The sequence below is a fragment of the Candidatus Pantoea rara genome (assembly GCF_051136265.1).
In the GTDB taxonomy this organism is placed as follows: Bacteria; Pseudomonadota; Gammaproteobacteria; order Enterobacterales; family Enterobacteriaceae; genus Pantoea; species Pantoea rara.
Genome location: NZ_CP194942.1, coordinates 3490436 through 3605778 on the forward strand (window position 1 = coordinate 3490436; position 115343 = coordinate 3605778).

General features: G+C 54.9%; 108 protein-coding genes and 3 tRNA genes (2 of these 111 running past the window's edge). 48 read left to right on the forward strand and 63 right to left on the reverse strand.

All coding sequences use genetic code 11. From position 1 onward, the window contains the following. On the reverse strand, window positions 1-95 hold the start of the coding sequence (locus tag ACR8BF_RS16520; protein ID WP_135910279.1) for a GMC family oxidoreductase. 1675 nt of this gene lie to the left of the window's left edge; only the first 95 of its 1770 coding nucleotides appear in the window; it begins with the start codon at window positions 93-95; its stop codon lies off the left edge, out of view. Between the two features lie 36 nt (window positions 96-131). After that, complete coding sequence (locus ACR8BF_RS16525) at window positions 132-860, reverse strand: gluconate 2-dehydrogenase subunit 3 family protein (RefSeq protein WP_179897451.1); 729 nt, start codon at window positions 858-860, stop codon at window positions 132-134. A 689-nt stretch (window positions 861-1549) separates the two neighbouring features. On the opposite strand from ACR8BF_RS16525, the gene ACR8BF_RS16530 reads away from it, so the two are divergent. From ACR8BF_RS16530 to ACR8BF_RS16540, 3 genes are all read left to right on the forward strand, one after another. Continuing rightward, the gene (locus ACR8BF_RS16530; protein WP_434745300.1) at window positions 1550-3127 is read left to right on the forward strand and encodes an ABC transporter substrate-binding protein; all 1578 of its coding nucleotides are present in this window, start codon (window positions 1550-1552) and stop codon (window positions 3125-3127) included. 118 nt (window positions 3128-3245) lie between these two features. Beyond that, window positions 3246-4748 carry a DUF853 domain-containing protein gene (locus ACR8BF_RS16535; RefSeq protein WP_314984811.1) on the forward strand — a complete coding sequence of 501 codons (1503 nt, stop codon included), beginning with the start codon at window positions 3246-3248 and terminating at the stop codon, window positions 4746-4748. A gap of 26 nt (window positions 4749-4774) precedes the next feature. Continuing rightward, a complete protein-coding gene (locus ACR8BF_RS16540; RefSeq protein WP_179897446.1) occupies window positions 4775-6073 on the forward strand; it encodes a DUF445 domain-containing protein in 1299 nt (432 codons plus the stop codon). A gap of 140 nt (window positions 6074-6213) precedes the next feature. Here ACR8BF_RS16540 and lptG read toward each other — a convergent pair whose 3' ends face one another. Both lptG and lptF read right to left on the reverse strand, forming a co-directional pair. Then, entirely contained in the window at window positions 6214-7290 is a 1077-nt protein-coding gene (lptG, locus tag ACR8BF_RS16545) for an LPS export ABC transporter permease LptG (RefSeq protein ID WP_179897444.1), read from the reverse strand. Beyond that, window positions 7290-8390 carry an LPS export ABC transporter permease LptF gene (gene lptF, locus ACR8BF_RS16550; RefSeq protein WP_179897442.1) on the reverse strand — a complete coding sequence of 367 codons (1101 nt, stop codon included), beginning with the start codon at window positions 8388-8390 and terminating at the stop codon, window positions 7290-7292. The genes lptG and lptF overlap by 1 nt, the downstream gene beginning before the upstream one ends. 268 nt (window positions 8391-8658) lie before the next feature. Between lptF and pepA the strand changes: the two genes are divergently transcribed. From pepA to ACR8BF_RS16570, 4 genes are all read left to right on the forward strand, one after another. After that, the gene (pepA, locus tag ACR8BF_RS16555; RefSeq protein WP_434745301.1) at window positions 8659-10170 is read left to right on the forward strand and encodes a leucyl aminopeptidase; all 1512 of its coding nucleotides are present in this window, start codon (window positions 8659-8661) and stop codon (window positions 10168-10170) included. Window positions 10171-10235: 65 nt separating this feature from the next. Beyond that, window positions 10236-10694 (forward strand): DNA polymerase III subunit chi, encoded by a 459-nt coding sequence (locus tag ACR8BF_RS16560; protein WP_090963995.1) that lies wholly within the window; start codon window positions 10236-10238, stop codon window positions 10692-10694. A gap of 5 nt (window positions 10695-10699) precedes the next feature. After that, window positions 10700-13555: a valine--tRNA ligase gene (locus ACR8BF_RS16565; RefSeq protein WP_292986341.1), complete on the forward strand. Its 2856-nt coding sequence runs from the start codon at window positions 10700-10702 to the stop codon at window positions 13553-13555. 79 nt (window positions 13556-13634) lie between these two features. Next, window positions 13635-14144, forward strand: a complete 510-nt coding sequence (locus ACR8BF_RS16570; protein WP_292986748.1) for a GNAT family N-acetyltransferase — start codon at window positions 13635-13637, stop codon at window positions 14142-14144. A gap of 35 nt (window positions 14145-14179) precedes the next feature. On the opposite strand, the gene miaE is transcribed toward ACR8BF_RS16570, so the two are convergent. Both miaE and rraB read right to left on the reverse strand, forming a co-directional pair. After that, entirely contained in the window at window positions 14180-14941 is a 762-nt protein-coding gene (miaE, locus tag ACR8BF_RS16575) for a tRNA isopentenyl-2-thiomethyl-A-37 hydroxylase MiaE (RefSeq protein ID WP_179897428.1), read from the reverse strand. Window positions 14942-14998: 57 nt separating this feature from the next. Beyond that, window positions 14999-15424, reverse strand: a complete 426-nt coding sequence (gene rraB / locus ACR8BF_RS16580; protein ID WP_136199001.1) for a ribonuclease E inhibitor RraB — start codon at window positions 15422-15424, stop codon at window positions 14999-15001. 160 nt (window positions 15425-15584) lie between these two features. Between rraB and argF the strand changes: the two genes are divergently transcribed. Continuing rightward, on the forward strand, window positions 15585-16592 hold the full coding sequence (gene argF, locus ACR8BF_RS16585) for an ornithine carbamoyltransferase (RefSeq protein WP_179897424.1): 1008 nt from the start codon (window positions 15585-15587) through the stop codon (window positions 16590-16592). Between the two features lie 189 nt (window positions 16593-16781). Here argF and ACR8BF_RS16590 read toward each other — a convergent pair whose 3' ends face one another. Then, entirely contained in the window at window positions 16782-17132 is a 351-nt protein-coding gene (locus ACR8BF_RS16590; protein ID WP_314984819.1) for a DUF4087 domain-containing protein, read from the reverse strand. Beyond that, window positions 17129-19315: a hypothetical protein gene (locus ACR8BF_RS16595; RefSeq protein WP_434745302.1), complete on the reverse strand. Its 2187-nt coding sequence runs from the start codon at window positions 19313-19315 to the stop codon at window positions 17129-17131. Before ACR8BF_RS16595 ends, ACR8BF_RS16590 begins: the two co-directional genes overlap by 4 nt. A 464-nt stretch (window positions 19316-19779) precedes the next feature. Between ACR8BF_RS16595 and pyrB the strand changes: the two genes are divergently transcribed. The 3 genes from pyrB (at window position 19780) to ridA (ending at window position 21650) form a co-directional block, all read left to right on the forward strand. Then, on the forward strand, window positions 19780-20715 hold the full coding sequence (gene pyrB, locus ACR8BF_RS16600) for an aspartate carbamoyltransferase (protein WP_179897422.1): 936 nt from the start codon (window positions 19780-19782) through the stop codon (window positions 20713-20715). A gap of 11 nt (window positions 20716-20726) precedes the next feature. After that, window positions 20727-21191, forward strand: a complete 465-nt coding sequence (gene pyrI, locus ACR8BF_RS16605; protein WP_010251684.1) for an aspartate carbamoyltransferase regulatory subunit — start codon at window positions 20727-20729, stop codon at window positions 21189-21191. Between the two features lie 72 nt (window positions 21192-21263). Further along, window positions 21264-21650, forward strand: coding sequence for a 2-iminobutanoate/2-iminopropanoate deaminase (gene ridA, locus ACR8BF_RS16610; protein WP_179897838.1), 387 nt, complete (start codon window positions 21264-21266; stop codon window positions 21648-21650). Between the two features lie 50 nt (window positions 21651-21700). Here ridA and lplT read toward each other — a convergent pair whose 3' ends face one another. The 4 genes from lplT to ACR8BF_RS16630 all read right to left on the reverse strand — a co-directional run bounded on the left by lplT (window position 21701) and on the right by ACR8BF_RS16630 (window position 29660). Next, complete coding sequence (gene lplT, locus ACR8BF_RS16615; protein WP_434745303.1) at window positions 21701-22891, reverse strand: lysophospholipid transporter LplT; 1191 nt, start codon at window positions 22889-22891, stop codon at window positions 21701-21703. Then, a complete protein-coding gene (gene aas / locus ACR8BF_RS16620; protein ID WP_179897417.1) occupies window positions 22888-25038 on the reverse strand; it encodes a bifunctional acyl-ACP--phospholipid O-acyltransferase/long-chain-fatty-acid--ACP ligase in 2151 nt (716 codons plus the stop codon). Before aas ends, lplT begins: the two co-directional genes overlap by 4 nt. Before the next feature lie 331 nt (window positions 25039-25369). Beyond that, window positions 25370-27109: a penicillin-binding transpeptidase domain-containing protein gene (locus tag ACR8BF_RS16625; RefSeq protein ID WP_292986372.1), complete on the reverse strand. Its 1740-nt coding sequence runs from the start codon at window positions 27107-27109 to the stop codon at window positions 25370-25372. A 277-nt stretch (window positions 27110-27386) separates the two neighbouring features. Continuing rightward, the gene (locus ACR8BF_RS16630) at window positions 27387-29660 is read right to left on the reverse strand and encodes a molybdopterin guanine dinucleotide-containing S/N-oxide reductase (protein WP_434745304.1); all 2274 of its coding nucleotides are present in this window, start codon (window positions 29658-29660) and stop codon (window positions 27387-27389) included. 190 nt (window positions 29661-29850) lie between these two features. Here ACR8BF_RS16630 and galR point away from each other — a divergent pair, with 190 nt between their 5' ends. Next, window positions 29851-30852, forward strand: coding sequence for an HTH-type transcriptional regulator GalR (gene galR / locus ACR8BF_RS16635; RefSeq protein WP_179897412.1), 1002 nt, complete (start codon window positions 29851-29853; stop codon window positions 30850-30852). 33 nt (window positions 30853-30885) lie between these two features. Here galR and ACR8BF_RS16640 read toward each other — a convergent pair whose 3' ends face one another. Then, on the reverse strand, window positions 30886-33258 hold the full coding sequence (locus ACR8BF_RS16640; RefSeq protein WP_434745305.1) for a beta-N-acetylhexosaminidase: 2373 nt from the start codon (window positions 33256-33258) through the stop codon (window positions 30886-30888). A 249-nt stretch (window positions 33259-33507) separates the two neighbouring features. On the opposite strand from ACR8BF_RS16640, the gene nrdD reads away from it, so the two are divergent. Then, window positions 33508-35646, forward strand: a complete 2139-nt coding sequence (gene nrdD, locus ACR8BF_RS16645) for an anaerobic ribonucleoside-triphosphate reductase (protein ID WP_434745306.1) — start codon at window positions 33508-33510, stop codon at window positions 35644-35646. After that, window positions 35643-36110: an anaerobic ribonucleoside-triphosphate reductase-activating protein gene (nrdG, locus tag ACR8BF_RS16650; protein ID WP_179897405.1), complete on the forward strand. Its 468-nt coding sequence runs from the start codon at window positions 35643-35645 to the stop codon at window positions 36108-36110. Before nrdD ends, nrdG begins: the two co-directional genes overlap by 4 nt. Here the strand turns inward: nrdG and ACR8BF_RS16655 are convergent. Further along, window positions 36102-36737 carry an NAD-dependent epimerase/dehydratase family protein gene (locus tag ACR8BF_RS16655; RefSeq protein WP_292986382.1) on the reverse strand — a complete coding sequence of 212 codons (636 nt, stop codon included), beginning with the start codon at window positions 36735-36737 and terminating at the stop codon, window positions 36102-36104. The genes nrdG and ACR8BF_RS16655 overlap by 9 nt on opposite strands. A gap of 146 nt (window positions 36738-36883) precedes the next feature. Between ACR8BF_RS16655 and ACR8BF_RS16660 the strand changes: the two genes are divergently transcribed. Next, a complete protein-coding gene (locus ACR8BF_RS16660; protein WP_179897402.1) occupies window positions 36884-37405 on the forward strand; it encodes a type 1 glutamine amidotransferase domain-containing protein in 522 nt (173 codons plus the stop codon). A gap of 35 nt (window positions 37406-37440) precedes the next feature. Here ACR8BF_RS16660 and ACR8BF_RS16665 read toward each other — a convergent pair whose 3' ends face one another. Then, window positions 37441-37869 (reverse strand): YhbP family protein, encoded by a 429-nt coding sequence (locus tag ACR8BF_RS16665; RefSeq protein WP_292986385.1) that lies wholly within the window; start codon window positions 37867-37869, stop codon window positions 37441-37443. A gap of 75 nt (window positions 37870-37944) precedes the next feature. On the opposite strand from ACR8BF_RS16665, the gene ACR8BF_RS16670 reads away from it, so the two are divergent. After that, window positions 37945-38238, forward strand: coding sequence for a GIY-YIG nuclease family protein (locus tag ACR8BF_RS16670; protein ID WP_179897398.1), 294 nt, complete (start codon window positions 37945-37947; stop codon window positions 38236-38238). Here ACR8BF_RS16670 and ACR8BF_RS16675 read toward each other — a convergent pair. Continuing rightward, window positions 38222-38728, reverse strand: a complete 507-nt coding sequence (locus ACR8BF_RS16675) for a GNAT family N-acetyltransferase (RefSeq protein ID WP_434745307.1) — start codon at window positions 38726-38728, stop codon at window positions 38222-38224. The genes ACR8BF_RS16670 and ACR8BF_RS16675 overlap by 17 nt on opposite strands. Further along, entirely contained in the window at window positions 38722-39246 is a 525-nt protein-coding gene (gene ubiT, locus ACR8BF_RS16680; protein ID WP_434745952.1) for a ubiquinone anaerobic biosynthesis accessory factor UbiT, read from the reverse strand. The genes ACR8BF_RS16675 and ubiT overlap by 7 nt, the downstream gene beginning before the upstream one ends. Window positions 39247-39450: 204 nt before the next feature. On the opposite strand from ubiT, the gene ubiU reads away from it, so the two are divergent. The 3 genes from ubiU (at window position 39451) to ACR8BF_RS16695 (ending at window position 42465) form a co-directional block, all read left to right on the forward strand. Then, window positions 39451-40446, forward strand: a complete 996-nt coding sequence (ubiU, locus tag ACR8BF_RS16685) for a ubiquinone anaerobic biosynthesis protein UbiU (protein WP_434745308.1) — start codon at window positions 39451-39453, stop codon at window positions 40444-40446. A 9-nt stretch (window positions 40447-40455) separates the two neighbouring features. Next, window positions 40456-41334 carry a U32 family peptidase gene (locus ACR8BF_RS16690; protein ID WP_434745309.1) on the forward strand — a complete coding sequence of 293 codons (879 nt, stop codon included), beginning with the start codon at window positions 40456-40458 and terminating at the stop codon, window positions 41332-41334. Between the two features lie 120 nt (window positions 41335-41454). Further along, window positions 41455-42465: a luciferase-like monooxygenase gene (locus ACR8BF_RS16695; protein WP_179897392.1), complete on the forward strand. Its 1011-nt coding sequence runs from the start codon at window positions 41455-41457 to the stop codon at window positions 42463-42465. On the opposite strand, the gene ACR8BF_RS16700 is transcribed toward ACR8BF_RS16695, so the two are convergent. Next, window positions 42466-43386, reverse strand: a complete 921-nt coding sequence (locus tag ACR8BF_RS16700) for an AraC family transcriptional regulator (RefSeq protein ID WP_314984840.1) — start codon at window positions 43384-43386, stop codon at window positions 42466-42468. Window positions 43387-43561: 175 nt separating this feature from the next. On the opposite strand from ACR8BF_RS16700, the gene ACR8BF_RS16705 reads away from it, so the two are divergent. Then, on the forward strand, window positions 43562-44308 hold the full coding sequence (locus tag ACR8BF_RS16705; RefSeq protein ID WP_179897388.1) for an SDR family NAD(P)-dependent oxidoreductase: 747 nt from the start codon (window positions 43562-43564) through the stop codon (window positions 44306-44308). 56 nt (window positions 44309-44364) lie between these two features. Here ACR8BF_RS16705 and ACR8BF_RS16710 read toward each other — a convergent pair whose 3' ends face one another. From ACR8BF_RS16710 to rlmE, 17 genes are all read right to left on the reverse strand, one after another. Next, the gene (locus ACR8BF_RS16710) at window positions 44365-46305 is read right to left on the reverse strand and encodes a DEAD/DEAH family ATP-dependent RNA helicase (protein WP_179897386.1); all 1941 of its coding nucleotides are present in this window, start codon (window positions 46303-46305) and stop codon (window positions 44365-44367) included. Between the two features lie 16 nt (window positions 46306-46321). Then, window positions 46322-46378, reverse strand: a complete 57-nt coding sequence (yrbN, locus tag ACR8BF_RS16715; RefSeq protein ID WP_098053093.1) for a protein YrbN — start codon at window positions 46376-46378, stop codon at window positions 46322-46324. Window positions 46379-46483: 105 nt separating this feature from the next. Then, window positions 46484-47368 (reverse strand): lipoprotein NlpI, encoded by an 885-nt coding sequence (gene nlpI, locus ACR8BF_RS16720; RefSeq protein ID WP_179897384.1) that lies wholly within the window; start codon window positions 47366-47368, stop codon window positions 46484-46486. 129 nt (window positions 47369-47497) lie between these two features. Beyond that, window positions 47498-49633 carry a polyribonucleotide nucleotidyltransferase gene (gene pnp, locus ACR8BF_RS16725; protein WP_179897382.1) on the reverse strand — a complete coding sequence of 712 codons (2136 nt, stop codon included), beginning with the start codon at window positions 49631-49633 and terminating at the stop codon, window positions 47498-47500. Window positions 49634-49943: 310 nt separating this feature from the next. After that, window positions 49944-50213, reverse strand: a complete 270-nt coding sequence (rpsO, locus tag ACR8BF_RS16730; protein ID WP_003851063.1) for a 30S ribosomal protein S15 — start codon at window positions 50211-50213, stop codon at window positions 49944-49946. 131 nt (window positions 50214-50344) lie between these two features. Beyond that, entirely contained in the window at window positions 50345-51289 is a 945-nt protein-coding gene (gene truB, locus ACR8BF_RS16735) for a tRNA pseudouridine(55) synthase TruB (RefSeq protein WP_434745310.1), read from the reverse strand. Further along, window positions 51289-51696: a 30S ribosome-binding factor RbfA gene (gene rbfA, locus ACR8BF_RS16740; RefSeq protein WP_090963920.1), complete on the reverse strand. Its 408-nt coding sequence runs from the start codon at window positions 51694-51696 to the stop codon at window positions 51289-51291. The genes truB and rbfA overlap by 1 nt, the downstream gene beginning before the upstream one ends. A 65-nt stretch (window positions 51697-51761) precedes the next feature. Beyond that, the gene (gene infB, locus ACR8BF_RS16745; protein WP_179897378.1) at window positions 51762-54455 is read right to left on the reverse strand and encodes a translation initiation factor IF-2; all 2694 of its coding nucleotides are present in this window, start codon (window positions 54453-54455) and stop codon (window positions 51762-51764) included. A gap of 17 nt (window positions 54456-54472) precedes the next feature. Beyond that, window positions 54473-55960 (reverse strand): transcription termination factor NusA, encoded by a 1488-nt coding sequence (gene nusA, locus ACR8BF_RS16750; RefSeq protein WP_090963915.1) that lies wholly within the window; start codon window positions 55958-55960, stop codon window positions 54473-54475. Window positions 55961-55984: 24 nt separating this feature from the next. After that, the gene (gene rimP / locus ACR8BF_RS16755) at window positions 55985-56437 is read right to left on the reverse strand and encodes a ribosome maturation factor RimP (RefSeq protein WP_010251795.1); all 453 of its coding nucleotides are present in this window, start codon (window positions 56435-56437) and stop codon (window positions 55985-55987) included. Window positions 56438-56649: 212 nt separating this feature from the next. Beyond that, window positions 56650-56726 (reverse strand) — tRNA-Met (locus ACR8BF_RS16760). A 59-nt stretch (window positions 56727-56785) separates the two neighbouring features. Next, window positions 56786-56872, reverse strand: a tRNA-Leu gene (locus ACR8BF_RS16765). Between the two features lie 37 nt (window positions 56873-56909). After that, window positions 56910-57248: a preprotein translocase subunit SecG gene (secG, locus tag ACR8BF_RS16770; RefSeq protein WP_009092412.1), complete on the reverse strand. Its 339-nt coding sequence runs from the start codon at window positions 57246-57248 to the stop codon at window positions 56910-56912. Between the two features lie 217 nt (window positions 57249-57465). Beyond that, window positions 57466-58800 carry a phosphoglucosamine mutase gene (glmM, locus tag ACR8BF_RS16775; RefSeq protein ID WP_434745311.1) on the reverse strand — a complete coding sequence of 445 codons (1335 nt, stop codon included), beginning with the start codon at window positions 58798-58800 and terminating at the stop codon, window positions 57466-57468. After that, window positions 58797-59636: a dihydropteroate synthase gene (gene folP / locus ACR8BF_RS16780; protein ID WP_434745312.1), complete on the reverse strand. Its 840-nt coding sequence runs from the start codon at window positions 59634-59636 to the stop codon at window positions 58797-58799. The genes glmM and folP overlap by 4 nt, the downstream gene beginning before the upstream one ends. A 79-nt stretch (window positions 59637-59715) precedes the next feature. Then, window positions 59716-61641 (reverse strand): ATP-dependent zinc metalloprotease FtsH, encoded by a 1926-nt coding sequence (gene ftsH / locus ACR8BF_RS16785; RefSeq protein WP_179897374.1) that lies wholly within the window; start codon window positions 61639-61641, stop codon window positions 59716-59718. Between the two features lie 113 nt (window positions 61642-61754). Next, on the reverse strand, window positions 61755-62384 hold the full coding sequence (gene rlmE, locus ACR8BF_RS16790) for a 23S rRNA (uridine(2552)-2'-O)-methyltransferase RlmE (protein WP_086905091.1): 630 nt from the start codon (window positions 62382-62384) through the stop codon (window positions 61755-61757). 127 nt (window positions 62385-62511) lie between these two features. On the opposite strand from rlmE, the gene yhbY reads away from it, so the two are divergent. Further along, window positions 62512-62805 (forward strand): ribosome assembly RNA-binding protein YhbY, encoded by a 294-nt coding sequence (gene yhbY, locus ACR8BF_RS16795; RefSeq protein WP_008925418.1) that lies wholly within the window; start codon window positions 62512-62514, stop codon window positions 62803-62805. Between the two features lie 106 nt (window positions 62806-62911). On the opposite strand, the gene greA is transcribed toward yhbY, so the two are convergent. Then, window positions 62912-63388: a transcription elongation factor GreA gene (greA, locus tag ACR8BF_RS16800; protein WP_003851087.1), complete on the reverse strand. Its 477-nt coding sequence runs from the start codon at window positions 63386-63388 to the stop codon at window positions 62912-62914. A 248-nt stretch (window positions 63389-63636) separates the two neighbouring features. Between greA and dacB the strand changes: the two genes are divergently transcribed. After that, window positions 63637-65070, forward strand: a complete 1434-nt coding sequence (gene dacB, locus ACR8BF_RS16805) for a serine-type D-Ala-D-Ala carboxypeptidase (RefSeq protein ID WP_010251813.1) — start codon at window positions 63637-63639, stop codon at window positions 65068-65070. Between the two features lie 167 nt (window positions 65071-65237). Here the strand turns inward: dacB and cgtA are convergent, their stop codons facing one another. The 3 genes from cgtA to rplU form a co-directional block, all read right to left on the reverse strand. Then, window positions 65238-66410: an Obg family GTPase CgtA gene (gene cgtA / locus ACR8BF_RS16810; RefSeq protein ID WP_003851092.1), complete on the reverse strand. Its 1173-nt coding sequence runs from the start codon at window positions 66408-66410 to the stop codon at window positions 65238-65240. 242 nt (window positions 66411-66652) lie between these two features. After that, window positions 66653-66910 carry a 50S ribosomal protein L27 gene (gene rpmA, locus ACR8BF_RS16815; RefSeq protein WP_003851093.1) on the reverse strand — a complete coding sequence of 86 codons (258 nt, stop codon included), beginning with the start codon at window positions 66908-66910 and terminating at the stop codon, window positions 66653-66655. A gap of 15 nt (window positions 66911-66925) precedes the next feature. After that, on the reverse strand, window positions 66926-67237 hold the full coding sequence (gene rplU / locus ACR8BF_RS16820) for a 50S ribosomal protein L21 (RefSeq protein ID WP_008925416.1): 312 nt from the start codon (window positions 67235-67237) through the stop codon (window positions 66926-66928). Window positions 67238-67493: 256 nt separating this feature from the next. On the opposite strand from rplU, the gene ispB reads away from it, so the two are divergent. Further along, window positions 67494-68465, forward strand: a complete 972-nt coding sequence (ispB, locus tag ACR8BF_RS16825) for an octaprenyl diphosphate synthase (RefSeq protein ID WP_179897372.1) — start codon at window positions 67494-67496, stop codon at window positions 68463-68465. 238 nt (window positions 68466-68703) lie between these two features. Then, on the forward strand, window positions 68704-68988 hold the full coding sequence (locus ACR8BF_RS16830) for a helix-turn-helix domain-containing protein (RefSeq protein ID WP_179897370.1): 285 nt from the start codon (window positions 68704-68706) through the stop codon (window positions 68986-68988). 71 nt (window positions 68989-69059) lie between these two features. Here ACR8BF_RS16830 and murA read toward each other — a convergent pair whose 3' ends face one another. From murA to ACR8BF_RS16870, 8 genes are all read right to left on the reverse strand, one after another. Further along, window positions 69060-70319 carry a UDP-N-acetylglucosamine 1-carboxyvinyltransferase gene (gene murA / locus ACR8BF_RS16835; protein WP_179897368.1) on the reverse strand — a complete coding sequence of 420 codons (1260 nt, stop codon included), beginning with the start codon at window positions 70317-70319 and terminating at the stop codon, window positions 69060-69062. Window positions 70320-70385: 66 nt separating this feature from the next. Beyond that, the gene (ibaG, locus tag ACR8BF_RS16840) at window positions 70386-70643 is read right to left on the reverse strand and encodes a BolA family iron metabolism protein IbaG (RefSeq protein ID WP_179897366.1); all 258 of its coding nucleotides are present in this window, start codon (window positions 70641-70643) and stop codon (window positions 70386-70388) included. Window positions 70644-70756: 113 nt separating this feature from the next. Further along, the gene (mlaB, locus tag ACR8BF_RS16845; RefSeq protein WP_179897364.1) at window positions 70757-71062 is read right to left on the reverse strand and encodes a lipid asymmetry maintenance protein MlaB; all 306 of its coding nucleotides are present in this window, start codon (window positions 71060-71062) and stop codon (window positions 70757-70759) included. After that, window positions 71062-71697 (reverse strand): phospholipid-binding protein MlaC, encoded by a 636-nt coding sequence (gene mlaC, locus ACR8BF_RS16850; RefSeq protein ID WP_179897363.1) that lies wholly within the window; start codon window positions 71695-71697, stop codon window positions 71062-71064. Before mlaC ends, mlaB begins: the two co-directional genes overlap by 1 nt. A 15-nt stretch (window positions 71698-71712) precedes the next feature. Continuing rightward, window positions 71713-72258: an outer membrane lipid asymmetry maintenance protein MlaD gene (gene mlaD, locus ACR8BF_RS16855; protein ID WP_434745313.1), complete on the reverse strand. Its 546-nt coding sequence runs from the start codon at window positions 72256-72258 to the stop codon at window positions 71713-71715. Between the two features lie 4 nt (window positions 72259-72262). Further along, on the reverse strand, window positions 72263-73045 hold the full coding sequence (gene mlaE, locus ACR8BF_RS16860; RefSeq protein ID WP_090963895.1) for a lipid asymmetry maintenance ABC transporter permease subunit MlaE: 783 nt from the start codon (window positions 73043-73045) through the stop codon (window positions 72263-72265). A gap of 4 nt (window positions 73046-73049) precedes the next feature. After that, window positions 73050-73865, reverse strand: a complete 816-nt coding sequence (mlaF, locus tag ACR8BF_RS16865; RefSeq protein ID WP_179897359.1) for a phospholipid ABC transporter ATP-binding protein MlaF — start codon at window positions 73863-73865, stop codon at window positions 73050-73052. Further along, a complete protein-coding gene (locus tag ACR8BF_RS16870; protein WP_292986463.1) occupies window positions 73837-74094 on the reverse strand; it encodes a hypothetical protein in 258 nt (85 codons plus the stop codon). Before ACR8BF_RS16870 ends, mlaF begins: the two co-directional genes overlap by 29 nt. Between ACR8BF_RS16870 and ACR8BF_RS16875 the strand changes: the two genes are divergently transcribed. The 11 genes from ACR8BF_RS16875 (at window position 74093) to npr (ending at window position 82073) form a co-directional block, all read left to right on the forward strand. Beyond that, window positions 74093-75073, forward strand: a complete 981-nt coding sequence (locus ACR8BF_RS16875; RefSeq protein WP_090963890.1) for a calcium/sodium antiporter — start codon at window positions 74093-74095, stop codon at window positions 75071-75073. The two genes, ACR8BF_RS16870 and ACR8BF_RS16875, sit on opposite strands and share 2 nt — an antisense overlap. Window positions 75074-75089: 16 nt before the next feature. Beyond that, complete coding sequence (gene kdsD, locus ACR8BF_RS16880) at window positions 75090-76073, forward strand: arabinose-5-phosphate isomerase KdsD (protein WP_179897355.1); 984 nt, start codon at window positions 75090-75092, stop codon at window positions 76071-76073. 13 nt (window positions 76074-76086) lie between these two features. Next, a complete protein-coding gene (gene kdsC / locus ACR8BF_RS16885) occupies window positions 76087-76653 on the forward strand; it encodes a 3-deoxy-manno-octulosonate-8-phosphatase KdsC (RefSeq protein WP_179897353.1) in 567 nt (188 codons plus the stop codon). Further along, on the forward strand, window positions 76650-77222 hold the full coding sequence (lptC, locus tag ACR8BF_RS16890; protein WP_090963885.1) for an LPS export ABC transporter periplasmic protein LptC: 573 nt from the start codon (window positions 76650-76652) through the stop codon (window positions 77220-77222). Before kdsC ends, lptC begins: the two co-directional genes overlap by 4 nt. Further along, window positions 77197-77748, forward strand: a complete 552-nt coding sequence (gene lptA / locus ACR8BF_RS16895; RefSeq protein WP_179897350.1) for a lipopolysaccharide ABC transporter substrate-binding protein LptA — start codon at window positions 77197-77199, stop codon at window positions 77746-77748. The genes lptC and lptA overlap by 26 nt, the downstream gene beginning before the upstream one ends. Before the next feature lie 5 nt (window positions 77749-77753). Further along, window positions 77754-78479: an LPS export ABC transporter ATP-binding protein gene (lptB, locus tag ACR8BF_RS16900; RefSeq protein WP_090963883.1), complete on the forward strand. Its 726-nt coding sequence runs from the start codon at window positions 77754-77756 to the stop codon at window positions 78477-78479. A 48-nt stretch (window positions 78480-78527) separates the two neighbouring features. Next, a complete protein-coding gene (gene rpoN / locus ACR8BF_RS16905; RefSeq protein WP_179897349.1) occupies window positions 78528-79961 on the forward strand; it encodes an RNA polymerase factor sigma-54 in 1434 nt (477 codons plus the stop codon). 21 nt (window positions 79962-79982) lie between these two features. Then, the gene (gene hpf / locus ACR8BF_RS16910; protein WP_090963879.1) at window positions 79983-80270 is read left to right on the forward strand and encodes a ribosome hibernation promoting factor; all 288 of its coding nucleotides are present in this window, start codon (window positions 79983-79985) and stop codon (window positions 80268-80270) included. Window positions 80271-80422: 152 nt separating this feature from the next. Beyond that, window positions 80423-80902, forward strand: a complete 480-nt coding sequence (ptsN, locus tag ACR8BF_RS16915) for a PTS IIA-like nitrogen regulatory protein PtsN (protein WP_013359876.1) — start codon at window positions 80423-80425, stop codon at window positions 80900-80902. Between the two features lie 47 nt (window positions 80903-80949). Further along, on the forward strand, window positions 80950-81804 hold the full coding sequence (gene rapZ, locus ACR8BF_RS16920) for an RNase adapter RapZ (protein WP_010251920.1): 855 nt from the start codon (window positions 80950-80952) through the stop codon (window positions 81802-81804). Beyond that, complete coding sequence (gene npr / locus ACR8BF_RS16925) at window positions 81801-82073, forward strand: PTS phosphocarrier protein NPr (RefSeq protein ID WP_179897347.1); 273 nt, start codon at window positions 81801-81803, stop codon at window positions 82071-82073. Before rapZ ends, npr begins: the two co-directional genes overlap by 4 nt. Before the next feature lie 3 nt (window positions 82074-82076). On the opposite strand, the gene mtgA is transcribed toward npr, so the two are convergent. Beyond that, a complete protein-coding gene (mtgA, locus tag ACR8BF_RS16930; protein WP_179897345.1) occupies window positions 82077-82796 on the reverse strand; it encodes a monofunctional biosynthetic peptidoglycan transglycosylase in 720 nt (239 codons plus the stop codon). 887 nt (window positions 82797-83683) lie between these two features. Next, a complete protein-coding gene (gene arcB, locus ACR8BF_RS16935; RefSeq protein WP_292986482.1) occupies window positions 83684-86017 on the reverse strand; it encodes an aerobic respiration two-component sensor histidine kinase ArcB in 2334 nt (777 codons plus the stop codon). A gap of 888 nt (window positions 86018-86905) precedes the next feature. Here arcB and ACR8BF_RS16940 point away from each other — a divergent pair. Beyond that, entirely contained in the window at window positions 86906-92437 is a 5532-nt protein-coding gene (locus ACR8BF_RS16940) for a glutamate synthase-related protein (protein ID WP_434745314.1), read from the forward strand. Between the two features lie 185 nt (window positions 92438-92622). Continuing rightward, window positions 92623-94380 (forward strand): sulfite reductase subunit alpha, encoded by a 1758-nt coding sequence (locus tag ACR8BF_RS16945; protein WP_090963866.1) that lies wholly within the window; start codon window positions 92623-92625, stop codon window positions 94378-94380. 111 nt (window positions 94381-94491) lie between these two features. Here ACR8BF_RS16945 and sspB read toward each other — a convergent pair whose 3' ends face one another. From sspB to zapE, 5 genes are all read right to left on the reverse strand, one after another. Then, a complete protein-coding gene (gene sspB, locus ACR8BF_RS16950; RefSeq protein ID WP_136197752.1) occupies window positions 94492-94977 on the reverse strand; it encodes a ClpXP protease specificity-enhancing factor in 486 nt (161 codons plus the stop codon). A gap of 3 nt (window positions 94978-94980) precedes the next feature. After that, a complete protein-coding gene (gene sspA, locus ACR8BF_RS16955) occupies window positions 94981-95622 on the reverse strand; it encodes a stringent starvation protein SspA (protein WP_003851135.1) in 642 nt (213 codons plus the stop codon). Between the two features lie 330 nt (window positions 95623-95952). Further along, complete coding sequence (rpsI, locus tag ACR8BF_RS16960) at window positions 95953-96345, reverse strand: 30S ribosomal protein S9 (RefSeq protein WP_090963862.1); 393 nt, start codon at window positions 96343-96345, stop codon at window positions 95953-95955. A gap of 15 nt (window positions 96346-96360) precedes the next feature. Next, entirely contained in the window at window positions 96361-96789 is a 429-nt protein-coding gene (gene rplM, locus ACR8BF_RS16965; RefSeq protein ID WP_008925400.1) for a 50S ribosomal protein L13, read from the reverse strand. A 227-nt stretch (window positions 96790-97016) separates the two neighbouring features. After that, window positions 97017-98144, reverse strand: a complete 1128-nt coding sequence (gene zapE / locus ACR8BF_RS16970; RefSeq protein WP_292986492.1) for a cell division protein ZapE — start codon at window positions 98142-98144, stop codon at window positions 97017-97019. Between the two features lie 178 nt (window positions 98145-98322). Between zapE and zapG the strand changes: the two genes are divergently transcribed. The 3 genes from zapG (at window position 98323) to degS (ending at window position 101359) form a co-directional block, all read left to right on the forward strand. Next, window positions 98323-98724, forward strand: coding sequence for a Z-ring associated protein ZapG (gene zapG, locus ACR8BF_RS16975; RefSeq protein WP_003848291.1), 402 nt, complete (start codon window positions 98323-98325; stop codon window positions 98722-98724). Window positions 98725-98834: 110 nt separating this feature from the next. Further along, entirely contained in the window at window positions 98835-100208 is a 1374-nt protein-coding gene (gene degQ, locus ACR8BF_RS16980; protein WP_179897336.1) for a serine endoprotease DegQ, read from the forward strand. An 89-nt stretch (window positions 100209-100297) separates the two neighbouring features. Continuing rightward, window positions 100298-101359, forward strand: a complete 1062-nt coding sequence (gene degS / locus ACR8BF_RS16985; protein WP_179897334.1) for an outer membrane-stress sensor serine endopeptidase DegS — start codon at window positions 100298-100300, stop codon at window positions 101357-101359. A gap of 150 nt (window positions 101360-101509) precedes the next feature. Here degS and epmA read toward each other — a convergent pair whose 3' ends face one another. Further along, a complete protein-coding gene (gene epmA, locus ACR8BF_RS16990; RefSeq protein WP_179897332.1) occupies window positions 101510-102487 on the reverse strand; it encodes an elongation factor P--(R)-beta-lysine ligase in 978 nt (325 codons plus the stop codon). A gap of 135 nt (window positions 102488-102622) precedes the next feature. Here epmA and ACR8BF_RS16995 point away from each other — a divergent pair, with 135 nt between their 5' ends. Next, a complete protein-coding gene (locus ACR8BF_RS16995) occupies window positions 102623-103147 on the forward strand; it encodes a lipocalin family protein (protein ID WP_292986500.1) in 525 nt (174 codons plus the stop codon). Window positions 103148-103202: 55 nt separating this feature from the next. Here the strand turns inward: ACR8BF_RS16995 and ACR8BF_RS17000 are convergent, their stop codons facing one another. The 3 genes from ACR8BF_RS17000 to efp form a co-directional block, all read right to left on the reverse strand. Then, a complete protein-coding gene (locus tag ACR8BF_RS17000) occupies window positions 103203-103337 on the reverse strand; it encodes an entericidin A/B family lipoprotein (protein WP_003848302.1) in 135 nt (44 codons plus the stop codon). A gap of 102 nt (window positions 103338-103439) precedes the next feature. Continuing rightward, window positions 103440-103571, reverse strand: a complete 132-nt coding sequence (locus ACR8BF_RS17005; RefSeq protein ID WP_003848306.1) for an entericidin A/B family lipoprotein — start codon at window positions 103569-103571, stop codon at window positions 103440-103442. A gap of 50 nt (window positions 103572-103621) precedes the next feature. After that, window positions 103622-104188, reverse strand: a complete 567-nt coding sequence (gene efp, locus ACR8BF_RS17010) for an elongation factor P (RefSeq protein WP_008925396.1) — start codon at window positions 104186-104188, stop codon at window positions 103622-103624. Window positions 104189-104231: 43 nt separating this feature from the next. On the opposite strand from efp, the gene epmB reads away from it, so the two are divergent. Next, a complete protein-coding gene (epmB, locus tag ACR8BF_RS17015; protein ID WP_313697758.1) occupies window positions 104232-105260 on the forward strand; it encodes an EF-P beta-lysylation protein EpmB in 1029 nt (342 codons plus the stop codon). A 53-nt stretch (window positions 105261-105313) separates the two neighbouring features. On the opposite strand, the gene ACR8BF_RS17020 is transcribed toward epmB, so the two are convergent. The 4 genes from ACR8BF_RS17020 to ACR8BF_RS17035 all read right to left on the reverse strand — a co-directional run bounded on the left by ACR8BF_RS17020 (window position 105314) and on the right by ACR8BF_RS17035 (window position 108669). Further along, window positions 105314-105661: a DUF4156 domain-containing protein gene (locus ACR8BF_RS17020; protein WP_008925394.1), complete on the reverse strand. Its 348-nt coding sequence runs from the start codon at window positions 105659-105661 to the stop codon at window positions 105314-105316. Window positions 105662-105985: 324 nt separating this feature from the next. Beyond that, on the reverse strand, window positions 105986-107635 hold the full coding sequence (groL, locus tag ACR8BF_RS17025; protein ID WP_090963845.1) for a chaperonin GroEL: 1650 nt from the start codon (window positions 107633-107635) through the stop codon (window positions 105986-105988). A 49-nt stretch (window positions 107636-107684) separates the two neighbouring features. Further along, complete coding sequence (locus tag ACR8BF_RS17030) at window positions 107685-107978, reverse strand: co-chaperone GroES (RefSeq protein ID WP_179897327.1); 294 nt, start codon at window positions 107976-107978, stop codon at window positions 107685-107687. Between the two features lie 229 nt (window positions 107979-108207). Then, window positions 108208-108669, reverse strand: a complete 462-nt coding sequence (locus tag ACR8BF_RS17035) for an FxsA family protein (protein ID WP_313697885.1) — start codon at window positions 108667-108669, stop codon at window positions 108208-108210. Window positions 108670-108997: 328 nt separating this feature from the next. Between ACR8BF_RS17035 and aspA the strand changes: the two genes are divergently transcribed. From aspA to ACR8BF_RS17065, 6 genes are all read left to right on the forward strand, one after another. Further along, window positions 108998-110434 carry an aspartate ammonia-lyase gene (gene aspA / locus ACR8BF_RS17040; protein ID WP_033731988.1) on the forward strand — a complete coding sequence of 479 codons (1437 nt, stop codon included), beginning with the start codon at window positions 108998-109000 and terminating at the stop codon, window positions 110432-110434. 118 nt (window positions 110435-110552) lie between these two features. Further along, window positions 110553-111854, forward strand: a complete 1302-nt coding sequence (locus ACR8BF_RS17045) for an anaerobic C4-dicarboxylate transporter (RefSeq protein ID WP_179897325.1) — start codon at window positions 110553-110555, stop codon at window positions 111852-111854. Window positions 111855-111918: 64 nt separating this feature from the next. Further along, complete coding sequence (cutA, locus tag ACR8BF_RS17050; protein ID WP_179897323.1) at window positions 111919-112233, forward strand: divalent cation tolerance protein CutA; 315 nt, start codon at window positions 111919-111921, stop codon at window positions 112231-112233. Continuing rightward, the gene (locus tag ACR8BF_RS17055; RefSeq protein WP_434745315.1) at window positions 112209-113909 is read left to right on the forward strand and encodes a protein-disulfide reductase DsbD; all 1701 of its coding nucleotides are present in this window, start codon (window positions 112209-112211) and stop codon (window positions 113907-113909) included. Before cutA ends, ACR8BF_RS17055 begins: the two co-directional genes overlap by 25 nt. Before the next feature lie 62 nt (window positions 113910-113971). After that, window positions 113972-114547 (forward strand): division control transcriptional repressor DicD, encoded by a 576-nt coding sequence (gene dicD, locus ACR8BF_RS17060; protein WP_434745316.1) that lies wholly within the window; start codon window positions 113972-113974, stop codon window positions 114545-114547. Between the two features lie 106 nt (window positions 114548-114653). Beyond that, window positions 114654-114729 (forward strand) — tRNA-Phe (locus ACR8BF_RS17065). An 83-nt stretch (window positions 114730-114812) separates the two neighbouring features. Here ACR8BF_RS17065 and ACR8BF_RS17070 read toward each other — a convergent pair. Next, window positions 114813-115343, reverse strand: partial view of a Gfo/Idh/MocA family protein gene (locus ACR8BF_RS17070; RefSeq protein WP_434745317.1) — the 3' portion only. Its footprint extends 639 nt past the window's final position; only the last 531 of its 1170 coding nucleotides appear in the window; the start codon falls outside the window, past its right edge — the gene reads right to left on this strand; its stop codon occupies window positions 114813-114815.

Consider the following 115343-nt stretch of genomic DNA (forward strand, 5'->3'; position numbering starts at 1 on the left):
AGACCGGCCAGCGCCAGCTCGATGCTCATCAGCGAGCCTGCCCAGCCGAGGCCGCAGACCACGACGTCGACTTCTTTTTTAGTAACCTGTGCCATGATAATCCTGTTTCAAATACCTGATGTGGAAGCGCGTTATGCGCGTTCACCTTTGATGCTGACCGGGCCGAGCGGATAAGGCACGTTGTGCTGTTTCACCCATTCGGTGAAGCTGGCACGCGCGCCCGGGAATCCGATGGCGATCCAGGCTTTCATGCCTTTATTACCGCCGTACATCGGGTCGGCCAGGTAGCCATGCTTGGTATCTGAAAGCAGCTGGCTGAAAAAGTGAGAAGGCTTAAGATCGGCTTCGCCCAGCGCGGCAAAGTCGATCTCATTTTTGTTTACCTGGGTCAGCACCGCATCTTTCTCTTCCAGCGTCAGCGCATGAAAGGCTTTCTGATGCGTGTTCTGCGACCACTGATTAATCAGCCGGATACCGGTCTGATACATCTGCTGAGGGCGGAACGGAATCTGATAACCCATGGTGGCTGGCGCCTGGGTATTAAAAGGCCCCTGCAGGTAGATTTCGCTGCCAAACGCTTCGCTGTGCAGCTGCTGATCGATAAAGATCGGCACGTTGGTTTCCAGCGCGCCCGGCGCTTTGCCTTTGCCGCCCGCCGGAATCAGACGGTCGGTGGCGGCCAGAATGAACTGCCACTCATCGGCACTAAAAAAAATGGGTTTGTAATCGGCTAACTCGGGTGCGGCCATCTCTGCAGCCTGTGCCGCAGTCATGCCTTTCAGGACCAGCTCACTTAATGGCAATGCCAGCAGTGAACCGAGCAAAAATTTACGCCTGGTGGTGGGTTTTTCTAACAGCATATCCGCACGACTCTCATCTGCTAAATACCCGCTTTATTTGTTATGGCGCAGTAAGGCAGAGTGCAGGCAGGAAACGCTCCGCAGAGGTTAACGCATACAACAAAGACCACGGCAGAACAGATAAGGGCGGGTAGAATTATGTATCGGTGACTAACGGAACCTATCGGTTAATAACCTGGTAATATTAGGGATATATGTGTGTCTGAATGTAAAAATTGAATTTAAAATGTGTCGATGTGAAAGTTTATCATGGTGTTGCGGAGAGGTTGCAGACAGGTAAAAGAATTACAGCGCGGGAATTGCAGCTAAAACCGCATAAACATCGGGTGCTTAGCCTTTATGACGCAGAATAGAGGGTTATTATTTTCGCCCTGTCATCATCACGCTGAATAACCGATAAAAAAATATCATACTTCCATACCAGAGAATGATTCTCATCGTTAACAGTATAGTTACTTCGATAGTCATACAATCAGACTGCGCGCAATTTGTGATCGGCTGAGTAAAACCGGCTTTATTTCGCCCGCTGCAAAATGACGATGAAATAATGACTGATCGTTATTATCTTGTTTTGTCTCTTTGCCTGAATCTCTACGCTAATAATTGTGCAAAGCTCATAACAAACCGGCATTTTGAGATTATCGGGCGCCCGATAGAGTAGAGCGATTAACGACTCAGGATAACTCCCGATGCGCAAAACGCGACTCTCACTCTCTTTATTCACTGCTCTGGCACTGGTTCATCCGGCCCATGCCGCCACGCCTGCTGACACGCTGGTGGTTGCCGTGCCACTTGATGGCATCATCAGTTTCGATCCGGCGGAAAGTTTTGAAACCATCAGTAACAGCAGCCTGCGCAATATCTACCAGACGCTGCTGGAGCCGGATCACCAGAACCCTCAGCAGCTCTCGCCACTGGCGGCCACGCGCTGGCAGGCCGGAAAAACGCCCCACAGCCTGGTGTTCGACCTCAATCCGCAGGCCCGCTTCGCCAGCGGCAATTCTCTGACCGCGCAGGATGTGGTGTTCTCATTAACCCGTGCGGTAAAACTCAACAAAGCGCCCTCTTTTATCCTCGGCGAATTTGGCTGGACGCCAGAAAATATCGACCAGCAGTTTACGGTGATCAACGACCACCAGCTTGCGCTGCGCTGGCCCGCTGAAATCGGCAGCGATCTGGCGCTGCGCCTGCTGACCGCGCCTGTCGCCTCCATCGTCGACAGCAAACTGGCGCAGGAGCACGCCAGCAGCAACGATTACGGCAATGCCTGGCTGAAGAACCACTCCGCTGGCAGTGCCGCCTATGCCATCAAACAGTTTGTGCCGCTGCAGGCGCTGGTGCTGGAGGCCAATCCTCACAGCAGCCAGAAGCCGTATCTGAAGCGCGTATTACTCAAGGGCGTGGCCGATCCCGGCAGCCGCCGTCTGTTGATCCAGCAGGGTGATGTCGATGTCGCCTGTCAGCTTGGCCCGGACCAGATTGCTGCGCTGAAAAATACTGCCAGTGTGCGTGTCGAGGCCTTTCCGTCCAGCCTGATTTACTACATCGGGCTTAACACCCAAAGCCCGCAACAACCCGCGCTGGGGAATCCGGCGCTGTGGCAGGCGGCTCGCTGGCTGGTTGACTATGACAGCCTGGCAAACCAGCTGCTGAAAGGTCAGTACCGTATCCATCAGAGCTTCCTGCCGGACGGCTTCGATGGTGCGCTGAACAGCACGCCGTTCCATTACGATCTGAAAAAAGCCCAGGCGATCCTGCAAAAAGGCGGCATTAAACCCGGCACGCATATCGCGCTGACGGTGGTGAATCAGCCGCCTTATATCGATGTGGCGCAGGCGCTGCAGGCAAGCTTTGCCAAAGCGGATGTGCAGCTCGATATCCAGCCGGTGGCGGAATCAGAGCTGTGGAGCAAAATGCGCAGCCGCAACTTCCAGGCAATATTCTCTTACTGGGGCGCGGACTATATCGACCCCAATACCAACGCCAGCACCTTTGCCTCAAATGTGCCAGGCGGCGGCAAAACCCTGGCGTGGCGCGTTGGCTGGTCCATTCCCGAACTCAGCGCCCAGACCCGCGCTGCCGCCGGAGAGGGCGACACCGTGAAACGTCGCAACCTCTACACCGGGCTGCAAACCCGCATCCAGCAGGATTCGCCGTTTATCGTCCTCTTACAGGGCGCAGTTCAGGTGGCAGTGCGCAGTAACCTCAGTCACCTGCAGCAGGGTATCGGTGTCAGCCTGCTTAATTTTGAAGAGGTGCAGAAGTAACTCTGATTCAGGCCGCTGCTTTACGGAGCCGCGGCCTTTTTTGGTGAATAGTTCTCCTCCTGTGCCGCCCCGGCTTGCTATCCTTCAGGCATAACCTTTAGCCTGAGAGTGGAAAATCATGACTTCCCCGCTACTGATTGCCCGGACGCCAGACGTCGAACTTCATCTGTTACCGCAAATGGCTAACCGTCATGGCCTCATCACCGGCGCGACCGGTACAGGTAAAACCGTCACGCTGCAGAAGCTGGCAGAATCGTTCTCCGCCAGTGGCGTGCCGGTCTTTATGGCCGACGTCAAAGGTGATTTGACCGGCGTGGCGATGGCGGGTCAGTCCGGTGAAAAGCTGCAGGAGAGACTGACAAAAATCGGCGTCACCGACTGGCAGCCGCAAGGTAATCCGGTCGTGCTGTGGGATATCTTCGGCGAGAAAGGTCATCCGGTGCGCGCCACCGTCTCCGATCTTGGGCCGCTGCTGCTGGCGCGACTGCTAAACCTGAATGAAGTGCAGAGCGGCGTCCTGCAGATTATTTTCCGCATCGCCGATGACCAGGGTTTGCTGCTGCTGGATTTTAAAGACCTGCGCGCCATGACCCGATACATCGGCGACAACGCCAAAAGCTTCCAGACCCATTATGGCAACATCAATAGCGCCTCGGTCGGCGCGATCCAGCGCGGCTTACTGACGCTGGAGCAACAGGGTGCGGAACACTTCTTTGGTGAACCGATGCTGGATATCGCCGACTGGATGCGCGTCGACAGCAACGGCAAAGGCGTCATCAACATCCTCTCTGCGGAGAAGCTCTATCAGATGCCGAAACTCTACGCCACCAGCCTGTTGTGGCTGCTGTCGGAGCTTTACGAACATCTGCCGGAAGCAGGCGATCTCGATCAGCCAAAGCTGGTGTTCTTCTTTGATGAGGCGCATCTGCTGTTTACCGACGCACCTGCGGTGCTGCTGGAGAAAATCGAACAGGTGATGCGGCTGATCCGCTCCAAAGGCGTCGGCGTCTGGTTTGTTACCCAGAATCCAGGAGATATTCCCGATCGGGTGCTGGGCCAGCTTGGCAACCGCGTCCAGCATGCCCTGCGCGCCTTCACCCCCAGCGATCAGAAAGCGGTGAAAACGGCCGCCGATACGCTGCGCGCCAACCCGGCGTTTGACAGTGTTGAGGCAATTCAGGCGCTGGGTACGGGCGAAGCGCTAATCTCCTTCCTGGATGCCAAAGGCAGCCCGTCGGTCGTGGAACGCGCCATGGTGATTGCGCCCGGCTCGCGCATGGGCCCGGTCACTGGCGATGAACGTAACGGTCTGATCAATCATTCCCCGCTGTATGGCAAATATGACACTGAAGTCGATCGCGAATCGGCGTTTGAAACGTTGCAAAAAGGCTTCCAGGCCGCCAGCGATGAGGCCAGCGCACCACCGGCCAAAGGCGATGATGTCGCGGTCGATAATGGCATTCTCGGTGGTCTGAAAGAGATTTTATTTGGCCGCACCGGCCCACGCGGCGGTAAACACGACGGCGTAGTGCAGACCATGGCGAAAAGCGCCACGCGTCAGATTACCAATCAGATCATCCGTGGGGTACTCGGCAGCCTGCTGGGTGGCCGTCGCCGATGAGCCCGGCTCTCTGCTAAGATCAGGTTATGGATAAACAACACGAACTCAATCGGATGAAACGTCTGGCGCTGCTGCTGTTGCTGCTCGCCGCTGCGACGTTCATCGTCACCCTTTTCCTGCCACCCGGCTTCTGGGTCAGCGGCGTAAAAGCGATAGCGGAGGCCGCGATGGTCGGCGCGCTGGCAGACTGGTTTGCGGTGGTGGCGCTGTTCCGGCGCGTGCCGGTGCCCTTCATCTCGCGCCATACCGCCATCATCCCGCGCAACAAAGATCGTATCGGCGAAAACCTCGGGCGCTTTGTGCAGGAGAAGTTTCTTGATACCGATTCACTGCTGAATCTCATTCGCCGTCACGATCCTTCAAACCTGCTGGCGCAGTGGCTGAATGCGCCGGGCAACGCGGACCGCATCGGTCGCCATCTGCTTCAGGTGATGCGTGGCTTCCTCGATCTGACCGATGACGCACGTATCCAGACCTTTATGCGCCGCGCCGTACATCGTGCGATCGACAAGGTCGATCTCAGCCAGACCAGTGCCATGGTGCTGGAGAGCCTGACCAAAAATAACCGTCATCAGGCGCTGCTGGACGCGGCCATCGAACAGCTGCTGAAGCTGCTGCATAAACCCGCAACTCGCGAGTTCATTGCCATGCAGCTGGTGCGCTGGCTGAAACGCGAACATCCTATCAAAGCCAAAATGTTGCCGACCGAATGGCTGGGCGAGCACAGTGCAGAACTGGTGGCAAACGCGGTCGATTCGCTGCTGGATGATGTGGCGCTGGATCAGGGCCATGAGCTGCGTCTCGGTTTCAATCGGGCGGTCGACAAGCTGATCGTTAAATTGCAGAACGACCCGGAAATGGCCGAGCGCGCCGAAGAGATCAAAGGCTGGCTGAAAGAGGATGTCTCATTCAACCGCTACATCGGCGAGCTGTGGAATGACATGCGCAACTGGCTCAAGGCGGATCTCAGCAGTGATGATTCACGGGTGCAGGAGAAAGTGCGCGGTGCGGCCCTGTGGCTGGGCGAAACCCTGGCAGCCGACCCGGCGCTGCGTGATTCAATGAACCAGCATCTGGAGCAGGCGGCGCGCAGTGTTGCGCCTGAGTTCGCCAGCTTCCTGACGCGACATATCAGCGACACCGTAAAGAGCTGGGATGCGCGCGATATGTCGCAGCAGATCGAACTCAATATCGGCAAAGACCTGCAGTTTATCCGCATCAACGGCACGCTGGTGGGCGGCACCATCGGGCTGATTCTTTATCTGCTGTCGCAGTTGCCCGCTGCCCTGCCTGCACTGTCAGGCTGGATAAGCAGTGTGACCTGAAGCCGCTCCACGCGACTGAAACCGCTACGCACAGCCGATGCACAAACGTAAAGTGATGGGAGTAGCAAAGCATCGCGGGCCATTACTCGGGTCACAAAAAAGGCCGCTTGCGCGGCCTTTTTTTACTGCATTTACTGCGCTTAGCGCCGCTTAATCAACATAAACATACTGATCGCGAAGAACGCAAAGCTCGGCAGAATTGCGCCCAGAATCGGTGGCAGCCCGTAAACCAGACTCAGCGGACCGAAAATCTGGTCCAGCACGTAGAACAGGAAGCCAAAGCTGATACCGGTCACTACACGTACACCCATCGACACGCTGCGCAGCGGACCAAAGATAAACGACAGCGCCATCAGCATCATCACCGCCACCGACAGCGGCTGGAAAATCTTGCTCCACATATTCAGCTGATAACGTCCCGCTTCCTGACCACTCTGCTTCAGATATTTACTGTAGCTATGCAGACCGCGAATCGATAATGCATCAGGATCGAGCGCGACCACACCCAGCTTGTCGGGCGTCAGATTGGTTTTCCATTCGCCACTCAGGCTCTGCGAACCGGTAATCTGCTTCGGATCGGTGAGGTTCGACTCATCGACCTGCGACAGCATCCAGCGCTTCTTTGCCGCATCCCAGGTCGCCGTCGCCGCGTAACGCACACTCTGCAGACGACGCTGATCGTTAAAGCTGTAGATGCTCACGCCATCAATTTCGTTGTCACCTTTAATGCGCTCGATAAAGATAAAGTTATTACCATCTTTCGCCCACAGACCATTCTGGGTCGAGACCAGTGCGCCGCCGTAAAGCTGCTGCGCCCGGTAGTTGCGCGCCATCTGCTCGCCCGACGGCGCGACAAACTCACCAATCGCCATAGTCAGCAGAACCAGCGGAATCGCCGTTTTCATTACTGAAAGCGCCACCTGCATGCGGGTAAAGCCTGCCGCCTGCATCACCACCAGCTCACTGCGCTGCGCCAGCGCGCCCAGTCCCAGCAGCGCGCCCAGCAGGGCCGCCATCGGGAAGAAAATCTCAATATCTTTGGGCACGCTCAACAGGGTGTAATAACCGGCACTCAGGGCGCTATAGCTGCCCTGACCGGTCTTACGCAGCTGATCAACGAACTTGATGATGCCGGACAGCGACACCAGCATGAACAGCGTCAGCATGATGGTATTGAAGATGGTTTTACCGATATAGCGGTCAAGTACGCGAAACATCAGACCGACCCTCCGCGGGTAAAGCGGGCGCGAATCCGACGCATCGGCACGGTATCCCACAGGTTAAGGAGCACCGCCAGCACCAGATAACTGATATTCACCACCCACATCCAGATAGCCGGATCGAGGCGCCCTTTTGCTCCGCTTGACTTCAGCGAGCTCTGCAACAGGAAGAAGATCAGATAAAGCAGCATGGCAGGCAGCATCGACAGCACGCGTCCCTGACGTGGGTTCACCACGCTGAGCGGCACCACCATCAGCGCCATCACCAGCACCGCAAATACCAGCGTCAGACGCCAGTGCAACTCGGCCTGGAAATCAGGTGTCTTGTTCGCGAACAGATCGGTCATGCTCGCCTGCTCTGCATCGTTAGGATCGAGCGTTGCCGCTTTATATCCCACAATGGCCTGATAGTTGGTGAAGTCGGTGATACGGAAGTCACGCAGCAGTGCCGTGCCCTCAAAGCGGGTGCCTTTATCCAGCGTTACCACCTGCGAGCCATCTTTATGCTGCTCCATGTGACCGCTGTCAGCCAGCACCACCGAAGGACGCGCGTTACCTTTAGGCCGTAACTGCGCCAGGAACACGTTACCAAAGTGGTTGCCCTTCACATTCTCGACAAACAGCACGGCGCTGCCGTCGCTGGAGGTCTGGAACTGTCCGGCGGCCATTGCTGCCGCACCCGGGTTCGCTTTGGCGTTCTGCGTCACTTCATCCTGATAACGGGATGACCACGGTCCCAGCCAGATAACGTTCACTGCCGCCACCACCGAGGTAAACAGCATCAGAACCATCGCCGCTTTAACCAGGACAGCCTTACTCAGGCCGCAGGCGTGCATCACGGTAATTTCACTTTCCGTGTAGAGACGCCCCAGCGTCATCAGGATCGCCAGAAACAGACTTAAGGGCAGTATAAGTTGTGCCATTTGAGGCACACCGAGTCCTAACAACGTCAGAACGAGGTTTGTCGGCACTTCGCCATCCACCGCGGCACCCAGTATCCTGACCAGCTTCTGACAAAAGAAGATGAGTAGCAGGATAAAGAGGATAGCCAGCTGGCTTTTGAGCGTTTCCCGAACCAGATATCTAATGATGATCACGCTTAGTACGCCTGTGAAAACTTGTCTTTTTGCAGGAAAATCGCTAGTTTCAACGCTTATCAGCCATTTTTCTTCATCAATGGCCGTCGCCGTAGCTAAATTTGTATGAAAAACGCGTCCGGGTGGTGAAAAAACAACATCTTGTCACCCTGATTCATTATGACCTCCAGCAGCAGAATGTCATGCTGCGACGATGAATAAATGGGTCATGAGCGCGCTACATTCTAGCGGCAGCAGCGGCCGTTGTCTTTAAGATTCAGGAGAGTGCATGGAGTTCAGTGTAAAAAGCGGAAGCCCGGAAAAACAGCGCAGTGCCTGCATTGTCGTTGGCGTTTTCGAACCGCGTCGTCTGTCACCGATTGCCGAACAGCTGGATAAAATCAGCGACGGCTATATCAGCGCCCTGCTGCGCCGCGGCGAGCTGGAAGGAAAAGTGGGCCAGACACTGCTGCTGCATCATGTGCCAAATATCCTGTCCGAGCGTATTCTGCTAATTGGCTGCGGTAAAGAGCGTGAGCTGGATGAACGCCAGTACAAGCAGGTCATTCAGAAAACCATTAACACGCTGAACGACACCGGCTCCATGGAAGCGGTCTGCTTCCTGACCGAGTTGCATGTCAAAGGCCGCAATACCTACTGGAAAGTGCGTCAGGCGGTGGAGACCTCCAAAGAGGCGCTCTACAACTTTGACCAGCTGAAAAGTAATAAAGCAGAGCCACGTCGTCCGTTACGCAAGCTGGTGTTTAACGTGCCGACACGCCGTGAACTGACCAGCGGCGAACGGGCGATCCAGCATGGGTTAGCGGTCGCGGCCGGCATGAAAGCGGCTAAAGACCTCGGCAATATGCCGCCCAATATCTGTAACGCCGCTTATCTGGCGTCACAGGCGCGCCAGCTGGCCGACAACTTCAGCAAAAATGTCACGACCCGTGTGATCGGCGAACAGCAGATGAAAGAGCTGGGCATGAACGCCTATCTCGCCGTTGGTGCCGGTTCGCAGAACGAATCGCTGATGTCGGTGATTGAATACAAAGGCAATCCGGATGCGGAAGCGCGGCCGATTGTGCTGGTGGGTAAAGGGCTGACCTTTGACTCCGGCGGCATCTCCATTAAGCCTGCCGACAGCATGGACGAAATGAAGTATGACATGTGTGGCGCGGCTACCGTCTATGGCGTGATGCGTATGGTGGCCGAGCTGAATCTGCCGCTGAACGTGGTGGGCGTGCTGGCGGGCTGTGAAAACATGCCGGATGGCCGCTCAATGCGTCCGGGCGACGTGCTGACCACCATGTCTGGCCAGACGGTTGAAGTGCTGAACACCGACGCTGAAGGCCGCCTGGTCCTGTGCGATGCGCTGACCTATGTTGAACGTTTCGACCCGGAAGTGGTGATTGACGTGGCGACGCTGACCGGAGCCTGCGTGATTGCGCTGGGCCATCACATCAGCGGCCTGCTGTCGAACCACAATCCGCTGGCGCATGAGCTGATCAGCGCCTCCGAGCAGTCAGGCGATCGCGCCTGGCGTCTGCCGATGGCGGATGAGTTCCAGGAGCAGCTGGAGTCCAACTTTGCCGATATGGCGAACATTGGTGGCCGTCCTGGGGGTACAATTACCGCCGCCTGCTTCCTGGCACGCTTTGCCCGCAAATATAACTGGGCACATCTGGACATCGCCGGTACCGCCTGGCGTTCCGGCAAGGCCAAAGGCGCCACCGGACGACCGGTGCCGATGCTGTCGCAGTTTCTGTTGAATCGGGCAGGATTGAACGGCGACGACTAAGCGCCCTCTTTCCTGACAGCAAGGGCGGATCTGATTCCGCCCTTGATCTTCTGATGAGCTAACCGATGAAAAACGCAACCTTCTACGTGCTGGAAACCGATGCCCCAAGCGATGGCCTTAGCGCCGTTGAAGCGCTGGTGTGCAATCTGGCGGAAACACGCTGGCGGGCCGGAAAGCGGGTGTTGATCGCCTGCGAAGATGAGCAGCAAGCCATTCGTCTCGATGAAGCGCTGTGGCAACGACCGGCAAATGCCTTCGTGCCGCACAACCTGGCGGGTGAAGGCCCGCGCTACGGTGCACCGGTCGAACTGGCCTGGCCACAGCGTCGCGGCAGTTCACAGCGCGATCTGCTGATTAGCCTGCTGCCCCACTTCGCAGATTTTGCTACTGCTTTCCATGAAGTGATAGACTTCGTTCCTTACGAAGACGCTCTCAAACAACTGGCGCGCGACCGCTACAAAGCGTATCGCAGCGTTGGATTCCAATTGAATACGGCAGCGCCACCACAGCCGCAAACGACATAGCAGAAATGGAAAAGACATATAACCCGCAAGATATCGAGCAGCCGCTTTACGAGCATTGGGAAAAGCAGGGCTACTTTAAACCGAATGGCGATACCAGCCAGGAAAGCTTTTGCATCATGATCCCGCCGCCGAACGTCACCGGTAGCTTGCACATGGGTCACGCCTTCCAGCAAACCATCATGGACACCATGATCCGCTACCAGCGCATGCAGGGGAAAAATACCCTGTGGCAGGCCGGTACTGACCACGCGGGCATCGCCACGCAGATGGTGGTTGAGCGCAAAATTGCGGCTGAAGAGGGCAAGACGCGCCAGGACTATGGCCGTGATGCGTTCATCGACAAAATCTGGCAGTGGAAAGCAGAATCCGGCGGCACCATTACCCGCCAGATGCGCCGTCTGGGTAACTCCGTCGACTGGGAGCGCGAACGCTTCACCATGGACGATGGCCTTTCCAACGCCGTTAAAGAGGTGTTTGTTCGCCTCTACAAAGAGAACCTGATCTACCGTGGCAAACGCCTGGTAAACTGGGATCCTAAGCTGCGCACGGCGATCTCCGATCTGGAAGTGGAAAACCGCGAGAGCAAAGGCTCAATGTGGCATATCCGCTATCCGCTGGCTGACGGCGCAAAAACCGCCGACGGTAAAGATTATCTGGTTGTTGCCACCACCCGTCCGGAAACCCTGCTGGGCGATACCGGCGTGGCCGTTAACCCGGAAGATCCACGCTATAAAGATCTGATCGGCAAATTCGTGATGCTGCCGCTGGTTGGCCGTCTGATTCCGATCGTTGGCGACGAACACGCTGACATGGAAAAAGGCACCGGCTGCGTCAAGATCACCCCGGCGCATGACTTCAACGACTATGAAGTCGGTCGTCGTCATAAGCTGCCAATGATCAACATCCTGACCTTCGATGGTGATATCCGCGACCGCGCCCAGGTATATGACACCAACGGCGAAGCCAGCGATGCCTGTTCCGATGAGATCCCGGCGGCTTTCCAGAACATGGAACGCTTCGCAGCGCGCAAAGCAATTGTCGCCGCTGTCGATGAACTTGGCCTGCTTGAAGAGATCAAACCGCACGACCTGACCGTACCTTACGGCGACCGTGGCGGCGTGGTTATCGAGCCGATGCTGACCGACCAGTGGTATGTGCGTACCGCCCCGCTGGCGAAAGTCGCGGTTGAAGCTGTAGAGAATGGCGACATTCAGTTCGTGCCGAAGCAGTACGAAAACATGTACTTCTCCTGGATGCGCGATATTCAGGACTGGTGTATTTCCCGTCAGCTCTGGTGGGGTCACCGCATTCCGGCGTGGTACGACGACAACGGTAACGTCTACGTTGGCCGTACCGAAGATGACGTCCGTGCCGAGAACAACCTGGCCGCCGATGTGGCGCTGCGTCAGGATGATGACGTGCTGGACACCTGGTTCTCTTCAGGTCTGTGGACCTTCTCCACGCTGGGCTGGCCGGAAAACACCGAAGCGCTGCGTACCTTCCATCCGACCAGCGTACTGGTCAGCGGCTTCGACATCATCTTCTTCTGGATTGCCCGCATGATCATGCTGACCATGCACTTCATCAAAGATGAAAACGGCAAACCGCAGGTGCCGTTTAAAACCGTCTACATGACCGGTCTGATCCGTGATGAAGAGGGTCAGAAAATGTCGAAATCCAAGGGTAACGTGATTGACCCGCTGGATATGGTCGACGGCATTTCGCTGGAAGCGCTGCTGGAAAAACGCACCGGCAACATGATGCAGCCACAGCTGGCCGAGAAGATCCGCAAACGTACCGAGAAGCAGTTCCCGGACGGCATCGAGCCATCAGGCACCGATGCGCTGCGTTTCACTCTGGCGGCGCTGGCCTCAACCGGTCGCGACATCAACTGGGACATGAAGCGCCTGGAAGGGTATCGCAACTTCTGTAACAAGCTGTGGAATGCCAGCCGCTTTGTGCTGATGAACACCGAAGACCAGGATTGCGGACAGAACGGCGGCGACATGACGCTGTCGCTGGCAGATCGCTGGATCCTGACCGAGTTCAACAACACGGTGAAAGCGTACCGTGAAGCGCTGGATAGCTATCGTTTCGATATCGCGGCTAACCTGCTGTATGACTTCACCTGGAACCAGTTCTGCGACTGGTATCTGGAGCTGACCAAACCGGTGATGAACAGCGGCAATGAAGCTGAACTGCGTGGCACGCGTCATACGCTGGTTCACGTGCTGGAAGCGCTGCTGCGTCTGGCACACCCGATCATTCCGTTTATCACTGAAACCATCTGGCAGCGCGTGAAGGGACTGAAAAATATCAGCGACGACACCATTATGCTGCAGCCTTTCCCGCAGTATGATGCGGCGAAAGAAGATGCCGAAGCGAAAGCGGACATTGAGTGGATGAAGCAGGCGATCGTTGCGGTGCGTAATATCCGTGCCGAAATGAATATCGCGCTGAGCAAACCGCTGGATGTGCTGCTACGTGACTGCTCACCTGCGGCGCTGCGTCGCGTTGAAGCTAACCGCAACTTCCTGTCGCGCCTGGCGCGTCTGGAAAGCCTGACCATTCTGCCTGCGGGCGAGAAAGGCCCGGTGTCGGTGACCAAACTGGTTGAAGGCGCAGAGCTGCTGATCCCAATGGCGGATCTGGTGGATAAAACCGCCGAGCTGGAGCGTCTGGCCAAAGAGCTGGTTAAGCTGGACGTGGAAATCGAGAAGATCGAGACCAAACTGGCGAACGAAGGCTTTGTTTCGCGCGCGCCGGAAGCGGTCGTCGCGAAAGAGCGCGAACGCGTGGCAGACCTGCAACAATCAAAAGCAAAACTGATTGAACAGCAGGCGGTCATTGCGGCATTGTAAGCGTCTTAGCTGACAGCTTATTCATAAAGCCGGGCTTGCCCGGCTTTTTTATTGACCTCGTACAAATCCGGAAGAGATGATGACGACCAGCGCCACCCCGCGTGTTGACCTCCAGGTACGGCCAATTATTGCCGCCGATAACCCGTTTATTGCCCAGGTAATCCGCGACGTTTCTGCCGAGTTCGGCCTGACGGCGGACAAAGGCTACACCGTTTCCGATCCCCAGCTCGATCAGCTGTTTGAGCTTTACAGTGCCGAACAGAGCGCCTACTGGATTGTTGAGTATCAGGGCAAGGTGGTGGGCGGCGGGGGTGTTGCACCTCTCGCCTGCAGCGCGCCCGATATCTGCGAACTGCAAAAGATGTACTTTCTGCCAGAGGTGCGCGGCCAGGGTCTGGCACGCGAACTGGCGCTGCGGGCGATGGAACATGCGCGCAGCCACGGCTTCCGTCGCTGCTATCTGGAAACCACCGCCAGCCTGACGCGGGCCATTAAACTCTATGAGTCGCTGGGCTTTGAGCATATCGATAGCGTGATGGGCTGCACCGGCCATGTCGACTGTGAAGTGCGGATGCTGAAACTACTGTGATAAAGGGGCTGGCAGCCCCCATTGTTATTACGGGTTCAGAACGCCGGTACGCCGCTGTGAAAACGTAATTCGTTGTCAGGTTCGCTGATTAAGCGCCCTTCTGTCACACCGATCGCCTGCACCCGTGGCGCGATATCTTTGGCGGCAATCTGCGCAGCCAGTGTTAAATAGTCCTGATAATGCCGCGCCTCTGAGCGCAACAGCGACTGATAGAACTTCGCCAGTTCATCATCAAGATACGGTGCCAGACTGGCGAAGCGCTCACAGGAGCGTGCTTCGATGTAAGCGCCACAAATTAACTTATCTACCAGCGTTTCCGGTTCATGCGTGGTGACTTCACGCAGCAGCGATTTAGCATAGCGGCTGGAGGTGATCTTCTGATAGACCAGCCCGCGCGACTGCATAATTTCCCATACCTGATAGAAGTGATGCAGCTCCTCTTTAATCAGCAGCACCATCTTCTCCACCAGCTCATCCGCCCACGGCAACGCATTGCGCACGATGATGCGTTTGGTCAGGTTCTTATGGGCGTTGATAAAGTCGCTGTCGCCATCTTCGCGGAAGATAAAATCTTCATAGGGTTTCAGCCAAGCCAGAATAGCGTCACCGCTGGGTTTGTCAGCGACATATTTGCGAATCAACCACACGGCGGTCTGCGCGGCTTTTAGCTCACACACCAGATGGTCGGTTAACAGCAACGTCAGATTTTCCGGCTTGCGCGCCTCATCAATCCAGGCCTGTGGCGTGCGGCAGTGCAGAAACTGGTAGATCGGTTCGAGTAAGGGTGCGTAGTTCATGATGTCAAAACGAGGCTGGAAAAGAAGAGAGGCGGAGCATCCTCCGCCCTGCGCAACTTAGTGGCGAATGCCATTATCATCTTCGTCTTCACCGTCGATGGCGTCTTCGTCATCTTCATCTTCGGCATCGGGATCTTCGAAATAGGTTCCCCATCCGTCGTAATCGACGTTGTATTTGCCAATCAGGTTCACCAGCTGCTCGACCTGTACATCGATCAGCTCAGGCTTCAGCGCAGATTCACTGATGATGTCGACGCACATGACAGTGGTGCCATCTTCCAGCTCCAGCTCTTCCGGCTCGGTCACTTCATAACCCAGCTTGAAGGCGTCAACCGCGGCTTTTTCCAGCGAATCAAAATTATTGCATGAGAGATGGTGTTCGATGGTGTAGAGCGCATCAGGATCGCTGCCATCCTCCAGCAGCTCTTCGATAATCTGCCGTGTCTCTTCCTGCTGCTCTTCCAGTAATGCTTCATATGCCATGACGATGTCCTCTCTGAGTTCGGCAATAATCAATTATTTTCCCACACTGCCTGTCGCGCCACTACACAAAACGAAAAGTTTATTAGCCTTACACTTGAAAATGAATATTCATACGGTTAAATTGAATTTTAATTCATTTTTATGATTACCGGAGTGTTGTATGAGTCAGCTGTATCAGCGCCATTTCCTCAGGCTTCTGGATTTTACCCCCGCCGAAATTGATCACCTGCTCTCCCTGTCCGCTGAATTAAAACAGGCGAAAAAAAGCGCCAGCGAAGTGCAGTATCTGAAAGGTAAAAACATCGCGCTCATCTTCGAAAAAGACTCGACCCGTACCCGATGCTCTTTCGAAGTTGCCGCTTACGATCAGGGCGCGAACGTCACCTATTTAGGTCCAAGTGGCAGTCAGATTGGCCATAAGGAGTCGATGCGCGACACCGCGCGGGTACTGGGCCGGATGTACGATGGCATTCAGTATCGCGGTTATGGTCAGGAACTGGTAGAGACGCTGGCAGAACACGCCGGTGTGCCAGTGTGGAACGGCCTGACCACCGAGTTTCATCCGACCCAGTTGCTGGCGGACCTGCTGACCATGCAGGAACATCTGCCGGGCAAAAAGTTGAGTGAGATGACGCTGGTTTATGTGGGTGATGCGCGCAACAACATGGGTAACACCATGCTGGAAGCGGCCGCACAGGTAGGTTTGGATCTGCGCCTGGTGGCACCGAAGAGCTGCTGGCCAGAGGACGAACTGGTGGCGCAGTGCCGTGACGCCGCGCAGCAGACCGGCGGCAAAATCACCCTCACCGAAAACATTACCGATGGCGTGAAAGGCGCTGACTTTATCTACACCGACGTCTGGGTGTCGATGGGCGAAGCCAAAGCGGTCTGGGCCGAGCGTATCGCCCTGCTGCGTGACTATCAGGTTAACCGCGCGATGCTCGATCTGACCGGCAACCCGCAGGTGAAGTTTCTGCACTGTCTGCCCGCGTTCCACGACGATCAGACCACGCTCGGTCAGCAGATGGCTGAGCAGTACGATCTGCCCAACGGCATGGAAGTGAGCAACGAGGTGTTTGAGTCGCCGCACAGCATTGTGTTCGACCAGGCCGAGAACCGGATGCACACCATCAAAGCGGTGATGGTCGCCACGCTGGGCCAGCGCTGATGTGAACGTGGTGGGAGATAAAACACCCCAGTTTCTGATTAAGAAGCCAGTTCCACATCAGCTTTAATTTCGCTCAAGCCACCTCTCAAGGTGGCTTTTTCTGTTATAGGGAAAATGCGACTGGTTCTCAAAGATCTCAAAAAGATCATTTTCACCGGATTCATGGTTTATTGTTGAGCAGAATTCATGTCAGGGTCGATGAAGATTCGGATCATTTTGGCAACGAGCAAGAGGTAACACCCTCTCACTATAAATTTTTGTTATTCTTTTTTTAATATGGTCTACATCAACCTTAATACAAGCACACCCATAACCATAACCTCCATTCGTTTTAACATATTCTTTATCTGTAAAATCTTTTAAATTATCAATTCCATCAGAAAAAAAACCTCCCTGAGAAGATATATCCCAAATCCCATATTTATCAATTATCCATTGATTTCCTGGACTGGGGTTTTGTAGCCAGCCACATCTTAGCTCACTACTAACCGAACTTAAGCTAGTTGATAATAATAATAAAAAAAATAATTTAATTTTCACTTCAGCTTCCCTGAATCAAGCTTAGTAAGAAACTCGTTAGCAAATTCTTTTATTTGCTGCGCGTGATCCAGACCATTTATGCATTTTCTAGCATTAAAAAAATCAGATTCAATATCATTAATATAATTAGATAATTTCTTACCTGTAAAAACACCATTTTTGAAACCATCTATTAGAATAAACAAAGCGTTATTAGGTTCAAGTGCTTTGTCTGGCTGAGAAAATAAATCAACACCCAGTTTTTCTGAATAGGCTTTATAATTGTAATCCCATGTAATTTGAACATACCCTCGTCCATAGTAGGGATAATAGCGATAGTGTTTTCTTCGATACTCATCAGTTGAAGTATGTCCTATCCAGTCTCCCTCCCTTACGGGCTGAAATGTATCTCTAGTCTCTCTTTTGACCGTAGCTAAAATATATGCGAGCTGTGAATGGAGATTTAATCCTTGTTTTCTGCTTTCTTCGATAATTGCGTGAATAGTGCCTTCTCTTGTGGAAAAATCATATTCATTAACCTTTATTGCATCAAGAAACACAATCGGATGCATATGCCACAGCGCATCACTACTGCGGATCTCCGGTACCTCTTTCATCCACACCAGCGCGTTGATGAAATCGCGGTTATATAACGCCAAATCCGGGTATTTCTTCGCCTGCTCAGCCAGCGCGGCCTGCCACAGGGCCGACATCCCGTCCTTCAGCCACTCGCTGTGGTGCTTCACTACCAGACGCTCTACCTGATACCGGATGTGCGGCTGGCTGTTGTGCAGAAACCGCCACAGTTCACCGGCGTCAATCACCCCGTCCCGGTTCGCATCCATCTGCTTCACCAGCTTCTGATACCTTTCGGTATAGCTGGCTGAGTACATGTCACGCGTTTCACCCTGGGCCAGTGCCTCAAGCCGCCCGAACACCTGACGCAGCCAGCCCTCTTTCGGGGTCTGGAAAATACTCTGCGGCGCGTTCTCCTGCTCCAGCGGCATAAAGCCCCGCTTTTCAAGCTCAAACTGATTCACCTTCTCTACGTCTTCCGCCGCCATCCATGCGAGTTCACCGGGGATGTGGTACCAGCTTTTTCCGTCCGCTTCCATCCTGCGGCACTCACCTTCCGGCGTGTAGTGCTCCGCGATACTGGGTGACGGGTCACCATCCACGCCGGCCACAATGAACCTCTTTTCCCTTTCCCGGTACATCCAGCGCGTCCTGCCCGCCAGCGTATGCAGCTCCGCCGTCCCGGTTGTTACTCCGGCCGCATTTGCCAGGAAGCTTTTCATGCGCGCGTCCTGGCTGAACACCTCAAGATGGCAGAAGTGCTCCGGGGCACCGTGCGGCCGCTCACACAGGCCCAGGTGACCGACAACCTCTCCCGCCTTTACCACCGGAGCATCCTCCCCGGAAACCGTCACCACCTGATTAAATACGCCGTGCTTACGGGCGGCCTGCATCCAGGCCGGCAGGGCATCCTCATGCCGCTTCACGAACCTGGCCAGCCCCGAAATCCAGCCGGACTCTCCGGCAGATAACCCGCTCTTTGCCCCTTCGGGTACCGACACCACGGACACGAAGATAAACGGAGCCGGCCTGCCTTTAAGCAGAAAAGTGGCCTCCTGCTTAACTTCCACCACGGTACCGCGCGGCAGCGTGGTGTGCGTATCCTGCGGCACCTCGTAGTTACGCCGCACATCGGACGGAACGCTGATGCCCTCCGTCAGCCCGCCGCGCATCCAGCCCGGAAACGTGTTGTCCTGGCGGATTTTCAGTGTGCCGGCGGTGACGGTTGCGGTCCGGACGCCGGTCACGCCGTACTCAGACAGCGGGGCAACCTGCATCCACAGGGTGTAGAAATCCAGCGCGTTATCGGGCCTGTCGCTGTCGGGGGTGCAGGTGGATTTGATAAGAAGAAAGGAGGAGCTGAATTTCAGCGTTCTTTTTCCAAACGCTGCGGTCTGATAATCATCGTTCAGCCGCCAGGCAACCGCGTGACCGTCCGTCATGGATTTCAGGCCGGAGCTGCCGGGTTTAAAGACGGCTTTGCCGGCAAAGCCGTCATACAGGTGGATGCCACCGTGCCAGTGCTCTGCCTGCTTCATCAACCAGTGTGTGTCTCCCCGGCTTCCCTGCATGGCAGCCATGAACTCCGCTGCCGAATGATAGCCGTCAACCGGCAGTACCATCTTCATCCCGTTCTCCCTGAACTTAGTATGGATATCTGCGCATCATACACTGCTCAGAACTTAACCCAAATATCCTCAGTTATTTGTTCACTGAAATGTTTGCCTGCAACGGAATATCAACGATTTTTTTAAGCTCCCCTTTAGTTCGCCAACGCTAATAACTTCACTTTGTCATTTCGCTACTAACTTCAGGCACTCGTCTGCCACACCCCTGAATAACCACTGAAGATGCACAGCCGTCAACGGTTTCGTTATGCTCCTTTTCCTCTTGCTGCGCCACCGTGAACGGGTATAATGCGGCCCAATTTGCCGGAGGAAATATGCGACAGCACAGCGGACAATTTGACGCTCAATCACGCCTGACCGCAGGCGGCGCTGCTGTTTCCTTCGGTCATCGACCCGATCATAAAAAAGCCCCTTAAGCAGGGGCTTTTTTTTGGCCGCAATCCGGCCGCGCAGAGGAGAGATCTATGCCTAACCCGCTATATCGCAAGCACATTATTTCAATCAACGACCTCAGTCGTGAAGAGCTGGAACTGGCGTTGCACACCGCCGCTACGCTTAAAGCCCATCCGCAGCCGGAACTGCTGAAGCATAAGGTTATCGCCAGCTGCTTTTTTGAGGCCTCGACCCGCACCCGCCTGTCGTTTGAAACGGCGATTCATCGCCTTGGCGCGTCAGCGGTGGGCTTTGCGGACGGCAGTAATACCTCGCTGGGCAAGAAAGGCGAAACCCTGGCCGACACCATTTCAGTCATCAGCACCTACGTCGATGCGATCGTAATGCGTCATCCGCAGGAAGGCGCGGCGCGGCTGGCGACCGAGTTCTCTGGCGGTATCCCGATTCTCAATGCCGGTGACGGCGCGAACCAGCATCCGACCCAGACGCTGCTCGATCTCTTCACCATTCAGGAGACGCAGGGCCGTCTTGGTCAGCTGAATGTGGCGATGGTCGGTGACCTGAAGTATGGCCGCACGGTGCACTCCCTGACTCAGGCGCTGGCGAAGTTTGATGGCAACCGCTTCTTCTTTATCGCACCCGATGCGCTGGCGATGCCGGCCTATATCACCGATATGCTGGATGAGAAGAATATCGCCTGGTCACGGCACGACAGCTTTGAAGAGGTCATGCCGCAGCTCGATATTCTCTACATGACGCGGGTGCAGAAAGAGCGGCTCGATCCGTCCGAATACGCCAACGTCAAAGCCCAGTTCATTCTGCGCGCCGCCGATCTCAGTACAGCGCGCGCCAACATGAAGGTGCTGCACCCGCTGCCGCGCATCGACGAAATTACCACTGATGTCGATAAAACCCCTTACGCCTGGTATTTCCAGCAGGCGGGTAATGGCATCTATGCACGCCAGGCTCTGCTGGCACTGGTTTTAAACAGCGAACTCGCCCTGTAAGGAGATTCCCCATGACGCAAGACAACAAATTGCAGGTCGAAGCGATCAAACGCGGTACAGTGATCGACCATATTCCGGCGCAAATCGGCTTTAAATTGCTTTCTCTGTTCCGGCTGACCGAAACCGATCAGCGCATTACCATCGGTCTGAATCTGCCGTCGGGCGAAATGGGCCGCAAAGATCTCATCAAGATAGAGAACACCTTTCTTACCGATGATCAGGTGAATCAGCTGGCGGTCTATGCGCCCCATGCCACGGTTAACCGCATCGACGACTATGAAGTCGTGGCAAAGATCGCCCCGACGCTGCCGGATCACGTTGAGCGCGTGCTGACCTGCCCTAACAGCAACTGCATCAGTCGCAGCGAGCCCGTCTTCTCCAGCTTTGCCGTGAAGCAGCGCGCCGACGATGTGCATCTGAAGTGCAAATATTGTGAGAAAGAGTTCGCCCGGCATGTGGTGCTGGGTCACTGGTAATCGCCCTGCCCGCCCCTATAATGGGCAGCACCGGCGGCATCGCCGCCTGACGACATAATCAAAGGAGCAATGATGTCTCGTGAAATCAGTACTGCAAAAGCCCCTGCCGCTATCGGCCCCTATGTTCAGGGTGTGGATCTGGGCAGCATGATCATCACCTCGGGTCAGATTCCGGTCGATCCGGCAACCGGTCAGGTGGCCGATGACGTTGCCGCACAGGCGCGTCAGTCACTGGAAAACGTAAAGGCGATTGTTGAAGCCGCGGGTCTGAAGGTCGGCGATATCGTGAAGACTACGGTGTTTGTGAAGGACTTAAATGATTTCGCCACGGTCAACGCGACGTATGAGGCGTTCTTCACCGAGCATGAAGCTTCCTTCCCGGCGCGTTCCTGTGTCGAAGTGGCGCGTCTGCCAAAAGATGTGAAAATCGAAATCGAAGCGATTGCCATCCGTCGCTAAGCGTGTAAGCCGCCTCTCTCCTGGCAGGCCGGAGAGAGGCGGCTAATCCGTTAACGCTTAGCCGGTCGCCATAGCCACAGCACCGTAATCGCCAGCGCAAACAGCACGCCAAAACCGACGCCTGTCGCTACCGCAGGTGCACCCGCCTTAATCGCCAGTGTATAGAGCCCCAGCATGATCAGCATGGCGCTGTTCTCACCCAGATTCTGCACCGCAATCGCATTGCCTGAACCAACGCTCTCTTTGCCCCGCGCCTGCAACAGTGCATTCAGCGGCACCACAAAGAAACCGCCCAGCGCACCAATCAGCATCAGCACTAAATAAGCATTCAGCAGAGAATGCTGCAGCGCGAACATCACCACCATGATGCCAATCAGCACACCAGCCGGCATACAGCGACGCACGGTCTCCAGCGTCACCAGCTTCGCGGCAGCGGCAGCCCCGATCACAATCCCGATCGCCACCATGGCATTCAGGGTTGTTGGCGTGGTGTTGTCGTTAATACCCAGCGCCACCGGCACCCAGAGCACCAGCAGGAAACGCAGCGTCACGCCTGCGCCCCAGAACAGACTGGTGCCGAGCAGCGAGAAACGGGTCTCTGCATCACGCCACAGCAGCGTGGCGGCACTGAAAAAGCTGCGCGTCATCACGCCGAACTGCCAGCTCTGACCCGGCCGCGCCGCCTGCAGCTTCGGAATAAACAGGTTAGCCACCACCGCGATGCCATAGGTCAGCGCACAGATTCCCAGCGCCGCCAGAATATGCCAGTCAGCCAGCATCCCGCCCGCCACCGAGCCAAGCAGAATGGCGGCGATGGTCGAGGCCTCCATCAGCCCGTTGGCTTTCACCAGCTTCTCGCCGTGGGTGATCTCACCGAGGATGCCATATTTAGCCGGCGAGTAAGCCGCAGCGCCCGCGCCCACCAGGGTATAGCCGACAAAGGGATTGAAGCCAAAGCAGATCACCAGCGCACCCAGCAGCTTCAGGCTGTTGGCAAGCATCATCACCCGCCCTTTTGCCATGCTGTCCGCGACCTGACCGACAAATGGCGCCAGCAGAATATAGGCCGCGACAAACAGCATCTGCAGCACCGGCTGGCTCCACTCGGGATAGAACTGGCTTTTCAGCACCGCCAGCGTGGCAAACAGCAGCGCGTTATCGCCAAAGGCTGAAAAGAACTGGGCGATAATCACGGCAATCATGCCGCGTGACATCAGCGGCGCATTACGATCAAGGCTCATGCCTGCTCCTCTTCCGCCATTTTTTTCAGCGTGACGTAATCAGGTTTACCGCTGCCCAGTTGCGGCAACTGCTTCATGACACGGATATCACGCGGCAGTGCCAGCTCTGGCGCGCCCAGCTCGCGAGCCGCTTTCTGCAGCCTGTCGCGCGCCAGCTCAGCGTCAGTGGTGAACAGCACCAGTGCCTCACCACGCTGACCATCCGGGCGCAGTGAAGCAGCATGTTGTTTGTCCGGCGACGCCTTGAGGGCAATCTGCTCGACGATCTCTAATGACACCATCTCACCCGCAATCTTCGCAAAGCGTTTGGCACGCCCCTGAATCTGGCAGAAACCGCCTTCATCAAAGCTGACGATATCACCGGTGTCATACCAGCCCGCTTCCAGATTGCCTTCGCCATCGTCGGCGACCGGGGCTTCCAGCACGCCTGGGTTCTCGACGCGCAGATAGCCCTTCATCACGTTCGGCCCGCGCAGTTGCAGACGTCCACCCTGCTCGATGCCTGGCACCGACATCAGGCGTGAATCCATGCCCGGCAGAATGCGTCCTACGGTGTGCGTCTTCGCCGCCATCGGTACGTTAATCGCCACGACCGGCGCGCACTCGGTTACGCCGTAGCCTTCCAGAATGCGAATGCCATACTTCTCGATGTAGAGCTGACGGGTGTTCTCCTGCAGTTTCTCCGCACCCGCAACCACATAACGCAGGCGGGCAAAATCATAGGGCGCGGCAAAGCGCGCGTAGTTACCCAGGAAGGTTGAGGTGCCAAACAGCACAGTACAGTTACGGTCATAAACCAGTTCCGGCACGATGCGATAGTGCAGCGGGCTGGGATAGAGGAAGACCTGGGCACCGGTCATCAGCGGCGTGAACAGCCCGACGGTTAAACCAAACGCATGAAACAGCGGCAGCGCTGACATAAAGCGGTCGCGCGGTGTGAAGTCAGCGATGGTGCGGATCTGTTCGACGTTCGCCAGCAGGCTTTTATGTGAATGCACCACGCCTTTAGGGTTGCCTTCAGAGCCGGAGGTAAACAGTACCATTGCAGCGTCTTCCGGCTGCTGAGGCAGCTGGGCGCGATGCGGCATCAGCAGATGTGCAAGGATCCACAGCTTGTCCTTGCCCGTTACGGTATCTTTCAGATCTTCCAGGTAGATCCACTGCACATCATCCAGCCCCTGCGGCAGATGCCACAGGTTGCCTTTGTCCAGGAACTGCCGCGACGTAAAGACGGTTTTGATCTGTGCAGCCGTCAGGGCTGCCCGCATGCCGTTAACGCCCGCGCTATAGTTGAGCATGGCCGGAACGCGTCCGCGCAGGGTGGCACCAAAAATCGCCGCCGCCGTCACGGTAGTGTTGGGCAGTAGCAGCCCTACCACTTCACGCGGCTGGCTGTAGCGCTCAAGAATACGGCCTACGCCCAGTGACTTCTTCAGCAGTCCGTTGTAGCTGTCGGGTTTGAAATTCACATCTTCGATGCAGCGTTTAAACGCGCCATAACGCGTCCTGGCCGCCAGAAACGCCTCAAACAGGGTTTCACGCGGACGTACCGCCATGCGCGCTTCCATCATCACATGATGCAGATGCTCACCGGCCAGCACGCGCCGATCGCGCGCCCGTTTCGCCTCCGGCATCGGAATGCGGGTGGCGGGCAGAACGGTCAGTGTGATGCGCGGGAACAGGCGGCGTTTAAACACGCCCGCCAGACGACCAAACGGCGTGAACTCTGCCCCTTCAATGCGCATTGGCACCACGTTCGCGCCTGAACGCGCCGCGACAAAACCCGCCCCGCTGTAGATCTTCATCAGCGAGCCGGTGACAGTAATTCGTCCTTCCGGGAAAATCACCACCGGACGGCCCGTATCGATCAGCCGGACCAGTTGCTTCAGCGCCATAGGCCGGGTCGGATCCAGCGGCACAAAGTCGATAAAGGGTTTTGCCAGACGCATAAACCAGCTTTCGCTGATGGTCGAGTAGACAGCAAACACCGGCTTAATGGGCAGAAATAGCGCCAGCAGCATGCCGTCGAGAAACGACATATGGTTCGGGGTAATTAAAACCTTCTGCTTATGCAGTTCGGCGACGTCGCCCCGCAGTTCGACCCGCCATAACAGGCGAAATATCAGGCGTAATAATGTGAAAACCATGCCGGCTCCTTAGCATCGTGAAAATAGCTCCTCACGATGCAGGATTTGACGCGGTTCGACAACAGAATTATCGGCAGTACATTGGGCGGTTTTACAGGGGGAAAGGCAAGGTCCGGCGAGCAGGCAAAAAAAACCCACGCATCTGCGTGGGTTGGTGTAATAACAGGGATCTCACTGCCGAAGCGGTGTTGTTTTCACACCCATCAATACCTCTGGGACTGTTATCCTCGCACTGATTGACCGCGCGGAGACAGCAGGAAAACGCAACCGAATTCGGGGAAGTGCAACGAGGTGTGAATATCTTTCATGCCTCGCTTACACTCTGATTTAACTAAGATTTATCCGAAGGATTGGCCGGTGGCTTAGTATAGATAGCGTCCGGCGCCACATTCATGTGCTTCAGTACCGGTCCCATGATATTGCCGAACACCGGTGCGGCCACCGAGCCACCGAAGTGATCGCCTGCCGTCGGATGGTTGATCATCACCACCAGCGCCACTTCAGGATGGCTGGCGGGAGCAATACCGGCGGTGTAGTTGACGTAGCCGCCATCATACTTCCCGCTGGTGCCCATTTTTTCCGCCGTACCGGTTTTGGTGGCCAGACGATAGCCCGGCACGGCGGCTTTAAGCCCGGTTCCGCCTGGCAGGACATCACTCTCCAGCATATGCACCACCTCTTTTACCGTTTCCGGGTTGGCCACCTGCCGCCCCATAACCGGTGGGGTGACGCGGGTGATCGACAGCGGACGGTAAACGCCATAAGAGCCGAGCGTGGCGTATTCACGGGCAATCTGCAGCGGTGTGACACGCAGGCCGTAGCCAAAGGAAAAGGTGGCCCGCTCGATATCAGCCCAGCGGGCGCGGTGCAGCGGGAAATAGCCGACGCTTTCGCCAGTCAGCCCTAATCCGGTGGGTTTACCCAGACCGAACGCATGATAGGTATTCACCAGGGCTTCGGCAGGCATCGCCAGCGCGAGGTGCGACACGCCGATGTCGCTCGATTTTTGCAGAATGCCGGTCATCGTCAGGCGTGGCCAGTGACCAACGTCGCGGATCAGGTGGCCGTTAACGCTGTAAGGCGTGGTGTCGATCACCGAGTCCGGACGCACCAGATGGCGCTCCAGCGCCTCCATCACCACCAGCGGCTTGACGGTCGATCCCGGCTCGTAGCTGTCGTTGATGGCTGAGTTACGCATCTGCGCCGGGGTGGCCCCTTCATAGTTATTGGGGTTGAACGACGGGTAAGAGGCCATCGCCAGAATCTCGCCCGTGTCGATTTTCACCAGCACGGCGGCACCCGAGTCCGCCTTGTTGATCAGCACGCCGTCGCGCAGTTTGCTGTAGAGCGTGTACTGGTCATATTTATCAATGCTGAGCTGCACCGTGGGCGGCTGCGTTGGCGGCTGGTAGTTGATCATCGCAATGATATTGCCCGCCGCATCCTGGCGATAGACCTCTTTTCCCGGCTCGCCCTGCAGCACCTTATCAAAGCCTTTTTCCAGGCCGTTAAGGCCGACGTTATCCGCCCCAACGATGCCGAGCAGCGGCGCGGAAGCTTCGCTCATCGGATAGAAACGGCTGTCATCGTAAACTTCACTGATGCCTTTCAGCTTCAGCTCTTTAATATCTTTGGCAATGCCCAGCTCGACTTTACGCCCCAGATAGAGGAAACGGCGTTTCGGGTTGGCGGTGATCTGCGCAGCCAGCTCTTCGGGACGGGTGTTAAGCGCCGCCGCAAGATAGGCCCATTTAGCACTGGTGAAATCGGGATTGCCCTCCAGCACGCGCTGCGGATCGGCAATGACATCGCGCGACGGCACACTAAGCGCCAGCGCTTCACCGTTACGATCCAGCAGGGTACCGCGACTGGTCGGCAGCGTGACGGTTCGCAGTGATCGCTGATCCGCTTCATGCTCCAGCATCGGCTGATTCAGGAACTGCAGGTCCGCTACGCGCGCCAGCAGCACCACCAGACAGGTCGTGACACCCAGGCAGATCAGCCGAAAACGAAAAGGGTTAAAGGGCGCTTTTATCTGGTCTTTTCCCAGTAGTTTTTTAATCCGGGGCATGGCATTCCGCTGCGCAAAATAAAGAGAAAGGGGCTGGTGCCAGCAGTTATAAAGAAAGCGCTGGCTGTATAACAGAAAAACTGTGTATCAGTTCGTTATCGGCGCGGATTTTTGGCAAAAAAAACCTGCGCATCTGCGCAGGTTGGTGTAATCAAGAAAATCTATTGATGTTCACCCATCAATACCTCTGGGACCCTGAATGTAGCAAAGGGAATTGATCGGCTGCCATCACTCAAACGCAACAGTTACCGGCAAAATGTAACCAGCCATGAGATCCTTACGCTATTGTGCAATCCTGATGTTTTTTGATTTCCACCAGGCAACTCATGGCATTGGGTCCCTGCGTCAGCGACGACGTTCCAATGTCGAGCGTCAGCACATTGGGGTTGCCCGCGCGATCGTGCGGCTGCCACGCCTTGCCAAAGCCAGGATCAAACCATGCGCCGGTAGCGATGATCACTACGCCCTGCGTCAGCCCATCAGTGATCCGCACGCCGGCCAGCATCGCGCCACGGGTGTTGCTCACCTCAATCTCGTCGCCCTCCACCAGCCCGCGAGCGGCCGCATCCTGTGGATGCATGTAGAGCGTTTCGTGCCCGGCAGTTTTATTACCCTGTACCGTTTCGGTGGCATCCAGCTGGCTGTGTAACCGGTCGGAAGGCTGAATGGAGATCATGTGCAGTGGATAGTCGCGACTGACCGGCGAACCGAGCCACTCCTGCGGTTCACGCCACTCCGGATGGCCGGCGAAATCGTCAAGCTGATAGTCCGCAATGGTCTGGCTGAAGAGCTCGATTTTGCCGCTGGCGGTTTTGATCGGATTGGCCTGCGGATCGTCGCGGAATGCGTCCATAAACTGATAGGGCTTGCCGCCTTCAGGAATTTCAACAAAGCCGCGCTGCCAGAATGCTTCAAACTCCGGGAAATCGATGCCTTTGCGCTGATGGGCGGTCGCACACTGCTGATAAAGATGGGCGATCCACTGCATCTCGTTGCGTCCTTCAGTGAAGGTATCGCGATAGCCCAGACGCTCTGCCAGGTCAGCAAAAATATCGAAGTCGTTACGCGCCTGATGCTGCGGCTTAATCGCCTGATGCATCGCCAGCACAAAGCGGTCACGTGAGGAGCCACCGATGTCATTGCGCTCCAGCGTGGTCGTCGCGGGCAGCACGATGTCGGCCATCTGCGCGGCAGGCGTCCAGACGATATCCTGCACCACGACGGTATCGGGCCGTTGCCAGCCCTCCACCAGACGGTTTAGCTGCTGGTGATGGTGGAAAGGATTACCGCCCGCCCAGTGGACCATGTGAATGTCGGGATAGTGCAGTGTTTCGCCCTGGAAGCGGTATGGCTGGCCAGGATTGAGCAGCATATCGCTGATGCGCGCCACGGGGATCGACAGCCCCGAAGGATTCGGGCCGGTGCTCATCATCGGAGCCGGACCGTCCTGGCGCGGGTTGCCGACGCTGTTCATCGAACCGTGACCAAAGGAGAAACCCGCGCCCGGCAGGCCTGGCTGACCGAGCATCGACGACAGCGCAATCATCATCCAGTAAGGCTGTTCGCCACGATGGGCGCGCTGCACGGAATAAGAGCAGGTAATAAAGCTGCGCTTGCCGGTCAGCTGCTGCGCCAGTTGCACAATGCGATCCGCCGGGATGCCGGTGATACGGCTGGCCCAGCCAGCGGTCTTCGCGACACCGTCGGTTTCGCCCAGCAGATAGGCACGCAGCTGCGGCCAGCCGGTGCAGTGGCTGGCGAGAAACGCTTCGTCAACCGCGCCGCGCTGGGTGATCTCATGGCCCAGCGCCAGCATCAGCGCCACGTCGGTATTGGGGCGAATCGGGATCCACTCGGCATTAACGAATTCCGGGCAGTCATCGCGCATCGGGCTGATGTTGATGACCGGCGTCCCTTTGGCCGCCAGCTGCATCAGCGCCGGTTTCAGGCTGTGCTGCCCTGCACCACCTGAGGCGACCTGGGCGTTTTTCAGCGCCAGCCCACCAAAGGCGACAAAAATTTCGGCATGCTCCACCACCTGTGGCCATTCGGTGACGCGTCCGGTCAGCGGCATATAGGTGCCTATTACATAGGGCAGGAAGAACTGCGCCGCGCCCCAGCTGTAGTTGCCCTGCTGATCGACGCCACCGCCGCCCTGAAAATAGAAACGGCGAACCAGCGTGCGGGCGTGGTTAACGCGTCCAGCCGATGACCAGCCGTAGGAGCCGTTGAAAATGCCCGAGGCACCGTAGCGCTCGCGAACGCGGCGATTCTCTTCCGCCACCAGATCCAGCGCGGTTTCCCAGTCGACGGCGACAAAATCTTCCCGGCCACGCAGCGTGCGGTCGCTCTTCTCGCGTGACTTCAGCCACGAGCGCCGTACCATCGGCTGGCGAATGCGTTTGTCGGAGTAGACCAGCTCGGGAAGGGTGTGGATCATGGGTGACGGATCGGCATCGGCGAAGAAAGGTTCGCAGCCAATCAGGCGATCGTTTTCAGTGACGGCGGTAAAGGCGCCCCAGTGAGCCAGATGCGGCACTTTAGTTTTCATCGTTGTTTTTCACGGTAGCCAGGTAGGAAAGTGAGCATAACATGGGGTGACGGCTGAGCAGAAGATGTGCCGCAGGGTCCGGTTTCGCCCCTTTTTGCGACGACGCTGGCATTCTGTCGGGTTGATGTGTTCGCCCTTTTCCGTAACACTGATGCGATGTGTAAACGTTTTCCCCAAAGCAGGTCAACGCATGGCTACCATAAAGGATGTTGCGCGACTGGCGGGCGTTTCTGTCGCCACAGTCTCACGTGTAATCAATAATTCTCCCAAAGCCAGCGACAGCTCCCGACAGGCCGTAGGCCAGGCGATGGAGCAGCTTCAGTATCACCCGAATGCCAACGCACGCGCGCTGGCGCAGCAATCGACCGAGACGCTCGGCCTGATTGTCGGTGACGTCTCCGATCCGTTTTTTGGCGCGATGGTTAAAGCCGTGGATGAGGTGGCAGGCGACACAGGTAACTTTTTGCTGATTGGTAACGGTTACCATAATGAGCAAAAAGAGCGGCAGGCGATTGAACAGCTGATGCGTCACCGCTGCGCGGCGCTGGTGGTTCACGCCAAGAAAATTCCCGACGCAGAACTGGAAGTGCTGATGAAGCAGGTGCCCGGAATGGTGCTGCTGAACCGGCTGATAAAAGGCTTTGAAAAGCGCTGTATTGCCCTCGACGATCGCTACGGCGCCTGGCTGGCAACCCGCCATCTGATCCAGCTCGGCCACCAGAATATCGCCTTTATCTGCTCGACCCACACCATCTCTGATGCCGAAGATCGCCTGCAGGGCTACTACGATGCGCTGAAAGAGCACGGCCTGCCGTGCAGCGACCGGCTGGTCACCTGGGGCGAACCAGATGAAGTCGGCGGTGAGCAGGCGATGACGGAACTGCTGGGACGCGGCAAGAACTTTACCGCCGTCGCCTGCTACAACGACTCCATGGCGGCCGGGGCATTAGCGGTGCTGAGCGACAACGGCGTTCGCGTGCCGGAAGAGATGTCGCTAATCGGCTTTGATGATGTGCTGGTGTCGCGCTATGTACGACCGCGCCTCACCACCGTCCGCTATCCGATTGTCACCATGGCGCAGCAGGCGGCCCAGCTGGCACTGGCGCTGGCCAACGATCTGCCGCTGCCGGAAGTCACCCACATGTTCAGCCCGACGCTGGTGCGCCGCCATTCGGTCAGCGGCCCGGCCTGACCCCACGGTGGCTGGCTCGGCTGGCCACCGCGTTTACTGAAAGGCACGCAGCAGCGCCTCCAGCGGCCTGACCAGCGCTATCACTGTTTCATCCTGCACTTCTGCGGCAGCATCCAGTGTCGCATGCATCTCCGCCACTTCGCTGGCACCAAACGCCTGGTTGCGGACGTAAGCATTGACCAGTGCGATGCCCATGGCGCTCAGCACCTCGATCTGCTGCACGCTGTGTGCCAGCGGCTTCAGCATCGCGCTTCCGTTGATGACTGGCATTACCGCAGTCGTGTTGGCCTGCCAGCGCTGCAGCGGTGCACGAACCGTGGAGGCGGCAGCGGCATTATTACGGTCAGCGATCAATACCGCGACCTGCTGCTCCAGCAGGCGCACCGCCTCACTCTCTGCCGGCAGCACATCGGCCAGCCGGTTTAACGGCTCATTATAGTTATAATGGCCCGCCTGAAACTTCAGATGCTGGCGCGTGTAGTACTGCGCCGGTTCCAGCACCTCGGCTAATACCCGCAGCGGGGCGATATCATGTCCGCTGGCCAGCCGCATCATCTGTTGCTCCGTCTGGGCATGCTGAAGCGTTCCCACTGACACAGTGCTCCAGCGATCCATCGCCGACAGCCGCGAATACATCGACTCCATGTTCGTGACATTTTCTGCCGACCATAACCGCTCGGCCACCACAAAGACGCGCGGCCACAATTTGGTATCGATAATCTGGCTGTTGATGTTTTCCGCCCACAGCGCCGCCTCGCCACCCAGCAGATTTTGCTGCACCTGTTCTGGCGTGGGCAGCACGGGCGCGATCCCCACAGGCGGCTGCATCAGGCGCTGACCGCTGGTGGGATAACGCACGTTGCCCACCAGCACATACCCTTTCAGGGACTGTTGCTGCAGCGTTACCACCGGCTGGAACGGTCCCATCCAGCTATCCACGCTGAACTGCACCTGCTGCGTTGAGAGCCAGTTGATCTGACTGACCATCCGTCGGGCTTTGCCGTCAAAATCGATAAAACCGCGCCAGCCCGGCTCGCCCTGAATGAGCGTAAAGCTGCCTTTCACCGGACTGCCTTTCAGCCGCGGCATCGTGAATGACCAGCTCTGCGCCTGATCGCCGGGCCCCAGACGATCCTGGCCGTTAAGCCCGCGCGGCGTGACTTCGTTGCGATAGTGATAGCTGGCAGGCTGGGGCTGATCGAGGTAGAAACCCGTGGAGAGGATGCCGCGCGTGTTCTCTTTTGCCAGCGCACTCAGCGCATCCTGCCCCTGCCACGACTGGATCAGAATGCTGCGTGGCAGAGTGGGATGCGCAATCTCGTCCCAGCCCATCATCTGGCGCTGATGGGCTTCGAGGATCTTCTCCACCCGCTGATTGAAATACGCCTGAAGCGCATGCGCATCTTTCAGACCGTGTTCGCGCATAAACTGCTGAATTGTGGGCGAGTCGTTCCACTGTGTGGGATCGACTTCATCACCGCCGATGTGAAGCCACGGATCGGGGAAGATCGCCGCCATCTCACCCACCAGCGTATCGATCACCTGATAAACCTGCTCATTGCTGGGATCGAGCAGCGGCTTAAAGACGCCCCAGCCGCGCTCTATCTGCCAGGGCCCAGGTGCGCTAATCAGTTCCGGCATCGCGACTGCCAGCGCGGAAGCATGTCCCGGTATATCCAGCTCGGGCACCACACGCACCCCGCGATCGGTGGCATATTTCACGATCTCACGCATCTGCTGCTGGCTGTAGTAGTTGCCATCGCTGGCTTTCTGCTGCAGCTGGGGATAGTGGCTGGAGGCGAAGCGCCAGCCCTGATCGTCGGTGAGATGCCAGTGAAAAACGTTCATCCGTGCGGCGGCAATGCCGTCAATCTGACGTTTTAGCGTCTCCACCGGCATGAAGTGACGCGCCGTGTCGATCAGCACGCCGCGCCACGGAAAGCGCGGATGATCGTGGATGGTGACGTAAGGAATCGTCGTGCCCTGCTCACCGTTCTGGATCAGCTGCAGCAGGGTTTCCATGCCGCGCATTGCGCCAAAACGGCTGTGCGCGGTTAACAGTACGCCGTCGCCATTGACCTGCAACTGATAGCGCTCATCGCTGTCGGGCAGCGGCAGCGGGTCCACCGCCTCTGCAATCACGATGCGGATAGTCGGCGCGACCACCGGCTGGGTTGCGGGCAACAGCGGCCAGCCGGTCTGGTTGCTGATGCGCTCCAGCCAGCGCGCTTCGGCACCTGCCAGATGATCACCTGAAATTTGCAGCGTCAGCGACGGCGTCAGGGTGAGCGCGCCGCCACTGGCGGGCAGCTCCACCTGTTGCGGCCAGGGCATCAGCGGCAGCGGGCTGGCCAGGGCGAGCGGGCTGAGGGCCGAAAGCAGAAGCAGAGAACGGGGTAACCACATTGGCGGGCATCCTTGTAACGTCAACGTTTTGACAGGGCAGAATCTTGATTAAAGTTGCTGCTCGCCGATCTGCCAGTTAATCCCGCAGGAAACCGGAACCAGAACCCGTTTTTTTACATCCGTCGGAATTTTCTACCGGGTTGAGCCTTCCTTGTTTCAGGTCAAATCAGAGCACATTAATTCTCAGCAATCACTACATGTAGGGATTAGAATCCTCCTGACCCCTATATGTAGTTCATGGAGAAAGAGATGGCGACGGTGGTAATCAAGCGTGATGGATGCCGGACAGGCTTCGATGCGCAGCGTATTGAGCAGGCCGTGGTGGCGGCAGCACAGGCAGCAGAGGTCGACGACGGGGCCTGGTGCGCCCAGGTTGCTGAACGCGTTGCATTGCGACTGGCCGATCGTCCGGAGGTGGATATCCGGGAGATTCAGTGTGCAGTGGAAGAGACGCTGATGGCGGGTCCTTATCCGCAGCTGGCGCGCGCCTATATTGAATACCGCCACGATCGCGATGTCGCCCGCGATCGTCAGAGCCAGTTGCATCACGCCATTCGCGGTCTGGTCGATCAGACCAACGCGGCGCTGCTGAATGAGAATGCCAACAAAGACAGCAAAGTGATCCCGACGCAGCGCGACCTATTAGCCGGGATCGTGGCGAAGCACTACGCACAGCAGCAGATCCTGCCGCGCGATGTGGTGCTGGCGCACGAACGCGGCGAGATCCACTATCACGATCTCGACTACTCCCCCTTCTTCCCGATGTTCAACTGCATGCTGATCGATCTGAAAGGCATGCTGACCAACGGCTTCAAAATGGGCAATGCTGAGATCGAGCCGCCTAAATCGATCGCCACCGCCACCGCCGTCACGGCGCAGATCATTGCGCAGGTCGCCAGCCACATTTACGGCGGCACCACCATTAACCGTATTGATGAAGTGCTGGCCCCGTTTGTTGAGCAGAGCTATGCCCGGCATCTGGCGATCGCTGAGCAGTGGCAGATCCCGCAGGCAAAGCAGTATGCACGCCAGCGTACGGAAAAAGAGTGCTACGACGCTTTTCAGTCGCTGGAGTATGAGGTGAACACCCTCCACACCGCCAATGGCCAGACGCCTTTTGTCACCTTTGGTTTTGGTCTGGGGACGGACTGGGCGGCTCGGCTGATTCAGCAGTCGATTCTGCGCAACCGGCTGGCGGGGCTGGGCAAAAATCGCAAAACAGCGGTGTTCCCTAAGCTGGTGTTCAGCATTCGTGAAGGTGTTAACCGCCGGGAAGGCGACGTTAACTACGACATCAAGCAACTGGCACTGGAGTGTGCCAGCAAGCGGATGTATCCCGACATTCTTAATTACGATCAGGTGGTGAAAGTCACCGGCTCGTTTAAAACCCCGATGGGCTGCCGCAGCTTCCTGGGCGTTTATGAAGAGAACGGCGAGCAGATTCATGAGGGCCGCAACAATATCGGCGTGATCAGCCTGAATCTGCCGCGTATCGCGCTGGAAGCAGGCGGTGATGAAGCGCGTTTCTGGACGCTGCTCGATGCGCGCCTGCTGCTGGCTAAGCGAGCGCTCATGACGCGGGTCGCGCGGCTGGAGAAAACCAAAGCACGTGTCGCGCCCATCCTCTATATGGAAGGCGCCTGTGGCGTCCGGCTGAATGCGGATGATGAAATCGGTTCTATTTTCCGCAATGGCCGCGCGTCGCTGTCGCTGGGCTACATCGGCCTGCACGAAACCCTGAATGCCCTCAGCGGCGGTCATCAGCATCCTTACGATGACGCGGCACTGCGCGCCAAAGGTGTGGAAATTATCGCCTATATGCGTGATGCCACTGAGCGCTGGAAAGAAGAAACCCGTTACGGCTTCAGCCTTTACAGTACGCCGAGTGAAAATCTGTGTGACCGCTTCTGCCGTCTTGATGCGGCGCAGTTTGGCCTGGTGCCGGGCGTCACCGACAAGGGGTATTACACCAACAGCTTCCATCTCGACGTTGAGAAGAAGGTCAATCCTTACGACAAAATCGACTTTGAAGCACCCTATCCGCCGCTGGCGAATGGCGGCTTCATCTGTTACGGCGAATACCCGAATGTGCAGCACAATCTCAAAGCGCTGGAGGATGTCTGGGATTACAGCTATGACCGCGTGCCCTATTACGGCACTAACACACCGATTGATGAATGCTACGAGTGCGGCTTCAACGGCGAGTTCACCTGTACCAGCCGGGGCTTTACCTGCCCGAATTGCGGCAACCACGATCCGGCGCGCGTCTCTGTCACCCGACGGGTCTGTGGCTATCTGGGCAGTCCGGATGCGCGGCCTTTTAACGCCGGTAAGCAGCAGGAAGTGCAGCGCCGTGTTAAACATCTGGCAGAAGGACCGCTGGGATGATGCATATCCATCGCTACTACGATGTGGATATCATTAATGGCCCTGGCACCCGCTGCACGCTCTTTGTCGCCGGTTGCGAACATCAGTGTCGCGGTTGCTACAACCAGAGCACCTGGCGGCTTGACTCCGGCATGCCCTTTACGCTTGAGATGGAGGAGCAACTGCTGGCGGATTTGCAGGATACGCGCATTCCGCGCCAGGGATTATCGCTGAGCGGCGGCGATCCGTTGCATCCGCATAACGTGCCGCACATCCGCCGTCTGGTAAAACGGGTGCGGCAGGCGTGTCCCGAAAAAGATATCTGGCTCTGGACCGGTTACCGGATGCAGGAGCTGAATGCGGCGCAGCGCGCGGTGCTGGCCTATCTCGACGTGCTGATCGATGGTCGCTTTGTTGAAGAGGAAAAGGATGCCACGCTGCAATGGCGCGGCAGCCGGAATCAGATTATCTGGCAGTTACGCTGAGTGACGCGGGATGTCGCCCGACGCAATGATATTGACGCTCTCACCTCCCTGAGTGAAAGCCTGCTGGTGCAGACAGCGTGCCACGTCGCGCGCGTGCACTGCCCGCCAGTTGCCCGGCAGCAGCGCGAAAAGCGGTCCCGCCAGGCTTTCACCGCCGCGTTTCTGTGCACGATCCCCCAGCAGCAGTGAAGGCCGCACCAGCGTCAGGCGCGGCCAGCCCTGATGGCGTAGCGCATTCTCCATTTCGCCTTTGACGCGATTATATAAAAACGGTGAGTGGCGACTGGCCCCGTGCGCACTGACCACCAGCATCTGCTTCGCCCCCAGACGTAATCCGCATAGTCCACTGTCCACCACCAGGGTGTAATCGACGTGGATAAAGGCCTGTTTGCTGCCCGCCTGCTTACGCGTGGTGCCGAGGCAGCAGAACACCGTATCCAGCGCACTCTCCAGCGGCCCCAGCACATCGGTGAGATCGGCTTCAACCGGATTCACCACTTTGTGCATCACAGGCAATGCCCGGCGGGTGGGTGCGATGATCTCATCGACTCGCTCGTCCTCAATCAGTAAGCGCAGCAGATGCGACCCGACTAAGCCGGTGGCACCGGTCAGTAATACGCGGTTCATCTCAGATTCGTCCTTATTTCACTGCTTATAGGTTAAAAGATAGCTGATCTTAGCGGGCTGGCTTGCGTTCTCACTCTTAGCGACCAGGCTTATAGCGTCATCCGGATAGCGCGCCTTGCGCTCCACTCGTTTTAAGGAGGAAAAAAATGAGCAAGAAAGTGGCGGTTTTGATTACCGATGAATTTGAAGACTCAGAATTTACCTCACCTGCGGAAGTTTACAAACGCGCTGGTTTTGAGGTGGTTACCATCGAGAAACAAGCCGGTAATGTCGTTAAAGGCAAGAAAGGCGAAGCGGAAGTGACCATCGATCGTAGCATTGATGATGTCAGCCCTGCAGAATTTGACGCCCTGTTGCTGCCAGGCGGTCATTCACCTGATGCCCTGCGCGGTGACGACCGTTTCGTCGCCTTTACTAAAGAGTTTGTTGCCAGCGGCAAGCCCATTTTTGCCATTTGCCACGGGCCACAGTTGCTGATCAGCGCGAATGGCGTTCGCGGTCGCAAGATGACCACGGTTAAAGCCGTTGCCATTGACCTGATTAATGCCGGTGCTGACTTCCATGATAAAGAAGTGGTGGTAGACGGCGATAAGCTGGTCACCAGCCGCACGCCGGACGATTTACCGGCCTTTAACCGCGAATCCCTGCGGATCCTCGAAGCGCTGTAAACCCGATACGCCCTTTTCAGCTGAAAGGGGCGTTTCTATTTTTCCCGCACCCAGGCAATTTTCTTGCCGAATCCCAGCGCATTATCCGTCATCTTCACCTCATCCAGCTCAATCTCCCACAGCGGTGCCGACACTTTGCGTGAGACCGGAAAACGTTTCTGGTAAGCGGCTCTGGCGATCTGCTCTGTTGACTCTTCCAGCCGTTTGACATGGCCACGATACTGCACGCCTTTAATCAGCAGCACGCTTCTGGGCTGGCCATTGACGGTGCCCGCCACCTGGGGATTCTGCACCATCAACTCGCCGTGGCGGGTATCGGGTTCGGTCATAATCCAGAAGACCATGCGCGTCTCATCAAACACGTAGTAGCAATTAGCACACCAAAGATGATCGTCGGCGGTACAGCAAAGTGAAAGCACGTGCTGCTTTCTAAGGTAGCGAACCAGATGGGCGTGATCGGACAAGATAAACTCCTGGCGATGCATCGGAGCGTGAAGCGCGCTACACTGCCCGGCACCTTTTTTTGGAAAATGATAGCGATGAGTCAGCAGTGGCAACTCTACCTCGTCCGGACGGCGAAGGGGAGCCTGTACACCGGCATCACCACGGATGTGGAGCGTCGGGTCGCTCAGCACCAGAGCGGACGTGGCGCACGAGCGCTACGCGGCAAAGGTCCGCTGGACCTGGTGTTTCACTGTGCAGCGGGCGATCGTGCCAGCGCCTCCAGGCTGGAGTATCAGGTTAAGCAGTTAAGCCGCCAACAGAAATTACTGCTGGTGGCGGCTCAGCCGATCAGTCTGGAGAGCTGGCTGAGTATTACAGCTGGCGATTAAAGGGTTCGGCGTAGTCGATCTGCCCTTCCGCGCCATCATAAGCATTATCCGCCAGACGGTAGACCTGGAACGTTGCCTCTGTTCCCGGCCAGCGACTGCGCAGACCGTAGCGTGCCGCCGGTTCAAAACCAAAACGGTTGAACAGCGCCGGATCGCCCAGCACGACGACTGCGCTGTAGCCAAATTCATTGAGCGTATCCAGCCCCTCATAAATCAGCTTGCTGGCCAGACCCTGGCCGCGCAGCGTCTCATCGACCGCCAGCGGTACCAGAGCCACCCAGCCGCGATCTTCACCCTGAACGCTGACGGGACTGAATGCGGCGTAACCCAGCACCTGCCCTTCCTCATCAGTGGCGACCACGCCTAGCGTCAGCAAGCCATCTTCGCGCAGCGCCTGAATCAGTTCCGCCTCTGCTGAAGTACTGAAGCAGCGTCTGAGCAGTACGTCGATGCCCGCAGCATCAACACCAATTTCGCTACGGATCAACATGCGGCACCTGCGCGCGCCTGTGTGGCCTTCGCGTCCTGTTTCATGCCGGCATCAACAAATGCCGCCATTTGTTCAATTGCCGAGCGTAACGCGGTGGGCATAGCCTCGGGTTCAATAGCATCCATTACGTTCTTCACCTCAAGTCCCAGTTCAGTGTCACCTTCAATCACCAGCCGGCGTTGAAAGAACAGCATGTCGGGATCTGCTTTACGTGCTGCCACCAGCAACAGATCATTGGCATTGCCCCGAAACCAGACATCCGCTTCGGACTGTTGCAATACCGCCAGTCGGCCGTCCTGCAGCGTGGTGATCCATTGCAGATTGAGATCGGCAATTTCAATACCCAGCAGGCGACCATCCAGAAAGTCTAACTCACCTTCAGCCAAAGCATGGCGAAATTGCCAGTTTAAGAGTTGTTGCAGAAGCAACTTTTTGACTGGGAATGGGGTGAACGCAGCGGGTAACCCTAAGATTTTAGGACCGTTTTTCACACAATGGGCATGTATCCGCTCTAACACTTTCATCACTCCCTTCAGAAAATTTTACGTATATTGCCATATCCGTTTCGGCGCGCCTCCTCTGAGATCAATAAAAATCACTGCTGGCAGAGGGAAAAAAGTGCCGCCAGGACGGATGAACTGGGATTTTTCTGCCCCAAATCAACACTCTTGCCGGACCAGATGCCTAGACTCGACGCCCATCGCATGTTGAGAGGAACACCTATGGAACTGCTCTGCCCGGCAGGAAACTTACCCGCAGTGCGCACCGCCGTAGAGAATGGCGCGGATGCGGTCTATGTGGGGCTGAAAGATGACACCAATGCCCGTCACTTTGCGGGCCTGAACTTCACCGATAAAAAGCTGGCTGAAGCGGCGCGCTATCTGCATCAGCATCGCCGCAAACTGCATGTGGCGATCAATACGTTTGCCCATCCGGATGGCATGGGACGCTGGCAGCGGGCGATTGATGTGGCGGCGCAAAACGGCGCCGACGCGCTGATCCTGGCCGATATTGCCACGCTGGAGTATGCCGCGAAGAATTATCCCCAGGTTGAACGTCATCTCTCTGTCCAGGCTTCGGCGACCAATCTGGAGGCGATTCGATTTTACCATCGCCATTTCAATCTGCAGCGGGTGGTGCTGCCGCGCGTGCTATCGATCCATCAGGTTAAACAGCTGGCGCGCAGCACGCCAGTGCCGCTGGAGGTGTTCGCCTTTGGCAGCCTGTGCATTATGGCGGAAGGCCGTTGCTACCTCTCTTCCTGGCTGACCGGAGAATCGCCGAATAGCGCGGGAGCCTGCTCCCCGGCGAAGTTTGTGCGCTGGCAGCAGACGCCGCAGGGCATGGAGTCGCGTCTTAATGAAGTGCTGATTGATCGCTACGCGCCCGATGAAAGCGCGGGTTATCCGACGCTATGCAAAGGACGGTATGAAGTTAACAGCAAGCGCTATCACGTGCTGGAAGAGCCCACCAGCCTCAACACTCTGGAGCTGCTGCCGGAGCTACTGCGGGCAGGCATCGCCTCGGTGAAAATCGAAGGCCGTCAGCGCAGTCCTGCCTACGTCGCTGATGTGGCGCGCGTCTGGCGTCAGGCGATCGATCGCTGCAAAGCCCAGCCGGAACATTTTGACGTCGCGCCGCAGTGGATGCAGACGCTGGGCAATCTCTCTGAAGGCACGCAAACCACGCTGGGTGCTTATCACCGTGAATGGCAATAAGGAGTCTTGATGCAATATGCCCTTGGGCCGGTGCTCTGGTACTGGCCGACCAATACGCTGGAGGATTTCTACCAGCAGGCTGCCCGCAGTAGCGCAGATATTATCTATCTCGGTGAAGCGGTGTGCAGTAAACGGCGCGCCACGCCCTATGCCCGCTGGATGGATCTGGCTCGGGAAATGGCAGCCAGCGGCAAACAGGTGGTGCTGAGCACGCTGGCGCTGCTGCAGTCGCCCTCTGAGCTGAAAGAGCTGCAGCGTTACGTTGAGAACGGTGAGTTCCTGATTGAAGCCAATGATATCGGCACGGTCAATATGGCCGCGGGGCGCCATCTGCCCTTTGTCGCCGGACCGACACTGAATGTTTATAACGCCGATACGCTGCAGTTGCTGGTCAAAGAGGGTATGACGCGCTGGTGTATGCCGGTGGAGATGTCGCGTGACTGGCTGCTGCAGCTGCTGCAGCAGTGTGAGACGCGGGGTATCCGTCAGCAGTTTGAGGTGGAGGTACTGGGCTATGGCCATCTGCCGCTGGCGCTCTCGGCACGCTGCTTCACTGCCCGCTCGGAAAACCGCGCGAAAGATGACTGCGAAACCTGCTGCATCAACTACCCCACAGGCCGTCGCGTTAATTCTCAGGAGGGACAGCAGGTGTTCGTCCTCAATGGCATTCAGACCATGAGCGGCTACTGTTATAACCTGGGTAACGATCTGGCAGGCATGCGCGATCAGGTCGATTGCGTCAGGCTCTCTCCGCAGGACGTTACGACGCTTGCTGAGATAGACCGTTTCCGTGCCAATGAAAACGGTCAGGCACCGATAATGGTCGCGAAAGGCAGCGATTGTAACGGTTACTGGCGCAAACTGGCGGGTATGACGCTGGTATCCTGAGTAAAAGCACATACCGGCTATATTCCTGCCCAGGTTAGCAGTTTTAATAGGTGGAATGATGCGTAATACTTAATGGTGCAGGCCTTCATTTAATGCCTGCGTCATACAACGGGAGTAGTCATGTCTGATAAAAAACCTCTTCGCCTGTCCGTGCTCGATCTCGCGCCGATTCCACAGGGTGCGACCGCGCGGGACGCGTTTCACAATTCACTTGCGCTGGCGCGTCAGGCTGAAAAACTGGGTTTCGAACGCTACTGGCTGGCTGAACATCACAACATGACAGGGATTGCCAGCGCCGCGACGTCGGTGCTGATTGGCTATCTGGCGGCGAATACCGAGACTCTGAAGCTGGGCTCTGGCGGCATTATGTTACCTAACCATGCGCCACTGGTGATCGGTGAGCAGTTCGGCACGCTGGCTTCTCTCTATCCCGGCCGTATCGACCTCGGCTTAGGCCGTGCGCCAGGTTCAGACCAGCGCACCATGATGGCGCTGCGCCGTCATCAGGCCAACATGCACATCGACACGTTTCCTGAGGATGTGGCTGAACTGATTAACTGGTTCGATGCGGAAGCAGATGCGCCGTTGCCTGTGCAGCCGGTCCCCGGTCTGGGCCTGAAGATTCCGGTCTGGCTGCTCGGCTCCAGCCTTTACAGTGCACAGCTGTCAGCAAAAATGGGCCTGCCGTTTGCGTTTGCCTCCCATTTTGCACCTGACCAGCTGTTCCAGGCATTGCACGTTTACCGCGAGAACTTCCAGCCATCGGCGCGTCTCGACAAGCCTTATGCCATGGTCTGTATTAACGTGGTCGCTGCTGACAATGAGCGTGATGCGCGCTTCCTGTTTACCTCGCAGCAGCAGCAGTTTATTAACCTGCGCCGCGGCAAACCGGGTCCGTTACCGGCTCCGGTTGAAAACATGGATAACCTCTGGTCGCCGTCAGAGCAGTATGGCGTTCAGCAGGCACTCAGCATGTCGCTGGTCGGCGATACCGACAAGGTGCGTCATGGACTCGCCTCACTGATGCGTGAAACCCAGGCAGATGAAATTATGGTCAATGGTCAGATTTTTGACCGCGACGCGCGCCTGCGCTCTTTTGCGATTGCGATGGAAGCAGCGAATACCCTGTAATCAGTTTTGCGGTGAGCGGATAATATCCGGGCTCACCGCCAGCTGACGACTATCCCTGGCCGGAGATTGCCCATACAGGCGGCGATACTCCCGGCTGAATTGCGATGCACTCTGATATCCCACCCGATAACCTGCCGTCCCGGCATCCAGCTTTTCCACCATCATAAGACGTCTCGCCTCATTCAGCCGCAGTTGTTTCTGGTATTGCATTGGCGTCATGGCCGTAACGGCTTTGAAGTGATGATGCAGCGAAGAGATACTCATGCCGACACTGCTGGCGAGCTGATCGATCTTCAGCGGCTGATGAAAATTCTCTCGCAGCCAGCGGGCAGCCTGCGCCACCCGATTGCCCGGTCGCTCAGAAAGCGCCATGTTCAGGATGCGTGAACCTTCCGGCCCGGTCAGCAGCCGGTAGAAAATCTCCTGCTCAATAAGGGGCGCCAGGGCCTCAATATCTTCCGGGTGCTCAAGCAGACGCACCAGCCGAAGGACCGCATCCATCAGCAAAGGTGAAACCTTATGCACGGTGACGCCGCGTTCATTAGGCGCTATCGCCAGCGGTAGCGCCGGGGGAAACTGTTCCAGGTAGCGCCTCAGCCGGGATTCATTGATGGCAATACCCACTCCCAGATTTGGCTTTTCCTGCGTGGCGGCGGTAACGCAGGCGCGCACCGGCATATCCAGCGTCACCAGCAGCAAGTCACCCGGCCCATAGTGCAGCACCTCATCACCAATATGCAGCGCCTTACCGCCCTGGGCCACCAGCGCAAAGCTGGCCCATTGAGCAAAGTGCATCGGCTCCGTCGGAGATGAAACCCGGCCAAAAAACAGACAATCTATGGCACTGGCATGCCGGCCATCCTCCGGAGCATGACGGGCAATTAACTCTGCCAGCGCCTGCCACTTGTCACTCTCTTGCACTCTGCTCTCTCCCTCCTGCTCTCTGTGCTGATATTACCTGACGCCAGGCGGAATGCCTGTCCTGTTACGGCACTTTTGCAGGATTGTGCAAAAAGCTTGCAGGATTGCGCTACCCGCTTTTCAGCACCAGCGCGCATAGTCTTTCGACGCAATCATTACGGCGGAGAATGACATAATGAAAGCACTGCAGAACAAAATCGCACTGGTGACCGGCGCGTCGAAAGGTATAGGTGCGGCGATTGCTATCGCCTTTGCCGCAGCGGGCGCGCGCGTCGTGGTCAATTATCGTCAGGATGAAGTGGGAGCTGCTGATGTAGTCAGCGATATCGTCACCCTGGGCAGTGAAGCCGTAGCAGTACAGGCCGATATCTCTCGCCTGCGGGATGTGGAACGGCTGTTCGCCACCACTGCAGACTGTTTCGGCGCACCGGACATTGTGGTGAACAATGCGGGCAGTTTTCATCACGGCGAGTTTGAGGCGCTGACCCCGGAGGAGATGCAGCAGCAGATTAACGTTAACCTGCTCGGCACGTTAATGGTCTGTCAGCAGGCGATTCGTCACTTCCCCGCGCATGGCGGCAGCATTATTAATCTCAGCGCCCTGAACAGTAAAAACAGTACGCCCGGTTCCGTACTCTGGGCCGCCACCAAAGGCGCGGTGGATACGCTGACCCAGGGGCTGGCGCGCGAGTTGGGTGCCAGAAATATCCGTGTTAACGCCCTGGCTCCAGGAATGATCCTGACCGAGGGACTGCTGGCTGCAAAGAGGATGAGCCCGCAGCTCAAAGCGCAACTGCTGGCGGCTACGCCGCTGGGGCGATTTGGTCTGCCGGAGGATGTGGCGCAGGTGGCGCTGTTTCTGGCATCTGAGGAGTCTGCCTATGTCAGCGGCGAGCGCGTGATGATCAGCGGCGGTGCCTGACAGGCATAAAAAAAAGGGAAGCCAGTGGCTTCCCTTTTCGTTACGACGTTAAGTCGTTATGCATCACGACGACGTGGAGCGGCGGTAGCGCCCTCTTCACGACGTGGACCACGGCTACCTTCACGGTTAAAGGTACGACCGCCGCCTTCACGACCACCTTCACGGCGTTCAGAAGAGAAGCGACGACCACCTTCACGGTTGGCTGCACCTGGACCACCAGCGCCTGGACCGCTGCGACGCTCAGCGCCAGCACCGGCTGGACGGCGATCACCACGGCCTTCATTTGGCAGCGCATCACCCAGTAACTGCATATTCATCGGTTTGTTCAGAATACGTGTACGGGTAAAATGCTGCAGGATGTCGCCTGGCATGCCTTTCGGCAGTTCGATGGTTGAATGCGTACCGAACAGCTTGATGTTACCGATGTAACGGCTGCTGATGTCGCCTTCGTTAGCGATAGCGCCAACGATATGACGAACTTCAACACCATCATCACGGCCTACTTCGATGCGGTACAGCTGCATTTCGCCAACGTCACGACGTTCGCGACGTGGACGATCGCCATCACGGCTTTCACGATTTTCACGCGGAGCACGAGAATCGCCACGCGCTTCACGGCTGTCACGACGGCCATCACGCTCGTCACGATCGCGGTATTCGCGACGTGCAGGACGTGGTGCTTCCGGTGGCAGAATCAGAGGACGTTCGCCCTGTGCCATCTTCAGCAGTGCGGCTGCCAGTGATTCCAGATCCATTTCGTCTTCTGGCTGCATTTTAGCCAGCAGAGCACGGTACTGATCCAGATCGCTGCTTTCCAGCTGCTGCTGGACTTTAGCAGCAAACTTAGCCAGACGACGCTCACCCAGCAGTTCTGCGTTAGGCAGTTCGACTTCAGGAATAGTCAGCTTCATCGTACGTTCGATGTTGCGCAGCAGACGACGCTCACGGTTCTCAACGAACAGCAGCGCACGGCCAGCACGGCCAGCACGACCGGTACGGCCGATACGGTGAACGTAAGATTCTGCATCCATCGGGATGTCGTAGTTCACAACCAGACTGATACGCTCAACGTCCAGGCCACGGGCCGCAACGTCGGTTGCAATCAGGATGTCGAGACGACCATCTTTAAGGCGCTCCAGCGTCTGCTCGCGCAGTGCCTGGTTCATGTCACCGTTCAGCGCTGCGCTGTTGTAGCCACTACGCTCCAGCGCTTCAGCCACTTCCAGTGTTGCGTTTTTAGTACGCACGAAGATGATGGCAGCATCAAAGTCTTCAGATTCCAGGAAGCGAACCAGGGCGTCAGTTTTACGACCATAAGCAGTCCAGTAGCTCTGGCTGATATCAGGACGTGTAGTCATGCTTGACTGGATACGCACTTCCTGCGGATCTTTCATGAAGCGTTTGGTGATACGACGAATTGCTTCCGGCATAGTTGCAGAGAACAGCGCAGTCTGATGACCGGCTGGAATCTGTGCCATGATGGTTTCAACGTCTTCGATGAAGCCCATACGCAGCATTTCATCAGCTTCATCCAGCACCAGGCCGCGCAGGTTAGACAGTTCTAACGTGCCGCGTTTCAGGTGGTCAAGCAGACGACCAGGCGTACCTACAACAACCTGAGGTCCCTGACGCAGTGCACGCAGCTGCACGTCATAACGCTGGCCGCCGTAGAGGGCAACCACGTTCAGGCCACGCATGTGTTTAGCGAATTCGGTAATTGCTTCAGCAACCTGTACCGCCAGTTCGCGGGTAGGTGCCAGCACCAGGATTTGAGGTGCTTTAACAGTTGGGTCAATGTTGTTTAACAGCGGCAGAGAGAAAGCCGCAGTTTTACCACTCCCGGTCTGCGCCATGCCTAACACGTCACGGCCCGCCAGCAGGTGAGGAATACACTCAGCCTGGATTGGGGATGGCTTTACGTAGCCCATGCCATTCAGTGATTCAAGGATGTCGGCGTTCAGGCCAAGGTCAGCAAAAGTGGTTTGGATATCAGTCATGTAGTACACGTGCCTCTTAGATTGCGGCGGCCAGTCTACATAACTCGTCGTGAAAACTTTCAGTCATTTTCATCAAAAAGTGTGAACCGGCTCAAATTAGAAGTTTTGACGAACAGAAAAGCCTTCATCCTTTAAGATGATGACTTAACAGGTTTTACAGGCAAATTAAGTTCGTCAGCTATTGCTGGTCAGATTCTGATAAATCGTCTTGTGCCTGGCCGAGTTGCGCCAGTTCCAACAATGCGTATCGGTGTTCAACAAAGTTATTGACGTTGTTGGCCACCGCCAGTTTGAACAACGCTTTCGCGTCGTCCTTCTCCCCCAGACTTAGGTAGTACTTACCTAAATAGAAGTTGGTTTCACTGAGATGTTCAGCGAGCGAGGTGTTATCCGTTGCGTCCGCCTTGAGACTTTCCATCAACGCTTTTTCGTTGATATCTCCAAGGTAGAACTCGACAATATTCCATCCCCATTGGTCTCTGACCGCTTTGTCGTGACGCTGTTGAAGCGCGACTTTTGCCTTGTCGACATCCATCTCACGTTCAACGAGATAGAGCCACAGACTGCGGAAAGGATCGTTAGGATCGTCTTGATAAAACGCCAGCAGATCATCTTGCGCTAACTTGTATCGACCGCCGTAATAGAGGGCGATACCACGGTTTAAATGCGCATAGTTGTAAGTTGGATCAAGCTCAAGTACAGAATCAAACGCTTCATAGGCGGCATCAAAGTTGCCCGCCTGCGTTAAATATATGCCTAAGTAGTTAAACACTTCGGGCATATCTGGTCTTATAGACAGCGCTTGCGAAAAATCGTTCCGCGCTAATGCCCGCAGACCTAAACTATCATACAACACTCCGCGCTCATATAACAGCTGTGCGCGTTCATCATCGGTGAGAGCGCGACTGGCAAGAATTTGTTCCATGCGCGCCAGTATCACTTCCTGCTGCAGTGTGGGCTGTAAAGGCACTGCAAGAACTTCGTTCTTACGCCAATTGGAGTTGCTGCATCCTGCCAGCGTCAAAGCTGTCGCAACAAAACACCAGCGCAGAAAAGGCTTCATTTCCCACTCCCGAATACAAACATTGGGATAACCATCCTGTCATCCGCCTGCTGTGCACAAGGATTCCCGCCCTCGCGATGATACAAACGCCCCTCTCCGCCAGGCAAAGAGGGGCAAATCAGCAACGTCTTACTCAGCTTCAGGCGTAATCACCGCGGCAGCTTCTTCAGTCTGCGGCTTAGATTCTGTCGCTTCTTTGATGCTCAGACGTACGCGGCCCTGGCGATCAACTTCCATCACCTTAACCGGCACTTCCTGACCCATCTGCAGATAGTCAGTCACTTTCTCAACGCGCTTATCAGCGATTTGTGAAATGTGAACCAGACCTTCCTTACCACCGCCGATAGCGACGAAGGCACCGAAGTCAACGATACGGGTCACTTTACCACTGTAAACGCGGCCCACTTCGATCTCTGCGGTAATCTCTTCGATACGACGAATCGCTTCTTTCGCTTTCAGACCATCGGTCGCTGCGATTTTCACGGTGCCGTCATCTTCAATTTCAATTGTTGTGCCGGTCTCTTCGGTCAGTGCACGAATCACTGAGCCGCCTTTACCGATCACATCTTTGATCTTGTCAGAGCTGATTTTGATGGTGTAGATGCGTGGAGCGAATTCAGAAATCTCGGTACGCGGCGTGCTGATAGCCTGTTCCATGACGCCCAGAATGTGCAGACGCGCACCCTTGGCCTGGTTCAGGGCTTCCTGCATGATTTCACGCGTGATGCCTTCGATTTTGATGTCCATCTGCAGCGCGGTGATACCTTCACGGCTACCCGCTACTTTGAAGTCCATGTCGCCGAGGTGATCTTCATCACCCAGAATGTCAGACAGAACCACAAACTTCTCATCTTCTTTTACCAGACCCATCGCGATACCCGCAACGGCAGCTTTGATTGGCACACCTGCATCCATCAATGCCAGTGAGGCACCGCAGACAGAGGCCATTGAAGAAGAGCCGTTAGATTCGGTAATTTCAGATACAACACGAATGGTGTAAGGGAAATCTTCCGCTTTTGGCATTACCGCTAACACGCCGCGCTTCGCCAGACGACCGTGACCAATCTCGCGACGCTTCGGCGAACCGACCATGCCAGTTTCGCCGACTGAGTATGGAGGGAAGTTGTAATGGAACAGGAAGCTGTCGGTACGTTCGCCCATCAGCTCATCCAGGTTCTGCGCATCGCGGGTTGTACCCAGCGTTGCCGTAACCAGTGCCTGCGTCTCACCACGGGTGAACAGTGATGAACCATGGGTACGTGGCAATACGCCAGTACGCACGTCCAGACCGCGGATCATATCTTTTTCACGGCCATCAATACGTGGCTCGCCATTCAGGATGCGGGTACGAACAACGGTTTTTTCGAGGCTATGCACGATATCGCCGATTTCTGAACCATCCAGCGTTTCATCTTCAGCCAGCAGAGCAGCAATGGTTTCGTCTTTAATGACGCCAACCTGCGTATAACGCTCCTGCTTGTCAGTGATGCGGTAAGCATCGCTGATGCGCGCTTCTGCCAGGGCAGCAACACGAGAAATCAGTGCGGTATTGGCGGCTTCTGGCTGCCAGTCCCAGCGTGGTTTGCCCGCTTCAGCAACCAGGGCATTGATGTTTTCGATAACGATCTGCTGTTGGTCGTGACCAAAGACCACGGCACCCAGCATCTGCTCTTCTGACAGGATCTCAGCTTCAGATTCAACCATCAGAACGGCATTCTGCGTACCGGCAACAACCAGATCCAGACGAGACTGTTTCAGCTCATCGGCAGTTGGGTTCAGAACGTATTGATCATTGATGTAACCTACGCGTGCAGAGCCAATCGGGCCATTGAACGGCAGACCAGAAAGTGCCAGCGCAGCAGAGGCACCAATCATTGCAACGATGTCAGGATGAACCTGTGGGTTTACAGAAACCACGGTTGCAATAACCTGAACTTCGTTAACAAAACCTTCCGGGAACAGCGGACGAATCGGGCGGTCAATCAGACGCGAAATCAGGGTTTCGCCTTCGCTTGGACGGCCTTCACGGCGGAAGAAGCTTCCCGGGATACGACCAGCAGCGTAAGTACGCTCCTGATAGTTTACGGTCAGCGGGAAGAAGTCCTGACCTGGTTTAGATTTTTTCTGACCTACAACAGTGACGAACACTGCAGTATCGTCCATGCTCACCATCACAGCGGCTGTCGCCTGGCGCGCCATCATGCCGGTTTCCAGCGTGACGGTATGTTGACCATATTGGAATTTGCGTACGATCGGATTCAGCAAAGTCAAAGTCCTTAACTTCGGGGCATGGCTATCTGTAGCCCGCCATTGATTACCAATCTTCAGTTGCATCCTCGCGACTAATGACAACCCTCGACCGCCTCTGCGGTAAAGCCTCTCATTAGCCGCGCGAAATTCTGCAAACTAAAGATCACACTAAGCAACAATACATCAGTTTGGACCGGATTGCTGCCGATTGCTCGAAAAAAGGGGCCATAAAGGCCCCCTCTTAAAGAAACTCGCACAAATCTGATCGTAAGCTGCACACTGTGCAAAAGCCCGCATAATGCCCCGACGATCAGATTCTTCAGACTTAGCGACGCAGACCGAGACTTTCGATCAGGCTGCTGTAGCGTGCAACGTCTTTACGCTTCAGGTAGTCCAGCAGCTTACGACGCTGAGATACCATGCGCAGCAGACCGCGGCGGCTGTGGTGGTCTTTTTTGTGCTCAGAGAAGTGACCCTGCAGATGGGTAATCTGCGCGGTCAACAGGGCAACCTGAACTTCAGTTGAACCGCTGTCGTTAGCACCACGGCCATATTTAGCAACGATCTCTGCTTTAGCTTCTACGCTTAGAGACATAATAAACTCCAGTAATAAATGAATGTATGGGTGCCGATCTCTAATTCAGCATCCCGCTTTAAAGCCGCGCTATTCTACTCTGCGCCCGATAGCAACGCAAATGCCCCATCAGCGAAAAGTGAACGCCCGGCTTAATCCTGATACTCAACCACTAAACGACGTGGCGCAAGACGGCCATCATCAGCGATTTCGGCCATGCCGATAAACTTACGCGCTTCGCCTTCCGATACCCTGACCAATCCCTGCGCAGGGGCATTACTGGCCTGTACCGGCTGACCCTGGCGGAAAAAATCTGCCACAGCTGGCGGGATATTCACCTCAGGGAAATCAGAGGCGGGGCTGTCCATCGGCAACAACAGCGGATCGAGCTGTGTCTCCAGTGGGATACCGCCTTCCGTCGCTTCCGTCAGCAGGGCGTTGAGCTGTTCCAGCGTCACCATCCTTTCATAGGGATAACGCGCAACCTGAACGCGACGCAGCATGATGACATGCGCTCCGCATCCCAGCTTTTCGCCCAGATCATCAATGATGGTACGGATATAGGTGCCTTTGGAGCAGTGAATTTCCAGCTCCAGCTCATTATCCTGCCAGCGAATAAACTGCAGCTCATAGACAGTAATTGGACGGGGTTCACGCTCAATTACGATGCCCTGACGCGCATATTCATATAGCGGGCGACCCTGGTGCTTCAGCGCCGAAAACATCGACGGCACCTGCAACGTTTCGCCACGGAAGCTCCCGAGGGCGCTGTCCAGATCGGCCTGACTGAAGCTGACCGGACGCGTCTGCACAATGTTGCCATCGGCGTCTGACGTGTCCGTACGTTCGCCCAGTCGGGCAATCACGCGGTAGCGTTTGTCGGAATCCAGCAGATACTGCGAAAACTTGGTCGCTTCACCCAGGCAGATCGGCAACATGCCGGTCGCCAGAGGATCAAGCGCGCCGGTATGACCTGCGCGATTGGCGTTAAAGATACGCTTCACTTTCTGCAGGACATCATTCGACGAGACGCCTTGTGGCTTATCCAGCAACAACACGCCATGGACGTCGCGACCGCGACGACGCGGACGACTCATTACGCCTCCTCGTCATCGCCCGTAGCGTCGGGGCCACGGCGCTCAGCATCGTTCTTCACGACGCTGGTGACGAGATTGGACATGCGCATCCCTTCCACTAACGAGTTGTCGTAGAAGAAGGTCAGCTCAGGCACGATACGCAGACGCATCGCTTTGCCCAGCAAAATACGGATATAACCTGACGCTTCTTTCAGCGCTTTCAGGCCATGTTTAATCGCTTCTTCATCTTTGTCGTTAAGGAAAGTAACGAACACTTTTGCGTAGGCGAGATCGCGTGACACTTCAACGCCGGATACGGTGACCATCATGCCAAGACGGGGATCTTTGATCTCACGTTGCAGGATCATCGCAATCTCTTTCTGCAGCTCTTGTGAAACGCGCTGCGGGCGACCAAATTCTTTCGCCATCATTATTTCTCCCAAATAATTCGGGAGGCCAGAGGCCTCCCAAATTGCAACACATCAGCAGTCTATTACTCGATGGTGCGTTTAATTTCGATGATTTCAAACACTTCGATCATATCGCCAACGCGAACGTCGTTGTAGTTCTTCACGCCGATACCGCACTCCATGCCGTTACGCACTTCGTTGACGTCATCTTTAAAGCGACGCAGAGATTCCAGCTCGCCTTCGTAAATCACCACGTTGTCACGCAGGACACGGATTGGATTGTGACGTTTGATGTTACCTTCCGTCACCATACAACCGGCAATCGCGCCAAACTTCGGTGATTTGAACACGTCACGCACTGCAGCCAGACCAATGATCTGCTGTTTGTACTCAGGTGCCAGCATACCGCTCATCGCCGCTTTAACTTCATCAATCAGGTTATAGATGACTGAGTAGTAACGCAGATCCAGGCTTTCAGCATCGATGACGCGACGCGCAGAGGCATCAGCACGGACGTTGAAGCCAATCAGGATGGCATTCGAGGCAGCGGCCAGCGTTGCGTCGGTTTCGGTAATCCCGCCAACACCTGAACCGACAATCTTCACCTTCACTTCGTCGGTGGAGAGTTTCAGCAGGGAGTCGGAGATCGCTTCCACAGAACCCTGAACGTCAGCTTTCATCACGATGTTCAGTTCAGAAACTTCGCCTTCGGTCATGTTAGCAAACATGTTCTCAAGCTTAGATTTCTGCTGGCGAGCCAGTTTAACTTCGCGGAATTTGCCCTGACGATAGAGCGCAACTTCACGTGCTTTCTTCTCGTCACGAACCACGGTCGCTTCATCACCTGCAGCCGGCACGCCGGACAGGCCCAGAATCTCAACCGGAATAGACGGACCCGCTTCCATGACTTCGCGACCCAGTTCGTCACGCATTGCACGAACACGGCCATATTCGAATCCACAAAGAACGATGTCGCCTTTGTTCAGTGTACCTTCACGTACCAGCACGGTTGCAACCGGACCACGACCTTTGTCGAGGAACGATTCGATGACCACGCCACTCGCCATACCTTCACGGATAGCAGTCAGTTCCAGTACTTCCGCCTGCAGCAAGATAGCGTTTAACAGGTCATCAATGCCGGTACCTGCTTTCGCAGAGACATTAACGAACATGTTTTCGCCGCCCCACTCTTCCGGAATGATTCCGTACTGAGTCAGTTCATTTTTAACACGATCCGGATCCGCTTCTGGCTTATCGCACTTGTTCACGGCAACCACAACCGGCACTTTAGCGGCTTTGGCGTGCTGAATAGCTTCGATGGTCTGTGGCATCACACCATCATCTGCTGCGACAACCAGGATAACGATGTCGGTCGCCTGCGCACCACGTGCACGCATCGCGGTAAACGCGGCGTGGCCCGGGGTATCCAGGAAGGTGACCATACCGGTGTCGGTTTCGACGTGGTAAGCACCGATGTGCTGAGTAATGCCGCCCGCTTCGCCAGAGGCGATTTTGGTGGAGCGGATATAGTCCAGCAGGGACGTTTTACCGTGGTCGACGTGACCCATGATGGTGACAACCGGAGCACGAGACTCCTGCGCCGCATCAGTATCACGATCGTCCATTACCGCTTCTTCCAGCTCATTCTCACGACGCAGGGTCACTTTGTGGCCCATCTCTTCGGCAACGAGCTGTGCAGTTTCCTGATCGATGACCTGGTTGATAGTCGCCATAGCGCCCATCTTCATCATCGCTTTGATGACCAGAGAACCTTTTACCGCCATTTTGTTAGCCAGTTCGGCTACGGTAATGGTTTCGCCAATCACAACATCGCGGTTAACGGCCTGCGCTGGCTTGTTGAAGCCCTGCTGCAGTGCGCTAGGTTTGCGATGCTTGCCGCCTTTACCGCCACGAACCTGCGCACGCGCTTCTTCACGGTCAGTTTTAGCTTCAGAATGTTTGTTGCCTTTTTTTGCCGGACGCGCAGCTTTAGCAGTTGTACGCGCACGCGCACGACCTGCTTCAACCTGACGGTCGTTTTCGTCTTCTGCCTGACGGGCATGGGTCGAAGTGGTGACGTGATAGTCGCCTTTATCCTCTTCTTCTGGCTTTTCCCATTCAGCTGATTTCTCTTCAGCCAGACGGCGGGCTTCTTCAGCTACGAGGCGGGCAGCCTCTTCCAGCTTACGGCGGGCTTCTTCTTCAGCTTTACGCTTCAGTTCGGCAGCTTCAGCTTCGCGACGGGCTTTGTCTGACTGCGCAGCCCTGGTCACTTCGTCGGTAGGTTGATTTGTCACTTTGTCATTTTCCGCTGCTGCACGTTTGGCCTTGTCAGCGGCTTCGCGCCTGGCTTTATCTTCGGCTTCACGTTGCGCTTTCTGTTCAGCTTCGCGACGGGCTTTTTCTTCAGCCTCGCGTTGCGCCTGCTCTTCCGCTTCACGCTGCGCCTCGGCTTCTGCTTCGGCCTGAGCTTGCTCAGACTCTGCATCACCTTTCACATAGGTACGCTTTTTGCGGACTTCAATTTGCACCGACTTACTTTTACCCCCGGTGCCTGGAATATTCAAGGTGCTGCGCGTTTTACGCTGCAGCGTCAGCTTAGCGGAACCGACCTGACCGTGTTCACGGTTCAGATGAGATAGTAAGGTTTCTTTCTCGTGCTGGGTCACCGCGTCATTTTCAGACTTAGGGATCCCCGCATCAGCAAATTGCTGTACCAGGCGATCGACCGGAGTCTGAATTTCTGCGGCCAGCGATTTTACGGTTACATCTGTCATGCTGTTCCTTCCTGTTATTACGCGTCATCGCCGAACCAGCAGATATTACGTGCGGCCATAATCAGCGCGCCGGCCTGTTCATCAGACATGCCTTCAATATCCGTCAGATCGTCAACACCTTGCTCAGCGAGATCTTCCAGCGTGCAAACGCCTTTCGACGCCAGGCGGAACGCCAGCGCACGATCGAGGCCTTCAAGATTCAGAAGATCCTCAGCGGGCTCCTGATTTCCAAGACTCTCTTCTTTCGCCAGGGCCAGGGTGGTTAACGCATTTTTTGCTCGTTCACGCAGGGCTTCAATGGTCTCTTCATCGAGACCGTCGACTTCCAGCAGCTCGTTGATTGGCACGTATGCCAGCTCTTCCAGCGAGGAGAAGCCCTCTTCCACCAGTACGGTGGCGAACTCTTCGTCGATGTCGAGATGTTTAGTGAACATATCGATCGCTGCATGGGCTTCAGCCTGATGCTTGGCCTGCAGATCATCGACGGTCATCACGTTCAGCTCCCAGCCACTTAGCTGCGAAGCGAGACGCACGTTTTGGCCGTTACGGCCGATCGCCTGAGCCAGATTGCCAGCTTCTACGGCGATATCCATGGTGTGATTATCTTCATCAACCACAATCGACGCCACATCGGCCGGAGCCATGGCGTTGATAACAAACTGCGCCGGGTTGTCGTCCCACAGCACGATATCGATACGCTCGCCGCCCAGTTCACTGGACACTGCCTGAACACGCGCGCCGCGCATACCCACACAGGCACCGACGGGATCGATACGTTTGTCGTTGGTTTTGACTGCAATTTTAGCGCGCGAACCCGGATCACGGGCAGCGGCTTTAATTTCAATCAGTTCTTCGCCAATTTCTGGCACTTCAATGCGGAATAGCTCAATCAGCATTTCCGGTTTGGAACGCGTCACGAACAGCTGCGCGCCACGCGCTTCCGGACGTACAGAGTAGAGTACGCCACGAATACGATCGCCTGGACGGAAGTTTTCGCGCGGCAGCATATCTTCGCGCATGATAACCGCTTCGGCGTTGCTGCCTAAATCGAGGGAAATATTGTCGCGATTAACTTTCTTCACCACGCCAGTAATAATTTCGCCTTCATGCTGACGGAACTGATCAACCACCATTGCGCGCTCAGCTTCGCGCACTTTTTGCACGATAACCTGCTTAGCGGTCTGGGTGGTGATACGGTCAAAGGTGACCGATTCAATCTGATCTTCGACATATTCGCCCAGATTGAATGCTTCATCTTCGAAGCGGGCCGCATCCAGCGTGATCTCGCGCGTCGGCTGTGTCACCTCATCAACGATTTCCCAGCGGCGGAAAGTATCGAAATCACCACTGCGGCGATCAATGCTGACGCGTACCTCGATTTCCTGCTCGTACTTTTTCTTGGTCGCAGTCGCCAGCGCGCTCTCCAGCGCTTCGAAGATTTTCTCACGCGGCAGGGCTTTTTCGTTAGAAACGGCTTCTACAACAGCTAAGATCTCTTTGTTCATCCTGGTTAGCCTCAATCCGGACTTTTAAAAGTGGGGGACCAGGTTCGCTTTCTGAATATTACTCAGTGCGAACACTTCATCGCTACCCTCAACGTGCACCGTGATCATCTCGCCATCAACTGACTTAATGGTTCCCTGCCATTTACGGCGGTTCTGAACGGCCATACGCAACACCAGACTCACTTCTTCACCCATAAAGCGGGTGTAGTGTTCTGCAGTGAACAGAGGACGATCGAGTCCCGGTGAAGAGACTTCAAGGTTGTAAGGTACAGTAATGGGATCTTCAACATCCATTACCGCACTTACCTGGTGGCTGACATCGGCGCAATCATCGACATTGATGCCATCTTCACTATCAATATAGATGCGCAGGATAGATGTGCGACTACGAACGAATTCAATTCCAACCAGTTCGTAACCCAGCGCTTCTACGGGAGCCGATACCAACTCTGTCAATTTTTGCTCTAATGTGGACAAGCCCACCCCCAAGACATAAAAAAAGGGCCTATAGCCCAGTATTACGATTCGCTAATAACAAAAAACCCCGAATATTCGGGGCTTTTAGTCACTGGACCCTGTATGCCGCGATGCGGCCCGGACTCCATCCTAAGAATTTTCTTTCAAAAAATAGCCGTGAATGCGTCCGTCGATGCATACAGTATATTTGAAAAAGAACTCAAAGGTAAAATTGGTTGCGGGGGCCGGATTTGAACCGACGACCTTCGGGTTATGAGCCCGACGAGCTACCAGGCTGCTCCACCCCGCGTCCGAAAACGTGGCGAATAATACGCCAGACCTGCATAAAATGCAAGTGATACTGCTATTTGGTACCGAGGACGGGACTTGAACCCGTAAGCCCAATCGGGCACTACCACCTCAAGGTAGCGTGTCTACCAATTCCACCACCACGGCACTGCACTGACCACAACGATTCGTTGTGCTGACGACCTTACTTAGGAATATCGCTGCCCGGAGTAACCGGTTGAGCTGGCTTTTCAGTCTGTTGAGAAGACTGCGCCGGCGCAGAAAGATTTTCCCACTCGCTTCCCTTCGACGCTTTATTGCTGTTCAGATTACCCAGAACCAGGCTGATGATGAAGAACAGTGCCGCTAAGATGCCAGTAGTACGCGTCAGAAAGTTACCTGAACCCGAAGAACCAAACACCGTACCGGATGCGCCTGCACCGAATGAGGCTCCCATATCAGCGCCTTTGCCTTGCTGCAGCATGATCATACCCACAAGGGCGATAGCTACAATAAGGAAAACAACTAAAAGAGCTTCGTACATATTCAACCTGTTCCTTGCACGATAATCGTACAGTTAAAGCTTCAACCAGTATTGATGGGGAGTCTCGTCATCACCCATCAGAAGCGGGTGTGAATACTAACCAAAGGCGCATATCTCTGCAAGTGCAATTTTTAGCAGCCAGACTGATTGCAGAAAAAAGCGCCATCCCGGTGATTTTACAGGCAGTTCAGCATCCTGCGAACCGCCTGTTATAAGCTTAAACGGCCTTGACCTGGTCGGCGATACGATTTGCCAGTTCCGTTACCTGCACCTCATTTTCACCTTCGACCATTACACGAATCAATGGCTCGGTTCCGGATTTACGCAGCAGAACGCGTCCACGACCCGCCAGGGCTTTTTCTACTTCGGCGGTGACAGTTTTTACTGCGTCGCTTTGCAGTGGATCATGCTCGCCCGCAAAGCGAACATTGACCAGAACCTGCGGCAGCATCTTCATACCGCTACAGAGATCGTGCAGGCTCATATGATTGCGTACCATTGCAGTGAGTACTTGCAAACTTGCAACAATACCGTCACCCGTGGTGGTTTTATCCAGCAGAATCACATGACCAGAGTTCTCCGCGCCGAGACGCCATCCCTTCTCCTGCATCTTCTCCAGCACATAGCGGTCACCCACTTTGGCGCGGGTAAAAGGAATGCCAAGTTGTTTCAGCGCTAACTCCAGTCCCATGTTACTCATCAGCGTACCCACTACGCCGCCGCGTAACTGTCCCTGACGCAATGCTTCGCGTGCAATGATATAGAGGATCTGGTCGCCATCCACTTTGTCGCCCAGATGGTCAATCATCATGATACGGTCGCCGTCGCCGTCGTAGGCCAGACCAATATCGGCTTTCTCGGCCAGCACACGCTGCTGCAGCAGTTTGAGATCGGTGGCACCGCATTCTTTGTTAATGTTCATGCCGTCTGGCTGGACACCGATAGCAATGACGGTTGCGCCCAGTTCTCGCAGAACATTCGGCGCAATGTGGTAAGTCGCACCATTGGCGCAGTCGACCACAATTTTCAGGCCGTTAAGATTCAGTTCGCTTGGGAAGGTTCCTTTGCAGAACTCAATGTAACGCCCTGCGGCATCGACAATACGGCTGGCACGGCCTAACTGCGCAGACTCAACGCAGGTAATCGGCTTTTCCATTTCCAGTTCAATCGCTTCTTCGACGTCATCAGGCAGTTTGGTGCCCTCGGAGGAGAAGAATTTAATCCCGTTATCGTCAAACGGATTGTGCGATGCGGAAATCACAATACCCGCCTCTGCGCGGAAGGTGCGGGTCAGATAGGCGATAGCGGGCGTTGGCATCGGGCCGGTAAATGCAGCTGTCAGGCCCGCCGCCGCAAGACCCGCTTCCAGCGCAGACTCCAGCATATAGCCAGAGATACGCGTATCTTTACCGATAATGATTTTCTTTGAACCGTGACGCGCCAGCACTTTACCTGCTGCCCAGCCCAGCTTCAGGACGAAATCGGGGGTGATAGGTGTTTCACCGACTTTGCCGCGAATGCCGTCTGTACCGAAATATTTACGATTACTCATGATACTCCTTTTGCTCTTCGGGTCGCTTCGACCACGCGCATCGCTTCGGCCGTTTCTTTTACGTCATGCGCGCGAATAATCTGCGCGCCCTGCATTGCAGCAATTACCGCGCAGCTAAGGCTGCCGGTTAAACGCTGTGACGGGCCGACATTTAACAGCTGGCCAATCATCGATTTACGCGACATTCCTACCAACAACGGCAGACCGAAGTGGTTAAAATCGCCCAGATGAGCCAGCAGTTCATAATTGTGGCTGAGATTTTTACCGAAACCGAAGCCCGGGTCGAGTATCAGCCGCTCTTTTTTAATTCCCGCCGCTTCACAGCGCGCAATCTGCTGCGCGAAGTAAGTGTCCACTTCGCTTAAAATGTTTTTGTAAACCGGTGCCTGCTGCATCGTGCGCGGTTCACCCTGCATATGCATCAAACAGACGGGAAGTCCGGTAGCGGCAGCAGCTTCCAGTGCACCTCGTTCAGAGAGTGAGCGAACGTCATTAATGATGTGAGTGCCCACTCGCGCGGCTTCACGAATGACTTCTGCTTTAGATGTATCGACTGAAATCCAGACTTCGAAACGCTGGGCGATGGCATCGATCACCGGAATTACCCGCTCCAGTTCCTCCTCCACACTCACTTCATCCGCGCCAGGTCGGGTTGATTCACCGCCCACATCGATGATGGTTGCGCCTGCGTTGACCATCTCATTGGTATGCGTCAGCGCATCGACCAGCGCGTTATGTTTGCCACCATCTGAAAAGGAGTCCGGCGTGACATTCAGAATGCCCATCACATGGGGAAAAGATAAATCGAGATGGGAATCACGGGCGAACAACTTCATGGTGAAAACTCCTTACTGATCAATATCCGGATGTAAAAAACCCCGGACCAGCCGGGGTTTTGTCTGACGATGTTGCGTCTTATTTATTGTACTGCTCTGACATGGTATTGCCTGGGTTCGGCGTACGCGGTTCATCAACCGGACGTGGCGCCTTTGGCGTACCGTTGCTGTCTGAGCTGCTGCCTGGATCTTCCCAGCCAGCTGGCGGACGCACTTCGCGTCGTGCCATCAGGTCGTCGATCTGCGGTGCATCAATGGTTTCATACTTCATCAGCGCGTCTTTCATCGCGTGAAGAATGTCCATGTTCTCACCCAGAATGCGACGAGCACGCTGGTAGTTGCTATCGATCAGGTGCTTAACTTCCTGGTCGATGATGCGGGCAGTTTCATCAGACATATGTTTCGCTTTCGCGACAGAACGTCCAAGGAATACTTCACCCTCTTCTTCTGCATACAGCAATGGACCCAGTTTTTCGGAGAAGCCCCACTGTGTCACCATGTTGCGAGCCAGATTGGTCGCGACTTTAATATCGTTAGACGCACCGGTAGAAACACGTTCCACACCGTAGATGATCTCTTCTGCAAGACGACCGCCGTAAAGCGTTGATATCTGGCTTTCCAGTTTCTGACGGCTGGCGCTGATCGCGTCGCCTTCAGGCAGGAAGAAGGTCACTCCGAGCGCACGGCCGCGTGGGATAATCGTAACTTTATGCACCGGGTCATGCTCTGGCACCAGGCGACCAATAATGGCGTGGCCCGCTTCGTGGTAGGCGGTTGACTCTTTCTGCGATTCCGTCATCACCATAGAGCGACGTTCCGCACCCATCATGATTTTGTCTTTCGCTTTCTCGAACTCAACCATCGATACCACACGCTTGTTTGAACGGGCCGCGAACAACGCTGCTTCGTTCACAAGGTTGGCCAGATCGGCACCTGAGAAGCCTGGGGTACCACGTGCAATGATCGCTGCATCAATATCGGTAGCCAGTGGCACACGACGCATATGCACTTTCAGGATCTGCTCACGACCGCGTACGTCTGGCAGGCCTACCACAACCTGACGGTCAAAGCGGCCTGGACGCAGCAGCGCAGGGTCCAGTACGTCAGGACGGTTAGTCGCAGCGATAACGATAATACCTTCGTTACCTTCGAAACCATCCATCTCAACCAGCATCTGGTTCAGCGTCTGCTCACGTTCATCATGACCACCGCCTAAACCGGCGCCACGCTGACGACCGACGGCATCGATCTCATCGATGAAGATGATGCACGGTGCTGCTTTCTTGGCCTGTTCGAACATGTCACGCACACGGGATGCGCCGACACCAACAAACATTTCCACAAAGTCCGAACCGGAGATGGTAAAGAATGGCACCTTCGCTTCACCGGCAATGGCTTTAGCCAGCAGGGTTTTACCGGTACCCGGTGGCCCCACCATCAGAACGCCTTTTGGAATTTTACCGCCCAGCTTCTGGAAACGGCTCGGCTCACGCAGATATTCCACCAGCTCAGCCACTTCATCTTTCGCTTCGTCACAACCGGCAACGTCGGCGAATGTGGTTTTAATCTGGTCTTCCGTCAACATGCGGGCTTTGCTTTTGCCGAAGGACATCGCGCCCTTACCGCCGCCGCCCTGCATCTGACGCATAAAGAAGATCCACACACCGATCAGCAGCAGCATCGGGAACCATGAAATGAAGATTGAAGCCAGCAGGCTTGGTTCTTCCGGTGGTTCGCCAACCACTTTGACGTTTTTGGTCAAGAGGTTATCGAGCAACTTAGGATCATTGACAGGAATGTAGGTGGTATATTTATTGCTGTCTTTTTTGACAACGTTAATCTCACGCCCGTTAATGCGTGCCTCGCGGACCTGATCCTGGTTCACTTCCGACAGGAAGGTTGAATAATCAACCCGACGGCCATTTGACTCGCTGGGCCCAAAGCTCTGGAATACTGACATCAGCACGACCGCGATGACTAACCAGAGAATCAGGTTTTTCGCCATGTCACTCAAGGGATTAACCTCATATTACATCGGTGTTAACAGATAGCGTAGGGTACTATAGTTCCTGCATACATGGAATCGCAGCAAAGCTGCGGACTTCTCCAGCAATTTGGTTATAGTTTGCGCCCAGTCGCCACAATGTACACTTCACGTGAACGAGAACGTGAAGCGTCCGGCTTACGAATTTTTACTTTCGTAAACAGGGAGCGAATTTCCCGCAGGTATTCATCGAAGCCATCTCCCTGAAACACTTTCACTACGAAACTACCGCCAGGTGCCAGAATATCCCGACACATCTCCAGCGCCAGCTCTACTAAATACATCGACCGGGGAATATCTACGGCAGGTGTACCACTCATATTCGGTGCCATATCTGACATGACCACCTGAACTTTCTGATCGCCAACGCGCTCAAGCAGTGCATTGACTACCAATTCTTCACGAAAATCGCCCTGAAGGAAATCGACACCGACGATTGGATCCATTGGCAGGATATCACAGGCAATGACGCGCCCTTTGTTCCCGATTTGCTGTACCACATATTGCGACCAGCCACCGGGTGCAGCACCCAGATCTACCACGGTCATACCGGGTTTGAACAGCTTGTCACCCTGTTGTATTTCATCAAGTTTAAACCAGGCGCGCGAGCGCAACCCTTTTTTATGCGCCTGGAGCACATATTTATCGCTAAAGTGTTCCTGAAGCCAGCGGCCGGAGCTGGCTGAACGCTTTTTACCCGTCATAATATTTCCAACTAAATCGTCATCGTAGCGATAAACCTGCACGCAATGGGTTGCGTCGATTTGGTGATATACCCGAGATGGCGGTAGAATGAACCGTTTTCAATCCCTGAGTAAGTAAAAAACTACGATGAATCTAAGTACCAAACAAAAACAGCACCTCAAGGGCCTCGCCCATCCACTCAAGCCAGTGGTTATGCTGGGTGGCAACGGCCTGACTGAAGGCGTGCTGGCCGAAATCGAGCAGGCTCTGGCGCATCACGAACTGATTAAGGTAAAAATCGCCTCGGAAGATCGTGAAACGAAACAGCTGATCGTTGAGGCTATCGTGCGTGAGACCGGTGCCAGCAACGTACAGGTGATCGGCAAAACGCTGGTGCTGTATCGCCCCTCTAAAGAGAGCAAAATTTCTTTACCACGTTAAGTGGGCAAAGAAAGTGACATGCTCTTACCTCAGATAAAAGGCCGCGATGCGGCCTTTTTCTTTTCTTTACATTGTGCATCAACGCTTTTTCAGGCGACGCACCATCTTAAAGGTATTCTACCTTCAGGATCTCATACTCGACATCGCCGCCCGGGGTTTTCACGATAGCCACATCATCGGCTTCTTTACCCACCAGGCCACGCGCCATTGGCGAATTGACCGAAATAAGATTTTGCTTAAAGTCCGCTTCGTCATCGCCCACGATACGATACGTTGACTCTTCGTCGGTCTCGACATTCAGTACGGTCACCGTTGCGCCGAAAATCACGCGACCCGTTTTAGGCATCTGGGTGACGTCAATCACCTGCGCATTAGAGAGTTTGGCTTCAATCTCCTGAATACGGCCTTCACAAAAACCCTGTTCTTCACGCGCAGCATGGTATTCCGCGTTCTCTTTTAAATCGCCGTGTTCGCGTGCGTCAGCGATAGAGGCGATAATGCGCGGGCGCTTCACGGTTTTCAGCTCGTTCAGCTCTTCGCGCAATCTTTCAGCGCCTCTTAACGTCATCGGAATCTGATTCATTTAAGCTCCTCGCCATCTTTCCTGTTAACGATGTCATCCTGACCGGTGACTGCAGAAAAAAGCGTTCTGCGGCACATTAGCCCGTTTTTGCAAATAAAAGAATCCTGACCCGGAAATGCTTCCAGGCCAGAAAAGAGTTTTGCAATTTGATACGTATTTTACCCCAGAGTTCACTGCGGGTCATCGTTTACTTTGCACCGTCCGGCAACGTAGTATTGACGCCCTCACCTGCCAGTTACCGCGAGATTATGCGATTTTCACGACTTGTTACCGGATTAAGCTGCGCATTTATGCTACAGGCACACGCAGCGCCAGTTGATGAATACATGCAGTACCTTCCAGACGGCGCCAATCTGGCGCTGATGGTTCAGAAAGTGGGTGCATCAACACCGATTATTGATTACCACGGAAAACAGATGGCCCTGCCAGCCAGTACCATGAAAGTGGTAACGGCGCTGGCGGCCCTGCTGGAACTGGGTGGTGACTTCCGTTTTCAGACCACTTTTGAGACTCGCGGCGCCATTATAGATGGCACCCTGAACGGCGATTTAGTGGCACGTTTCGGCGGTGATCCGACCTTGAGCCGTCAGGATCTGCGCAACATGGTCGCTGCGATTAAGAAGCAGGGTATTAACCATATTAAAGGCAATCTGGTTATCGACACCTCCGTGTTTGCCAGTCACGACATGGCGCCGGGCTGGCCGTGGAACGACATGACCCAGTGCTTCAGCGCCCCGCCGGGTGCGGCGATTGTTGATAAGAACTGCTTCTCAGTGTCGCTCTACAGCGCTAATACGCCGGGTGAAAATGCCTTTGTGCGTATCGCATCCTATTATCCGGCACATATGTACAGTCAGGTCCGCACCATCGGCCGCAACAGCGGCGAAGGGCAATATTGTGAACTGGATGTGGTGCCGGGCGAGCTGAACCGCTACACACTGACCGGCTGTATGCGCCAGCGTGCAGAACCGCTGCCGCTGGCCTTTGCGGTGCAGGATGGCGCGGCCTGGGCAGGCGAAATCCTCAAGGCGGAGCTGCGGTCTTCAGAAATTGATTACAGCGGGCATCTGGTGCGTCAGACGCAAGTCACGGAGCCAGGCACTGTACTGGCATCGACCCAGTCCGCGCCCCTGCATACGCTGCTGCACACCATGCTGAAGAAGTCAGATAACATGATTGCCGATACGGTGTTCCGCACTATTGGTCATCACTACTTCAATGTGCCAGGTACTTTCCGCGCCGGACAGGATGCTGTTCGTCGTATACTGAAAGCGAAAGCCAACGTCGACATGGGCAACAGCATCCAGGTCGATGGTTCCGGACTATCGCGTCATGATCTGATCTCACCGCAAACCATGATGCAGGTGTTGCAGTTCATTGCGAAGAATGACAACACACTGGATTATATTTCGATGCTGCCGCTGGCTGGCTATGATGGCACGCTGCAATACCGCGGCGGCCTGCATGAAGCAGGACTGGATGGCAAAGTTTCGGCGAAAACCGGCTCACTGCAGGGCGTCTATAACCTGGCAGGTTTTATTACCACCTCAAGTGGTGCGCGGGTAGCGTTCGTTCAGTTCCTTTCCGGTTATGCGGTACCGCCGGAAGATCAACGTACCCGCCGTATTCCGCTGGTGCGTTTCGAAAGCCGACTTTATCGCGATATTAATCAGAACAATTGATTATGCAGTAATAAAAACGCAGCAGGCGAGCAACCTGCTGCGTTTTTTATGGCTGAATCCGCCAGAAGCGGGTGTTAGCGTGGTGATGAGCAGGTTGCAGAAAGAACGATGCCCCCTTTCAGGTCTTGAAAGAGGGCATCGTATATCACACTGTAGCAGACGCGCGGTTAACGCTGATAGATGATCTCAACGCCTTCGTCGTCTTCATCATCCCAGTCGTCATCCCACTCTTCGTCTTCCACTTCAACCGTATTTTCAATAGTTTCTTTGTGGTAATCATCCCACATGAACTCTACTTTCTCCGGCTGTTTCTCTTCAAGCTCGGCTTCTTTAGGGTTGGCGTTGATGAAGCTCATCACGTCCCAGCAGAGTTCGTTGACACCGGTACGGCTTGCGGCAGAAATCAGGTAGTACTTATCTTCCCAGCCCAGTGCTTCAGCAACTGCTTTTGCCCGTGACTGCGCTTCTTCCTCACTGATCAGATCAATTTTGTTGAAGACCAGCCAGCGTGGCTTGTTAAACAGTTTCTCACTGTACTTTTCGAGCTCGCCGAGAATGATGCGGGCATTTTCAACCGGATCGCTTTCATCGATCGGATCGATGTCGATCAGGTGCAGTAATACGCGGCAGCGCTCGAGGTGCTTCAGGAAGCGAATGCCGAGGCCTGCGCCATCTGCTGCGCCTTCAATCAGACCAGGAATATCGGCCACGACGAAGCTCTGTTCACTGTCCATGCGGACTACACCCAGGCTTGGCACCAGCGTGGTAAACGGATAGTCAGCCACTTTTGGTTTAGCTGCCGATACGGCACGGATAAAGGTTGATTTACCGGCATTCGGTAAACCCAGCATCCCGACGTCTGCCAGCAACATCAGCTCCAGTTGCAGATCGCGCTTTTCGCCTGGTGTACCCATGGTTTTCTGGCGCGGACTGCGGTTCACTGACGATTTGAAACGGGTATTACCCAGGCCATGCCAGCCACCTTTGCCGACCATCAGTTTCTGGCCGTGGCGCGTCATGTCGCCCAGTGTTTCGCCGGTTCCCTGATCAATAACCCGGGTGCCGACCGGCACTTTAACTTCGATATCTTTACCACGTTTGCCGGTACAGTCGCGGCTCTGTCCGTTTTGTCCACGCTCGGCGCGGAAGGACTTTTCGAAACGATAATCGATAAGGGTGTTAAGGTTTTCATCAGCGATCAGATAAACGTCACCGCCATCACCGCCATCACCCCCATCAGGGCCGCCTCTCGGGATATATTTTTCGCGGCGGAAGCTGACGCAACCATTACCGCCATCACCGGCGACGACCAGGATTGTCGCTTCATCTACAAACTTCATTTTCTATCTCCGTCACACAATCGCCTGCAGCACTCTGCAGACGGGTCCGCCAGGGTCTTCTGCGCTGACCAGCGGCGGATAAATCAGGATTGGCTTTCGCCAGTGCGTACATAAAGTGTACAGCAAACTTTTGTGATGCGTTGCTTTTACCGCAACAGACCGCAGAATGTAAAAAGCCCCGCAGGAGCTGCGGGGCCTTTAATTCGTGCGTTCAGACGTTAAACGTCTGCGTCACGACAACCTTACTCAGCAACGATGCTGATGTATTTACGGTTGTTCGGACCTTTAACTTCGAACTGTACTTTACCGTCTGCAGTAGCAAACAGGGTGTGGTCACGACCACAACCTACATTGGTACCGGCGTGGAATTTGGTGCCACGCTGACGAACGATGATGCTACCTGCCAGAACAGATTCACCACCGAAACGTTTTACACCCAGACGTTTTGCATTGGAGTCACGACCATTTCGAGTCGAACCACCAGCCTTTTTATGTGCCATTTGTCAGATCTCCTCTTACGCCGTGATACCAGTGATTTTCACATCAGTGAACCACTGGCGATGGCCTGCTTGCTTACGGTAGTGCTTACGACGACGAAACTTAACAATCTTAATTTTCTCGCCACGACCATGAGCAACAACTTCTGCCTTGATCATTCCGCCTGAAACCAGTGGCGCGCCGATTTTAACGTCTTCGCCATTAGCAATCATCAGAACCTGGTCAAACTCAATCGTTTCACCGGTTGCGATGTCCAGCTTTTCCAGGCGAACGGTCTGACCTTCGCTTACTCGGTGTTGTTTACCACCACTTTGGAAAACCGCGTACATATAAAACTCCGCTTCTGCGCTTGCCTTTTAGTTCATCAGGCGGCGCGCTAAATATTCACAATAGGGCGCGAATTCTACGCAAAACTCCAGAAGAAGACAAGAGCACTTTGCACACTCTTGCAGAAAAAAAACACAGGCTGAATGCAACCGTTTCTCAGGCACAAAATTCAAGTACAATCAGTAACAGATTACCTGAACGCTGGCTGGGTAAACCACTTACCATGGCAGAGATAACGAGTCATAGCTGAAAAGACGAATGAACTTAGAACAGATTAATGAATTAACCGCACAGGATATGGCTGCCGTTAACCAGACCATCCTCGACCAGCTGAATTCGGATGTCTCGCTCATCAACCAGTTGGGCTACTACATCATCAGTGGTGGGGGCAAGCGTATCCGTCCCATGATTGCCGTGCTATCCGCACGTGCCATGGGCTACAAGGGCGACCTGCACGTGACCAATGCGGCGCTGATCGAATTTATCCACACCGCCACGCTGCTGCATGACGATGTCGTGGATGAATCCGATATGCGTCGTGGCAAAGCGACCGCTAATGCGGCGTTTGGCAATGCGGCAAGCGTGCTCGTCGGTGATTTTATTTATACCCGCGCCTTCCAGATGATGACCAGCATGGGTTCGCTGCGTATCCTGGCGCTGATGTCAGAGGCGGTAAACGTGATTGCTGAGGGCGAAGTCCTTCAGTTGATGAACGTTAACGATCCCGACATCACAGAAGAAAGCTACATGCGCGTGATTTATAGCAAGACTGCGCGCCTGTTCGAAGCGGCCTCGCAGGCCTCTGCGATCCTGGCTGAAGCTACACCTGAACAGGAGAAGGCGCTGCAGGATTATGGGCGCTATCTGGGTACCGCTTTCCAGTTAATTGACGATTTACTGGATTATAGCGCTGATGGCGAGACGCTGGGTAAAAATACCGGCGATGACCTGAGTGAAGGCAAACCCACGCTTCCACTGCTGCATGCTATGCAGCACGGCTCGCCTGAACAGGCGAAGATGATCCGTGAAGCCATTGAGCAGGGGAATGGCCGTCATCTGCTGGAACCGGTGCTGGAAGCGATGAATCAGTGTGGTTCGCTGGAATGGACGCGCAACCGCGCCGAACAGGAAGCGGACAAAGCGATTGACGCCTTACGTATTCTGCCCGAATCACCGTGGCGCAGTGCCCTGGAGTCACTGGCACATATGTCTGTTCAGCGCGATTTCTGATCCCTTATGGAGCCTGCCAGGCTCCATTTTTATATCACTGCTCTCACTTCTCTTTATTCCCTCTTAGCTGTTGCATTCCTTTTGTGTGCCATCACACAGACCAGATGCTGGATCCAAATTTAACTGGAAATTAATGGAACTAATTTGATATAAAAGACCTGTTCTTTCCAGATAATAGTAAAAAGGAAAGCCAATATCCCGCAGGACGACGCAATGACAAGGAAAAGGTGAGCAGGCTATGGAAAAAAGGATGGAAGACTGGCATCCGGCTGACATTATCGCTGCGTTGCATAAACGTGGCATGACTCTGGCGGCGCTGTCACGCGCAGCGGGTCTGAGTTCATCAACGCTGGCTAATGCGCTGACGCGTCCCTGGCCTAAAGGTGAATGGCTGATTGCAGACGCGATCAAGATTCACCCGAGTGAGATCTGGCCAAGCCGCTATTATGATCCTGATACCCACTGCCTGCTGGATCGCCGGAAACGTATCCGGACGTCTGCAAATCATTCCGATAGCGCCTGAAGTTCAGGCGAGCTTCAGGCAAAAAAAAACCAGCCCCAAACGGGGCTGGTTCTTTCAGCGTATCAGCAGGATTACTCTTCGCTGACGCGCTCGATGTTTGCACCCATCGCTTTCAGCTTATCTTCAATATGCTCATAGCCACGATCGATATGATAAATGCGATCAACGAACGTCGTTCCTTCCGCAATACAACCTGCCAGAACCAGACTGGCAGAAGCACGCAGATCGGTCGCCATCACCTGCGCACCTGACAGGGTTTCAACCCCATGACAGATCGCCGTGTTGCTCTCAATCTCAGCATGTCCGCCCATACGGATCAGTTCCGGGATATGCATGAAACGGTTTTCAAAGATGGTTTCGGTAATCAGGCCCGTCCCTTCCGCGACCATGTTTAGCAGGGTGAACTGTGCCTGCATATCAGTCGGGAAACCCGGATGCGGTGCAGTGCGCACGTTGACCGCTTTGGGTCGCTTACCGTGCATATCCAGACTGATCCAGTCTTCACCGGTTTCGATATCGGCACCTGCATCACGCAACTTAGCCAGCACAGCGTCCAGCGTATCTGGCTGAGTTTTGTGACACAGTACTTTACCGCCTGAAATCGCAGCCGCCACCAGGAAAGTACCGGTTTCGATACGATCTGGCAGGACGCGGTAAACCCCGCCACCCAGACGCTCTACGCCTTCGATGGTAATTTTATCGCTGCCTGCACCACTGATTTTGGCACCCAGGGTGTTCAGGAAGTTGGCAGTATCGACAATCTCCGGCTCACGCGCCGCATTCTCAATCACCGTGGTACCGGTCGCCAGCGTCGCAGCACTCATGATAGTGACGGTTGCGCCGACGCTGATTTTGTCCATGACAATCAGCGCGCCCTTCAGGCGGCCATTGACTGAGGCTTTAACGTAGCCTTCTTCCAGCTTGATCTCGGCACCCAGCTGTTCCAGACCGGTAATGTGCAGGTCAACCGGACGCGCGCCAATAGCGCAGCCACCCGGCAGAGAAACCTGACCCTGACCAAAACGTGCCACCAGCGGACCCAGCGCCCAGATTGAGGCACGCATGGTTTTGACCAAATCATAAGGTGCACAAAATACATCTACCGCGCTGGCATCGACATGTACAGAACCGTTGCGTTCCACCTTCGCACCCAGCTGAGTCAGCAGCTTCATGGTGGTATCAATGTCGCGGAGCTTTGGCACATTCTGAATCTCTACCGGCTCTTCGGCCAGCAGGGCAGCAAACAGAATAGGCAGTGCGGCGTTCTTCGCCCCGGAAATGGTTACTTCACCACTTAAACGGGTGGGGCCTTGCACACGAAATTTTTCCATTAACACGGCTCTCAATTAACTCGCTAAAAATTAGACTCGCCCAGGGCGAGTTCACCACGCTTGGGATCAGAAACCGTTGAGTTTACGGTCACGCGCCCATTCAGCGGGAGTGTAGGTTTTGATAGAGACAGCATGCATGCGGTTGTCCGCGATGAATTCCATCAGCGGCGCATAGACAGCCTGCTGCTTTTTGACGCGGCTCAGTTCGCCAAACAGTTCGCCTACGGCGATCACCTGAAAATGGCTGCCATCGTTGCTCATCACATGAACTTCTTCTAAAGGCAATGCGGCCATCAGCACGGCCTGAATTTCACTGTTTTCCATTGGGCTTAACTTCACTTAATAATAATAAGGCTGACATAGTAGAGGAAAGCGTCTGACTCTTAAATACGCAAAAGCCCCTGTCGAAAACAGGGGCTTAGCATAACAACCGGAAATCAGGCGCTTTTATCCGCAGAAACAATAATCTGTTGCAGATTGTAAAGCGTAATCAGCGAGAGCAGTTTGTCGCTGATGCCGGTAAAGCGTGGGGTAATACCCTGTGCCCGTGCGATTTCACGCAGGTGCACCAGCAGGGCCAGACCGGAAGAGTCAACGCGCTCCAGCGCCGCAACGTCGATGGTATCAACATCTTTAATCAGCGTCTCACGTTGCTGCCACAGGCTCATCAACGTGTCGCGATCCAGTTCGCCTCTCAGTAACAGCGTGCTGGCTTCCCGCTCCCAGCGTAACGATTCGTGCATTATTGTTGTTTATCCAGCGTGATTGGCTGTGCCGCAGAAGATTTCAGTTGCGCCGTCAGACCATCGATACCTTTAGTACGCAACAGGTCGCTCCACTCATTTTGTTTGGTAGTGATCATGCTGACGCCTTCGGCAATCATGTCATACGCCTGCCAGTTCCCACTCTGACTGTTCTTACGCCACTGGAAATCGAGGCGAACAGGTGGACGGCCATTTGGATCGATAATTGACACACGAATGGCGACAATTTTGGCATCGCCTAAAGGCTGCTCAGGCTGAATCTGATAGCTCTGTCCGTTATACAGTGCCAGTGCCTGACCATAAGCCTGCGCCAGATAGTCACCAAAGGCGCTGAAGTAAGCTTCGCGCTGAGCAGGTGTCGAATCACGATAGTAGCGGCCCAGCACTAACGCGCCGGCATATTTGATCTGCACATAGGGCAGCAGCTCCTGACGAACAATCTCTCTCAGATAATTAGGATCCTGCTTGATTTTCGGCTGCTCATTTTTCAGACGGGTAAAGGTTTTTTGCGCTGCTTCGTTCATCAGCTTATAGGGATTGCTCTGATCGGCTGCGGTCGCCGTCAGCGGTACTGCAACCACCAGCATGGCAATCATCAGTAAACGTTTAAACATGGTATACCCTCTTCTTTAAGGTTGAGCCGGTGCCGCAGGCGCAGCACTGCTGCTTTCCTGCGCATCCTTGTTGTCATTGTTTTGTTTTTTATCGCCACTCTTATAAAGGAACTGGCCGATCAGGTCTTCGAGCACCATGGCTGACTTCGTGTCGCGCAGTGTATCGCCATCTTTCAGCATCGCCGAGCCGAGTTCAGGATCGTCAAAACCTAAGTTCAGCGCCAGGAATTGCTCACCCAGCAGACCCTGAGTACGGACAGCCAGTGAGCTGGTGTCTGAAATTTTATTCGCATACTGATCGCTGATTTCCATGGTGACACGCGGCAGCAGCGTTTTCGGCTCAAGCGCTATTTCTGTCACCCGGCCAATCACCACACCACCGATTTTGACCGGCGAACTGGCTTTCAGGCCGCCGATATTGTCAAAGGTCGCGTAAAGTTTCCACGTCGGCTCTGTGCCCATTGACTTTAGATCGGCGACGCGCAGACAGAGAAACAATGCGGCGATCAACGCCATAATCATAAAAATGCCAACCCAGATTTCGCTTTTTTTGCTTTGCATTGCATCAATTCCCAAACATCAGTGCTGTCAGCACAAAATCCAACCCGAGCACCGCCAGTGAAGCATGTACTACGGTACGCGTTGTTGCGCGACTGATCCCTTCAGAAGTGGGAATCGCGTCATAGCCATTAAAGAGGGCAATCCAGGTGACCGTCACAGCAAATACGGCGCTTTTGATGATGCAGTTAACGACATCGGTCCGGAAATCGACTGCGTTCTGCATAGCTGACCAGAAGAAGCCGGGATCGATCCCCTTCCAGCTCACGCCAACCAGTGCACCGCCAGCGATACCCACCGCGGTGAAGATCATTGTCAGTAGCGGCATGCTGATAAAACCGGCCCAGAAGCGCGGCGAGACCACGCGGCGCAATGGATCCACCGCCATCATCTCCATACTGGAGAGCTGCTCGGTCGCTTTCATCAGGCCGATTTCAGCCGTCAGTGCGGACCCTGCCCGTCCGGCAAAAAGCAGCGCGGTCACGACCGGCCCCAGCTCGCGCAGCAAGGAAAGCGCCACCAGCATACCCAGACTGGTTTCGGCACCATAGGTGTTCAGCACCAGATAGCCCTGCAGTCCGAGTACCATGCCGATAAACAGCCCCGAAACCACAATAATCAGTAACGACAGTACGCCAACACTATAGAGCTGTTTGATCAGTAGCGGCGAGTGTCTGCGGAACGCGGGTTTTCCTACCAGCGCGTGAAACAGCATTAATCCTGCGCGTCCAAAACTGGCGCACGTTTCAATTCCCTGACGACCGAATGACGCCAGCGCCTTCAAGACCATCTGTTTAGTTACTCCCTGAGCCGGTTAAATCCGCGAGATAGTCGCCGGCAGGAAAACGGAATGGAACCGGACCATCCGCATGGCCATCAATAAACTGGCGCACGCGCGGGTCATTATTCTCTCGCAGTTCCGGCGTGGTGCCGTGTGCGATAATTTTTTGTCCGGCCACGATATAGGCATAGTCCGCAATACTCAGTACTTCCGGTACGTCGTGCGAGACCACAATACAGGTCAGGCCCAGAGCATGGTTAAGTTCGTCGATTAATTTTACCAGCACGCCCATGGTAATGGGATCCTGTCCGACAAAGGGTTCATCGAACATGATCAGTTCCGGCTCAAGCGCAATCGCGCGCGCCAGGGCCACACGGCGTGCCATACCGCCCGACAGCTCAGCGGGTTTCAGTTGCGCCGCACCGCGCAGTCCCACCGCTTCCAGCTTCATTAATACGGTGCTGTGCAGAATCGGTGCAGGCAGACGAGTGTGTTCACGCAGCGGCCAGGCGACATTTTCATAGACCGTTAAGTCAGTAAACAGGGCGCCAGACTGGAACAGCATGCTCATTTTCTTGCGCACTTCGTAAAGTTTAGCGCGCGACAATGACGGAATGTTTTCGCCACGAAAAAAGATTTCACCGCTGGTTGGCTGAAGTTGCCCCCCAATCAAGCGTAGCAGAGTGGTTTTTCCTATCCCCGACGGTCCCATTATCGCCGTCACTTTGCCTTTCGGTACGGTCAGCGAAATGTCGTCGAAGATGGTGCGATCTCCGCGCGAAAAACTCACGCCACGAACCTCAACCAGATTCGTATGCTGCTGGATCATTATTACCTCTTGTAAGGATCGGGCGTAAACATGGGGTACGATGGTAGCCTGTTCGGTCCTGATTCACGATAGCTTTACAGAAACTTACCGCTAAGATTTGGCGAAAATGGTCATTAAATTTACTTTTGCCGTTCAGACGGTCAAAATCAGCGCCTGTCTCGCCAAACAGAACCTCAAACCGGTCGGAAATGGCATCGCCGGCCTGGGTTTTTACGCAAGGATTTTTCATGTTCGTAGCTTCTGCACTGCTGATTATCGGTTTGCTTTTACTGGCATATGGTGCCGATCGTCTGGTGTTTAGCGCCTCTATATTGTGCCGATCATTTGGCATCCCGCCACTGATTATTGGCATGACCGTTGTCAGCATCGGCACCTCGTTGCCAGAAATGATCCTCTCCTTTTCTGCGGCGCAACACGGCCAGATGGATCTTGCTGTTGGCACTGCGCTTGGCTCGAATATTACCAACATTTTACTGATCCTGGGTGCCGCTGCGCTCATGCACCCGCTCAGCGTCCATTCTAATCTGATACGCCGTGAGCTGCCGTTGATGTTGCTGGTTACTCTGCTCAGCGGATTCATGCTGTTTGACAATCAGCTTAGTCGACTGGATGGAATTGGCCTGATCGCCATTGCCGCTATTTATCTGATGGTAGTGATTCGCATTGCGCGTAAAGCAGAACAGGACAACAACGACACCCTGACCCGCGAGCAACTGGCCGAGCTGCCTCGTGAAGAGAGCGGAAATACGGTGGCCTTTCTCTGGCTGGCCGTTGCGCTAATCATCCTGCCAATGTCGACCCGCATGGTGATCGACAATGCCACCGCCTTTGCCGACTATTTTGGCGTCAGCGAACTGGTGATGGGCCTGACGCTGATCGCCGTGGGCACCAGCCTGCCCGAGCTGGCAACGGTCATTGCCGGTGCGCTGAAAGGTGAAGATGATATCGCGATCGGCAATCTGATCGGCGCCAACATTTATAATATTGCCATCGTGCTGGGCCTGCCGGCGCTGATCCACCCCGGCAGCGTCGACTATCACGCTTTCGCTCGCGATTACTGGGTGATGCTGGGCGTCAGTGTGTTGTTTGCCCTGCTCTGCCTGCTCCGTCGCCGTCGCGTTGGCCGTACGGCAGGCTTATTTTTACTCTGTGGTTTCTTCGTCTGGGTGACGCTGCTGTGGATGCAGCCGGCATTCATGGACGGCTAACAAGGACAGACTCACTATGTCATATCAGCAACCAACAGCATTTGATTTCCAGCAGGCGGGAAAAACCGTACTGCGTATTGAGCGTGAAGGACTGGAACAGCTCGATCAATACATCAACGATGATTTCGCCCGCGCCTGCGCCCTTATCTACGCCTGCCAGGGGAAAGTGGTGGTGATGGGCATGGGCAAGTCTGGCCATATTGGAAAAAAAATGGCGGCGACCTTTGCCAGTACCGGCACGCCCGCCTTTTTTGTGCATCCGGCTGAAGCCAGCCACGGCGATCTGGGCATGGTGAGCAAAAATGATGTGGTCATCGCTATCTCCAATAGCGGTGAGTCAAACGAAATACTCGCGCTGGTTCCGGTATTAAAACGTCAGCATATTACGCTGATCTGCATCACCGGACGGCCTGACAGTGCGATGGGCCGGGTTGCCGATGTGCATCTGTGTGTTCATGTTCCGCAGGAAGCCTGCCCGCTGGGTCTGGCACCGACCACCAGCACCACGGCCACGCTGGTGATGGGCGATGCGCTGGCAGTTTCGCTGCTGGAAGCGCGCGGATTTACGGCGGAGGACTTTGCCCTCTCCCACCCCGGCGGTGCGCTGGGCCGTAAACTGCTGCTACATGTGGCTGATATCATGCACAGCGGCGAAGAACTGCCACACGTCACGCGTGACGCCTCACTCCGCGATGCGCTGCTGGAGATCACCCGCAAAAATCTGGGACTCACGGTAATCGTCGACGGTCTGATGAAAATTGAAGGTATCTTTACTGATGGTGACCTGCGCCGCATCTTTGATATGGGCATCGATTTCCAGCGCGCCACCATCGGGGAAGTGATGACGCCAGGTGGCATCCGCGTCCGGCCAAACATGCTGGCGGTTGAAGCTCTGAACCTGATGCAGACCAAAAACATCACCTCGATTCTGGTGGCCGATGACGACCGTCTGCTCGGTGTGGTACATATGCATGACATGCTGCGCGCTGGCGTAGTCTGAACAGGAAGAGAAAATGCAACAGGCAACTCCCCCGATTGAAACCTGCTACGGCCCGGTTAACGCTGACTTTATGGCGCGCGCCAGCAAGATTCGTTTGCTGATCTGCGACGTCGATGGCGTGATGTCCGACGGCGTGATCTACATGGGGAATAATGGCGAAGAGCTGAAAGCATTCAACGTGCGGGACGGTTACGGCGTACGCTGTTTGCTGACCTCCGATGTGGAAGTGGCTATTATTACCGGCCGCAATGCCCGTCTGATGGAAGATCGCTGCAAAACGCTCGGCATCCGTCATCTTTATCAGGGACAATCCGATAAGCTTTTGGCCTATCGTGAACTTCTGGATAAACTGTCTCTTTCTGACGATCAGGTCGCCTACATCGGTGACGACCTGATCGACTGGCCGGTTATGGCGAAAGTGGGATTAAGTGTGGCGGTGGCGGATGCACATCCAATCCTGTTGCCACGTGCGCATTATGTCACGCGGATCGCCGGTGGACGCGGTGCGGTGCGCGAGGTATGTGACCTGATCTTAATGGCGCAGAACAAATTTGAGGATGCCAAAGGGCAATCAGTATGAGTAAAAGCAGGCGTTGGATAACGCTGATTCTGACCTTGATTGCACTGGTTTTGATCGGCTGGAATCTTACTAATCAGGATGACGATGGTACGCCAGTCGGGACAGGCAGCCAGTCGCCGACCTATACCAGTGCGGATTCACACACTGTGGTTTATAACCCGCAGGGCGCGCTGTCATATAAACTGGTCTCTGACAAAGTGACCTATTTCTCGGATGATGAGCTGAGCTGGTTCGAAAATCCGGTAATGACCACTTATGATGAGAACAAAATCCCTACCTGGACGTTACGCGCGGATAAAGCAAAGCTCACCAAAGATCGTATGCTTTATCTTTATGGCCATGTTGAGCTGAATACGCTGACGCAGGATTCTCAGCTTGAGCGTATCAAGACGGATAACGCGCAGATCAATCTTGTCACTCAGGACGTTACCTCTGATGACCAGGTGACATTGTATGGCCGCAGTTTTAACTCTACCGGCATGAAAATGCGCGGCAATTTACGGACAAAAAACGCCGAGTTAATCGAGAAGGTCAAAACCTCATATGAAATTCAAAATGAACAAAAATAGCCTGAAGCTTTTACTGGCCAGCATATTGCTGGCAACCAGCGTTCCGGCGCTTGCCCTGACCGGTGACTCGGATAAGCCCGTCAATATTGACTCGCAGAATCAGGCGCTGGATTTGCAGGGCAATGTCGCGACCTTTACCGGCAATGTCATCGTGACGCAGGGTTCAATCAAAATCACGGCAGATAAAGTCGTGGTAACCCGTCCTGGCGGCGATAGCAAGAAAACCATCGTTGATGCTTACGGTAATCCCGCTACCTTCTATCAGATGCAGGACAGCGGCAAGCCGGTTCAGGGCCATGCCTCAAAACTGCACTACGAACTGGCTAATGACTTCGTTGAGCTGACCGGTAATGCTTTCATTGAGCAGCAGGACAGCAACATCAAAGGCGATCGTATTACTTATCTGGTAAAAGAGCAGAAAATGCAGGCTTACAGCCAGGGCCAGAACAAGCGCGTCACCACCGTCCTGGTGCCGTCGCAACTTCAGGATAAAGGTTCGTCCAACAGCGGAAAGAAGAGTAACTGATAGCTATGGCCACATTAATCGCAGAAAACCTGGCGAAGGCATATAAAGGCCGTCGCGTGGTAGAAGATGTCAGTCTGCAGGTAAAGTCCGGTGAGATTGTCGGCCTGCTGGGCCCGAACGGAGCCGGTAAGACCACCACCTTTTACATGGTGGTGGGCATTGTCCCGCGTGACGCTGGCCGCATTGTCATTGATGATGAAGATATCAGTATCCTGCCGCTGCATGCGCGTGCACGTCGTGGCATCGGCTATCTGCCGCAGGAGGCATCGATCTTCCGTCGCCTCAGCGTCTACGATAACCTGATGGCAGTACTGCAGATTCGTGATGATCTGACCGAAGAGCAACGCCAGGATCGCGCCCGTGAGCTGATGGAAGAGTTTCACATCGAACACCTGCGCGATAGCATGGGTCAGGCACTTTCGGGTGGTGAGCGACGTCGTGTTGAGATCGCACGCGCACTGGCCGCTAATCCTAAATTTATCCTGCTGGATGAGCCTTTTGCTGGTGTTGACCCAATCTCCGTTATCGACATCAAGAAAATCATTGAGCATTTGCGTGACAGCGGCCTCGGTGTGCTGATTACCGACCATAACGTGCGTGAAACCTTAGCGGTCTGCGAGCGGGCTTATATCGTCAGCCAGGGACGCCTGATTGCGCATGGCACGCCCAATGAAATTCTTGCGGATGAGCAGGTTAAGCGGGTTTATTTGGGTGAAGAGTTCAGACTCTGATAAGGTGTCCTTAATACCGATGTTTACCTGGGAACTACCATCCTGTCTATGAAGCAAGGTCTACAACTCAGGTTCAGCCAACAGCTGGCAATGACTCCACAGTTGCAGCAGGCGATTCGTCTGCTGCAACTCTCTACGCTTGAACTCCAGCAGGAGTTACAGCTTGCACTCGAAAGCAATCCGCTACTTGAGCAGACTGACCTGCATGAAGAGATCGACGCCCGGGAATCGTCGGAACCTGAGGCGCTGGATACACGCGAAGCGCTTGAGCAGAAAGAGATGCCCGATGAGCTGCCGCTGGATGCTACCTGGGATGAGATGTACACCGCGGGCACGCCTTCCGGCACTGGTACCGATTATCAGGATGATGAGTTACCGGTTTATCAGGGTGAAACCACGCAGTCACTTCAGGACTATCTGATGTGGCAGGTCGGACTGACGCCTTTTAGTGACACCGATCGCGCTATTGCCACCTCTATCGTCGATGCTATCGATGACACCGGATATCTCACCGTTTCGCTTGAAGAGATCCTCGACAGTATCGGCAACGATGATCTTGAAGCGGATGAAGTTGAAGCAGTGCTTAAACGCATTCAGCGCTTTGATCCTATTGGTGTTGGCGCGCGCGATCTGCGTGACTGTCTGATGGTTCAGCTATCGCAATATGCGCCCGAAACACCGATGCTGACAGAAGCACGCTTGATCGTCAGCGAACATCTTGACCTGCTGGCCAATCACGATTTCCGTAGTCTGATGCGAGTGACGCGCCTCAAAGAGGATGTGTTGAAAGAGGCGATGCTGCTGATTCAGTCGCTGGATCCGCGTCCGGGTCAGTCGATTAATACCAGCGAGCCGGAATATGTCATTCCCGATGTGCTGGTGCGTAAAGTCGGCAGCCGCTGGACGGTTGAACTCAACGCCGACAGCCTGCCGCGCCTCAAGATTAATCAGCACTATGCGGCAATGAGCGGCGCAACGCGCAATGACAGCGACAGCCAGTTCATTCGCAGTAACCTGCAGGAAGCACGCTGGCTAATTAAGAGTCTGGAAAGCCGCAATGATACGCTGCTGAAGGTGACGCGCTGTATTGTTGAGCAACAGCAGGCGTTTTTCGAGCAAGGTGAAGAATTTATGCGTCCGATGGTGCTGGCGGATATTGCCCAGGCCGTTGAAATGCACGAGTCGACAATTTCCCGCGTGACCACGCAAAAGTATCTGCACAGCCCGCGTGGCATTTTTGAACTGAAGTACTTTTTCTCCAGTCACGTCAATACTGAAGGTGGCGGCGAAGCCTCCTCCACGGCGATTCGTGCCCTGGTGAAGAAATTAATTTCGGCGGAAAATCCAGCCAAACCCTTGAGCGACAGTAAACTGACCTCCATGTTATCTGATCAGGGGATTATGGTGGCACGGCGTACCGTCGCCAAATATCGTGAGTCTTTATCCATCCCGCCATCGAACCAGCGTAAGCAGCTGGTTTGAAAGAAATGAGAAGGAAGACCTATGCAGCTGAACCTGACCGGGCAACACGTTGAAATCACTGCGCCTCTGCGTGAATTCGTTAACGGTAAATTTGCCAAACTGGAACACTATTTTGAACATATCAATCAGGTCTATATTGTTCTGAAGGTTGAGAAAGTCACTCAGGTGGCGGACGCAACACTCCACGTGAATGGTGGCGAGCTGCACGCCACATCCGAAGCGGAAGATATGTATGCGGCAATTGATGGGCTGATCGATAAGCTTGCCCGTCAGCTGACCAAACACAAAGATAAACTGAAAAAACACTAACCTTCACGCTCGCGAAGCGCGCATGGCGCGCAGAGCCGACAGGATGGGGCGGATAATCCGCCCCGTTTTGTCATCTGAGCAAGCGCCGTTTGTCTCAGGCGTTAAGACGCGCTGGCGGTGAATGGCCTGGTGAACACGCAAGTGAAACGATAATGAACAACGATCTCACACTGGAATTGAGCACAGTGCTTTCGCCAGACTGCACCCGCAGCGGCGTACACTGCCAAAGCAAAAAACGTGCGCTGGAAATCATCAGCGAACTGGCCGCTAAGCAGCTCAACCTGCCGCACCAGACGCTTTTCGAAGCGATCCTGACCCGCGAACGCATGGGCAGTACCGGTATTGGTAATGGGATTGCGATCCCTCACGGCAAGCTGGAAGAGGATACGCTGCGCGCGGTTGGGGTATTTATCAGCCTCGAACAGCCGATTGCGTTTGATGCCGTTGATAACCAGCCGGTCGATCTGTTGTTTGCTTTACTGGTCCCCGCTGACCAGTGCAAAACACACCTGCACACCCTGTCACTGGTGGCGAAGCGTCTGGCAGATAAAACGGTCTGCCGTCGTCTGCGTGCTGCGCAGAGTGATGAAGAGCTCTACGCCATTATTACGGAAGTCCAGACAGAGCAGTAACGCGTCTTTACCGGCCGCGTGCCGGTTTTAAAACGGGAGAGAAGGTCATGGTGCTGATGATCGTTAGCGGTCGTTCAGGCTCGGGGAAGTCAGTGGCGCTCCGTGCACTGGAAGATATGGGGTTCTACTGCGTTGATAACCTGCCGGTCGTGCTGCTGCCTGAGTTAGCTAACTCGCTGGCTGAGCGCAATATTTCGGCAGCGGTCAGTATTGACGTGCGTAACATGCCTGAATCCCCGGAAATTTTTGAAACCGCACTGAATAATCTGCCTGACACATTTTCACCTCAGTTGCTGTTCCTCGATGCCGATCGTAACACCCTGATTCGTCGTTACAGCGATACACGCCGTCTGCATCCCCTCTCCAGCAAAAACCTGTCGCTGGAGAGCGCAATTGATGAAGAGAGTGATTTGCTTGAGCCGCTGCGTTCACGTGCCGATCTGATCATTGATACCTCAGAGATGTCGGTGCATGAGCTGGCCGAGATGCTGCGTACCCGCCTGCTCGGCAAGCGTGAACGTGAACTGACCATGGTGTTTGAATCCTTTGGCTTTAAACATGGCATCCCGATTGATGCTGACTATGTGTTTGACGTACGCTTTCTGCCTAACCCCCACTGGGATCCGAAACTACGCCCGATGACCGGCCTCGATCGCCCTGTGGCGGCCTTCCTTGATCGCCACACTGAAGTGCATAACTTTATCTACCAGACACGCAGCTACCTTGAACTCTGGCTGCCGATGCTGGAAACCAATAACCGTAGCTATCTTACTGTGGCGATTGGCTGCACCGGCGGCAAGCACCGCTCAGTCTATATCGCTGAACAGCTGGCGGATTACTTCCGTTCGCGCGGTAAGAATGTTCAGTCACGCCATCGCACGCTGGAAAAGCGCAAATCATGACCGTCCGACAAACCGTAGAAATCAAAAATAAGCTGGGCATGCACGCTCGTCCGGCGATGAAGTTGTTTGAGCTGGTGCAGAGCTTTGATGCCGAAGTCTTACTGCGCAATGAAGCGGGCACGGAAGCCGAAGCCAGCAGCGTGATTGCGCTGCTGATGCTCGACTCAGCCAAAGGCCGGCATATTGAGATTGAAGCCAGCGGCCCGGAGGAAATTCCGGCGCTGGCAGCGGTCATTGAGCTATTTGAAGCGGGCTTCGATGAAGATTAAGGCTTAGTCGAGCTTATTACGCTGCAGGAAGCCCTCGCCGCCCAGCTGGCGCATCTGACGCAGTATCCACTGCTGCCGCTCTCTGACATAACCTGAGGGCGCAGCAGCACGATAACGAATCGGATTAGGCAGTACTGCCGCCAGCAACGCAGCATCGGCTGCGGTCAGCCGGCTGGCTGGCTTATGGAAGTAGCGCTGTGAAGCCGCCTCAACGCCGAAGATGCCCGGGCCAAACTCTGCAATATTGAGATAGACGGTCAGAATGCGTCGCTTTGTCCAGACCGTCTCAATCCCTACCGTCAGACCCGCCTCCAGACCTTTACGGACCCAGCTGCGGCCATCCCAGAGAAACAGATTCTTCGCCGTCTGTTGTGACAGCGTGGACGCCCCGCGCATCCGGCTATCGTTGTTATCCAGTACAGATTCAATCGCCGCCACATCAAAGCCCCAGTGAGTAGGAAACTTTTGATCTTCTGAGGCGATAACCGCCAGTCCCATCCAGGGCGAAATATCGTCATGGCCGACCCAATCTGAATGGGCGATATAACTAAAATCACCGCGTAACCAGGCGCCGATCTGTCGTTCAGCCATCACCGCCGAGAAGGGCACAGGTAAAAATGAAAAGAGTAAAATTCCCGCCAGCCATACGCCCAGCCAGACCAACAGTACGCGACCAACAATACGTCTGATACGCTGTCCGACGCTTCCTTTATACTTGTTCATGCAATCTTCCCATGCTTGTTTCAGACGTTAATTAATCACTCATGTAATCACTGCCAGAAAAGCAGCCTTTTTACGATTATCGCTGAAAACGACGGGGGGGTTTCCAGACTTTATTCAATCATTTTGCATCAAAATGCTGCAACAGTTCGAAATAGTTCAAGGACTTCCGAAAAAAAGGAATCGGTTCCATTGATTTATCCTGTTTAGCTTGTTTCCAGATAAACAGTTAATAATGGGTAATAAGCGACTCAACAAATCATTCAATATACTTAACTGTTATTTTTTTATTAATTCAGACCTGTCCAAAGATTAATCAAAATTGCCCCTGTAATGTATAAATAAACGGCGCTTAACGCACTGACCTGTGACTGGTATGGCACGCTTTCCTTCCAGCAGGAACGTTCATGTCATAAGGAGACAAGGACAAACTTTTAGATTCTTTTTTATCATTCCAAATCGTTTTGGATAATTCGTATCATCTCAGGCCCCGCACTTGCAATATCAGCGATTTAGCCACGCTGAAGAGGTAAGTGTTAACGATAGCTCAATTTACTGCGGCTCAGTCATCGCTTCGCTAAAGAGCAGCCTTAAAAGTACACGAAAACAGGCAAATCTGATTAAAATAGCAGCAATACGGCATAGAAATTGATTCCTTGCTTGACTGTGTTGCCAAATTAATGTTTTCTGTATTTAAACGCTGCTCAATATCACAAATTTTAATGAATCTTGTCACATGAGAAGATGAATTTGCTAAGGTAATGACAGTGTTATCCAATACCCTGCGGCTGCATTAATTATTCATATCACAGCGGCCGCAATGATTTCCCTGGTGTTGGCGCAGTATTCGCGCACCCCGGCCTCGGCTGGGGTCATTTTTTTCTGGGATATCACTTATCCTGCTCTGACACCCAGTCGCGTAATACCTGCACATCGTGTCGCCACTCATGCTTCAGCTCATCAATCCATTCAACGACATTGTCCCACCATGCCGGTAACTCCGGACTCTGAATCTGTTTCGCCAGCATCTGCAAACGCTGCAGCCCGACCGAACCCGCCGCCCCTTTGATTTTGTGCCCCTCTTCAGCAATGCCTTTTTGATCGCGCGCCATCAGATTCGATTCCAGCACAGCAAGATAGTCCGGCATCATCTTTTCGAACATCGTCAGGCTTTGGGTAATCAGGCCCGGACCTACCAGTTCGATGTACTGCTCCAGCATTGCGACATCCAGCAGCATCCGGGTTTTATCATCGCTCACATCTGAGTTCTCTTCTTCCGGCTCTGCCTGATAATCCCAGTACTTTTTGATCATTGCGGTCAGTGCCGGTACCGCCAGCGGTTTGCTCAGCACGTCATCCATTCCCGCGTCGAAATACTCTTTTTTGTCTTTAAGCACATTCGCGGTGAGCGCAACCAGTGGGGGCAGATGGGCACCCTGATACTGCTGCCGAATCGCCCGTGAGACATCCAGTCCGGTCATATCAGGCAGCTGGATATCCAGCAGCACCAGATCAAACTCCAGCGGATCAAACATCGCCAGCGCCTCACTGCCGGTCATGGCAACCTCGACGCTGCAGCCCAGCTTCTCCAGTACCGAGCGTGCCACAATCACGTTAAGCTCAATATCTTCCACCAGCAGAACATGCAGCGCAGGGAGTGGCAGGCTGTCGTCCACCCCTTCATCTTCCACTTCTTCAGCGATGCGCGGCGCTTTAATCTCGACGGTGAAGCATGAGCCCTGTCCTGGTGCGCTGTGTACGCGGATATCTCCGCCCATTGCCTGCGCCAGACGGCGTGATACCGCCAGCCCGATGCCGGTCCCGGTCGCCGGTTTGCCGCCATGCTGGTCTTTGACCTGATAGTACATCGCAAAGATCTTATCCTGCTCGTCCTGACGGATACCCATGCCAGAGTCCTGTACCTCAAAGCGCAGCGTTTCGTCCTGCTCATACGTCACGCGCACCACGATTTCGCCCTGCTGGGTGAACTTCACGGCGTTACCAATCAGGTTCCACAGAATCTGGCGCAGGCGCGTCCCGTCAGTGGAAATCATGTGCGGGAGCGGCAGTTGCGGCGCGAGCACAAACTTCAGCCCTTTTGGCTGGGCCAGCAGACCGGAAAGGTTTTCCAGATCGGCAAGGAAGCCGGTGAAATCGAGCGGCTGATTATCCAGCTGCACTTTACGGCGTTCGATTTTGTCCACCTCAATCACATCATTAAAGATGTTGCCCAGCGTGATAGCGGAGACGTGGATGGTTTTCAGGTATTTCAGCTGTTCCTGATTGAGATCGGTATCCAGCAAAATACGACTCAGGCCGACAATGCCATTAAGCGGCGTACGAAGCTCGTGGCTGATTGTAGAGATGAAGGTGGTCTTCTCCCGGCTGGCGTTCTCTAACGCGTCCTGATAGCGCTTACGTTCCGTTATATCGCGGCCAAAGCCCATTAGCCCGCTCCGCTTACCGACGCGGTCGTAATAAGGCACTTTACGGATCTCGAAACAGGCTTTGCGCCCGTCAGGATATTGCAGCCATTGTTCATAGGTCAGGGAGACGTTATGGCGGAATACCTTCTCATCCGTTTCCAGCACCTTTGTTGCCGCTTCTTCATCATAGATATCGCGCGGCGTCAGGCCAATAAGCTGCTTTTCGCTTTTGCCTGTCAGCAGTTCCATCGCCCGGTTACAGCCGGAAAACTGTTTGTCGATGTTGCGATAGAAAACCAGGTCTGGCGAAGCATCAAGGAATGAGCGCAGGAAGGAGGATTGCTGCTCCAGCTCAATCTGTGCCTGCTCGCGGCGGGTTACCTCTTCACGCAGCTTGTCCATCACCTGTTCGCGTGCCAGCTCCGCCTTTTTACGATCGCTAATCTCCTGATTCAGCTGCGTGATGGTCTCTTTCATCTGCTGATTGAGTTCCAGATCGCGGGTACGCATCTCTTCCAGCTTATCCACCAGCCGTGCCAGCCGTTGCCGGGACTCTTCCAGCTGATCGACCACCACCGACAGAAAATAGACCGCCCAGGGCGTAATCAGTAGCCCAAAGAAGACCGAACGCACCACGTCAATGCTCTCGACATGGCCCCGCAGTACCATCGTAACCGCCATCTGGACGATCATTGCCAGGACTACCAGCGCAGACGCCAGTAACAGTGAGAACCTCACCAGTCCAAGCTTGACCATTAAATCAACGTAGTACTGCGCCAACAGACGAATTTGTTTCATAACAACTCCCTGGAAGAGAAACAGCCTCATAATAGCGCAGTTACCCTGCTAACGTCGCAGCACGTCGCAGGGAGATGCAGGATCAAATGCCCTGTTATGGTGCATCCGCAGAACCGATCGGCGACGTTAAGGACAAAGCGGTTAAAACCCTTGACTGACTGTGCCAAATGAATAATCTGTAAGGCCGACAGCAAATCGCCGATTTCTCTGTACGGCCTTTTTTCAATATCCTGGCAACGTCCTGTTGCACATGCACATCCCTTTATATGCATACCCATTCATCTTAAGTGATGTTTTAAGCACGACTATGCTGATTAATTTTTCTTATAACCAACCGCTGTTTCATTCAAATAGCCGGACATAAGAAAAACAGATACATGCTATGCATCAACGATGCTGAACAGCATTTAATGCTGTCTAACACCCCATCACCAGCATGGTGCAGAGATCTGATGCCTGCACTACAGTGAGTCAGTTCACACTTATCGGCCGATCGCCAGGCACCAGAGTGGTACATTTTAAACCAAAAAATTCATTTAATTCATAAAGTTAATCAGATAAAACAGCTGATAACCCTGTCTGACCACCCTATTTGACCTGATTACGCTTTCCCGATAAGTTGGAAATCCGCTGAAAGCTTTCCAGACGGGCCATTGTCTCGGCATATCTATGCAACAAGAAGACTCCCGCGTGGTTTAAGTCATCTCCTTTTAGAGACCGGAAATCAGAGAGCAGCTCAATTAAGGACGTTTTACCGATGTCTGGAGAGAAATGCTCAGGGCTATGACGCGCGCTCGACAGAGCATGGCAATGAAAATGATAGCGCCCCAGTGCGCCCAGACCCTGAATCAGTGCAGGTAATGTCAAAGCAGTATAAGGAGACCCTCAATGTCCACTAAAAAACCTCAATCCTATGGCTTGTATGATCCGACAGCAGGCAGTGACAGCTGTGGTGTAGGTTTCATTACGCGCAAGGACGGCGAGCAGACCCACGAGATTCTGCAGATGGCGCACAGCGCCCTGTGTACGGTGCCTCATCGCGGCGGTATGTCAGCGGAAGGCGTCGGGGATGGCGCAGGAGTCAATGTTGATCTTTCACTGCACTTCTTCCGAAAAATTACCGGTCAGCCGCTGGAAGCGGGCCGCTTTGGCGTCGGCAACTTCTTTGTGCCGAAAGATGCCGAACTGCGCGCTAACGCCGAACGTCTGGTAGATGAGACTCTCAGCAGCTTTGGTCTGCCGGTGATCATGAAACGTGACATGCCGCTCGATAGCAGCGTGACGCGCCCGTCAGCCATACAATTCCAGTTACCGATTCTGCAGTGGATTTTCACTGCACCACAGGACGTGGCCGACCAGAACGACTTCGAACAACGCATCTACCGCGCCCTGTTAACCATTGAAGCCCTTGCCTTTACCGAAAGCGAATTTGGCGGTCTCTATCCTCTGTCGCTGTCATCGCGCACGCAGGTGTTTAAAGCCCGTCTGAACTCCAATGAAGTGATCCCTTACTTCAAAGATCTGACCGATCCGGATCATCAGGTGCGCGGGCTGTTCTTCCATACCCGCTTCTCCACCAATACCGATCCGCATACCACCATGGCGCAGCCGTTCCGCCTGATGGCGCATAATGGTGAGCTGAATACTGACCGTAAAAACCGCATCGCAGAGTCTGCGCTGGCCCTGGCTCGTGGGAAGAAAATCGTGCGGCCGAAAGGCCAGTCCGACAGCTCGCGTCTGGATCAGAGCATCCATAGCCGTCTGATGGAAGATAACCTCGATCTGATCACCGCGGTTGTCTCGATGATGCCGCCGGCCTGGGAAAACGACAGTTCGCTGCCGACAGAAGTGCGCGACATGCTGGAGTATTTCTCACTGTATGAAGAGAAGAATGACGGCCCGGCAGCCTTAATCTTCGGCAACGGCGAAGTGATTGGCGCCCGTCTTGACCGTCTTGGCCTGCGTCCACTGCGTTCAGTCGAAACGGCGGAGTACATCGGTGCGATGTCAGAAGCCGGCCAGATCGCTTTCCCACCTGAAAGCGTGCTGCGTCGTGGCCGTATCGAAGCGGGTGGCATGCTCTATTTCGATCATCGTGAAAAGCGCAGCTACACCACGCTGCAGGCGCTGGAAAAACTGGCAGCAGAGAAAGATTACCCGGCGTTGCTGCGTGAAGCCCGCGTTGGTCTTGACGATCTGCCGGAGATTCCGGCAGAACAACAGGGTTCACCGCTGCGCTATCGCGGTGATCTGAAAACCTATCAGCGCTTTGTTGCTTACTACTACAACCAGGAAAGCTTCAAGTTCATGATGGACCCGATGCTGAACACCGGTGCAGAGAAGATCTCTGCGATGGGTTACGGTAACGCCATCAACGGCTTGTCCGACCATGAAGGCGGCATGGCGCACTATTTCTCCCAGCGCTTTGCTCAGGTCACCAATCCGCCGCTGGATTCTATCCGTGAAGTGGATGGCATGACGCTGCGTGTTGCGCTGGGTGCGAAACCGCATCTGGGCCGCAGTAAAGGCCGTCAGATTGTGGTGCCGACACCGATTCTCAGCCACCTTGATATGCTGCGTTTACGCGAGCAGACCATCGCCCCTTATGCGCGCTTTGAGATGCTTTATGAACCGGTGATTGGCAAAGATCTGCTGAGCACCACCGCGAACGCAACAGCGCTGGAAAAAGCGATTGATGACCTGGCGCAGCAGGTGGTGGATTTTGCCCGTGCGCAGGGTGGCATTGCCGTGCTTACCGATCGCCACATCTCTTCTAAGCACGCTGCGATCCCGATGCTGCTGGTGGTTTCCGCCATCAACCAACGCCTGATACAGGAAGGCCTGCGTCTTGATGTTTCTCTGGTAGTAGAAAGCGGCCAGAGCATCTCATCGCACCACATTGCCGCCACACTCGGCTTTGGTGCTTCTGCTATCTATCCTCTGGGCGTACAGATGCGCGCAGAAGAGAAATTTGGTGAAGGTGAAGAAGGCAACAAAGCTTTTAAACGCTATGCCAAAGCGGCTGAAAAAGCCCTGATGAAAACCATGGGTAAAGTGGGCCTCTGCACCGTTGAGAGCTACAGCAGCGGTGAATTCTTTGAGCCGAATTTCCTCAACACCGATGACCCGGTGCTGAAAAAGTATTTCCCGAATATCAGAACGCCGGTTGGCGGTGCAGGCTTCGCCGCTATCGCACAGATGGCTGTTGACTGGCACCAGAGCGCACTGAAGATTCAGGGCGAATCTGAAGTGCCATTGCTGGGCCTGTTTAAAGAGCGTGCAGAAGGCGCGGGTCACTCGTACGGTACCATCGCTGTGCGTACGTTCATCGACATGACCGAAGAGCCGATTCGCTTTGCCGATAAGGCGCGTGAAGAGGACAACTTCATCCGCCTGATGACGCTGGCAAAACTGGATAATGCCTTCGGCATCAAGCCAGAGACCTTTAAAGACAGCAGCTTCGAGCGCATCCCGGATGACGTGATCAACAATTTTGCGATTACTGCCGATTATCGTCAGTTCTCAAGCCTGATGTACGAAGAGCGTAAACGTCGTCCGGCTGCCCTGCGCGACATCCTGACCTTCCCGGCTGACCTGACCCACATCGACAGCGAAGCGGAGTTCCGCCGCAAGCTGGGACGCTACTCGCTGACCAATAACGGGTTTGCTATTCGCGGCATGGAGTGTGAGGCGGTGGATGGCAGCCTGAATCACTTTATGCTGCGTCTGACCGATGCGATTGAAGGTCTGAAACCTGAGAGTGAGCGCCTGCAGAACCTGTCCCGCGCCCTGAAATTCCGCTTCGGCGACGATATTGAGAGCAGCGAAGTGGTTACGGGCGGTCTTAAAGTGACCGCATATGGTAAAGCGGCAGATTATCTGTCACGTATCTTCACCACCCTGCCCTCACTGCCGCTGAGCGAAGTGCAACCAGCCTGTGAAATTACCCGTACTTTTGCTTCCGGAGCGATGAGCCACGGTGCGCTGGTCGCGCCTGCTCATGAAGCGGTCGCACACGGCACAAATATGGTCGGCGGTATGAGTAACTGCGGTGAGGGCGGCGAGCATTACTCCCGTCATGGCACCATCCGTGCCTCCCGTATCAAACAGCTGGCTTCCGGTCGTTTCGGCGTCTGGGCTGCTTATCTGGCAGACCCGATGCTGGAAGAGCTGGAGATCAAAATTGGTCAGGGTGCGAAGCCTGGTGAAGGCGGACAGTTGCCGGCAGCCAAAGTCACTGTCGAGATTGCGGCTGCACGTGGCGGTACGCCTGGCGTTGAGCTGGTCTCTCCGCCGCCGCACCATGACACCTACTCCATCGAAGATCTGGCGCAGTTAATCCACGACTGTAAAGCAGCGCGAGTGCGCGTTATCGTCAAACTGGTCTCGTCTGAAGGCATCGGCACCATTGCGGTTGGTGTAGCTAAAGCCGGTGCAGATGTGATTAACGTGGCGGGTAACACCGGCGGTACAGGCGCTGCGTCGGTCACCAGCCTGAAATATACCGGACGTGTGGCCGAGATTGGCATCGCTGAAGTCCATCAGGCACTGTGCGCCAACGGCCTGCGCGAGAAAGTCCTGCTGCGCTGCTCTGGCGCTCAGCAGACCGGTAGCGACGTGGTGAAATCTGCCCTGTTGGGCGGCGATAGCTTCGAGTTCGGCACTACCGCGCTGATGATGCTGAAATGCGTGATGGCGAAGAATTGTAACGTGAAGTGCCCGGCTGGCTTAACCACCAACGCCGAAGCCTTTGATGGCGATCCACGTCAGCTGGCGCAGTACTTCCTCAACGTGGCGCATGAAGTGCGTGAGATTCTGGCACGTATGGGCCTGCGTTCCCTGCGTGAAGCGCGCGGTCGCTCTGACCTGTTGCACCTGATGGATCACCCGCTGGAAGTGGGCAAACTCGACTTACGCGCCATGCTCACCGTGGTGCCTGAGTTGAAAATCGACAAGCCTGTTTATCTGGAAAAAGATTTTGAACTGGATGATGGCTGGATTGAGCAGCTGAAGCTGTCGCTGGTGGAGCAGGGAAATCCTGACGTCGACCTGGGCAATAGCATTGTCCTGAACAACCGAAACAAAAGCGTTGGCGGTCAGCTCGCAATCGATATTGAGCGGATGCTGAACCACGAGCTGAGCGCGGAGCAGTTGCAGGCGATGCCAGCAGTAATGACCGACGATCGTGGTCGCAGTTATCTGGCCCCTGCGAGCGTAAAAATTTCCACTACCGGCTCTGCCGGTCAGTCATTTGGCGCATTCTGTAACGATGGCATGCAGCTGACCCATTACGGCACCTGTAACGACGGTGTTGGCAAAGGACAGTGTGGCGGTGAAGTGATCGTGATGTCGCCTGGCGGCGGCGCGCAGGATGCCGATGGCAACGTGCTGATTGGTAACTTTGCGCTGTTCGGCGCGACCGGCGGACGTCTGTTCGTGCAGGGACAGGCCGGTGATCGTTTTGCGGTGCGTAACTCAGGTGCAACCGCCGTTGTCGAAGGCGTCGGTGACTTCTGCTGTGAATATATGACTAATGGCGCCATCCTTAACCTGGGCACCTTTGGTAAAGGATTTGGCAACGGCATGAGCGGCGGCTTTGCCTACCAGTACGACCCGTATGGATCGCTGGCCAGCCACGCTGCCGGTGATTCCGTGCGGTTCGGCTCCATCGCCGATCAGGATGAAATGGCGCAGGTGCATAAGCAGGCTGTGCTGACCATGCTGAACTGGCATCTGGAGGCAACGAAATCGCCACGGGCCGCCTGGCTGCTGGAGAACTGGGAAACAGAGTGTCACCACTTTGTTTACGTGATGCCGCGTTCGCTGCTGCTCTATCAGGATGGCGGCGAAATTCTGAAAGCCAAGAGCCGCAAAGATCTGCTCGAAGAGCTGTCAACGGCGCTGGCAGGCCATCAGGTTGCCAAGTTTAAAGCTGCGTGGCGTCAGGGTAAAACCATCGCCAACGGTGCCGTACCGGCCTATGGCGCGACCGATACGCAGGAGATGTTTGTCCTGCTGAACAACTACACCGTGCTGAGCTTTGCCCAGCAACTGGCACTGGCAAAATTGCCGAAAGGCACGCCGGTTGAAGATGCTGCGGTGGAAAAAGCGGTGCGTAATCTGCTGATGACTGAAGACTTTTCGCTGGTCAGTAAGCTACAGCGTCATGCCCGTTCCGCCATCGAGAGTTACAGCGATGATGAACTGGCGAGTCTGATCGGTACCAAACGCATGTCAGATTACAAAGCGGCGCTGACGCAACGTAACATCCGCTCCATGGACAGCCTGGCAACCTACGGCTGGATCATGTATCAGGATGCCTGTAACCGGGAAGTGCTGGGCCATCTGCCTGACTTTGAAGAGCTGTTTGCACGTGCGGCATTGCCGGAAATCGCCGCTGCGGTGGGTAAGCTCTCCTGACAGTGATACTGATCAGGCTGAACTGAATATTATTAATTGATCATTGCCCGGATTAATCGTTGTAGCGGACAGATGCAGAACCGCTCTCCCCTGCTGCAAAAACTGCGGCGCGGGAAAGCGGAACGGCTTTCACACCGGACAATGCCACTGATATCGGGCGAGAACGGGATTGAGTAAAAGTACCCATGAAAATTCCTTATATTCCAGAAGATGCACCTTTTAATGGCGATCAGAAGTACTGGCTGGCTGGCTTTCTTGCGGGGCTTCACTCCCGTTTGCTGGTACTGGAAGACAAACAGCAACCCGCCGCAGGTACGGGCGCAGCCGCCACTACGCAACTTCATATTCTTTACGGCTCACAGACCGGCAATGCCGAAGCACTGGCGCAGACCGCAGCGAAATCTGCCCGCGCCAAAGGGCTGGTGCCCGTGGTTCAGGCGCTGGGCGATGTCGATGTCGACGTATTTGCCACCATGCGCCATGTGCTGATCGTCACCTCGACCTATGGCGAAGGTGAAATGCCGGACAATGCGCAGCTGTTCTGGGATGCGATCTCTGCCAGTACCGCTCCGCGTCTGGAGCAGATGCATTTTGCCGTGCTGGCGATCGGTGATACCGGCTACGATGGCTTCTGTCAGGCGGGCAAGTTCATTGATATGCGCCTTGAGCAGCTGGGTGCGAAACGTGTGGTTGATCGTATCGATTGTGATATCGACTATGAAGAGCCTTCCAGCGAATGGCTGAACAGCTCAATGCCACAGTTTGCTGCCAGCGCAGGCAGCAGCGGCACCGTGCTGGAGAGCGCGCCTGAAGCGCCAGTCATTCCGGGTAGCAATAAATCGAATCCCTATGCCGCCGCGCTGATCACCAACAAGCGTTTATCAGGCGAACAGTCAGCCAAAGATATTCGTCATTTCGAATTCGACCTGTCTGACAGTGGCCTGAAGTATGAAGCGGGCGATGCGCTGGGCGTGATTCCGGTCAACGAGCCCTCACTGGTGAGCCTGCTACTGACGCAGCTTAATGCTGATTACCAGACGCCGGTGCCTGGCTTTGACCGCAGCCTCGGCGACCTGCTGACCTATCAGTTTGAGATTTCAGAGCCGTCGCGCAAGTTGATTGAATGGGTCGGACAGAACACCACCAACCAGGAACTGCGTCATGTGTTACAGCATGATGATAAAGATGCGCTGGGCGTGTGGCTGTGGGGCAAAGATACCCTCGACCTGCTGCAGCTTGAGCTGACGCGCACGCTGGCAGTGCCTGAGTTTGTCGCTCTGCTGCGTCCGCTGCAGCATCGTGCTTACTCCATTTCATCCAGTTCTAAGGCCCATCCTAACCAGGTGCACCTGACTGTTGCCTCTGTGCGTTATCACAGTGGCGGCCGTAATCGCGGTGGCGTCTGCTCGACCTACCTGGCCGAGCGCGTGCGTCGTGGCGAGAAGCCCGCCATCTTTATCTCACCTAATAAATCGTTCCGCGTGCCGGCTAATAACAGCGCACCGCTAATCATGGTGGGGCCGGGCACCGGTATAGCGCCATTCCGTGCCTTCCTGCAGGAGCGCCAGGCAACTGGCGCGCAGGGGAAAAACTGGCTCTTCTTCGGCGATCAGCATCAGGAACATGACTTCATCTATCAGGATGAGTTACTTGCCTGGCGGGATAACGGCTTGCTGACGCGTCTGGATCTTGCATTTTCACGCGATCAGGAGAAGAAAATCTACGTACAGAGCCGGATGCTGGAACAGGGCGCTGAGCTTTACGCCTGGCTGCAGGAAGGCGCTTACTTCTACGTCTGTGGCGATGCCTCACGTATGGCGAAGGATGTGGATAACGCGTTGTATGAAGTGGTTCGCCAGTTTGGTGGTCTCTCCACCGAGCGCGCTGCGGACTACGTCGATCAGCTGAAGAAAGAGAAACGCTACCTGCGCGACGTCTATTAACCGCGAAGGTATGCTGAAAAAATCCGGCTTGCGCAGGCAGCCGGATTTTTTTATGGATGACAGGCAAAAAAATACCCGTCGCATGGACGGGTATTCACTGTTACATCACGGCTATTTCACTACGCGCAGTGAAGGTCGTCCACCACGTGGCGGTGGATCGTCATCAGGCGGCGTCTCGTCATCGCTGGCATCGTCAGGACGATCACCATCAATCACCGACATCATGGTCTCTTCCTGACCCTCTGACGTCTCCTGCATACCCAGCTCGTAAGCCGGTTCCGGTTCAAACATTGTCCCGGCACCATTTTCACGTGCATAGATTGCCAGAATCGCCGCCATCGGCACGTTAACCTGGCGCGGAACGCCACCAAAACGGGCGTTGAACGACACCTGATCATTTGCCAGATCGAGGTTACCGACAGCACGTGGCGCAATGTTCAGAACAATCTGGCCATCACGCGCATACTCCAGCGGCACCTGCACACCCGGCAGATTAATATCGACCACCAGATGCGGCGTCAGCTGATTGTCGAGCAACCAGTCATAGAAGGCGCGCAGCAGATAGGGACGACGTGCAGTAAGTTGCGACATTTCCATACGTTAAGCCCGGGCTTGCAGGCGCATTTCACGTTCAGCTTCAGTTAATGAAGCGAGGAAAGAGTCACGCTCAAATACGCGATTCATATAGCCTTTCAGCTCTTTTGAACCTGAGCCAATTAAATCGATGCCCATTGACGGCAAACGCCATAACAGCGGAGCCAAATAGCAATCGACCAGACTGAACTCTTCGCTCATGAAGTAAGGCGTACGACCAAACAGTGGGGCGATAGCCAGGAGCTCTTCACGCAGTTGCTTGCGTGCTGCTTCAGCTTCCTGACCCGTGCTGTTCTCGACTTTCCTCATCAGGCTGTACCAGTCCTGCTCGATACGATGCATCATCAGACGACTATCACCACGGGCAACCGGGTAAACGGGCATCAGTGGCGGATGCGGGAAGCGCTCATCCAAATATTCCATGATGATGCGTGATTCATACAGCGTCAGCTCACGATCTACCAGCGTCGGTACCGTGCGATACGGATTGAGGTCAATCAGATCCTGCGGCAGGTTATCCATTTCGACCTGCTCGATCTCTACGCTGACACCCTTCTCCGCCAGGACAATACGCACCTGATGGCTGAAAATGTCAGTAGGACCAGAAAACAGCGTCATTACCGAACGTTTGTTGGCAGCGACAGCCATGAAAACCTCCAAGTTTGTTCACAAAAAGATACTGCGAATAGCCAACCACACGGCGATTCACCAGCTTATCGAACTCGCACGCAACCTGGTTAGCCGCGCCGTAGATACTGACGCCCCGACAGTGGGAAGGCGCATAACGCACCGGCCTGCGGGCGCAAAGTGACACAGAGTTTACCAGATTTTAGGCTGCTTGTGGGCGTGGAATGAATCTTTGCAGGTAAAATGAGCGTGACGTTACGGTTTTCGCGAGGAGTCGTGGCGAGGCCGAAAATAAAAAACCCGCCGAAGCGGGTTTTTTGAGCCAATTGTCGCAGCCGGAGCTGCAAACAATTAACGCTTGGAGAACTGAGGACGACGACGTGCTTTACGCAGGCCGACTTTCTTACGTTCAACCTGACGCGCATCACGCGTTACGAAGCCAGCTTTACGCAGCTCGCCACGCAGTGATTCGTCGTATTCCATCAGCGCGCGGGTGATACCGTGACGGATCGCACCAGCCTGACCAGAAATACCGCCACCAGAAACAGTGACGTAGAGATCGAATTTACCAACCATATCCAGCAGCTCAAGCGGCTGACGAACTACCATGCGGGCAGTTTCGCGACCGAAGTACTGTTCCAGAGAACGTTGGTTAATAACGATATTACCGCTACCCGGCTTCATGAATACGCGAGCGGTAGAGCTTTTGCGGCGACCAGTGCCGTAGTTTTGAGTTTCAGCCATTGCCTTTAATCCCGATTAAATGTCAAGAACTTGCGGTTGCTGTGCCGCATGGGTGTGCTCGTTGCCTGCGTAAACTTTCAGTTTACGATACATTGCACGACCCAGCGGGCCCTTCGGCAGCATGCCTTTAACCGCGATCTCAATCACACGCTCAGGACGGCGAGCAATCATCTCTTCAAAGGTCGCCTGTTTGATACCACCGATGTGGCCAGTGTGGTGATAGTAGATCTTGTCAGTACGCTTGTTGCCGGTTACAGCAACTTTTTCAGCGTTCAGAACGATGATGTAATCACCCGTATCAACGTGCGGAGTGTATTCCGCTTTATGCTTACCACGCAGACGGCGCGCCAGTTCAGTCGCCAGGCGACCCAAAGTTTTGCCCGTTGCGTCAACTACAAACCAGTCACGTTGGACGGTTTCTGGTTTAGCTGTAAAAGTTTTCATCGAAAAGCTTACCCAAATTAAGTTACACGTTGGTGAAATCCCAAACGCTTAAGTAAACGAATGAGGCTCACACGACCATTTTGACCAGCAAGCCACCCCTTCGGATAGAGTTACTGGAACACAGAGGATTTGGGAAAAAAATCTTCTGCTGTAACGTGGGGTCGCAAGATTATAGAGAAGTCGGTTACAAAAATCGAACCCTATTTCGGTATTTATCCTGTTTATTCTCACGGCAGGTGCGGCAAACGCAGATACTCTTCGCTCTGCATCTCCTGAAGACGGGATAAACAGCGCTGGTATTCGAATTTCAGCCGCGTGCCCTGATAAATCTCGGTCAGTGACGTCTCCGCCGCGACCACCAGCTTCACATGGCGTTCGTAGAACTCATCCACCAGCGCCAGGAAACGGCGCGCCTGGTCTTCGGTTTTGTAAATCATCACCGGCACGTCATACAGCAGCACGCTGTGAAAACGGCGCGACAGCGCGATATAATCATGCTGGCTGCGCCCTTCACCGCACAGCGTCGTGAAGTTAATCGCCAGCACGCCTTCGCTGACCCCCAGCGTCGGCATCTGGCGGTGATTAATCTCCAGGACCGGCGCCTCTTCGGGCTGGCTTCCCGACAACGCCTTAAACATTCGCGTCATTTCAGCGTGCGTTTCCGGGTTCAGCGGATAGTTCCACAAGTGTGCGGAAGTCAGCGTGCGTAACCGGTAGTCGATACCGGCATCGACGTTCATCACATCACAGTGCCGTTTTATCTGCTCTATGGCAGGCAGGAAACGCGCACGCTGCAAACCATTACGATAGAGATCGTCAGGTGGAATGTTTGAGGTGGCCACTAAGGCGATGCCGCGTTCAAACAGCGCTTCCATCAGCGTGCCCAGCAGCATCGCATCGGTGATATCAGAGACAAAAAACTCATCAAAACAAAGGATATCGGTTTCGGCTTTGAATTTGTCCGCAATAATCAGTAACGGATCGCTTTGACCCTGAAGCTGCGTCAGCTCTTCATGCACCCGCAGCATAAAGCGGTGAAAGTGCAGACGCAGTTTGCGATTGCCAGGAATAGACTGAAAAAAGAGATCCATGACCCAGGTCTTACCGCGACCGACACCGCCCCACATATAGAGCCCACGTACCGGTTGTGGCGTTTCATTTTTCTCTTTACCGATCAATTTTGACAGGCGACCGAGCAGGCCGGATGTGGCAGGCGCGGCAGATTGTTGCCGGGCAACCAGCGCCTGCTGTAGCGCGTCTAATCGGGTAATTGCTTCACGTTGTACGTCATCGGGCCTGAATTCGCCCTGCGACAGCGCCTGCTCATAGCGTGCAAGCGGAGTTGAGGTTTGCATTTTTGTTTCAAAGTCCCTGAATGGTGTCTGATTCATACCACGGTTGCTGAAAAAAAGGCCGTTCTACACTAAGCCATGCTGCTCCGGAGTTCCACATCCATAAGATTAACGGGTATAGTGACTATTATTGAAATGGTGCAATGCCCTACGGAACAATGGAAATAACACGGGAGTCATTATGACCTGGGAATACGGGCTAATTGGTTTAGTGGTAGGTATTATTGTCGGCGCAGTAGCCATGCGTTTTGGCAACAAGAAGCTGCGTGAGCAGCGCAGCATGCAGTACGAGCTGGAAAAATCGAAAGCGGAGCTGGCTGATTATCGCGAAGAGCTGACCAACCACTTCGCGCAGAGCGCGGAGCTGCTGGATAACATGGCACGTGATTATCGTCAGCTTTACCAGCACATGGCAAAAGGATCCAATGACCTGCTGCCAAATCTGCCTGGACAGAAAAATCCGTTTGCCTACCAGTTGACTGAAGCTGAAGCGGACAACGATCAGGTCCCGGTGCAGATGCCGCGCGACTATTCTGAAGGCGCATCGGGTTTACTGCGTGGCGAGCGCCCTGCCCGCGACTAATCATTTTGGGGCGCAGCCTGTCTGCGCCCACTGATTTTGCGAACCCTGACCGCAAACGACTGTCACATTGATTAATTCCTCCCACCTTTTGCAGCGAGAGCGTTGTAGCAATGAAAAAACAAGCACGCCTGTTTAGCGCATTAGCCCTGAGTATTGGGATGAGTCTTGCCGCCGCGCCAGACGCGATGGCAACGCTGCCAGCACAAATTGCCGGCCAGCCGCTGCCGAGTCTGGCACCGATGCTGGAGAAAGTGTTACCCGCCGTGGTCAGTGTTCACGTTGAAGGCACTGATTCGGGTGCGCAGGCTCAGGATATTCCTGAACCGCTGAAACGCTTTTTCGGCCAGATGCCCGGCGGAAACAGTCAGCCACAGCCGTTTGAAGGCCTGGGTTCTGGCGTCATCATTGATGCCGCTAAAGGCTACGTGCTGACCAACAATCACGTGGTCAACGGTGCAGATAAAATCAACGTACAGCTTGGCGACGGCAGCGAATATGAAGCCAAACTGATCGGCCATGATGAGCAGACCGATATCGCGCTGATTCAGATTCAGGGCGCAAAAAACCTCACGCAGGTAAAAGTCGCGGACTCCGATCAGCTGAAAGTCGGTGATTTCGCGGTAGCGATCGGTAACCCGTTTGGTCTGGGACAGACTGCCACTTCCGGGATTATCTCTGCGCTGGGCCGCAGCGGACTGAACCTGGAGGGACTGGAAAACTTTATTCAGACCGATGCTGCCATCAACCGCGGTAACTCAGGCGGCGCGCTGGTCAACCTTAACGGCGAGCTGATCGGTATTAATACCGCTATTCTCGCCTCAAGCGGCGGTAACATCGGCATCGGCTTTGCTATCCCTAGTGATATGGCGATGAACCTCGCGCAGCAGCTGATCAAATATGGTGAAGTGAAGCGCGGTCAGCTCGGCATCAAAGGTACCGAAATGACGGCCGACATGGCTAAAGCGTTCAATGTCGATGCACAGCGCGGTGCCTTTGTTTCTGAAGTCTTACCGCAATCTGCCGCGCAGAAAGCGGGCGTGAAGTCAGGCGATATCATTACTTCAATCAACGATAAGCCAATTACCAGCTTCGCGGAGCTGCGCGTAAAAGTGGGCACTACGCCACCAGGCGAGCAGGTTAAGCTTGGCCTGCTGCGTGAAGGTAAGCCATTAACGGTTACCGTTACGCTGGAGCAGAGTTCGCAGACTACTGCCAGCGCACAGCTGATGTCACCTGCACTTCAGGGCGCAACCCTGAGTGATGGACAGACGAAGACAGGTGATAAAGGCGTGAAAGTCGATACCCTCGAAAAAGGCACACCGGCTGAACAGGTTGGCCTGCAGAAAGATGATGTGATTATCGGCGTTAACCGTAGCCGTGTTCAGAACATTGCTGAACTGCGTAAAATCCTGGAAGGGAAACCGCCGGTACTGGCACTGAATGTGGTACGCGGCGATGAAACTATCTATCTGTTGCTGAGATAAACCTCGCATTACGGCGGACACAAGCGCGTGTGTGTCCGCCGCTCTCATGCTATTCTCCCCTGCGATCTCCCCTGGCGTGATTTAACACCATGTTTCTTAAACTTTTGCGTGCCGTGGTGCTGGGCCTGATTGTGGCGGGTATTTTGCTCGCAGCACTGCCTGCACTGCGTATGGGCAGCGACGCCCTCTATAACCACGAAAACATTACCGACGAAACGCCCTTTAGCTTCAATCAAGGGGTGCGCCGCGCCGTGCCTGCCGTTGTGAATGTTTACAATCGTAGCGCCCACGGCAACAACAATCGTGGCATCACGACCCTGGGTTCCGGGGTGATCATGAATGTAAAAGGCTACATCCTCACTAACAAACATGTGATCAACAATGCTGATCAGATTATCGTGGCGCTGCAGGATGGCCGCTTCTTTGAAGCGACACTGGTGGGTTCCGATGGAATGACCGATCTGGCGGTTCTCAAGATTACGGCCTCTGGCCTGCCCGTGATTCCGATTAATCCAAACCGGCAGCCGCATATTGGTGATGTGGTGATGGCGATCGGCAACCCCTATAACCTCGGTCAGACGGTGACACAGGGCATTATCAGCGCCACGGGCCGCATAGGCCTGAGTTCATCAGGCCGACAGAATTTTCTGCAGACAGATGCCTCAATCAACCAGGGTAACTCCGGCGGCGCGCTGATTAACTCGCTCGGCGAGTTGATGGGCATTAACACCCTGACTTTTGATAAAAGTAATGATGGTGAAACGCCGGAAGGGATTGGTTTCGCCATTCCAACCGTCTTAGCGTCAAAAATCATGGATAAGCTGATTCGTGATGGTCGGGTGATCCGCGGCTATATTGGCATTACCGGGCGTGAGTTGCCGCCGCTGCACGGACAGGGCAGCAATCTGGATCGGGTTCAGGGCATCATTGTCAGCGTGGTCACGCCAGATGGACCTGCGGATAAAGCCGGGATTCAGGCCAACGATGTCCTGCTCAGCGTAAACGGCAAGCCGGCCATCTCCGCGCAGGAGACGATGGATCAGGTGGCAGAAATTCGTCCGGGTTCAGTCATTGATGTGCAGGTGCTGCGAAACGATCAGAAACTCACGCTGCCGGTGACCATTCAGGAGTTTCCGGACAATAGTAACTAACTAAAACCCGAGCCAGGCCAGGGATGGCCCAGCTGATCGCAAAGAAGGTCGCCATCCATGGCTGTCGGCCTCGCCATCATGGCTCGGACGCTTTGCTCTTCATCCGGGCCAACCCTTCCCAAGCTTCCGTCATCGTTTGTTAATAACCAATTAGCACCGATCAACCGGAAACGCGATCACCTCACTCAATGACTCCGCTTTCAATGCCAGCATGATCAGGCGATCAATACCCAGCGCGACCCCGGAACAGGCTGGCATACCATGCGCCAGCGCATCCAGCAGATAAGTATCAATAGGATGCACAGGCAGATTACGCGCCGCACGGCGACGGTTATCCTGCTCAAAGCGCTGACGCTGCTCGCGGCTGTCGGTCAGTTCACGGAAACCGTTCGCCAGCTCAATGCCCTTGTAATAGACCTCGAAGCGTTCTGCCACGCGGTGATCTTCCGTACTGATCTCTGCCAGTGCAGCCTGGCTGGCCGGGAAATGGTAAACAAAGCAGGGTTTATCCTGACCAATCTTCGGTTCTACGCCCAGCATAAATAGCAGCATCAGTAAGGTATCGCGATCCTCTTCTGCCCGCGCCAGCTCGCCTTCACCCAGCTTCTCAGCCGCTTCACGCAACTGCGCTTTATCCGCAGACAGCGGGTCAAGCTCGAGATGGCGGATAAATGCCTGCTGATAGGAGAGCGACTCCGCGCTATCACACTCAAGCACCTGCTGCATCAGATCGTCGACTTCGTTCATCAGACGGTACATGTCGTAATGCGGCCGGTACCACTCCAGCATGGTGAATTCCGGGTTATGATGGCGTCCCGCTTCTTCATTGCGGAAGCTACGCGCCATCTGGTAGATCGGTCCACTGCCGGCCGCCAGCAGACGTTTCATATGATATTCCGGGCTGGTCATCAGCCAGAGATCGCGCCCCTGCGAAGCGCCAGGTCCGACAAAACGCGTCTGAAATGGCACCAGATGGATATCGGTAATGGTCGCCTGGCTCATCGCCGGCGTATCCACTTCCAGCACGCCGCGATCGGCAAAGAAACGACGCACTTCTGCTAAAATAGCGGCGCGTTTTAACAAATTGGCGATGGATGCGCTTGGTTGCCAGCTTGCCGTTTCGCTCATGGTGATGACTCCTGATACAAATTAGGTGGGGAAGTCTACCTGCAATGCCTGCGGCAAACAATCTCGTGCCCATGCTGCCAAAAACAGCGTTTCGGCTTCTATACTTAAGCGGTTAAATCAAAAAGGAATCCCACTATGTCTCCATGGAAAACAGTTGCTGCCAGCCTGAGTGCTTTTCTCTCAGTAGCCTGTAGCACCACCCCGCCAAAGAACGTCACGGTCATTGATCACTTTGACAGCCAGCGCTATCTCGGTCAGTGGTATGAGATTGCCCGCCTTAATCATCCTTTTGAGCGCGGCCTTGAACAGGTGACGGCAAACTACAGCCCGCGTGAAGATGGCGGTCTGAAAGTGATCAATCGTGGCTATAACGTCAAAAAGCAGCGCTGGCAGGAGAGCGTCGGTAAAGCCTATTTCACCGGTGAACCACAGCGAGCCTCCCTGAAAGTCTCTTTCTTTGGCCCCTTCTACGGCGGTTATAACGTTATCGCCCTGGACCCCGATTATCGTTACGCCATGGTGTGTGGCCCGAATCGCCACTATCTCTGGATATTGTCACGGACACCTCAGCTGGAGCCGGGCGTAAAAGAGAAACTGATTGAGCAGGCGCGTCGGGATGGTTTTCCGGTTGAAGAGTTAATCTGGGTAAAACAGAAATAGTGCAGAATCTGACAAGCCGGTACGAAAAGCATTTCGTACCGGTTGGAATAACAGGTTACTTCGTGCTGTTCTGAATCGCCTGGCCACCCGCTTCAACATCTTCGCCCACGCCACGCGTTGTATTACACGCCGTCAGCAGAGAAGAGAGCACCAGTACAGAGAAGATTGCGGCAATACTTTTCTTTAACATAACAATGTCCTTTTTGATGGATGTAAAGTACAGCGCTTTAAGCATAGCCGGATTTCAGGCACTTGCTGCTGGCGGGACCCTAAAAAGGACAACCCGTTACGGTCATTTTGCCGCACGCGAAATAGCACCACCTAAGTGGGAGACATCTTCGCCAAAACCGTGGAATGTGTTGCAGGCGCTTAGCGCAGAAGAGACCAGCAACGCGAACGCGATTAATTTTGCCAGCTTGATCATTTTTTCTCTCAGACAAGAAAAAGGCGCACCCGGAGATGCGCCTGCGAATCTTATTTCACGCGTGACACGTATTCGCCAGAGCGGGTGTCAACTTTGACCACTTCGCCCTCCTGCACGAACAATGGCACTTTTACCACGGCGCCGGTAGACAGCTTGGCTGGCTTACCGCCAGTACCCGCAGTATCACCTTTCAGACCTGGATCGGTTTCGATAACTTCAGCTTCAATAAAGTTCGGCGGCTGAACGGCGATTGGGCGACCGTTCCACAGCGTAACGATACATTCAGCGTTATCCTGCAGCCATTTCGCTGCATCGTTTACCGTCTTCTCTTCGACCTGGAACTGCTCAAAACTTTCCGGGTGCATGAAGTGATAGAACTCACCGTCGTTGTACAGGTAGTTCAGGTTGGTATCTACTACGTCTGCGCCTTCGGCGGAGTCGGTAGATTTAAAAGTTTTCTCAACGCGAGAACCCGTCAGCAGGCGACGCATTTTGACGCGTGCGAATGCCTGACCTTTACCCGGTTTAACAAACTCACTGGATTCGATGGCATACGGCTCGCCTTCGAACATGATTTTAAGACCGGGACGGAAATCGTTGCTAGAATAAGTCGCCATGAAGGCCCTCTACGAAAATTGACACTGGTACTAAGCCAAAAAAATGGCACACATTGTAACCCTAAAAACACCTTCCAGAGAAGATTGGTTGCAGCAACTTGCGAATGTTGTCACTGAACCTGATGAATTACTGCGGATTTTAGCCCTGGATCAGCACACCGAGCTGGCAGAAGGTGCGGATGCGCGGCGTCTTTTCGCCCTGCGTGTCCCGCATGCGTTCATCCGCCGGATGAAAAAAGGCGATGCGCACGACCCACTGCTGCTTCAGGTTCTGACCCGCCGCCAGGAATTCACTGATGCGCCAGGTTATAGCACCGATCCGCTCGATGAACAAAGTAACGTTGTGCCTGGATTGCTGCATAAATACCGAAACCGGGCATTATTACTGGTAAAAGGCGGCTGCGCGGTCAACTGTCGCTACTGCTTCCGTCGTCATTTCCCCTATCAGGATAATCCCGGCAACAAGCGTAGCTGGCAGGCGGCACTGGACTATATCGCCGATCATCCTGAGCTGGATGAGATCATTTTCTCCGGCGGCGATCCGCTGATGGCGAAAGATCATGAGCTCGCCTGGCTGATCGCCGCGCTGGAAAAGATCCCGCACCTGAAACGCCTGCGCATCCACAGCCGTTTGCCGGTGGTGATACCCGCACGCATTACCGATCAATTCTGTCAGATGCTCAGTGAAACCCGCCTGCAGGTGCTGATGGTCACGCACATCAACCATGCGCAGGAGATTGATGATGAGCTGCGCGAGGCGATGATCAGCCTGAAGCGTGCCGGTGTGACTCTGCTTAATCAGAGCGTTTTATTGCACGGTATCAATGACAATGCGCAGACGCTGGCGACGCTGAGCAACGCCCTGTTCGATGCAGGGATTCTGCCCTATTATCTGCACGTGCTGGATAAGGTACAGGGTGCCGCGCATTTCTTTGTCTCAGATGACGAAGCACGCCAGCTGGTTCGGTCCCTGCTGTCACAGGTCTCAGGCTATCTGGTGCCGAAGCTGGCACGGGAAATTGGCGGCGAGCCGAGCAAAACGCCGTTAGATTTGCAGTTACGTCAGGAATAAAAACGGCCAGCGAAAGGCTGGCCGGTTGAATACGGTAAGGTGCCCGATTCACATTATGGACACTTATAAACCTGGCCGGTCATTTTGCTGTCGAGTGGCGCGAACGCGGATAACAGGTTCTGCGTCGGGCTGGTGGCACCATAAATCACGTTGCCGCCCATCTCTGCTGCGCGATTGCGCAGGTCATTAGCTGCACCGCGCAGTGCACTGGTTTCGCCGCCTGCACCGCTCAGCCAGTTGCTCTGTGAGCCGGTGATATTGCCCAGAAGCTGACAGTTATTGCCAGGCTGCTGATCGGTAAACGTTACGCGCTGTCCTGCTGAAGAGAGTTGCGTAGAGCTGCTGCAGCCCGCCAGCAATAACGCGCCAGCCGTCAGTCCGAGCAAGAGGTTAATCCGCATTGTAATCCCCATTTATTATCATCAGAGTCGGGTGGCAGCGTAGCAGAAAAAGATCTCTTTTTTCTGAACATTCATTGCCTTAATCCCGTTATATCACCTCAATATTTCATACTGTATTCAGGCTGGCAGATTGGCGCATCCCCATAAACTTACAGCAGCAAGTCAATCCGGCGGGGCGACAACAGTCAGCGAGCAGACAGCGGGAGATATCAAGAGGAAAGACGAACGATTGCGCCACTACTTATACTATTTTCCCACCCAAAAGAAAAACCCCCGACCGTTTCCGATCGGGGGTTCTGTGATGACTTAAGCAGTCAACGGCAATTACATCATGCCGCCCATACCGCCCATGCCACCCATACCGCCAGCGCCGCCGCCTAAATCAGGTGCGTCGCCTTTAGGCATGTCAGTGACCATACATTCGGTGGTGATCATCAGACCTGCAACAGAGGCCGCGTACTGCAGAGCAGAACGGGTCACTTTGGTTGGGTCCAGGATACCGAAGTCGATCATGTTGCCGTACTCTTCAGTCTGCGCGTTGTAACCGTAGTTACCGTCGCCCGCTTTCACGTTATTAGCGACAACAGATGGCTCTTCACCGGCGTTAGACACGATCTGACGCAGTGGAGATTCCATCGCGCGCAGCGCAACTTTGATACCGACGTTCTGATCTTCGTTCTGACCACGCAGATCAACCAGCTGTGCTGCAACGCGAACCAGCGCCACGCCACCACCGGCAACCACACCTTCTTCTACAGCAGCACGGGTTGCGTGCAGCGCATCTTCAACGCGGGCTTTCTTCTCTTTCATTTCAACTTCAGTAGCTGCGCCGACTTTCAGAACGGCTACGCCGCCTGCCAGTTTCGCGACGCGCTCCTGCAGTTTTTCTTTGTCGTAGTCAGACGTTGCTTCTTCGATCTGCTGACGAATCTGGGTTACACGTCCCTGGATTGTCGCTTCTTCACCCACACCGTCGATGATGGTGGTGGTGTCTTTGTTGATCACAACGCGTTTAGCCTGGCCCAGATCTTCCAGAGCCGCTTTTTCCAGTTCCATACCGATCTCTTCAGAGATAACGGTACCACCGGTCAGGATAGCGATATCCTGCAGCATCGCTTTACGACGGTCGCCGAAGCCTGGTGCTTTCACAGCAGCCACTTTCACGATGCCACGCATGGTGTTCACCACCAGTGTTGCCAGCGCTTCGCCTTCAACGTCTTCCGCGATGATCAGCAGTGGTTTGCCTGCTTTCGCAACGGCTTCCAGCACTGGCAGCATTTCACGGATGTTAGAAATTTTCTTGTCAGCCAGCAGGATGAACGGAGATTCCAGTTCAATTGCGCCTGTTTCTGGCTTGTTGATGAAGTAAGGGGACAGGTAGCCGCGATCAAACTGCATACCTTCAACCACATCCAGCTCGTCCTGCAGGCCGGTGCCTTCTTCAACGGTGATCACGCCTTCTTTACCTACTTTCTCCATCGCCTGAGCAATCAGCTGGCCCACGGTTTCATCGGAGTTAGCAGAGATAGTACCAACCTGCGCAATCGCTTTAGAGTCAGAGCAAGGTACAGACAGCGCTTTCAGTTTCTCAACCGCAGCGATCACTGCCTGATCGATACCGCGCTTAAGGTCCATTGGGTTCATACCCGCTGCGACCGCTTTCAGGCCTTCGGTGATGATAGACTGTGCCAGTACGGTTGCAGTGGTGGTACCGTCGCCCGCAGCGTCGTTCGCTTTAGAGGCCACTTCTTTCACCATCTGCGCGCCCATGTTCTCGAACTTGTCTTCCAGCTCGATTTCACGTGCCACAGAAACACCATCTTTAGTGATGGTCGGTGCACCAAAAGATTTATCCAGAACTACGTTACGGCCTTTCGGGCCTAGGGTAACTTTTACTGCATCTGCCAGTACGTTCACGCCACGCAGCATTTTTACGCGTGCGTCATTACCGAATTTTACGTCTTTAGCTGCCATCTTTAAATATCCCTTAAATTCGTTTCGTTCAGTGAATTACGCGTAAAAATTACGCTTCAACAACGGCCAGAATGTCGCTCTCAGAGATGATCAACACCTCTTCGTTGTCGATTTTCTCGGTTTTAGCGCCGTAACCTTCACTGAAGATCACGACATCACCAACCTTCACGTCCAGCGGCTTAACGTCGCCACTCTCAAGGATGCGGCCATTGCCAACAGCCAGAACTTCACCACGGGTGGATTTACCGGCTGCAGAACCGGTCAGCACGATGCCGCCAGCTGATTTAGCTTCAACTTCTTTACGCTTGACGATAACGCGATCGTGCAATGGACGAATTTTCATGTGATAGCTCTCCTTTGAGAAGTCCAATCATTCAGTTTTGGGGTTGATCACCGGTCTGCATGGCTTCCGGCCTCGTGACCAGAGAGATAGGGCCGCCACCATCCGCTTTCAAGGGGGCAGACAACAAATTTTTTTACCCTGATGTGATAACTGGTGGCTTTTTAAACAGATGACGGGACAAATAAAAAACGCAACCCGAAGATTGCGCTTTTACAGGCTATTGATGCGGTTAACGATCCTTGCGATCGTCATGGTTCTCAAGGCGATCGCTGTCTTTACGCTCGAACTCGCCATCCATGGTGTAGCCGCTGTCAGGGCCGGCGCCGGGTCCGCGCCAGACGCGCAGATGAGGCATCAGCTTCAGCGTCAGATGCTTCTGTACCGGTGGCAGCAGCAGCAGCAAGCCCAGCAGGTCAGTGAAGAAACCAGGCAACAGCAGCAGGAAGCCCGCGATGATCAGTGACACGCTTTTGATCATCTCAGTGGCCGGGCTTTCGTTACGTGCCAGCTTCTCCTGCATCAGCATAAAGTTTTTCATGCCCTGATTTTTGACCAGCGACACCCCGATGCACGACGTGAAGACCACCAGCAGCATGGTAAGCAGCACGCCCATGACGTGTGCCACCTGAATGAAGAGTGAAATCTCAATCCAGGCCAGAATAAAAAAGACTAATAACGGTATCCAGCGCACCGTACTCTCCTGTAAGTAGGGGCTGAACGGCAGCGTGCCGGTCAGCAGAAAGCGTTCATCCTGAGGATGATAAGAAAAGAGATGGGCACCCGCGCCGCCATTTTCAACCGATCCTGTCAAATTTATCCGGCGGGGTTAATTTTGTAACCAACTTCACATATCGTTAACCATACTGCAGCATTAAGTGATCTGCATGCGTGCTTTTCTTAAGCATCAGAATATGATCGCACACGCCCCTATGAAGACGGATAATATGTCGGCACGGGTACACCACGACAAAATAAACACATCCTTTGTGATGGTTAGCGGCAACAACAAGAAGGTTATCATGGCGAACAACATTCGTATCGAAGAAGACCTGTTAGGTATGCGCGAAGTTCCGGCGGATGCCTATTATGGCGTTCATACTCTGCGTGCGATTGAGAATTTTTATATCAGCAACAGCAAAATCAGCGACATACCTGAATTTGTCCGCGGAATGGTGATGGTAAAAAAAGCGGCGGCGATGGCCAACAAAGAGCTGCAGACCATCCCGCGCAACATTGCCGATACCATCATCAAGGCCTGTGACGAAGTGCTGAACAACGGCCGCTGTATGGACCAGTTCCCCGTAGATGTCTATCAGGGCGGTGCCGGAACCTCCGTGAACATGAACACCAATGAAGTGCTGGCGAACATCGGCCTGGAGTTGATGGGCCACCAGAAAGGGGAATATCAGTACCTGAACCCCAACGATCATGTAAACAAATGCCAGTCTACCAATGACGCCTACCCAACCGGCTTTCGCATCGCGGTTTACAGCTCGCTGTTGAAACTGCTTGATGGCATCAGCCAGCTGGCCGAAGGTTTCCAGCACAAAGCCGATGAATTCCAGACCATCCTGAAAATGGGCCGTACCCAGTTGCAGGATGCTGTGCCAATGACACTCGGTCAGGAGTTTCACGCCTTCAGCGTGCTTCTGAACGAAGAGACCAAAAGTATTCTGCGCACCGCTGAACTGCTGCTGGAAGTGAACCTGGGCGCGACCGCCATCGGCACCCGACTCAATACGCCGGAAGGCTATCAGCATCTGGCGGTACAGCGTCTGGCGGAAGTCAGCAACCTGCCGGTGGTGCCCGCGGAAGACCTGATTGAAGCCACTTCTGACTGTGGTGCCTATGTGATGGTCCATTCATCGCTGAAACGTCTGGCCGTGAAGCTCTCCAAAATCTGTAACGACCTGCGCCTGCTCTCCTCCGGCCCACGCGCCGGCCTGAATGAAATCAACCTGCCAGAGCTGCAGGCGGGTTCCTCTATCATGCCGGCCAAGGTTAACCCGGTGGTGCCGGAAGTCGTCAATCAGGTCTGCTTCAAAGTCATTGGCAACGACATCACCGTCACCATGGCCTCTGAGGCAGGTCAGTTACAGCTCAACGTGATGGAGCCAGTGATTGGTCAGGCACTGTTTGAATCGATCAGCATCCTGACTAACGCCTGTTACAACCTGCTGGAGAAGTGCGTCAACGGTATTACCGCCAACCGTGCGGTGTGCGAAGCCTACGTCTTCAACTCGATTGGTATCGTGACTTACCTCAACCCTTACATCGGCCACCATAACGGCGACATCGTCGGCAAAATCTGTGCGGAAACCGGTAAAAGCGTGCGTGAAGTCGTGCTGGAGCGTGGCCTGCTAACGGAAAGTGAGCTGGACGATATCTTCTCGGTACAGAACCTGATGTACCCGGTCTATAAAGCCAAACGTTATACCGATGAAAACGAACAGTAAGGCTTAACCGACGCTGGTTAACCAAAGGCACACCGCGATCAACACGGTGTGCCTTTTTTTTTGTTAAACAACACACAACACACCCAGGTTTACCCGGTTTAATTTTCAGGAGTGATTCATGTTTGTGGTTGAGCTGCTTATCGTTTTGATGGCGATCTGGTTGGGCGCACGTCTTGGCGGGATTGGTATCGGGTTCGCCGGCGGGATGGGCGTGCTGGTGCTGACGCTGGGATTTGGCCTGGCACCCGGCGCTATCCCGTTCGATGTGATTGAAATCATCATGGCGGTAATCGCCGCGATAGCCGCCATGCAGGTGGCGGGCGGCATGGATTATCTGGTCAGCCTGGCAGAAAAACTGCTGCGCCGTCATCCGCGCCATGTCACGCTACTGGCCCCCCTGGTCACCTACCTGATGACGCTGCTGGCCGGAACCGGACACACTGCGTTCTCCACGCTGCCGGTGATTGCGGAAGTGGCGAAAGAGCAAGGCGTCCGCCCTTCCCGCCCGCTGTCGATTGCAGTGGTGGCTTCTCAGATCGCCATTACCGCTTCACCGATTTCAGCCGCGGTAGTCTTCTTCGCCACCCTGCTTGAACCGCGCGGCATCAGCTATATCACGCTGCTGGCGATTGCCATTCCCTCAACCATGGTGGGTCTTTTTCTGGCGGCACTGGTGACGAACTTTCTGGGCAAAGAGCTGAAGGATGATGAGGTCTATCAGGCGCGCCTCGCCAAAGGTGAAGTCACGCTGCGCGGCGCCAGCGTCTTCCAGGCAAAACCGGGCGCGAAAAAATCAGTGATGCTATTTCTGACAGGTATCGTGGCCGTAGTGCTCTATGCCACCGCGACCAGCGCCAGCGTTGGCCTGATCGCCAATCCGCCGCTGCCACGCAATGAAGCGATTGTGGTGTTTATGCTCACCATCGCCACACTGATCAGCCTGACCTGTAAGCTCGACACCAGCGACATCCTCAGCGCCAGCACCTTTAAATCCGGCATGAGCGCCTGTATCTGCGTAATGGGCGTCGCCTGGCTGGGCGATACCTTTGTGAAGGCGCATCTGGCGGAGATCCAGATGCTGGCAGGTGATGCGCTGAAAACGTATCCGTGGATGCTGGCGCTGGTGCTCTTCTTCGCCTCAATGCTGCTCTACTCGCAGGCCGCGACCACCAAAGCGCTGATGCCCGCCGCGCTGCTGCTGGGCGTGACGCCGCTGACGGCTATCGCTTCTTTCGCGGCGGTTTCGGCGCTGTTTGTGTTGCCGACCTACCCCACCCTGCTGGCCGCCGTTGAGATGGATGACACTGGCTCAACCCGTATTGGCAAGTTTGTCTTTAACCACGCCTTTATTATTCCCGGGGTAATCGCGATTGCACTGTCGGTGCTCTCTGGCTTCGTGTTTGGCGGACTGCTGTTGTAGCGCCGTCATCGTGTTACTGATGGAGCGTGCTATCATCGGCGCTCTTTGAAACAGGAGTCACAGGATGAATGCGGTCGTTATCCTCTGCACTGCGCCCGATCAGGCCACGGCAGAGCACCTTGCTGGCTTAGCGCTGGAAGCCAGACTGGCGGCCTGTGTCACACTGCTGCCTGGCGCCACCTCCTGGTATCTCTGGCAGGGAAAAATGGAGCAGAGCAGCGAAGTCCAGATGCTGCTGAAGTGCGACAGCGATCATCAGCAGGCGCTGTGTAATCTGCTCAAAGACGCTCACCCTTACGACGTACCCGAACTGCTGGCGCTGCCGGTTCAATATGGAGACAGTGAATACTTGTCATGGCTGCACGCATCTCTCGCTTAATTACGCTTCTGCTGACGCTGTTTGTCTGCCTGCAGGCGCACGCCTCACTCTTTTCAAACCCGGCGACCAGCCGCTTTGTGCCCGTCGATCAGGCGTTTACGTTTGACTTTGACCAGCAGGGCGCGCAGCTCAACCTGCACTGGAAAGTGAAATCAGGTTACTACCTCTATCGTCAGCAGATCCACATTACGCCGCAAAACGCGGCCATCGCGCCGCTGACGCTGCCCGTCGGTCAGCCGCATGAGGATGAATTCTTTGGGAAAAGTGAGATCTATCCGCAGGACCTGACGCTACCGGTAACGCTGAAACAGGCAGCCAGGGGTGCCACGCTCAGCGTGACTTATCAGGGCTGTGCCGCTGCCGGATTCTGTTATCCGCCGGAAACACGCAGCGTGCCAGTGAGTGCAGTAGCAGCCAGCAGCGCACCCGCGCCGGTCAGTGCTCAGCCCGCGCCCGCCAGTCCGCTGCCCTTTTCCCCGCTCTGGGCACTGCTGATCGGCATCGGCGTGGCATTTACGCCCTGCGTGCTGCCGATGTATCCGCTGATCTCCGGCATTATCCTTGGCGGACAGCGGCATTATTCCCTCGGGCGACTGTTCGCACTGGCGATGGTCTATGTCCAGGGGATGGCGCTGACCTACACGCTATTAGGGATGGTGGTCGCGGCAGCGGGATTACGCTTCCAGGCCGCGTTGCAGCATCCATACGTGCTGTTCACGCTCTCCCTGCTGTTTATCGTGCTGGCCCTGTCGATGTTCGGCCTGTTTACGCTGCAACTGCCCTCGAGCCTGCAAACCCGTCTGACCCTGTGGAGCAATCGCCAGCAGGGGGGATCGCTGCCCGGCGTCTTCCTGATGGGCGCACTGGCGGGATTGATCTGCTCACCCTGTACTACCGCTCCGCTCAGCGCCATTCTGCTTTACATCGCACAAAGCGGAAATCTGTGGGCCGGTGCCGGGACGCTGTGGCTCTATGCGGTCGGCATGGGCTTACCGCTGATCGCTGTGACCCTGTTTGGTAACCGGCTGCTGCCAAAAAGCGGCCCGTGGATGCAAACCGTCAAAGAGGGCTTTGGTTTTGTCATCCTGGCGCTGCCGGTGTTCCTGCTGGAGCGGGTAGTGGGCGACGCGTGGGGATTGCGGCTCTGGAGCCTGCTCGGCGTGGCGTTCTTCGGCTGGGCGTTCAGCATCAGTCTGCGCGCCAGCAGCGGTAAGTGGCGCGTAGTGCAGGTTATTATGCTGGCCGCAGCGCTGATCAGCGCGCGTCCATTACAGGACTGGGCATTTGGCGGCCCGGCCACGCAGCATGCTGTGGCACCGCTGCCGTTCCAGTCCCTCCAGACGCCGCAACAACTCGATAGCGCGCTGCAGCAGGCCCGGGGCCGCATCACGATGGTCGATCTCTACGCGGACTGGTGCGTCGCCTGCAAAGAGTTTGAAAAATATACCTTTAGTGATAACGCCGTGCGCGATAGCCTGAGCAGGGTTCAGTTGCTACAGGCTAACGTCACCGCCAACAGCGCCAGCGACAACGCGCTGTTGCAGCATCTTCAGGTGCTGGGCTTACCAACCATTTTGTTCTTTGATGCGCAGGGCCGTGAAATCCCCGGATCGCGCATCACCGGGTTTCTCAATGCCGCCGATTTCCGGGCGCATTTGCAGAAACTTACCCCATAAACAACACTGGACAGGTCATTGCCCGGCGAAATTGCCGGGCCTGCATACCAGAGGAGAGTCACTTGCAGCGTGAACAGATACTCGAGCATGCATTGAATGTGCTTGAACAGAACGGCCTCGCCGCCACCCTCTCATTGGCAACCCTGGCGGGTTCCGACTTAAGTCAGGAGCAGCTTCAGCTGTTCTGGCCCGACCGCGATGCCCTGCTCTATGATGCACTGCGCTATCACGGCCAGCAGATTGAAACCTGGCGACGCCAGATCCTGCTGGATGAATCGCTATCACCGGATCAGAAGCTGATGGCACGCTATGAAGTCCTGAGTGAGCAGGTCAGCAAAGGACGCTTTCCGGGCTGCCTGTTTATCGCCGCCTGCAGCTTCTACCCGCAGCCCGATCAGCCCATCCATCAACTGGCCGAGCAGCAAAAAAGCGGCTCGTGGCAGTTCACCCATGACATTCTGGTGGAGCAGGGTCTGGATAACCCCAGCATGGTGACCGATCAGATGGAGCTGATCCTTGAAGGCTGCCTGAGCAGGCTGCTGGTGAAGCGCAATGTGCAGGATGTCGCCACCGCACAGCGGCTGGCAGAGGATGTCTACAGTATCGCGCTGTGCCGAAAAAATGGCGCGCTGGCCTGAGTTTTACCCGCTTTGACTGAAAATCAGGCAATCAGTCACGTTTCCAGGGGTTTTTTAGTGAAAGCCGTTGACGACCTGCGGCCTTTACGGTTTAATGCGCCCCGTTGCCCGAATAGCTCAGTCGGTAGAGCAGGGGATTGAAAATCCCCGTGTCCCTGGTTCGATTCCGGGTTCGGGCACCAAAATTTAAAGAAACCCGCCTCTGGCGGGTTTTTTGCGTTCTGCGTCTGACGTTTTCATTAATATCAATGCCAGTCGCCCTGCCTTATCCTTCCACCCACACCGCCCCGGCATCTGCTGATTTCACGCACTGCGCCACCCAGCGCACGCCCATTAAGCCGGCATGCACATCGGGATACCAGAAGCCCTGAAGGAAGGCAGTGTCGCGGCGATCGGTGGCATCCATTGCCAGCGCGAAGCGACGATAGAGATTCGACCAGGCTTCAAATAGTCCTTCTGTGTGTCCCCCACTAATGCGGTCCTCTTCCAGCGCGCGCGGGCTGAGGTAGCCCATGCCGCGCTCCAGAATCCGCACCGGTTCGCCCTGCACTTCGTATCGTAGCTGGTTCGGCTGCTCATCCCACCACTCCAGGCTGGCTTTCGACCCGACCACCCGAATCTTCTGCCCATGCATCGATCCCGCATTCACCGCCGACGCCCAGAGCGTGCCGACCGCACCGTTGTCATACTCCATCATCACGAAGGCGTTATCCTCCAGCGGTGCACGCGAGGCAACAAAGCTCTGGCGTGAACAGAGCAAACGTTTCACTTTTAACTGCGGCAACATCGTTTCGGC

What these genes read in the sequence shown, in the direction of transcription:
- ACR8BF_RS16875 (WP_090963890.1), top strand. Translation starts at nt 74,093, where the DNA reads ATGTTCGTAGCTTCTGCACTGCTGATTATCGGTTTGCTTTTACTGGCA.
- yhbY (WP_008925418.1), top strand. Translation starts at nt 62,512, where the DNA reads ATGAATCTAAGTACCAAACAAAAACAGCACCTCAAGGGCCTCGCCCAT.
- pepA (WP_434745301.1), top strand. Translation starts at nt 8,659, where the DNA reads ATGGAGTTCAGTGTAAAAAGCGGAAGCCCGGAAAAACAGCGCAGTGCC.
- truB (WP_434745310.1), bottom strand. Translation starts at nt 51,289, where the DNA reads ATGAGTCGTCCGCGTCGTCGCGGTCGCGACGTCCATGGCGTGTTGTTG.
- mlaC (WP_179897363.1), bottom strand. Translation starts at nt 71,697, where the DNA reads ATGTTTAAACGTTTACTGATGATTGCCATGCTGGTGGTTGCAGTACCG.
- lplT (WP_434745303.1), bottom strand. Translation starts at nt 22,891, where the DNA reads ATGAGCCTTGATCGTAATGCGCCGCTGATGTCACGCGGCATGATTGCC.
- nrdG (WP_179897405.1), top strand. Translation starts at nt 35,643, where the DNA reads ATGATGCATATCCATCGCTACTACGATGTGGATATCATTAATGGCCCT.
- rapZ (WP_010251920.1), top strand. Translation starts at nt 80,950, where the DNA reads ATGGTGCTGATGATCGTTAGCGGTCGTTCAGGCTCGGGGAAGTCAGTG.
- efp (WP_008925396.1), bottom strand. Translation starts at nt 104,188, where the DNA reads ATGGCGACTTATTCTAGCAACGATTTCCGTCCCGGTCTTAAAATCATG.
- ptsN (WP_013359876.1), top strand. Translation starts at nt 80,423, where the DNA reads ATGAACAACGATCTCACACTGGAATTGAGCACAGTGCTTTCGCCAGAC.
- ACR8BF_RS16540 (WP_179897446.1), top strand. Translation starts at nt 4,775, where the DNA reads ATGGATAAACAACACGAACTCAATCGGATGAAACGTCTGGCGCTGCTG.
- rpsO (WP_003851063.1), bottom strand. Translation starts at nt 50,213, where the DNA reads ATGTCTCTAAGCGTAGAAGCTAAAGCAGAGATCGTTGCTAAATATGGC.
- sspB (WP_136197752.1), bottom strand. Translation starts at nt 94,977, where the DNA reads ATGGAAATGTCGCAACTTACTGCACGTCGTCCCTATCTGCTGCGCGCC.
- ACR8BF_RS16705 (WP_179897388.1), top strand. Translation starts at nt 43,562, where the DNA reads ATGAAAGCACTGCAGAACAAAATCGCACTGGTGACCGGCGCGTCGAAA.
- ACR8BF_RS16525 (WP_179897451.1), bottom strand. Translation starts at nt 860, where the DNA reads ATGCTGTTAGAAAAACCCACCACCAGGCGTAAATTTTTGCTCGGTTCA.
- ACR8BF_RS16560 (WP_090963995.1), top strand. Translation starts at nt 10,236, where the DNA reads ATGAAAAACGCAACCTTCTACGTGCTGGAAACCGATGCCCCAAGCGAT.
- cutA (WP_179897323.1), top strand. Translation starts at nt 111,919, where the DNA reads ATGAATGCGGTCGTTATCCTCTGCACTGCGCCCGATCAGGCCACGGCA.
- ACR8BF_RS16565 (WP_292986341.1), top strand. Translation starts at nt 10,700, where the DNA reads ATGGAAAAGACATATAACCCGCAAGATATCGAGCAGCCGCTTTACGAG.
- ACR8BF_RS16945 (WP_090963866.1), top strand. Translation starts at nt 92,623, where the DNA reads ATGAAAATTCCTTATATTCCAGAAGATGCACCTTTTAATGGCGATCAG.
- mtgA (WP_179897345.1), bottom strand. Translation starts at nt 82,796, where the DNA reads ATGAACAAGTATAAAGGAAGCGTCGGACAGCGTATCAGACGTATTGTT.
- degQ (WP_179897336.1), top strand. Translation starts at nt 98,835, where the DNA reads ATGAAAAAACAAGCACGCCTGTTTAGCGCATTAGCCCTGAGTATTGGG.
- ACR8BF_RS17005 (WP_003848306.1), bottom strand. Translation starts at nt 103,571, where the DNA reads ATGATCAAGCTGGCAAAATTAATCGCGTTCGCGTTGCTGGTCTCTTCT.
- rpoN (WP_179897349.1), top strand. Translation starts at nt 78,528, where the DNA reads ATGAAGCAAGGTCTACAACTCAGGTTCAGCCAACAGCTGGCAATGACT.
- ACR8BF_RS16625 (WP_292986372.1), bottom strand. Translation starts at nt 27,109, where the DNA reads ATGCCCCGGATTAAAAAACTACTGGGAAAAGACCAGATAAAAGCGCCC.
- ACR8BF_RS16660 (WP_179897402.1), top strand. Translation starts at nt 36,884, where the DNA reads ATGAGCAAGAAAGTGGCGGTTTTGATTACCGATGAATTTGAAGACTCA.
- ACR8BF_RS16640 (WP_434745305.1), bottom strand. Translation starts at nt 33,258, where the DNA reads ATGTGGTTACCCCGTTCTCTGCTTCTGCTTTCGGCCCTCAGCCCGCTC.
- glmM (WP_434745311.1), bottom strand. Translation starts at nt 58,800, where the DNA reads ATGAGTAATCGTAAATATTTCGGTACAGACGGCATTCGCGGCAAAGTC.
- arcB (WP_292986482.1), bottom strand. Translation starts at nt 86,017, where the DNA reads ATGAAACAAATTCGTCTGTTGGCGCAGTACTACGTTGATTTAATGGTC.
- groL (WP_090963845.1), bottom strand. Translation starts at nt 107,635, where the DNA reads ATGGCAGCTAAAGACGTAAAATTCGGTAATGACGCACGCGTAAAAATG.
- kdsD (WP_179897355.1), top strand. Translation starts at nt 75,090, where the DNA reads ATGTCATATCAGCAACCAACAGCATTTGATTTCCAGCAGGCGGGAAAA.
- ACR8BF_RS16675 (WP_434745307.1), bottom strand. Translation starts at nt 38,728, where the DNA reads ATGTTGATCCGTAGCGAAATTGGTGTTGATGCTGCGGGCATCGACGTA.
- mlaE (WP_090963895.1), bottom strand. Translation starts at nt 73,045, where the DNA reads ATGGTCTTGAAGGCGCTGGCGTCATTCGGTCGTCAGGGAATTGAAACG.
- epmB (WP_313697758.1), top strand. Translation starts at nt 104,232, where the DNA reads ATGGCACACATTGTAACCCTAAAAACACCTTCCAGAGAAGATTGGTTG.
- aas (WP_179897417.1), bottom strand. Translation starts at nt 25,038, where the DNA reads ATGGTTTTCACATTATTACGCCTGATATTTCGCCTGTTATGGCGGGTC.
- argF (WP_179897424.1), top strand. Translation starts at nt 15,585, where the DNA reads ATGAGTCAGCTGTATCAGCGCCATTTCCTCAGGCTTCTGGATTTTACC.
- degS (WP_179897334.1), top strand. Translation starts at nt 100,298, where the DNA reads ATGTTTCTTAAACTTTTGCGTGCCGTGGTGCTGGGCCTGATTGTGGCG.
- mlaF (WP_179897359.1), bottom strand. Translation starts at nt 73,865, where the DNA reads ATGATCCAGCAGCATACGAATCTGGTTGAGGTTCGTGGCGTGAGTTTT.
- lptG (WP_179897444.1), bottom strand. Translation starts at nt 7,290, where the DNA reads ATGTTTCGCGTACTTGACCGCTATATCGGTAAAACCATCTTCAATACC.
- ibaG (WP_179897366.1), bottom strand. Translation starts at nt 70,643, where the DNA reads ATGGAAAACAGTGAAATTCAGGCCGTGCTGATGGCCGCATTGCCTTTA.
- pyrI (WP_010251684.1), top strand. Translation starts at nt 20,727, where the DNA reads ATGACGCAAGACAACAAATTGCAGGTCGAAGCGATCAAACGCGGTACA.
- rbfA (WP_090963920.1), bottom strand. Translation starts at nt 51,696, where the DNA reads ATGGCGAAAGAATTTGGTCGCCCGCAGCGCGTTTCACAAGAGCTGCAG.
- rpmA (WP_003851093.1), bottom strand. Translation starts at nt 66,910, where the DNA reads ATGGCACATAAAAAGGCTGGTGGTTCGACTCGAAATGGTCGTGACTCC.
- galR (WP_179897412.1), top strand. Translation starts at nt 29,851, where the DNA reads ATGGCTACCATAAAGGATGTTGCGCGACTGGCGGGCGTTTCTGTCGCC.
- ACR8BF_RS17045 (WP_179897325.1), top strand. Translation starts at nt 110,553, where the DNA reads ATGTTTGTGGTTGAGCTGCTTATCGTTTTGATGGCGATCTGGTTGGGC.
- ACR8BF_RS16630 (WP_434745304.1), bottom strand. Translation starts at nt 29,660, where the DNA reads ATGAAAACTAAAGTGCCGCATCTGGCTCACTGGGGCGCCTTTACCGCC.
- lptC (WP_090963885.1), top strand. Translation starts at nt 76,650, where the DNA reads ATGAGTAAAAGCAGGCGTTGGATAACGCTGATTCTGACCTTGATTGCA.
- npr (WP_179897347.1), top strand. Translation starts at nt 81,801, where the DNA reads ATGACCGTCCGACAAACCGTAGAAATCAAAAATAAGCTGGGCATGCAC.
- ubiU (WP_434745308.1), top strand. Translation starts at nt 39,451, where the DNA reads ATGGAACTGCTCTGCCCGGCAGGAAACTTACCCGCAGTGCGCACCGCC.
- ACR8BF_RS16870 (WP_292986463.1), bottom strand. Translation starts at nt 74,094, where the DNA reads ATGAAAAATCCTTGCGTAAAAACCCAGGCCGGCGATGCCATTTCCGAC.
- ACR8BF_RS16530 (WP_434745300.1), top strand. Translation starts at nt 1,550, where the DNA reads ATGCGCAAAACGCGACTCTCACTCTCTTTATTCACTGCTCTGGCACTG.
- ftsH (WP_179897374.1), bottom strand. Translation starts at nt 61,641, where the DNA reads ATGGCGAAAAACCTGATTCTCTGGTTAGTCATCGCGGTCGTGCTGATG.
- ACR8BF_RS16695 (WP_179897392.1), top strand. Translation starts at nt 41,455, where the DNA reads ATGTCTGATAAAAAACCTCTTCGCCTGTCCGTGCTCGATCTCGCGCCG.
- cgtA (WP_003851092.1), bottom strand. Translation starts at nt 66,410, where the DNA reads ATGAAGTTTGTAGATGAAGCGACAATCCTGGTCGTCGCCGGTGATGGC.
- dacB (WP_010251813.1), top strand. Translation starts at nt 63,637, where the DNA reads ATGCGATTTTCACGACTTGTTACCGGATTAAGCTGCGCATTTATGCTA.
- rpsI (WP_090963862.1), bottom strand. Translation starts at nt 96,345, where the DNA reads ATGGCTGAAACTCAAAACTACGGCACTGGTCGCCGCAAAAGCTCTACC.
- rlmE (WP_086905091.1), bottom strand. Translation starts at nt 62,384, where the DNA reads ATGACGGGTAAAAAGCGTTCAGCCAGCTCCGGCCGCTGGCTTCAGGAA.
- rraB (WP_136199001.1), bottom strand. Translation starts at nt 15,424, where the DNA reads ATGGCATATGAAGCATTACTGGAAGAGCAGCAGGAAGAGACACGGCAG.
- zapE (WP_292986492.1), bottom strand. Translation starts at nt 98,144, where the DNA reads ATGCAAACCTCAACTCCGCTTGCACGCTATGAGCAGGCGCTGTCGCAG.
- zapG (WP_003848291.1), top strand. Translation starts at nt 98,323, where the DNA reads ATGACCTGGGAATACGGGCTAATTGGTTTAGTGGTAGGTATTATTGTC.
- kdsC (WP_179897353.1), top strand. Translation starts at nt 76,087, where the DNA reads ATGCAACAGGCAACTCCCCCGATTGAAACCTGCTACGGCCCGGTTAAC.
- ACR8BF_RS17055 (WP_434745315.1), top strand. Translation starts at nt 112,209, where the DNA reads ATGGCTGCACGCATCTCTCGCTTAATTACGCTTCTGCTGACGCTGTTT.
- ACR8BF_RS17000 (WP_003848302.1), bottom strand. Translation starts at nt 103,337, where the DNA reads ATGTTAAAGAAAAGTATTGCCGCAATCTTCTCTGTACTGGTGCTCTCT.
- ACR8BF_RS16595 (WP_434745302.1), bottom strand. Translation starts at nt 19,315, where the DNA reads ATGAAGATGGTACTGCCGGTTGACGGCTATCATTCGGCAGCGGAGTTC.
- ACR8BF_RS17030 (WP_179897327.1), bottom strand. Translation starts at nt 107,978, where the DNA reads ATGAAAATTCGTCCATTGCACGATCGCGTTATCGTCAAGCGTAAAGAA.
- sspA (WP_003851135.1), bottom strand. Translation starts at nt 95,622, where the DNA reads ATGGCTGTCGCTGCCAACAAACGTTCGGTAATGACGCTGTTTTCTGGT.
- nrdD (WP_434745306.1), top strand. Translation starts at nt 33,508, where the DNA reads ATGGCGACGGTGGTAATCAAGCGTGATGGATGCCGGACAGGCTTCGAT.
- lptA (WP_179897350.1), top strand. Translation starts at nt 77,197, where the DNA reads ATGAAATTCAAAATGAACAAAAATAGCCTGAAGCTTTTACTGGCCAGC.
- ACR8BF_RS16670 (WP_179897398.1), top strand. Translation starts at nt 37,945, where the DNA reads ATGAGTCAGCAGTGGCAACTCTACCTCGTCCGGACGGCGAAGGGGAGC.
- ACR8BF_RS16830 (WP_179897370.1), top strand. Translation starts at nt 68,704, where the DNA reads ATGGAAAAAAGGATGGAAGACTGGCATCCGGCTGACATTATCGCTGCG.
- nlpI (WP_179897384.1), bottom strand. Translation starts at nt 47,368, where the DNA reads ATGAAGCCTTTTCTGCGCTGGTGTTTTGTTGCGACAGCTTTGACGCTG.
- ACR8BF_RS16570 (WP_292986748.1), top strand. Translation starts at nt 13,635, where the DNA reads ATGACGACCAGCGCCACCCCGCGTGTTGACCTCCAGGTACGGCCAATT.
- mlaB (WP_179897364.1), bottom strand. Translation starts at nt 71,062, where the DNA reads ATGCACGAATCGTTACGCTGGGAGCGGGAAGCCAGCACGCTGTTACTG.
- ACR8BF_RS16995 (WP_292986500.1), top strand. Translation starts at nt 102,623, where the DNA reads ATGTCTCCATGGAAAACAGTTGCTGCCAGCCTGAGTGCTTTTCTCTCA.
- pyrB (WP_179897422.1), top strand. Translation starts at nt 19,780, where the DNA reads ATGCCTAACCCGCTATATCGCAAGCACATTATTTCAATCAACGACCTC.
- ACR8BF_RS16690 (WP_434745309.1), top strand. Translation starts at nt 40,456, where the DNA reads ATGCAATATGCCCTTGGGCCGGTGCTCTGGTACTGGCCGACCAATACG.
- folP (WP_434745312.1), bottom strand. Translation starts at nt 59,636, where the DNA reads ATGAAGTTGTTCGCCCGTGATTCCCATCTCGATTTATCTTTTCCCCAT.
- ACR8BF_RS16535 (WP_314984811.1), top strand. Translation starts at nt 3,246, where the DNA reads ATGACTTCCCCGCTACTGATTGCCCGGACGCCAGACGTCGAACTTCAT.
- secG (WP_009092412.1), bottom strand. Translation starts at nt 57,248, where the DNA reads ATGTACGAAGCTCTTTTAGTTGTTTTCCTTATTGTAGCTATCGCCCTT.
- lptB (WP_090963883.1), top strand. Translation starts at nt 77,754, where the DNA reads ATGGCCACATTAATCGCAGAAAACCTGGCGAAGGCATATAAAGGCCGT.
- infB (WP_179897378.1), bottom strand. Translation starts at nt 54,455, where the DNA reads ATGACAGATGTAACCGTAAAATCGCTGGCCGCAGAAATTCAGACTCCG.
- miaE (WP_179897428.1), bottom strand. Translation starts at nt 14,941, where the DNA reads ATGAACTACGCACCCTTACTCGAACCGATCTACCAGTTTCTGCACTGC.
- ACR8BF_RS16710 (WP_179897386.1), bottom strand. Translation starts at nt 46,305, where the DNA reads ATGACTGATATCCAAACCACTTTTGCTGACCTTGGCCTGAACGCCGAC.
- nusA (WP_090963915.1), bottom strand. Translation starts at nt 55,960, where the DNA reads ATGAACAAAGAGATCTTAGCTGTTGTAGAAGCCGTTTCTAACGAAAAA.
- ACR8BF_RS16940 (WP_434745314.1), top strand. Translation starts at nt 86,906, where the DNA reads ATGTCCACTAAAAAACCTCAATCCTATGGCTTGTATGATCCGACAGCA.
- hpf (WP_090963879.1), top strand. Translation starts at nt 79,983, where the DNA reads ATGCAGCTGAACCTGACCGGGCAACACGTTGAAATCACTGCGCCTCTG.
- murA (WP_179897368.1), bottom strand. Translation starts at nt 70,319, where the DNA reads ATGGAAAAATTTCGTGTGCAAGGCCCCACCCGTTTAAGTGGTGAAGTA.
- aspA (WP_033731988.1), top strand. Translation starts at nt 108,998, where the DNA reads ATGGCGAACAACATTCGTATCGAAGAAGACCTGTTAGGTATGCGCGAA.
- ACR8BF_RS16655 (WP_292986382.1), bottom strand. Translation starts at nt 36,737, where the DNA reads ATGAACCGCGTATTACTGACCGGTGCCACCGGCTTAGTCGGGTCGCAT.
- epmA (WP_179897332.1), bottom strand. Translation starts at nt 102,487, where the DNA reads ATGAGCGAAACGGCAAGCTGGCAACCAAGCGCATCCATCGCCAATTTG.
- mlaD (WP_434745313.1), bottom strand. Translation starts at nt 72,258, where the DNA reads ATGCAAAGCAAAAAAAGCGAAATCTGGGTTGGCATTTTTATGATTATG.
- rplU (WP_008925416.1), bottom strand. Translation starts at nt 67,237, where the DNA reads ATGTACGCGGTTTTCCAAAGTGGTGGTAAACAACACCGAGTAAGCGAA.
- ACR8BF_RS17020 (WP_008925394.1), bottom strand. Translation starts at nt 105,661, where the DNA reads ATGCGGATTAACCTCTTGCTCGGACTGACGGCTGGCGCGTTATTGCTG.
- rplM (WP_008925400.1), bottom strand. Translation starts at nt 96,789, where the DNA reads ATGAAAACTTTTACAGCTAAACCAGAAACCGTCCAACGTGACTGGTTT.
- ridA (WP_179897838.1), top strand. Translation starts at nt 21,264, where the DNA reads ATGTCTCGTGAAATCAGTACTGCAAAAGCCCCTGCCGCTATCGGCCCC.
- greA (WP_003851087.1), bottom strand. Translation starts at nt 63,388, where the DNA reads ATGAATCAGATTCCGATGACGTTAAGAGGCGCTGAAAGATTGCGCGAA.
- ispB (WP_179897372.1), top strand. Translation starts at nt 67,494, where the DNA reads ATGAACTTAGAACAGATTAATGAATTAACCGCACAGGATATGGCTGCC.